Below are 115,343 nucleotides of genomic sequence, written 5' to 3'. Positions count from 1 at the left end.
TCTTACTCTTCAGATTCTTGATTGTAAGGCTTACCTTATCCTTTCCTACAGTCTTTCTCTTGGCGCCTTTAAACTTCGAGTTTGTAGAATATTGAACCTCATATCCTGAAATACCCTTTTTCTTTGCCCACACTACCTTAAACTGTCCTCGCTTGGAGCTTTTTACCGACTTAATAGATACTTTTCCTACCTTTTTTCCGTTTGATTGGTATCCACGCATTTCTGCCAGTATTTTCTCAGCAGCTTTTCTTGCCTCCTCTGCCTCTTTTGCTTTCTTTTCAGCTTCCGCCTGGGCTTTCTTTGCCTGACGCTCCGCATTATTTGCAGCTTCCTGGGACAATAACGCCTGATTCCTTGCTAATTCAGCCTGTTTTCTGGCCTCCTCTGCTTTCTTCTGTGCTTCTTCTGCCTGCTTTCTAGCTTCTTCTGCTTTCTTTAAGGCTTCCTGCAGTTCTTCATTATCAGGTATATCCACATTCTTTACAAGATGATCGATTGCATCGAGCAAATCATTTGTTACCATATCTATTTCTGGTTGATCCTCACTGGTAAGATCCGTCCTATTTAGCAAAGCATCTGCCTTATCCGCAAGCTGTCTGACCTTATCTGCTGTTGCCTTGGTATATTCATCCAGATTTTCCGGAACCTTATTTCTGGCCTCTTTTAGTTTCCCTGTCTCAGCTTTCTTTATCGTATATCTCCTGGTAACAACATTACTATACAATTGTCCGTCATGAATGGCAACAAACTTCAAAACCGTATTCTGAGTCAATTCTATCGTATCACCTTCAAAGTAATATTTGCCATGCTCTGGATCTTTTGGATCACTGCCGTCTGTAGTATAGAAGATTTTATCCCCTTTATCAGCCGGATTCAATGTTAATGAAACCTTACCTTCATAGATGCCTTCTTTTTTATCTGCATCAGGATCTTCTGTAGCAGAAGCGGTGACTTTAATATCATCTACGTAATACTTAACATTAATACCATCAAATCCAATCCCCCCGGAGGTCATGCTGCTGTCTTCAACATGGAATGCCTCTTTGTCATCAACATACATCTTAATATCTCCCGGTTTGGTTATTACTTTTACTTTATACCACTGACCTGTGTGATTCTCATTTTGTTCAATAATACCCAGCTCTGCCGCAGAAGCTTTTCCCAGAGTTGCATCTCCTCCAGATCTCCGGTATGCCTCAAACCCTCCTGTACGGTTAAATTTAAGTGCATAACGATTGCCGCTGTTCTCACCGTCCACATAGATACTCACTGCAAAATTATCCCAGGGCTTGTCTCCTTCCAGTCCGCCGGACCAACTGTCTACCCACACTTTACATTCCATTGTATAATTTGCCCACATTTTAGTTGGCGGATAATACAATGTATTATCCTGCGACTGTGCATATAATACATGGTTATTTTCATTTTGCGGATCTTTATCACGTTTCTTACTAACTGCACCTTTTCCCCTGACCTTCCAGTCTGGTAATACATCATCCTGTAGTTCTGGTAACTTTGTATTATTTATTTGTTCAGATGACAATTTCTCATTCGGTTGTTCCGATATCGCCTCTTCACTTTGTTGTTCCGATGTCAGTCCTTCATCTTGCTGTTCTGATATGGGTTCATCACTTTGTTGTTCTGATGTCAGTCCTTCATCCTGCTTTTCTGATATGGGTTCGTCACTTTGTTGTTCTGATGTCAGTCCTACATCCTGTTGTTCTGATATGGGTTCGTCACTTTGTTGTTCTGATGTCAGTCCTTCATCCTGTTGTTCTGATATCGGCTTGACACTTTGTTGTTCTGATGTCAGTCCTTCATCCTGCTTTTCTGATATGGGTTCGTCACTTTGTTTTTCTGATGTCAGTCCTTCATCCTGTTGTTCTGATATGGACTCTTCACTCTGTTCTTCTGATGTCATTACCTGATCGTTGTAATCCGCTGTTACTTCCTGGTTCCGGTATTCCGCTAACGTCTCTTTTTTATTTGCATCAGCCTTTATCTCAGTTTCTTTTTCTCCGGCATCTGAATCATCCGCAAATACTTCACCCGCATCATCCGCTTCGAAATCCTCCTGATACATCACACTGTCCGGTTCTGCAGGAGGTTTCGGCATAGGCAGATCTTCTGCTGGCGGCGCTTGTTTTCCCCCGTGAATATAGATCTGGTCAATATAGATTTTTCCCCCCTGACCATTCCAGTCGCCCATTGCAATGTAATTAAATGATTCTGCTGGCAATAACGCTACCTGGACACCATCAATAGAAAGTTTTACCTCCGTATCTGAAGAATAATCAAATTGAAACTCATGCCATCCAAATGTACGGTGTACGTTAGTTTTTACAGTATCCTTTCCATTTTTATATAGGTAATAATCCTTGGAAACATCACCGTCTGCTCCCAATGCAATCTGAGAAGCTTCCTCACCCCGATCCACACGCACAAATGTATGCGGCAGGATATTCGTCGGACTTGATCCTTCATTTCTGTCTGAAGTGGCATAATCCAATCGTTTATCAAAATATTTTAATGTAACAATCTTATTCAGGTCATTTTCAAATTTACGGCTGACTACAACACCGCCGCTCTGGTCCCCATCTATGCACAAAGCCTTTCTTCCATGATAAGGACCCTCTGCCATATAAGCCTTGGACAAGTATGCCTTTCCTTTTTCCGTTGTCCACTTTCTATAATTCAGACTGTTTCCTGTCTCAAAATCATCCGAAAAATACACATCCTCCGGTATGGATATATCCGGCTCTTCATATTTCCCGAACGGATATTCTTCAGTCAGCCCTATCTCGTCATATTCCATCCTTGAATCATCGAACCGGTCATACCAATAGTCATTTTTGTAGTTATTATTACAGTTATCAACATAAAGTCTGTCATTGTTTGCTTCTTCAAAACGAAGTGTGCAGCTCTGTTGATTTGTCCCTTTTATATTCCACAAATGTGTACCTGAACCGCCCATAGCCAGATCCATGCCGTGTACCGTGTTTTTATCGTGCATAGAAGGTGTTGCGCCTACAGAATCAATCAAAATCTGATTGAAAATATTGGCCTTCTCCATTCCATAGGGTTCTCCCGTTTCCGGATTAACAATCTTAAGGGGATCGGAAATGCCATTATAACGTTTTGCCAATTCATTTCCTCTTAACAGCATGCAGATATATACCGCACTGTCTTCCCCACTATCCTGCTCGCAATGATGGATATAGAAATTTTCAAATGTATTTCCTACCGTATACATCTCCTTCATTTCATCGTATTTTCCATCCCGGTCCAGGCTCATGTTTCTGCGTATTCCACCGGATACCATCATAGCGCGTCTCGGAGCATTATAAATTTCAATGTGGGAGAATTCACTCTGTCCGGTACTCATAACTGTAATGCCGGTTCCATGACCTACGTTTTTTCCCACATCATGGATACATAAGTTCGTAAAAAGGTGATGATTGTTGTATCTTCCGATACCTGGATATCCCCCATCTGTGGTAATTCCACCATATCCTATATTGGAAATCTCACAATTCTTTACTGTATTAAAAGTATTATCTCTCCACAACGCAATTCCGAATAACCCGATATTGGTTATCTTACAATTTTCTACAGTCAGATGATTGGAATTGATCATAGTAATGGCGCCGACTTTAAATTCTGTACGGTCAGTCTGCTCACAATAAGAGGTATTTGTACTCCCCTCTGCCTCTGGCGGGATCGTTCCGCCCAGATTACCGGCAGCGTCATAGGAATTCCAACCTGAGCTGATCCATTCTGTAAAATCAGTACATTCTAGGCTTAGTCCATTCAGCCTGACATTACTTACCTGTCTAGTGAAATCTGGTTCCTTAGCGTAGTCTTTTATCTCAGCCTTGTCGCTTCCCTGAAAACGAAAAATTTCCTTTGTTCTGGGCACAACCACATTTTGCCGGCTTAAATCTTCTTCCCCCTCTTTTGGATAATAATACAAAACTCCGGTGGATTTATTATAGTGATATTCTCCAGGTATGTCCATAAAAGCCAGATTCCCCTGCAGATAATACCTTGCATTGCTTTGAACAGAATATTTGGTACGGTTAATCTCCGGCTTCCCATCTACAGTCCATGCTCTGATATTCCTCTGTTGTGGATCAATACTGCCCAGTGATAACGTAGAAGTAAACCAATCCCAATCTCCACCGTCCCAGACATACAACTGAGCTATCTCTTTCTCTCCACGCTGTTGTGCGTGAACCATTCCGTCAATGGATTTCTGATCCACATCTCCTTCTCGGTAAACAATATCCTGTGCACCGCCTCCGGCTGAAAGCAGGTATTCTCCCTGCTGAGAAGTAAATCTCGCTTCCTCCTGATGATTCCTGGTACGAGCCATGACAGCCTTTTCATCGTTGACATAAAGAGTGTTAAAATTATAGATTTCAGGATCCAGCTGCACTTTATATACTTTTCCAATGAGCGATTCGTCCAGATCATACTCTTTATCTTCTTCCGTTGTTTCCACCCAGCCTTGTGTGATTTTGTCGCCGCCAATCACACGCGCCTGACCGATTCCATCCGAGCTCTGATAAACCACCTCATATCCATTGCTGCCGGAATCCCTTTCATCCATTAATATTGGTTCACTTATATAATATTCTCCCGCACCTACATTCACAAGGATGTCTCCAACCATATCCTTATTGATTTTTCGTACCTCATTTTGCGCCCTGCTAATTGTTCCAAAAGGCCGTTCTTTTGTTCCCGGATTACTATCCTTTCCATCCGGTGTTACATAAAATTCCTTTTGTACAGTTTGTTCCTGATCCGCTGCATATACCTCCAGCGGAGAAATTCCGGACAGTACCGCAGCAGACGCTACTACCAGTGACAGTGTTGCTGCCACTAGTTTTTTAATTTCTCTCTGCATTTTAAATCCTCCTTTTTGATATTGATATTATTGAATCTTACGGGAATAAACCTGAGATTTAAACAATAAAAAATCACACTTTCTCCAAATTATATGTTTTGATTCTTCAAAAAGTAATAAAGAAGGATTTCATAAAATTCATAACATCTAATCGTGTTATACCGAAAGACTTTGCAAATAAGAAAGAACCCGGGCCGTAATTGCCCGGGTTCTTTCTTATTTATAAACACTGCATTTCTAGAGCGTGATATCTGAATCAGGTGTGCGTCTGTGAATCGACAGCGCTGTGGGGCTGCAACTTGACTCGCAGGAGGTACTAGCTATTTTCCCTGACCGTAATAAGCACCCTCGCCGTGTTTGCGGTAATAATGTTTATCCTGCAGTTCCTGTGGAGCCGGCTCTACCTGTCCGTTGATGCGTTCACAACGGGCTGCCATTTTTGCCACTTCCTCTAAAACCACAGCATTATGTACTGCTTCATGTCCGTCTTTACCCCAGGTAAATGGTCCATGGTTTTTACATAATACTGCCGGCATAGCCTTATAATCATTTTCCTTAAAATAATCAGTAATCAGAAGTCCTGTATTTTTTTCATAAGCCTCTTCAATCTCGTCTTTGTTCAGGCATCTTAAGCATGGAACTTCTCCATAGAAATAATCAGCATGTGTTGTACCATAGCATGGGATACTTCTTCCGGACTGTGCCCAGCTGGTTGCCCAGGAAGAATGGGTGTGCACAATTCCGCCTATTTCCGGAAATGCTTTATATAATTCTACATGAGTGGGCGTATCGGATGAAGGATTGTATTTTCCTTCTACCTTATTGCCCTCAAGATCCATTACTACCATGTCTTCCGGTTTTAATTCATCATAGGGAACACCGCTTGGCTTAATTACAAATAATCCTTTTTCTCTGTCTATTCCGCTTACATTACCCCAGGTAAAAGTAACCAGCCCGTATTTTGGCAGATCCATATTTGCAAGGTAAATCTCTTTTTTTAATTCTGCTAACATTTTAATTCTCCTTACGTGCTTCTGCTTTAATGGTTTTCAGGCGCTTCATAACATCATTTGCACCGCGTCCGAAGTAATCGTGTAAAATCTTAAACTCTGCGTAAAGTTTCTTATATGCCTCAACATTTTCCGGAATCGGCTTATATGTCTTCTCTTCTACTTTACCCATAACCTTTGCTGCGTCAAAAATGGAATCATATCCGCCGTTTTTGGAACCTGCCGCTACCGCACCGAACATTGCTGCGCCAAGTGCCGGAGACTGATCCGATGCCCCGATAAAGATTTCTTTTCCGGTTACGTCTGCATAGATCTGCATCATCATCGGGTTTTTCTTGGAAATACCGCCGCATGCATACAGTTCATCTACCGGAACTCCGGATTCTTCAAAAGTTGTAATAATCATATTTTTGCCATAAGCCGTTGCTTCGATTAATGCACGGTACATTTCTTCCGGTTTCGTTGTCAGGGTCATTCCCATCATTAAACCGGTCAGATCGACATCAACAAGGCAGGAACGGTTTCCATTCCACCAGTCAAGTGCGAGGAGTCCGCTTTCACCGATTTTTAATTTGCTGGCTTTTTCAGTAAGAAGCTGATGGATTCCCATACCTTTTGCTTCAGCCTCATCATAGTAAGCCTTTGGCACACAGTTTTTCACAAACCATTCAAAATGATCGCCTACACAGGACTGACCTGCTTCATAGCCATAAAATCCTGGAAGAACACCATCTTCCACAACGCCGCACATGCCCGGTACTACTTTTTCCACTTCACTGACCATAATGTCACAGGTAGAAGTACCAATAATCATCAGCATTTTGTTTGGCTCTGTAATACCAACTGCAGGTACCGCAACATGGGCATCTACATTGCCGACTGCAACTGCAGTTCCGGCTTTTAAACCAATCCTGGATGCCATATCTTCGGTTAATTCCCCTGCTTTTGCTCCCTGCGGATAAATATCTGTACTGAGTTTTTCTTCCACCAGATTTTCAATTCTTGGATCCAGTGCTTTATAAAATTCCTTATCCGGATATCCTTTTTGTTTATGCCACAGTGCCTTATATCCAGCAGTACAGCTGTTTCTTGCTTCTTTTCCCGTTAACTGCATGGTTACCCAGTCAGCTGCCTCCATAATTCTGGCTGCCTTATCATAAATATACGGTGCTTCATCCAGAATCTGCATAACCTTCGGTACTAACCATTCAGAAGAAATCTTACCGCCATACCTTGCAAGGAAATCTTCGCCCCTCTCCTCTGCAATCCGGTTCAATTTATTAGCCTGCCCCTGAGCAGCATGGTGTTTCCATAACTTCAGCCATGCATGAGGTTCTTTTTTCAGATCTTCATGGAAACAAAGAGGTGTTCCCTTTTCGTCAACCGGCAGAATGGTGCATGCCGTAAAGTCAATGGACATACCGATCACATCAGCCGGATTTATCTGCGATTCCTTTAAAACAGCCGGTATGGTGATTTCCAGCACTTCCAGATAATCAGCCGGATGCTGTAACGCCCAGTCCGGACCCAGTTTTGTTCCGTCCGGAAGAAATTCATCCATAACACCATGGGTATATTCTTTTACTGCCTGTGCCAGAATTTCCCCATTAGTGACGTCAACCAATACCGCTCGTCCTGATTGTGTTCCATAATCCACACCAATCGAATATTTTTTCTCCATTATCCACATTTCTCCTTTATTTTTATAAATTTTGTACACATCGCATATTTCTATCTGTAGTAAACCTCTCCTAAACGTAAATCACTTCTAAATGAACGGATATTCGTATCCTTATCAATATAAACTGCTTCAATGCCCATCGCTGCTGCCCAGTCACCCATCTGCTCTGCTGTCAGGTCATAAGAAAATGCGGTATGATGTGCTCCTCCTGCATAAATCCATGCTTCAGCTCCTGTTGCAAGATTTGGTTCCGGTGTCCAGAATGCAGTTGCTACCGGTAATTTAGGCATCGGTTTTTCCACTTTCTTACAGTTCACATTGTTGATAATCAGACGGAAACGGTTCCCCAGATCAACCAGTGAAGTAGCTACTCCTGCTCCTTCTTTGGATGTAAATACAAGACGTGCCGGATCTTCTCTGTCACCCATTGACAACGGATTTACTTTAATGCCAATCGGGCCTTCTGCGATCGTCGGGCAAACTTCCAGCATATGAGCCTGTAAAATTCCTTCTTTGCCCGGTACCAGGTTATAAGTATAATCCTCTAAGAAAGAAGTACCCTTTGCATCTTTCACGCCGTCAGCCATAATCTTCATCAGACGTACCATCGCTGCTGTTTTCCAGTCACCTTCGCCGCCGAATCCATAGCCTTTTTCCATCAGCCTCTGTATAGCAAGTCCAGGAAGCTGTTGTAAAGAACCTAGATCACCAAAATGTGTTACGATTGCCTGATAATTTTTCTCTTCCAGGAAACGCTCAAAACCAATTTCAATACCTGCCTGTACCGCCATGTGTCTGCGGAAATCCAAGGGGTCCCTGCCCTCTAAAATCATCTCATATTTATCATAATACTCTTCCACTAATACGTCAATGTCACCTGCTGTTACATTCTGGACATATTCTGCGATTTCATTTACCGGATAAGCATCAATCTCCCAGCCAAACTTAATCTGTGCTTCCACCTTATCACCTTCGGTAACCGCAACATTTCTCATATTGTCAGCCACACGGCATACACGGATATGACTGCTTTCCATAATACCCACAGCCGTTCTCATCCACTGTGCAATACGTTTCTGCACTGCTTCGTCATCCCAATATCCTACTACTACTTTTCTCTCGATCCCCATGCGGGTTACGATATGTCCGTATTCACGGTCTCCATGAGCAGACTGGTTTTCATTCATAAAATCCATATCAATGGTATCATAAGGAATTTCCTGGTTAAACTGTGTATGTAAATGAAGCAGTGGTTTTCTGTATTCCTGCAGTCCTAAAATCCAGGATTTTGCGGGGGAAAACGTATGCATCCAGGTAATCACACCTGCACACTCTTCATCCGCATTTGCTTCATTGAATGTTTTACGGATTAATTCATTTGTAATCAAAGTTGGTTTCCATACCACTTCAAAAGGAAGTAAACCAGATGCATTCAATCTCTCTACAATAATTTTAGAGTGCTCCGCTACCTTTCTCAAACATTCATCACCATATAAATCCTGTGATCCTGTGGCAAACCAAAACTTGTAATTTTTTGCTGCTTTCATTTTAATAATCCTCCTTAATAATTTATATTTTTTGTTTTGTAGATTCTCTTATAATTAACTCGGGCTTAATCAGCCGTTCCACCCTGCTTTCTTCCGGGGGAACCTTACGAATCTGCTCTAACAGCAGTTCTGCAGCCATCTCTCCTAATTTTTCCTGTGGATGGGCAATAGTCGTAAGGGGAACCAACCCATTTTCGGATATAATAGAATTATCATATCCCGTTACGGATACATCCCGGGGAACTTGTACGTTCCTTTTTCGCAGTGTCTTAATAACTTCCAGGGCAATCTGATCATTGTAAGAAACCACCGCATCCAGGGGAATCTTTTGCGTGACCATGCGTTCCACCATCAGTACCGGCTTGCTTTTCCTGTCTTCCGTATGAAACCAGATCACCATATCAGGGTCATAGGGTATTCCCGCCTCGTTCAGTGCTTTCACATAGCCCTTGTGGCGTTCTTTTCCCTGACTGTCATCTGCCTTAAATACACCTGCAATATGTACGTGTCCCGTATCCAGCAGATACTTTGTCAGTAAATACCCTCCCATACAGTCATCCATCAGTATATGAGGCTTATCTTCCATCTGAGGATACAGCCCCTGGATAAATACATACGGTATTTCATACTCATCCAGCATTCCATACAAGTTCATATGCCTGCACAGAATCTGGCTTTTACTGGGCTCAATAATCAATCCGTCAATATCCTTTGTCAGAATATCCTCCAGTACTTTTGCCTCATTTCCACGACTGTTTCCTGTATTCTTCAGTATAATGCTGTAGCCGTTTGCCGTCAGCACCTTGTCTATACCCTGGATCAACCTTGGGAATATGTAATCCGAAATATAAGTAGTAATTACCGCAATATTCCTGGACTTTTTCTGATGTCCCATACGTTCCGAGCAAAAAGTACCACGTCCATGCTGCGCTGTCACATACCCTTCATTCGTTAAAATGGAGAGTGCCTTACGCACTGTATGCCTGCTGACTTGAAAGGTTTCTGACAGTTCATTTTCTGACATTAGCTTCTCTCCGGGTTTAATCCTGCCGGATAAAATATCATTTTTCAGCTGCTCCATTAACGAAAAATATTTTGTTTTTCCATTCTCACCTGTCATAGGCACCTCCTTGTTTTTATTATACAACTTGTATGCTCATACCTACAAGTTGTTGTTTTAAATTTTTATTTAGAATAGTAACCAGAAACTGAATATCCGCATTAACAAAGCATTCACTGCTTGTATAAAATTATATCGCTGTATTCTTAAAAATGAGGATCTCCTGTACACTGTATGCATAATTAAAGCAACGTCTTAATTTTAGATAAAGCAAGAGCCGATAGTATGCGGGAAATATGATATCAATATCCTCACAAATTATCGGCTCTTATCCTTTGCATATGGCTCTTTAGTTTCATCTTTAATCAACCGGCACTTCCCACGCCTCATCGGCAAACGCCCGAAAACACATTTCCACCTGCTCCCTGTTATTTTTCTCTTCCGCAAGTTTCGGCAGATCATCCAGTCCAAAGTATCCGCTTCCGATGGTTTCTATATTTTCCTGAAAAGTACCGCCTACAGCCTCGCATAACATAAAGATCTTACAGATTCCATATGCGTACACCGGTAGATTATGCAGGTTTCTGTCCTGGACTGCAATCAGTTTCACCGCCACAACATCCAGACCTGCCTCTTCTTTTACTTCTTTTATAGTATTAGATTTTACCGACTGGTTTACATCAACCCAGCCGCCGGGCAGTGACCAGGTTCCATTCTTCTCTTTCACCAGAAGTATTTTCCCATCCTTGAATATCGCCGCCCTGGTATCCAGCTTTGGTGTCTGAAATCCGGTCTCATTACAGAATAAATCTTTTACTTTTTCCATAGATAATCCGCTTTTTTGGCTGACCATTTCGGCTGCAATTTCACGGATTCTTTCAAACCGTTCCAAGTCAAAGTGATCCTTTGAATACGTCAATCCTGCCTGTGCTATAAATTGAAGTTCCACTGCAATATCCAGCCATGTGGTATCTGAGCTGATTCTGTCATCCTTCTGTCCCATATTTCCATCCTCCGGTTACGTAAATACCTGTCATTCAAACAATTCTTTCGTTTTTTCTGCTATTCTGGTTCCAAACACTTCGAAAACTGCCTTGCTTTCTTCAAAATTCTCTTTTAATGCCACTGCCCCTAAATGTATAAAAGGCTGTCCCTGGGAGGAACCGCCGGAATATAACAGCATACCGTCTACCATGAGATGCATCAATATCGTGGAAATAGCAATATCTGCACCTCCCTGTGGATAGTCAGCAGTTGCAAATGCTGCACCGATTTTCCCTTTGAGGTAGGTATTGCTTGTTTCATCCAGCCACTTTTTGATCTGCCAGCAGGGATTTGCATGATAAGTAGGCGTCCCCACAACAACAGCCCTGCTTTCCCTGACAAACTTCATATCAACATGGTCAATATCAAATACTCCTGTTTCTACCTGTGATACTCTTCTCATGCCTTTTGCAATCATCTCCGCCATTTCCTTCGTCCTGCCCGATTTACTGTAATAAACAACCGACATTTTCATCGTATATTATCCTCCTTCATCTATTCACCTGAAACTAATCCATAAATCAGCCTAACACAACCAACGCTCCATATTTTCTGCTTCACTAACTAAACCTGATCCGACAAGATCGATCAGCTTCTTATCTATGCCCTATCTTACCAATCATGTGCTGCTATAATTCATTCTATAACGTATCCTCCTACATTGCAAATAAATATTACACAATTCTTTTTATCTGTGATGAGCTTCAAGAATCCTGTGCCTGGATGGTGAAATTTGAAGTATCCTAACATTTAAACAGGTTATCATCACTTTTTGTCATTGCAAATCTTTCATTTTTAATTATAATAAACTGTGGCAGAAAACATAACTGCCTGTAGAAGGAGAAGAAAAGGTTGAAGGAAATTTATATATGGAAAGGAAGCCACTTGGTGATTCTTTCGACCTGTTTTATTGTGGCAGTATTGCAGCCAGGCCTGCAATATGCAAGGGTATAATTATGAAAAATAAAAAGAAAAGAATCGGTATGACAATCGTTGGAGTATTTCTGGTTGGCTTCAGCATTGGACTATTTAAAATGGCTGTCTGGGGGACTGATCCCTTTACCGTATTCTGCAATGGTTTGGCAAACTTATTTCATTCCAGTTACGGTGTTATCTTTCCAATTATCAGCATCGTGTTATTTACGATTATCTGGTTTCTAAACAGGCATTTATTTGGATTTGCAACCATATTTACCATGTTTGGAATGGGCATTGTTGTTGACTTTTTCTCAAATCTGCTGCAGCAAATATTTCAAAATCCTGGAATTCCTGCACGGGGTATTTTTCTGGCAGGAGGAATTCTGATCATGTGCTTTGCTTCTTCTCTCTATTTTACCGCTGATATGGGAGTATCTACATATGACTCAATTGCCCTGACTCTTTGTGAAAAGACCAGGTTTCCTTTTAAAATATGCCGTATTACAACGGATCTGATTTGCGTTCTGATCGGATTCGCTTTCGGAGCTCCTATTGGTATCGGTACTCTGATTACCGCATTTTTTATGGGACCGCTGATACAATATTTTAACAGAAAATTTTCAGAACCTTTCCTGTACGGACACACTCTGGGGATCGCAGAACGTCTGAAGCTCCGTTAACAGGAAAAGCAGAGTAGCCGGGTGCTTTTCCACTCTTTTCTACTCTGCTTATTTTATATTCGTAATTCCTTATCTTTTTGATATAAGCTTTACTGACATGCTGGTTTCTGACATACCCGCTTCCCGCAGACTACTGCTCCTCAGTTGCTTCTTCTGCTGCCTTTCCAAGCTCTTCATCTGTCATCTGACTGTTTTCATCCCAATCCACTTCATCCATAATTGCTTTTGCCTGATCAAAATACGTTTTTCCCACCATAATATCAGTTCCATAAATGGAAGACCCTGCATAGATTCTCAGATATCCGCCTACGCCTCTGTCCTGAACCAAATATGGGATATGATTATCTTCCAGCAATCCTTCGATAAGCCCCAATTCATAATTGTTACTTGCCGTACGAAGTAAAATCAGATCACTGTCCTGTTTATTATCTGTATCTTTTTTTCCGAACATATAGATACCTCCCTTTCATTGGCTAAATGCCATTCCTAACTCCTTATTAACTGTTACAATTATTATAACATTTCTGACAATATAATACAATCAAACTTTCATTCTGCCTGGGATGTATGATTTGAAATTATTTCCTCTATACCCAACTATAAACTATTGCGATTATATTACAAAACTGTTACAATTCTATTGTACTTAGCTAATACAAATAAAGGCAAAGGAGGATAATACCCATGTGTTTTACAAACTGTGAAGACTTATTAGCCTTTATCCGTAATTGTTTCGGATGTTAATATCATGGCTCTGACATTTGTCAGAGCCATTTTAAATTTATATATCTAAAGTTTTACGATTCTTTCAGATTAACCGGAACCTCTAATCCTTTTACATATTTTCTTTCCATAAGATGGCGGGCTTTACGGTTCTCCACAGTATCAAAAATAATAGAAAAATCATAATCTTCCGGATACATATCCTCTGCTTTTGTCTTTATCTGAAGGCGCTTATGATTCACCAGAACCTTTTTTTTCTGAATTTGTACCCCTACATCTCCTTTTACATCCGCTGGCTGGTATACGATACCAATTTTTTTCTGTGGATATACCATAACGCTGTCCCCAATATGAAATCCTTCAGAACGTTTTTGTGTTTGGCTTTCTTCTTTTTCCATTGGCGCTTTTTTGGTTCCTGCCGCTTTTAGAATCTGCCCGGATCCTTTATGCTCTATCTTTTCCGGCATATTTTCCAGCATATTTTCCGAAATCTCTTCCAGGCCTTTCTCAAATAGCCGCTCATCTAAAACATTTTCCCTCCGCAGTTTTACTTTTTCATTATTATCCTGCTGCTTAGAATCAACTTTATAAGTCGCCTTATATGCTCTTTTCAGCATCTTAGCAGGCATACCCAGTCGTTTTGCAATGTAGAATGCACAGCTTTCTCCGGCTTCACCAATCTCCAGTCGGTATAATGGCTTCAGACTTTCTTTATCAAATGCCATTCTGGCATTTTGTATCCCTTCCGTCTTTTCTGCATATTCCTTAACTTCCGGATAATGGGTCGTAGCGATAAAACTGCAATTACTGTTTTTCAATTCCTCCAATATGGCAATTGCAATCCCCATTCCTTCTGCAGGATCAGTTCCTGAACCCACCTCATCCATTAATACCAGGGACTCCTTATCCACCAGTTCTAATATATCGATGACATTTTTAATATGGGCTGAGAACGTAGAGAGATTTTCCAGAATGCTCTGGTTATCTCCAATATCACATAACACCTGGGTATTCATGGCTAAATCTGCCTCCTCACAGGGAACATGCAATCCGCATTGTGCCATAATCGAGAACAGGCCTACTGTTTTTAATGCTACCGTCTTTCCTCCCGTATTGGGTCCGGTAATGATAATTCCCCGATGATACTCTCCCAGTTCCAGGTTCAGCGGCACGCAATACTCCCGGCCAAGCAGGGGATGCCTGCCATTAACGATCCGTATTCTTCTGCCGGTATTGATCTCTGGTTCCACTCCCTGCATCGCTGCACTTAATTTTGCTTTAGCAAAGATATAATCCAGTTCTTCTATATATTCCAGATTCAAAAGTATCTCTGCCTTATACTCTCCTACACAGGAAGACAGGGTATATAGTATCCTGCGCTCTTCATTGCTCTGCGCGATATCCAATTCACCCAGTTCTGCTTTCAGCTTTGATACACTGGATGGCTCTATAAAGTACGTTGCTCCTGATGAAGAGACGTCAATCACACTGCCGCTGATCTTCAATTTATGCTCTTTTTTTACCGGGAGTGTATAGTGTCCGTTCCGGTTGGAAATGAAGCTTTCGGAAAAGCACTCTTTCTTACTTTTCAGCATATTGTCCAGTTTCATTCGGATATTGTTCAGAATGCGGTCTTTCTTTTTTCTGATTTCCCTCAGTTCTTTCGATGCATAATCGTCAATCTGTCCGCTTCGGATACAGCGTTCAATTTCTTCTTTTAAGATTTCCAGATCTGCCAGGCCGCGTCCGTATTCTGATATCTTAAGCCCCATTTCGTCACTCTTTTTAAGATAACGGGTTAAACGCATCCCCAGTACAGCAAAGCGGCTGACCTGTTCTAATTCTTCTATACTGAGCATTTCTCCTTTATATGCACCTTCTGCAATCATATCCATCTGATCCGTATTGGATAACGGAGGCGTTCCGTCCCGGTCTAAAAGCATTCTGGCTTCTGTTGTTTCCTGCTGCCGCTTCCACAATTCTGCTTCATCCATGATCGGTGTCATTTCATCAAATTTTTCCCTTGCCTTTTGCGTCACCGTATATTCTTTTAGTTTCTCTGTCATTTTATCAAATTCTAACATTTCTATATATTTATTCATTTTTATACCTATTATTAATAGCAGGTATGCCTGCTATACAGCCACACTAAAACCGGTTGAAAGAATCGCTGAGTGGCTTCCTTTCAATTTTATCATTTTCTTTCAACCTCACATCTATCATTTTCCTTAAATAATGTCCGCAGATACATTAACTGCTGGCACTGTTATAATGTCTTAATCCTAATTTCCAAAAAAGAAGCATAAGAGCAGTGAAAGCTACCACAATTACCACTCCGAAAACAATTCCCTGTATTGACAGTGAATTTGTCAAAACCTGCGTCGGCAGCGTTGCGATTACACCATAGGGTAGAACCACATAAAAAAATATTTTAAACCCGCTTTGGAACACCACACCCGGTATTTTCATACACAAATCCAATCCGGCCTCTTCCAGTTTCAATATCCCCGTTGTGGAAATAATAAAAAATGCAGTTGTCCGCAGCATCACTTCAAGGTCATAAAATAACAATGTCATAATCAATACAAACAAAATATATCCGACGACATGGATCATACGAATCTGAAATCCTCCGACCGATGCCCCATATGCAATAATTCCTGCACTAAACAGTATCTGTGGCAGAGTACCCGGATTGACTTTTTCAAATGTAATACGCAAAAGCGGATTCACCGGTTTTGTCAGGTACAAATCCAGCTCACCGTTTCTTACTTTATCCGGTATGGTCAGCAATCCGAAAAAGTAAATCGTCATGTTAAGGGCATCAATCATGGAAAATGTCCCTATAAAGATGATCATTTCCCCCTGTCCCCAGCTTCCTATCCTGTCAACATTGGAAAATATAGCCTGAAATACCAGTATCTGTATAAGAAACAGGCTGGTATCCACAAATAGCGGTCCAAAAAATCCTAACCGGAATGCCATCAGATGTGACATTCTGAGTTTCAGCAATTCTTTTATAAATCTATAATTATTTCTCATATTCCAACTCCATCATATTTTATACGGTACCTTCCAAAGAACACCTGGTTTAACACGGCAAAGAATAAACTCCATATCGCCAATACCACCATACCGGTTAAGACCTCATCCTGACATTTGCCAATCAGAACCATGGATGGCAGATAGGTGACATAGTAAAACGGAAATATCTTCATAACCATGGTTACGCTTTCAGGAAGTAATGCCAGCGGGATTAACGTACCAGTAACCAAAGCTACCAGGTTATCCTTTATCATAAGGAATGTGCTGATTTCCTGAAATCGAAAAGTCAGTATTCCCAGAAAATAGTTCAGCTGAACCATAAATAGCATTCCGATTATTACCAGCACCAGTGCCGCGAATATCATCTCCCAATTTCCGGTAAATACAAAACCAATGGGAAATACCATCATCCAAAGGGCAAGGGCTCCCAGAATACATCCGCCATAAAAAACGGTCGTTCCTATCTGTCTGGCAATGTAATACCGCAGGGTTCCCATCGGAAGAATCATATAACTGGAAAATGTCCCGTTCCTTATTCTGTCGCTGATATCCTGACCGATTTCTCCGGAAGTATCAATCTGGGACAGGAAGGAACTTACGATATAGTAGGACAGCATGGCATGAAATGTAAATCCGGAAACTTCCTGCTGTTTTCCGAAAATAGCCCCCCAGAGCAGATATGCAAATAATATTTTTGTAACCATTATAATTAATTGGAAAACGGTATCCGCTCTCCAGATCAGCTGCTGCTTTAAATAAATTTTTGTAACCTCCATATATTTCCTCAAACTTCCACCTCCCCGCTTTTATAAATACGTTCCACCACATTACCTACTTCTTCTTCCTCAACTGTGATATCACTTGGACCATAAGACTGCATTAAATACTCCAGCAGGCAGCCCGCCTGACTTTTTTCCACTTGTATCACTACTTTAAACGGTGTGGACTCCAGGATTGTACAGGTACATTTTTTATCAGCTTGTACAGCCTCAACAGGATGGTCAAATACAGCGGTAATCTTCTTAAAGCGCTGGTATTGTTCGAATAGCCGTTGTGTCTCTCCGTCATATATTTTCTTTCCGCCATTTACTACAACCGAACGATGGCAAAGCAATTTAATATCCTCCATGTAATGGGACGTCAGCAAAATGGTCGTGCCTTTTTCTTCATTTACCTGCTTCAAAAATTTCCGGATCTGTTTCCCGGCAACCGCATCCAGTCCAATGGTTGGTTCATCCAGAAATAATATTTTCGGATTATGTAACAGTGCCGTCATCAACTCCAGTTTCATCCGCTCGCCCAGTGACAGGGTACGGACCTGAACGTTCATTAAATCTTCTACTCCAAATAACTGTACAAAATACGCCTTACTTTCCAGGAACTCCCTTTCAGGGATCCCATATATCTCTTTATAAAGACGAAGTGTATCCTCCGCCGTCAATTCAAAAAACAACTGACTCTTCTGCCCCATTACAATTGCATATTGCCGCTTAAACTCATTTTCCAGCTTATTCGGTTCGAATCCCAGAACACGAATTTTTCCGCTGGTAGGTGCAATAATACCGGTCAGCATCTTCACCAAAGTGGTCTTTCCGGCCCCGTTAGCTCCAATCAGCCCTACAAATTCCCCTTCCTTAACATCCAGATCAAACTGATCTACTGCATTTTTAGCCGTATATTCCCGCCTGAACAGCCCCTTTATACTTCCGGAGAGCCCTTCCTTTTTCTGATAACGCTTATACTGTTTACTTAATCCGCTTACTTCAATCACATTCATATTGATTCCCTTTCTCTAAATACATCATAAAAGCCCACCGAAGGTTCTGCCTTTCATTAATACAGCATCATTCCTCTCCTCCCTGTAATCGGAGTTGAGAAAAAACGCTGTACAAGACGTACTGCTTCGGTGGGCTTAATCATGTTTCAGGGAATTGCACACGTATTCCTGTTTTCAGACACAAAAATAAAGCCAGTGACAAAATGGTCTGATGTGAGAACACATCTCCCTTTGTCATGAAAGTATAAAGCAGTCTGTAAGGCAGAGTGAAACAGGCATTTCTTTATCAAATGCCGGTCTCCGGGTTCACTTATAGCGTGAATTCACGCATAGTTTCAACCCTGGTAACTATTTTGTTACCGCACTCTCATTTACAGACACACTTAACATACAATCTTCCTCGCTTTATTATTAATGAGTTTATTATAACTTATAAATGCAAATTGTCAATAGAATTTTTTTCCTAAATATCAAAAAATACCTGCGTTTAAAAAAAGAGAACCACAAAGCAGGTTCTCTTTTCATTATTTATCTAAGTATACTCAAGCTTTATGCCATACTTGGGCCTGTTTAAAATAATTTAAAACACGCTCTAGATTCTGGCAACTCCGGTTTCTCTTGCTACTTTTGCAACAGCTTCAGCTACTGCCTGAGCAACAGACTTGTCCAGTGCGCTTGGAATAATATATTCAGCACTTAATTTGTCATCCGTAACGAAAGATGCAATTGCTTTTGCAGCTGCAATCTTCATTTCATCGTTGATTTCGCTTGCACGTACATCCAGTGCTCCACGGAAGATTCCCGGGAATGCAAGTACGTTGTTGATCTGGTTCGGGAAATCACTTCTTCCTGTACCAACTACTGCTGCTCCTGCTTCTCTTGCAAGGTCAGGCATAATCTCTGGTGTAGGATTAGCCATAGGGAAGAGAATTGGATTTGCGTTCATTTTCTTAACCATTTCCGGTGTTACACATCCAGGTGCAGAAACGCCGATAAATACGTCAGCACCTGTTAACATTTCTTCTAAGGTACCTTTGCGGCAGTCTAAGTTTGTGATCTTAGCCATTTCTTCTTTTTCCTGGTTCATGTTATCGCGTCCCTGGTAGATAGCACCCTGTCTGTCACAGAGAACTACATTCTTTAATCCCATAGCGATTAATAATTTAATGATAGCGATTCCGGCAGCACCAGCTCCGCTTGTTACTACTTTAATCTCATCAATTTTCTTACCAGTCAGTTTTAATGCATTTAAAAGTGCTGCAAGTGTAACAACAGCTGTACCATGCTGGTCATCATGGAAAATCGGGATATCACAGCAAGCTTTTAATTTTTCTTCGATTTCGAAGCAGCGTGGTGCGGAAATATCTTCCAGATTGATTCCACCAAAGCTTCCAGCAAGTAAACTTACTGTCTTAACAATATCGTCTACTTCTTTAGAACGAATGCAAAGCGGAATTGCATCTACATCACCAAAAGCTTTGAATAATGCACACTTTCCTTCCATAACCGGCATTCCTGCTTCCGGTCCGATATCTCCAAGACCTAAAACTGCAGTTCCGTCTGTAACAACAGCTACCAGATTTGAACGTCTTGTGAGGTCATAGCTTAAGTTTACGTCTTTCTGGATTTCCAGACAAGGCTGAGCTACACCCGGTGTATATGCTAAAGATAAATCGTCCTTATTTTCCAATGGTGCACGGCAGATAACTTCGATTTTACCTTTCCACTCGCGATGTTTCTTTAATGATTCTGATGCGTAATCCATTTTTTATTCCTCCTAGATTGTCTCTTAAAATTCAAGAGTTGATATTATATTTTTCAGCACGTTAGCGCTGTTTAATAACTTCTCTACTTCTTCCTCTTTTAACTGAGGTTCAAGTGTCTTAACAAGACCTGAGCTGTTGACGATGCTTGGGATACTTAAGCATACGTCTTCCATTCCATACTGTCCTGTCATAAGACTGGAAACTGCCATTACGGTATTACCGCCGCGCAGGATGTTATCGCAAAGATAACGTACAGACATAGCTATTGCATAGTTTGTGGCACCTTTATTCTGAATAACTTTGGCTCCGGACTCTCTCATTTCTTTTTCCATAGACATTAAGTTGTCTTCCTGGATAAATTCTTCTCCAAATCCTGCTGCTTTCTCATAAGCATCGATCGTCATACCTGCAATGCTAACTAAAGACCACGGAACTACAGATGAATCCCCATGTTCGCCTAAAACATAACCATGAACATTTCTGGAACTGATTCCCAGTTTTTCTGCTACGATTGAACGTAAACGACTGGAATCAAGAAGTGTACCGGATCCGATTACCTGATTTGGTGAAAGATTTGTTACTTTTAATGTTGCATATGTAAGAATGTCTACCGGATTACTTACCAATACATAAATTGCATTTGGCGCATATTCAGCAACCTGAGGCATAACACTTTTGATTATGTCTACGTTGGATTGTGCCAGTTCGATTCTGGTCTGACCTGGTTTTCTGGCTCTGCCGAGGGTTACGATAACAATATCGGAGCCTGCCACATCTTTATAATCACCTGAATAAATATTCACTGAATTTGAGAATGGAGTACCCTGGATAATATCCATAGCCTCTCCTTCTGCCAACTGCTTAGCAATATCCACTAAAACGATTTCAGAACATACGCCTCCAACGGTCAGCGTATAGGCGATGGAAGATCCCACTCTTCCTGATCCCAGAATACTAATTTTATAGCTGTTACTCATCTGTACTTACCTCCACATTTTAATGTGAAGATAATAACACATTTAGAATTTTTTTACTAGTGCCTTACGTCATTTTCATATAAACTTTACATAAATTTTACAATTCACTTATACCACATTTTTAGTTACAAATCAACTATGTATTTTTATACACTCTGAAAATCATTGATTATTAGACCACAACTCAATATTTTTTTATCAAAAAAAGCAGAAGATTTTTCCTGCTTCTGCTTTGACATTCATATTATTTATTTTTTATTCTTTTTTGCTCCCATTTCCAGCATACCACACCGGATATAACAGCAATAACACCGCTGAGAAACAGACTTTGGTTAATACCCAGCCAGTCTGGTAACCGCATTCCCTTTGCTCCACAATAAGCCCCGGCAATAAAAACCACTTCCATCAGATTGAAATATACCAGAGTTCCAATGTTAATACCAAAAGCGCCGGCTATTGACTTTTTTTCTGATTTAAACATTTCTTTCAAAAACAGCCCCATAAATCCTGCAGCAAAAGGCAGAAGCAGCAAAACAAATTTACTGCCATATCCATCCGCCTCTCCCCTGATATTCCAATGCATTACTACTTTAGATGGCAGAAAAAACAACCCGGCAACAGCAATAAAAAACGGGACAGCCATTAAAACAGTGAATATACGATATTCCAGTTTCACAGCCCATCACTCCTTTCACCCCTGATCTGCCACCATTATACCCTGATGTTGTCCCGTTTTTCAACACTAACTGCCCAAATACAGATTTCGGCGTTCAAAATACAATTCTGTAATTCGATGCTTTACCTGTATGCTTCACTTTTGCGCTTTACTTTCATCGGCGCACCACATTCATGCTGCGATTTTATTAAAAAGCACTTTCCTGGGCTGCATTTGCGCTTCCTTCAAAATTGAAATTTTCTTTACTTCTATAATACTCATTTACCCGTTCTTTGGTATTGTCTATATCACAAACTTCGAATCCGGTCAGATCACCATTCTTATCCCGCAAGGCAAATACATCAACTTCTCCATCATTCCCGCTGGACATAGAACCGCTAAAACTTTGTCCTTCCCATACTCCGTCCTCAAAGTAACGTACTTTTTTCCCGTTATAATAATATTCGTGTTCTTTTTCATCACGCTTCAAACCATATTTTTCGTATATCTCAGTTGTCTTATCTGTTATTTTCTGATAAATGTGGCTTAACTGCAGAAAGTACCTGCGCTGAAGAGATGCGGCTGCTTCAAAAACGGAATCCCATTTCTGGTAATTCACATCATAGTTTTCGGATCCGTAAACCAGTGCGTCCAGATTATAATAAGCATCATCCTGTACCGTACTTAATTTATCGCATATGTCATGCATAGACTCTTCCAGGCTGTCCAGTTCATTCTGAAAACCGGGATTGCTCCAATCTTTTTCTTTTCCAAGCAGCGTCTTCCGGTCAGCTTCCTTTTTTTCCAGGTCTGCCTTTAGTTTGAGAAACTCGGAATTCACTTCATCGAAAGATTTTTTTAATGCTTTTTCCTGGGAATCATCTCTTTTTCCATCCTCCATAGCGCTCTCACAAGCGTAGGTCTCAGCTATATCGGTCACATTTGATCCAAATACCGACATATCCTTCATCCAATAAGTATCCGCACTTCTGTCTGAACTGGCTGCACTGACTGCACTGATTTCATTGACTGCGCTGATATCCCTTACACCACTTACTTCACTGACTGCGCTGATTTTATTTATCCGGGATGCGCCTTCGCATCCAGCAGTCTCTTTTTGTCCGGCTGCAAATGCCGTCACTGTCACCCCTGCCAGGACAACAACCCCACAGATTCCCCCGATTACTTTGCCTGTACTTTTGACTTTACCATTTTTATTAGCTGTACACTTCTTTTCTATCATTTTTTTAAATCCTCCTATATTATCATCCGTTTTTAATTGTTCTATTGCAATAGAATATCTTATTTTCATTCTACTACAATAGAATGTATTTGTCAACCTTGTATTCTACTGATATCGAAATAGCAAATACGATGCACCAAAGCCTACGGCTGCAATTTAATTTTTCAAAATAGGCGCAGTTTTTGCCGGATACCATAGCCACAGTTTGTAAGCGGATAAATATCTTATAAAATAACATTAAAACAGCCTGCTTTTCTCTAAAAAGCAGACTGTTATAACGTCAGCATCACTCTTACTCAATTGGGCTGATTCCTTACCCTATCCGGCAGATGCCTTAAAATATCTATTTTCATTCTTACAAATATATTTATTCTTTTTACCTGTCTTTCTTCTTTCCGTCACCGTCATACCACGATTTTAATGATTGCAGACTGTGCCGGCATCAGCTTTACTTTTAACTGTTTTTCACAGGTGAATTTCTCTTTGGTCCACAGATCTGTGCAGCTGCAGAATTCTGCCTTGATCCCAAGTTGGTCAAAAGGCACCGTTACCGTCTTCTCGTCGGAGATACTGTAATTAAATAAGGCAACAGCAACAGATTCCCCATCATCCCTCATAAAGACATCGGCGGCATTTTCCCCGCTGTTCCCGGATACCGGGCGAAAGGCTTTGCCGCGGGATGCCAATTGATTCAGTTCCTTATTGGTCAGAAGCACTTTTGCCCTGTCCCGGGCCTCTTTAATCGCATAATCATCACTGTTAATCATTAATGTTCCGCAGATAATACCGGTGTGCAGCCGGGTCCGGCCCTCTTCAAACGTGGTAGAATGTTTGTCATAAGTCTTATAGATTACGATATGATCAGGATCGTTATAGCGGTACAGGCAATTATTCATCCACCAAAGATAGGTGATGCAGTTATTAAGATAAGCCGACTGGTCCAAAGATCCGAACGCATCGCAGGAAATTCTCCTGGCATGCCCATAACCATGAGGGAAAATGGGATCGATGGACAGGCTTATAAATATGGGATACCCCGACCTTTCTGAGGATAAACAATCGGTAAAGTACTTCATACCAAAGTGATATGCCTGTACTCCGGTTGTAATATCTTTATTATAAAATGCACCTTCCCGGCAGCCATGCGCCAGAAAATCAGCTTTGATGTACTGAAACCCCCATTTAATCATCCTGCCCGTTTCATACCGTATATGTGCCAGTGTTCCCGGATGGGTGGGGTCCATTGAATACAGTCCATCCACAGGCTCAAGTACCCTGCCCGAATGATCCCGGAGCAGCAGATCTTCAAACAGATAGTTTCCGTCAGTACCCGGTACTTCCCGGTCAAAGGGAGGTGATGTAATAAAGGGCCCTATATATGTGCCGGGTTTCTGCCCTTTTGACGAAACGTAATCTACGGAATCTCTCATTTTATTTACGAAATTACTCCAGCCTGCATCAAAATTAATATATTGAACCCCTTCTTCATCACAAAAAGTGTCTTTGATACTTTCCATAAAATCAGATGCTTCCTGGAATTTTCCATAAGTCAGGGTTCCCATTAGCGATGCCCAGCTGTTCCATCCAAAGGGTACCGGTCCCGCCCATGGAAGCATTGGCTTTATTTTGGCATTGCATTCTCCAAATTTTTGAAAACCTTCCTGATAAGAATCAAAAAATCCCAGAAATATTCGGGGCGAAGCTATTTTACATCCATGCAAATATCCATGGGGTATCCCGCAAAGGTCCCGGGTGTCCTCAGTTGCCACTCCTGCGGTTACTTTTAAGCAGTTTTCCCCGCCTTCGCCAGTGATAGCTATTCCGGTTTTCCAGTTGTCGTGATCAATTGAACCAATCACCATACCGGATGTTTCTCCTTCTTCATGCAATGCAGTAAACTCGCAGCTCATTTTGGCATGTGCCGCCGGATAGTCAATAAACTTTGCCCATTTATCATTATCAAAGGGTGCGCACAAGAACCTGAGCCTGCCGCTGCCAAATTGCATTGCTTTTGACGATCCATTAGAACATATCACATTCATACAGTTTGATTTTGTTTCCTGCTCAGCCACAATAGTAAGACGAATGGTCATAAAACCGGCGTCATAACAGCAGAACTCCTGCCGCAGCATGTAATCTCTGGTGTTAAAGTGATCGGCCAGGAGACTGCATCCTTTTCCCAGACAATCTTCTATTTCATTTACCTTTACTTCATGGTTAACCAGCCCGCCGGATAAGATTTCATTTCCCATTTCATCTGTGACACCGGCATAAAGATCTTCCATTAACACACGATTCCCGAAGCTGATCCGGAAACTTCCGTCTGCATCGTCAATCTGAAGTCCGATGCCGCCTTCCATGTATTTTGTAATACTCATTTTGCACCTCCATTATATGATTTTATCTTTGAAATTTTATATTGAAACCGAAACGCATATTTAACTCTTTACTGCCCCTAGCATGATACCTTTTACAAAATATTTCTGAACCAGCGGGTAAACCAGCATAATCGGTATTGTGGCAACCATCGTTGCTGCCATCCGGATACTGTCCGGTGTAACAGAATTACCGGAAGCAGCCTTCGACATCTGATCCGAAACAGAGGTTCCGGTTTGGTATTGATTCAGAATTTCCACCAGAATTGACTGCATTGGCTTTAAGCTCTGACTGGATGTATAGAGATATGCATCAAACCAGGAGTTCCACTGCATAACCGCTACAAAAAGTCCAATTGTCATAATGATCGGTTTGGACAGCGGCAGAACCATTTTAAAGAATATGGTTAAGTCATTTGCGCCGTCCAGTTTTGACGATTCAAAAATTTCATCCGGCATGGATTCGATATAAGATCGAACCAGTATCATATTGTAGACACTGATAATGTTCGGAAAAATAAATACCATAAAATTATCAAGGAGATGTATATTTTTCAATACCATGTAATAAGGGACTAAGCCACCGCCAAAATACATAGTAAAAATAAACATCATTGTTATTCCTTTTTTCCAGATCAGGTCTTTTCTTGAAAGAACATACGCCAGCATGGATGTGCACAAAACAGCAACCGGTGTGCCAATCAGCGTTCTGCCTACACTGACCTTTATGGAACTGATGAACTCACTTCTGCGGAAAATTTCCGCATAACTCGCCAGGCTGAACTGCCTGGGCCAGAAATACAGTTTACCGCGGATGGCATCAGTGGCATCGTTAATTGATATTACAAATATATTCCAAAAAGGATAAACCGTAACGATAACAACCAGCAAAAGTACAATTGCTTTCACCACGTCCAGTATGATTTCGTCCCTTCCTTTTTTACTTCTGCGTAATGCTCTGGTATTCTTTGTATTTTTCACGATTGCCCTCCCCGTTAAAACAGACTTTCATCATTTACTTTTTTCGTAATAGCATTTGCACCGATAACCAGAATAAAGGAAACAACTGACTTAAACAGTCCAACTGCTGTACCATATGAATACATGCCATTCTTCATACCATACCGGTAGGCATAGGTATCCAATACATCGGAATAACTCAGAATTGCGTCATTTTGAAGCAGCAGCTGCTGTTCGAAGCCGGTATTCAAGATTCCGCCAATCGCCAATATAAGCAGAATACAGATAGTGGGCCGCAGCGCTGGCATTGTGATATGCCATATCTGCTGAAGTCTGTTGGCACCGTCCACTTTAGCTGCCTCATACTGCTGCTGATCAATTCCGGATATCGCTGCCAGGTAGATAATCGCGTTGTACCCCATGACCTTCCACGTATTGGCTATGGCAATAATCCACCAGAAATACTTGCCTTTCTGGAAAAACAGAATGCTTTCATCTGTAATATTCAAAAATTTCAACATGTCATTTATGACTCCTCCCGAGGAAAGCAGCGTCAGAAAAATGTTGGCTGCAATTACCCAGGAGATAAAATAAGGCAGGTAGGAAGCATTCTGTACGAATTTTTTAATCCTGGTATTTTTCACCTCATTCAGGCACAACGCAATAAGGATCGGTGCCGGAAATGAGAAAAGGAGGGTCAGTGCACTGGTTGCCAGCGTATTCCGCATAACAATTTTAAAATCATTGGTAAAGAAATATTGAAACCAGTCCAGCCCTACAAAAGGCGCCCCCAGTAAATCGTGGAAATATCCTTTTGTCGATGGTGTATAATTTGTAAATGCCATATAAAGTCCTGTCATAGGGGCATAACAGATTAAAATCACCCATACCAGCGCCGGTATCAGCATCAACAGCAGATACCGCTGATACCACAGCCTCTCACCAAAGCTTTTTTTATGTACAAATGCCCGCTTTGTTTTTCGCATTGCTTTTCTCCCTTCTTTCTCTGATCTCACTTGCTTAACTTCCGTATCAGCGGGTTAATGGATTACCCACTGTTTCTTTTAAAATTTGTATTTCCGGGTTAATCAATTCCCCACAATTCCTTTCTTTCTTCATAATTAGCGGTGATGGCTGCTTCCACATCTTTAAGCCCTGCTGCTTCCATTTCAGTAATCATCTGATGATACAGGTTTTCTGCCTCTTCTGAAGAAGCCGCATTCACAATTTTAGGGAAACTCTGCTCATAGACATCCTTTACTTTCTGCGCCATGAGTCCTTGCGGGCTGTTTGCAGCCGGAGTCAGATCATCATAAATGGACGTATCCCAGTAAGTATCGGTAAGATTCTGCCATGCTATATTTGTTGCTTTGTCATTTTCGGTACGGATAGAAGGCAGCCGGTTAGGTGTTCCGTCATCATGTACCTTGTTATTGACAAACCAGGTCCATTTACAGATACCGCTCTTTTCCATTGTCTTTGTATAATCTTTTTTAAAATTGTCATAAAGTTCCTGGTTCGGGGTATATTTTCCATTTGTTACGGTATAGTCTTCACCTTCAATTCCCCATAACAGCAGATCCTGTCCCTCCTGGCTTGCCAGAAAATTAATCAGACGCATCGCTGCATCCACATCTTTACAGTTGTTGGTAATTCCGATTGCATCCCAGCCAAGTGAGCTTCTTCCTCCTGATGTGGTCTGGTCTTTAGCAACTCCTTCTCCCAGTACCTTGTACGCAGCAAAAAAAGAATCTTCTCCATGCGTTGATTTTAAACTGGTATTTGCATTCGTAACATCCCAATATGCACAAAGAGCGCCCATAACATTGCCTGCCGCCAGCTTCTGCGTAAACAGGTTGGTGTTATTTACAACCCATTCTTTATCAAGTGTTCCATCCAGGTACATTTGATTAATAAATTTAAGCATTTTCAGATAATTTGGATCACGCGTCTCATGATAAAGACTGCCATCTTTTTCATAATAAGTTTTAATCCCATACATCCCTTTTAATGTATTAAAATAGTTGCGTTCATTGACATTCATCGTCATACCGATGAACTCGCTTCCATCTACCTGCGGGTGTTTTTCTTTGTACTCTTTTAAGATGTCCAGCAGCTCCTGCTGTGTGAACGGCTCGTCACTGTCCGCTCTCTCCTTGCCCACGCTTTCGACCATCATATCATACCGCATGATGAATCCCGCCACCGGATCCGGGTCCGGACCGTACCAGTTGGTAAGATAATAGTTATGACCGTCTTTATATTTGATGCGGTTTAATGTGTCGCCGTACATTTCCTTAATATTTGGCCCCTGGGTTTCAATCAGATCGTCCAGCTCAATTAATGCACCTGCATCAATATATTTTTTTACAATCTCATCACCACGATCCATCAGTACAATATCCGGATAGTCCTGCCCCGCCAGCAACAGTGCCAGTTTCTCCTTTGGATCTCCGGTGGGATTCTGAATCTCGATATGAACTCCGGTTCTTTTGGTTACTTCCTTTGCAATCCGGTCATCCCATTTATAAGATTTGGAATTTTTATCAAATACGGTCAGGGTTACGGATTCGGCATCGGCTGAATTAGACGCGTTCTCTTTGGCTTTTCCTTCCCCGCTTTTCCCTGACTGCGCTGCTTTTGTATCTCCTGCTGTAGCATTTGTTGTATTCCCCTCTGTACTTGTACAAGCGCCTAAGATCGCTCCGGCTGCTATTGCTGCCGCCATGATAACGGCTATTTTTCTGCTCTTCATATCTTCCTCTCCTTTTGAAATGAATTTTTCTCTTCCTTCATCTGCAGGCTGTTGATATTACCTACCCGGTAATCTTAACCGTACGCTTCTGTCCTTTGTTTTTAAGAGTTGTTTTGTATGCCTTTAACTTCGTCTTTGGCACTTTAATCTTTGCTTTAGCTGTTGTCGGCAGTTCTGTTTCCGGCGGTTCTGTCTCTGACGGCTCCAGTAAAAATACTTTTGCGTCTTTTCCCGACAGTGTAAATGTCAGTTCGGTTCCGCCTGGCTGCAGCGTTTCCCCGGACCACAGTTCTTTCACAACATAATCTGTGCATTCAGTATAAAACTGCTGCAGATCGATGCTTCGTTCTACTGCAGCCCCGCCGTAATTGAGAACGGCGATATAAACGCGGTCCTGATCCCGCATCATAAAAGTATCCGAAGCTCTGCGCCCCGGTTCCAGTGTCCAAGGATGAAAAATCTTACCGGATTTTGCCGCCTGAATAATTCCCGGGTTCGTCAAAACTTCCTGAAAACGCTGACGTGCTTCTTCTGCGGTTCCATTTCCGGCTTTTGGTGCAATAAAATTATCTCCTGTCAGGAAACTTGTTCCCAAAAGTATTCCCGAAGTAATCCTGCTTCTCGCCTCCTCAGGAGTCGCTTTGCCATCCTTTCCCCAAACCACCAGATGGTCAGGGTCTGGATATTCGTACAGCTCTTTCTGCCAGAATCCGTAGGTCAGCCCATTCAATGTATATTCGGTATTTCCGATACTGTAATATGCATCGCAGGCAATCCGCTTTCCGTCCGCATACTGATATGGAAAAGTCGGTGCGATGGAAAGGTTAATAAACATCTGTCCGTCCAAACGGTCAACGATATACTGCATTCCCTCATTATACGCCTGTATACCGGTCTCCACATCCGGATTATACCGTTGTCCTTCCAGTGATCCATGCCCCAGAAAATCGAGCTTAATATATTCAAATCCCGCTGCTTTAAAGCGGTTGATAAAATAATCTACCCTGGCTTTTGCCGCAGGATGGGTCAAATCAATGGGATAGGCACCATCCAGCTGGTTTCCATACTGGCTTCCATCCTGTTTTTTCAGTATAATATCTTTATATAAGACATGATCGCTGTTTTCCACATAGGTTGTTTCCAACATCTTCTGGTCAAACCAGGACACAAACGGCCCCCAGTAGATACCCGCCTTCTGTCCGTTAGCCTTACAGTGATCCGCAAATTCCTTTAACTCTGCATCTGTCAGATTATCCCAATAAGAATCCAGATTTACGTATACCACGTCATCCTCATCTTCTTTCCAGGCATCCTGAAAATGCTCTGCGATATAATCTGATATTCCCTTTGCCTGGTCAACGTCAACGCTGTCCTGAATCGACCCCCAGCTGTTCCACCCAAATGGAACTTTTCCTGTAAACGGAGTCTTCCTGGGAACAATTTTAGTATTTGCCCGGGCAAAATCTTCCATACCTTCCTGCCAGTTATCATGCAGACCGATATAAATCAGCGGAGATTCCACTGATGTTCCGCTGACCAGTCCATGGGGTGTCTGGTCACGGGTAAGCGCGCTGTTAGCGCCTCCATAAACCTGCAAGGTATTGATCTGACTTCCGCTGCCTTTAAAATCAATACCAGTCTTCCATGTATCATGGGTAACCGATCCGATCACCAGTCCCTGGGCTGAATTGCCCTCATTATTGAAAAGGCAGGCTGCTTCATAACTGCTTCCTCTGCCATTGATGTTTGCTGTTTCAAATGCTACCCAGCCGTCATTATCAAATGGTACCTCAAGAAAATAATCTTTCCCACTGACCGTATTCTCTACAGCGCCGGGGCTGTCTGCGGACAATGGAGAGATCCAGTTCGTCTTTACGATACCTCCTGCCTCATCTGATACGCTGACTTTGGTCAGCAGTGCTGAACTGTCCGGATACAGGTAAAATTCCTGTGTCAAAACAGGAAGGCCAGGTTCCTCACTGCGAACACTCACGAGGGTTCCACTGCCAAAAGAATCCTGATTTTCTGAGCTGCTGATTATTCGGTGCTTATACTGGTATGTACAGCTAATTTGATCTTCTATCTTCACGGCAGCATATGCATCCCTCACGATTGTCCGTCCGCTGCTGTCAATACTGTAAACACCATTTTCAGTATCATAAATCAAAGTATTTCCGCCCTGTTCAAAGGCCTCACAGGGATAGAGGTCTATCTTATCCAGATTCGGCGCATAACCGGATCCATTGCTAAATGAAATCTCATTCACTCCTGCGTTCAGCCCGATAACGATCACCCGGTTGTTTGGCATATCCCAATCCGCCGATGCCTTCAGCGGTACCCGTATCTCTTCTCCATTTACGGTAATATCAAAGTTTCTCTCTTCTTTTGCGCAGGCAGCAATATCAAGTGCATAAGTTCCTGCTTTTTTTGCCTCAAGCCCTGAAAAGGTTACGGTTCCATTTGTATCTCCGCCGATATTGCTGACTTTTCCGTTCCCGGAGCAGGAACCTGAATTCAGATCTGCTGCGGCACCATTTGACAGCACTCCATCTTCTGCCTCCAGGGTAATGCGGCCCGTAATTTGTATTCCTGGTTCCTCTTTGGGTGCTGTCAGTATCTCAATCCGATCCAGATTCGGCGCATACCAGCCACTGCATCCAAATATCAGCTTATTATTTCCCTGTTTTAATTCTATTTCCATATCCAGTGTTCCGATTTTATCAAATCCGTCACTGCTGGGACACGACGCTTTATACATTACCCCATTAATCTCCGCATCAAAATAACGGTCACCAGACCCGGAAGCATAATGAATCCGCAGCAGATACCGTCCTGATTTTGGTACTTTTACCTCCTGGAACGCAACCAGTCCGTTTGGCTTGCTGCTGCCATCCGTTCCGATATACTTAACAAAAAGTCCTCCCGAAGCATCATCACACTTTCCTGCTTGTGCCCCGTTCTCCAAAAATGCTTCTTCCGCTTCCAGGCTGATATCAAATTCCTCGTCCTCTTCGCTTCTGTTTGTTTCAACATTCTCTGGCTCCTGTTCATAGGCAGCCCCAGCCGGAATGACCTGCCCGGTCAAAAGCGTTACGGATAACACCAGTGCTATCACACCAGTGCATTTTTTTCTAATACGCTTCAGCAGGTTCCTTTTCCGCTCACTCTCCCACATACTCTCCTGATTACTCTTTCGCTCACTCTTTTGCATATTCCTTCTCCTTTCACAACCCAATAAAAATAGAGCATGTTTGATATTTTTTTCAAACATACTCTCATCTTATAGACATATATTCCAAATTGATATAACAATTCATTACAGAATGTATAACTTTTTTCCAATATCATTTCCGTTCACAAAAAATATATATGGATTTTATGATTTATATCACAAAAACTGATTTTATCTCAAAGCCGCTTCCGGTATTCATTTGGCGACACGGAATACTTTCTGGAGAACAGGGCACAGAAGTAAGATACGTTATCGTAACCTACCATTTTACTGATTTCACGAACCTTGAGTGTCTTATCCTTTAAAATACTGCAGGCTATCTCAAGTCTGTAATCCGTTATATATTCTAAAATGGTCTGCCCGGTATTTTCTTTAAAGATACTGCGGATATAATTCTGAGACAAATGTATGTCTGAAGCCATATCTTCCACACTCATAACCGAAGCATAATTCTGCCTGACATAATCCTTTACTTTTAAAATAACATAACTGTTTTTATCGCTCTTTTGGACATCATAATAGGTCAGAATCTGCCGGATATAATCCCAGAGGCATTTTTTGACCGCCTGGGCATTCTGGCACTTATGCATCTGCCCGACCGTGCTCCTGCGGTCCACCACGATAAACTCAGCCATAATATCATTTCCGTACACAAACTTCTTTTCAACGGCAATTAGCAATGCAAAGAGCTGCTGCTCTGCTAATTCCCGGGTCAGTCGGCGGGATTCAAAAACCGTAAAGATCTGGTCAATCATATCCTCCACTTCCGCCGTATTTCCGCCGGGAAGAATCTCCAGCATTCTGTTTTCCATCTTTTGAGTCATGTCTTTTTCCGCTGTACAAACCTGCCCTATATCAAATACATCGTAAGTTTCTGCCTCCAGCACAGTTCCTCCCGGACAATAGAACATCCGTTTCATATAAGAAGCACAGATTTCATAAGCCCCCCGCAGATTCTTAACCGGCTGCTTCCGGGGTAAAAAGACCGCACTGACGCTACACAACTCCGTGTTCTTGATATACTCCAGAATCCGCACTGCCGTATCATAAAAATTAACATAATACAAAACCAAGAATGTTATCTTATCCTTTTCCCATACTCCGTACTGTATATCAATAAATTTATTGCAGATCTCATCTTTGAGATTTTTTCTTAAAATACCTGCAACTTGTACAATTCCATAAGGCACCGTACCTCCTTCGCTGCTTTTAATCCCTGTGTACTGGCGGATCAGTTCCTCATTTTGATCTTCCAGAAGGATCCGTTCAATCAGAGCTTCTCCCGCTACTGCAAGAGTATTCTGGACCATCCTTTCCTGTTCAATCACTTTTATTACCCGATGGATCGTTTCTTCAATTCGCTTAACCGAAAATGGTTTTAAAATATAATCAACTGCATCCACTTCAAATGCGGCCTTCACATAGCTGAAATCATCATAACCGGTAATAAAAACAATTTTTACCGGGAGCGCACGCAAGATTACCTGTTTTGCTAAAGCAATACCGTCAACCAGGGGCATTTGAATATCCGTGATAACAATCTCCGGCTCACTATTCTGAATAATCTCAAGCGCTTCTTTGCCGTTTGGCGCTGTGTAAACCTTATCTATCCCAAGAGATTTCCAGTCTACATAATCTTTCAGGGTCTGCAATTCCAGTTTTTCATCATCCACTAACAGTAAACGCATTATTCCACACTCCATTCCATTTGCTTTTGCCACAGCTTCATTCTGCTGCGGTAGTTCTGGTTAATTACCGACTCTACTTCCGACAGTCCCTCAGATTCCATATCCTGGATTAATTTTTCGTAGATGGAAACAACCTCGGCTTCTGTGGAGGCATAAATCATCCTGGGAAATGTCCGTTTATAAATATCCTGAATATTCTGCTGCTTTAGCGCAGCCGCACTTCCAACGGCTGGTTCCAGTCCGTCATAGACCGCCGTATCCCAGTAATCGCTTAACCCTATATTCTGATTTGCGATTCTTGCCTCGTCCGACACCAGATATTTTGTAGTGAGATCATAAGGCGTTCCATCCACACCTGCACCATTCTTAATGAACCAGGTCCATTTTCTAATACCGGTCCGGTTCATCGCCCCGTTATAGTCCTCCTGAAACTGGTCCAGAACCTCCTGTCGGGGAACATGTTTCCCTTCCACCATATCCCAGTCCTGGCCTTCCACGCCCCACAGCATCAGATACTGTCCCTCTTCACTAGCCAGAAAATCAATTAATTTCATCGCCGCCTCTACATTTTTACAATTCTTTGTGATTCCAATTGCATCCCATCCCAGGGAATTGCGGCCACTGTATGTAGTTTCGTCTGCCTGCACTCCATTGCCAATTACTTTATAGCAGTAAAATGCCGCATCTTTTCCAAACTTCTGCCTAAGATTGGCATTTACGTACGTTACATCCCAATATGAGCCCAGAGAAGAAAATACAAGCCCCGATTCCAGTTTTTCCTGGTTTCGCTTACTTTTATTTACAAACCACTCTTTATCCAGATATCCCTCCCGGTATAAGCGGTTAAAGAAAAGTACCATATCAAGATAATGAGGATCATAAACCTGATACCGAAGCCCCTCTTTTGCTTCATAGTATTTCTTCATACCAAACATCCCAAACAATGCATCAATATACCCATCTGTTTCCGGATTAACCGTCATTGGTATCGTTTCCCTGCCGTCTATCCGGGGATATTTTTCCTTAAATGCGTACATCAGTCCGATGAATTCATCCATGGTATATGGTTTCGAACTGTCAGCCCGATCTTCTCCCACTAACTCCTTTAAAATATCATATCGCATCAGGAAACCGGTCACCGCATCCGGATCCTCACCATACCAGTTGGACAGATAATAGATTTTACCATCCTGGTTCTGCAGTTTCGGCAGTGTCTCCGCATACATGGAAGAGATATGGTTTCCATATCGCTCAATGTATGGTGCCAGATCGATAAACACCTCTGAGCTTATGTATTTATTAATTATATCCCCACCCTTAAGGTTCATCAGCATAATATCCGGATAATCCTTATAGGCCAGCATCAGGTTTAATTTTTCTTCCGGATTTTCAGTGGGTTCTGCCAGTTCTATTTTGATTCCTGTTCTTTTCATGATCTCCTGTGCCACACGGTCATCAAAGGTATCACTCATAGCATTTTTGTCAAAAATAGTAAGCGTAAGCCCTTTCTCTTCTGTTTCCGGCACTGCCGTCCGGACACTGCAGCCTGCCAGTCCCAAAACAAGAATCACCGCCGCCGGCATCAGCAAATATTTTGACATGCTTAAATTCTTCTTAATGCTCTTTCTATTTTTCATAACTTCACACACTCTCTGCTTGTTTTCCCGGTACCTCTATTCGGACCTTAGTTCCGAATCCAGCCTCGCTCTCAATAAATACGCCATAATCCTCCCCATAGTTTAACCTGATCCTGACATTAACGTTTTTCAGTCCATAACCGCCCTCTGCCTGATCCAGGGAGTTTTGCAGCTTAAACAGCTGCTCTGGCTCAATACCCCTGCCATCATCCATAACTTCAAAAACAATTCTGTCCCCATGGCTAAATACCCGAATCTCTATGGTTAACTGCTCATCATTGCCGCGCCTGCCATGATGGATCGCATTTTCCACAATGGGCTGGAGAACAAGTTTAATCGTTAACTGATTAAGTATCTGTTCTTCCAGTTGGTAAACCACGCGGATCTGGCTTTCAAAACGAATATCCTGTATTTTTAGATAGCTCTTTAACAATTGTATTTCCTCACCAACTGTCAGAATCTGATTGCCTTTATTCAATGAAATACGGTAGAAATCAGACAGATACTGAATCGCCTGATTGGTCTCTTTTGTCTCTCCACGCATCGCCAGATAGGAAATTGATGAGAGCGAATTGTAGAGAAAATGTGGATTGATCTGCTCCTGCAGCAAGTTCAGTTCACTGCTCTTTCGCAGGATTTCTTTGTGATAAGATTCATTGATCAAAACCTCAAGCCGTTTTGAAAGCAGATTAAACTCGTTGGCTATGACCCCAAATTCATCCTTTCCCAGATCATCCAGACGATGTCCAAACTGCCCCTGTCCAATTGCCTGTGCACCTTTTACCACATGCTGCACCTTCTTATTAATTGCCGTACAGTAAATATAAATAGCCATAACTGCAGCGCCTGAACTAATCAAAAATACAAAAATTACCCTGGAAGCAGATTCCCTTGCCTGCTTCCGGATATTATCATTATCTGCAATCGAAATCATCTTGCCCAGATAACCGCTGTCTTTGCTGTTCATTACGCTGGCATTGCTGCTGCTTTTTCCATATTCATCCGGCGGATCAATGTTTAACTCCCTGCGCAGCTGCTCGAACTGTTTTCCAATATAACCGTTTTTACTTGAAGCAATAATTTTACCATCATAATCCGTTAATATCTGAACAACACTGTCATCACTTTTTTTCATCAGGGAATTCAGAGCCTCCGGGTCTATATCAATTTTCATGACATTGATGATCTCTCCTGACTCATATAGATTGAGTACCCTGCCTAAGCGTACTGTCTCATTTTCCGCTTCCTGCCTGCCGGTTCCACAGGCAGCCAGCAGCCCGTCAGCAGCCCGAATATGCTGATACCACTTTTCACTCTCCGCCTCCGCTGCCGGATAGAAATAATACCGGTCACTGGGCAGTGTGTTATTGGTACTGTATACCGAGACATTACGTATATCCGGATACAGGGTATACAAACTGGAAAACAATTCGTCCACATAAAAATAAAGTTCATCAAAACCGCGGTTTGTATAATCAGCAGTCAGATAATTATGCAGATTCCGATCCATATAAAGCATATTCATAATGGCATTATAACCATTCATTTTCCCATCCAGACTCTTAACGACCTGATCGAGATCTGCGTCAATATCGTTATGCATTCGCTCCATCAGAATGTTTTTGGTGCTGCTGTAAGTAAAAATTGTGATTAATATCATAGGAAAAAGCGCAAGGACGATATAGGCGGTAAGAAGCTTTGTCCTTAATCCACAGTCATCAAACCATTTTCTGATCCAATTCATCACGACTCCTTTCCTGCATTTATTCCTTATTTACAAATTTCTAACCAAACGTATCCCCTTATCAACTAAATATTATATCAATTTAAAGCAGAGGGCAATCATTTTTGTAATTATCTGGCATTGAATCAGCATATTAAGTAAACAAGGGGCTGTAAAAAAACTCCCTTAACAAAATAGGTTAGTTCTATCATCTTAAGAAAAAGCGGACATTCATTAAGTCTTCACATTCATAGATTTCTTCGGTCCGCTCATTGTGAGCTGTGCGTCACACATTGTGGGAGTTTGCCCTGAATGAAGGACGCATAGCCGGATACGTAACCTGAATGCGTTGCAAATATGCCGCGCCGTCAGGACATCTTCACCTTTTTCACACTGGAATAGCTGCTATAAATTTTCTTGCTGCCAACTCTCTTGTATCTTCTCATTCTGAACTGATAAGTTGTGCCTTTTTTAAGTCCGGACTTTTTCAGACTGGAAGCAGATTTTGATTTGGATGCAATCTTTTTATATTTCTTCCTGCCCGCTTTCATGTAAATCTCAACTCCGTCACACCTTGATGTTTTCTTCCAGGTGATCTTCACCTTTTGGGTACCCGTTTTGCTCACCTTTAACGATGGTTTTGCAGGTACGGTAGCCGTTTTCAAAGTGGAGGAAAAGCCGCCTTCTTTTATTTCCGAACCTATTTGATTGTATGCTTTTACTTTATAGCTGTAATTTGTTCCGTCTTTGAGTCCCGTATTTTTATAACTGAGAGAAGTGGTAGTCTTTACTTTTTTCCACTCATTCCGGCGGCTGTCGTAACGGTATACATGGTATCCTTTGGCATTGGCAGCCTTTTCCCATGTAATTTTAATACTCTTAGTCTTATTGTAAGACGTCTTCAAGCCTGTTACATTTGAAGGCACCGCCACAATTTGTTTCCAGTGTGCATATACAGTCATGTTTGCAGTGATCCGCGTGGATGCCGTAAACTGTGTTCCTCCGTCTGCTGCCGTAAACCATCCCAGGAACTGGTAACCATTTCTGGATGCGGCTGGCAGTACGGAAATAACGCTTCCTTCATTGACCGTTATGCTTGGTGTATTGGTATTTCCGCCGTTTGCATGAAAGTTAACTACATATGCCGGTACCGGCTTCTTCCCCCATACTGCGGTAAAGGTAATATCCTGAACCAACCTGTACTCGCTGCCAGGCTGATAAGTATTCATACCGTCGTTCCATCCCTGGAAAACAAATCCCTCTTTTGTATAACTGTTATCCGGAAGGGCAAATGAACTTCCCGCCAAAATGGTTACCGGTTCCGGAGATTCGCCTGCTGCTCCTTCTCCGCCTTCAAAATAGGCTGTCACCTCAGTCTCCGGAACATCGCTGAACCATTCTGCTGTGAATACGGTATCCATTCCAGGAACGAGATAAGTATCTCCAGGCTGATAGATGCCGTTTCCGTCATTCCAGCCGTTGAACGTAAATCCTTCTTTCACAAAAGTATTGTCCGGTAACACAACCTGTGCTCCCTCTTCCCCTGTAATGGAAACCGGAGCATCACCAATTGCCCCTTCTCCGCCTTCAAACGATAATGTATAAATCTCAGCGATTTCTTCCTGCCACTGTGCAGTAAATATCACATCATAGGAAGGAACCGTATAAGCATCCCCAGGCTGGTAAATTTCTTCTCCATCTGCCCATCCCATAAATGTGAAGCCTTCTTTTGTAAAGGTATTATCCGGAAGTGCGATCTGCTGTCCTTCCTTTCCCGTCATGGATTCCGGTGCATCTCCGGTTGTTCCTGCTCCGCCTTCAAAAGTAATCTGGTAAGTCTGTTCTTCCTCTTCCGGAATAATCTCATATACATAAAATTCCGCAGCCGAGATAAATTTATCATTGCCGGAATCCCCTCTGGTAGAAGTTGCCCTGATCTGGATTCTTCTGGCATTTATCGTATTGAATATGATTTCTTTTTTATCAGCTGTATCGCTAAAGGTTCCGGTTCCTCCCGGCACTTCCATGAAATCGTCCCCATTTTCCGTAGGGCTGTAATAAAGCTGATAGCCAAGAATTCTTCCATTGATATTATTGGGTCTCGGTACATATTCCAGTTTGCGGAGTATGCGTGATTTTCCAACATCGATTGTAAATTCATTACGGATATTATTTGGAATATCCGGTTTTACAGCTGCACTTCCTGACCAGTTGCTGTGCCAGTAGGTGGTTTCATTGCCATCCACTGCCTGATCTGCATTGCCGTCTGCACCGCTGCCTTCCTGGCTTCCCGCCGTGGCAATTAACTCACCGGAATTGATCTTCGTGAGCGTTCCTTTGATTACCAGGGCATCTACTGCCTCTGCCAGTCCCGCCAGTTTTTCATCCAGCTCTTTCTGTTTTACATCCTCTTTTTCAAGTATTTCTTCTGCTGCCGCAACAGCCTGGATTACAGCCTGATAGGAATCTTCTGTATAGAGTTTCGCATCCAGCTCTTTTGCTTTGGCTACTGCTTCCTGAAGTTGTGTCTTGTCAGCCGGAATATCTTTCAGTTTTTCCAATGCATCGGTAATCGCAGCCAATGCTGCCGCTACCTCTTCCCTGGAAGCTTGTGCATATCCAATTACGCCTTCTGCGTCATCCATGGCATTTTTCAATGCGGCATAGGTTTCTTTAGTGTAGTATTTTTCGTCAATCGCTAAGGCTTGAGTGTACTTTTCAATTAAAGATGATTTGTCCTCCGGTACCACCGGATCCGGTTCTGCTGTTACCAGATACATCTCATGAAGTTCCGGTGCTGTCTGGCTCCAGGAAATTTTTATTTCAAATACATCGCTCGCTTCCTGTCCGAAGTCTTCCAATACATTCAGGCTTTTATTTAAAGTGCCGATACTCTTCCAGTCGTCTTTGCCGTAACGTATGGAAACATCCGCATCCGATAGGGTATTCGGGCTTTGAAGAATGGTAATCCCAGTCACTTTTGTATTGCCTGATACCCGGTAGGTAAGGCTTCCTTCTCCTTCTTTTTTGGATGAGCGGTAGGTTGTGGACACGTCATTATCGGTTATATAAGAAGGCCGGTGCCCTTTTTCTTCCACATCAGTGGTCACAAACGTTGGATTGTTTTCAACCGGTATATACTCGTTGTCGTTGATTTCCAGCTCATTAAAGCGAATCCATCTTGCATTATAGTCTTTGGTCACCGATATTTTAACATATCTGGCTTCCTGGTTTACCGGTTCTGCTGTAGATAACGTGTAATAAGATATTTCGTGATCCGGAAAACATTCATCAATGGTCACCTGCCCCGGATCTTTATCCGGATTGCCAATCGTAAGGACATCTGTCCAGTTTTCAAGATCTGCGGAAATGGATACCTTTCCATTCCGGATAAAATCCACTTCACTGTCATGCTGCACCATTTTCAGTTTCTTAACAGGAATGGTCTGGCCCAGATCATAAATCATATACTGGCCTTCCTTCTGGGATACACTGAAGTTTGCCTTTGAGCTGCGGTCTCCGTCCACTGCAAGATCCGCATTGGTTATTGAGGATGCTGCAATATTAGATTCCATAAAATGGGGCGCCGCGATTTCTTTTGACCTAACGGCAAACTGGGACAGTTGAAAAGTAACCGGTGCGCTGCCACTGTTTATCAGGCGGACATACCTGATATCCATGCCGCCGGACAGATTGCCCGGATTCACAGCCTCCCATTCCGTTCCGTTGACCGAAGCCTCCATGGTCAGTTGATTCTGCTGTGTATAGTCCGAATTAATTTCGACTACGTTTCGGATTCTTGGCAGCATAATACCCAGATACTGGTTTTTTACAAGTGTAATATTACGGTCATTCACTTCTAAATTAGCGGTATCGGCAGTAGATACAACGCTCCTTCGGCTTAAAGATGCCACATTTGTATATGCCACCGTGGAAGGGAGCACTTCACCTTCGCTTACCGCAAATTCCCTCACCGCCAGCCATTTGTTCGTGGCAGCCTTTGCCCTTACTCTGACATATCTGGCTTTAATTCCAAGCTCTTCCGCATTAAAATAAATGTCCCGCTTATCGGAATAAGACTCCAGTTCTGTGTAATTTTCTCCGTCCAGGGAATATTCCAGTGCAGCACTTGATATCAGATCTGTTTGCGCCGTGGTGGTTCCCCCCTGAAGGAATTTAATGGTTCCAAGGGTTACTTCCCTTCCAAGATCCAGTCCCAGCCAGCCCCCTGCCGGAAGAGAATCATTTGGTGTGGTTTTGAACCAGGCAAAAGTATTGTCGTCCTTATCCGTTACCTTGTCTTGCGTATATTCATTATAAGTGCCGTTAAATCCATCTGATTTAAGCAGTTCTGAATCTACCGGTACAAACGGCCTTGTTTTATCCGCATTTGGATTCACTACGCTGTTTACTTTCGGTCCCAGCAATTCAGATAAATTTTTCACAAATGGAATCAGCCGTTTTGCCCCTGCCTCTACATTCGGAACCGCATCAATATTTACCACCGGGCATTGTCTGGACAATCCATAGTTACTGGATGCTTCAGAGAAGTAACTCCATACATTTTCATAGTCATTATTTTCATACGCCATTGCAGTATTGATATAATTGATTGCTGCTTTCGCCAGATATCTTAAGGAGTCGGTCCATGGAGACAGTTGTTCCTTTAGGTCTGCATTTCTGGAATCCCGTTCAAAAGCGTCTGCCGCATCGGCTATTTTCTGGAATTCATCTGCCAGACGGCCTCCTTTTTCCTGAATAGATGCCCCTGATTGATAGAGTGTCATGAATTCTTCCAGTAAAGGTGCCAGTTCTTCCGATTCTCCCAGTACCAGCCCATGCCCGTTGGGAGAAGGGTCTGATAAATGTTTCGCCATGGTATGTAAAGCCTCGGAAGCATCCGGTTCCACATATTTAAAGGAATCTGCCCAGCTCTTGTCCCGATTGAAATCCTGAATGTTCCAGGCATAATCGGCAACCGCAAAAATCGCAACCTTGGATGGCTCTGACTGCTGCATGGGATTGGTAATCACCCCTGCCAGATTCGTTACATCGGTATTGAGCATCTCACCTTTTCCCATGAGCATGCGCACTTTATTAATATCATTTACCGGCCAGTTCAGCCAGAAAAGCGGTTTTCTTCCTGCCTTTGCATCGGATGTAAGGCCATTGACAAACCCATCCACCGTTTCTTTTGTGACATGTCCGCAGACACTCTGCCCCGTCCAGAAAAAGTCTACATCGTCATTTACCAATTGGTTTGCATTTCTTAAATTTGTCCAGCTGTATCCTGCAAAAGCCCAGTTATATTCCGGTGGGCAGTATAGGATATCTTTTACATCATTTTTACTCTTGCACCAGTCTGTCAGATCATTCAGAAGTTTGGCAATAAGATTTACGGATACTCCGCCCGCATCATCTGCCAGAACACCAAAACGGCGTACTCCTGCATCATAGAGCTGCTGGAATTTCTTTTTAATCGTTGCCAGACTGTCATCATAATTGCTTTCCGTAATACGGTCACTCATAAAAGGATGGATGGTCCAGACAAAATCACACTTGGATTTCCTGCCAACTTCTGCCATCTCCCTGATTTCAGCCAGTTTTTCTTCCGGATACATTTCTCTCCATTTAGAATTGTGGTATGGGTCATCCTTTGGCGCAAATACATAAGCATTGCATTTGATTTCCCCACCGAATTTCATGAGATTCATGCGGTCTTCATTGGACCAGGGCAGTCCATAATACCCCTCAATAAATCCTCTAAGCCCGGTATCTGAAAAATCCGTAACTGTAAAATTCTGCACCTGTTTTCCGGTGATCTGGCGCAATACCATTTTCAGCGTGGATAACGCATAAAAAGCAGCATTGGTATCTTTCCCAACGGCTGCAATGGTATTGTCCTGCGCTGTTAACACATAGGCATCTGTCTGGTTAAAATGATCATCCGTAACTGCCGTATGGTCTGCGGCAAATTGGTCCGCAGCATCTTTTGCTCCTTCTGACCGGTGGATACCTACCAGTAAATTGGTCTTCCCCTCAGCAGAAGCGTCAGTAACTGCGTGTGATACGCTGGCTGTCTCCAGCACATCGTCCACTTTATCTTTTGTTGCCTGGTCTATACCTTCTCCAAAAATTACATTTACTTCATCTGACAGTGTAAAACTGCCATCCGGATACTCCACGTCATGAGGCGTGGGATAGATTTCGTATGCTGTATTTTCCGCAGCCGAAACCTGAAGCGACCCTGAAATTCCACTTAGCTGCACCGATGTCATGGTTAAAACAATAATCAGTAAAAAACTAAGTGCTCTTTTTAATCTTTTCATTCTTAATCCCCCGATCTTTTTATTATTTCATCTGCCTGATTTATTGTCAGGTAATTTTGCCCGCAGCGTGTTTGAAAGCTGGAAGTTACCTTCAAACACGCCCGGACCCTTTCATGGTTTATTTTTTGACATATCTGGCATTTTTAGAAATGTTTGCTTTATTCAGTAATCTTTTGTAGCTGCCGTACTTTTTCTTTGGAACTGTGACTTTTATCTTCTTTTCGGTGTTTTTAAAAGCGTTTTTGCCAATGGATTTTAGTACCTTTGACGAAATCGTCACATATTTTAATTTCTTGCATCCCCGGAAACTTTCTTTTCCGACTTTCTTAATATTGCTGCCCAGAATCACTTTTTTCAGCTTCTTCTGGTTCTTAAATGCCTTATCGGATATTGCGGTAACCTTAAAGGAATAACCGTTTAATTTTACGGTTGATGGAATCTTGATACTGGTACTGTTCTTTTTAGCCGGGCGCCATACAGTTACGGTTCTGGATTTGGATGAAGCAGCAGTTACCTTGTATTTTATACTTCCTACCTTGTGGGTAGTTCCCTTTTTCGGAACCGGTTTTACTTTTACAAGCTCATTTCTGGCTGTATTTAATGCCTTGTAAGCCTGATCCACCGTTGTCTGTACCGCTTTCGGATCACTTAATACTTTTGCAGCTGATGCCAGAGCACCGGAGAATTTCTTCCAGGAAGTGCTGGTGTAATCAGAAGCTTTTAAATTCTTGCAGGTTTGGTAAAGATTTTGCAGCGCTGTTTTATTTACCACTGGCTGCGGGTCCTTTTTCTTTAATGCTGCCAATGCGTTCTGTAAGTCAGAAGCCGCCTTGTTTACCTCTTCCTGGGATGCCTTTGGATTATCCAGTACATTCTTTGCTTTTGCCAGGGCATCTTTAAATACCCGGAAGCTTTCATCCGTATATTCCCCCTGGACTTTTTGTTTGTTATCGTCATACAGTTTCTGCAGGGCGGATTTATCAACAATTGGTTTTACGGCAAGATTTTTCACTGCGTTTTGAAGGCCCGTAACTGCTTCCGCTATCTCTGCTTCTGTAGAATCCGGATTGTTCATAATTCCCATAGCTTTATCATAAGCCCCTTTAAATGCGTTCCAGCTCTCCTGGGTATAATCCCCGCGCAGGATACCGGATGCATCTGTCAGCTGTGCCTGCAGTTCTCCTTTGGCATCAGGCTGGTTTAAATTGATTTCCGCTGCTGAACCAAAACCGCCCTCACCTGAGGTAACCTTAAATTGTACATATCTGGCATCCACCGGATCAAAGGATATGGTTTTGGAGGTATTGTCAGCAGCCAGTGTGCCGCTGGAAACCACCTCATAATTACTGCCGTCCTGACTTACCTTTATCTGGTAACCGGTCACAATACCGTTTATGCCTCCGCTTTGACGGGGCAGGTATACAAATTCATGGATACGGTTTACCTGATTCATATCAATGGTAATGGTAGCCGGCAGTTCTTTCATGGATGGCGAATACTGGGTATGCCAGATCGTTCCCGGCTTTCCATCGAATGCAAGTGAAACAGGTCCCTCATTGCCATCAGCTGTTAACGCCTGTTCATTGTCAGAGGATACCGTCCAGCCGCTGGTTGGGATTTGGGAAGGATCATTGATATCATAGCTCTTAGTGATTCTGACATTATCGACATAGCCCTTAAAAGCATTCGTTTTAGAACCGATCCTTGCAAGCGGCAGCACAAAAGAACTGCTTGAAATATTTGTCTTCTTTACCAGTCCTTTATTGGTGAAGGAACCTTTTGCAGAGGAATTAAATGTCCCATTTACATACAAGTCTGTCTTCTGGGGGTTTACACTCAGAATAATATTATAGGTTTTTCCGGCTTCCGGAATAAAGTCAAACTCATATTCATACAATTCCTGGGTATAACCCAGTTTGTTGTTCTCCACAATGCGGATATCATGTGTCCCGTATGGAGAATCCTCTTCAAATATAATCTGCCCGGGCTTTACTTCATCCATCTTAAGGGTAAAGGAAAGCATATTTCCGTCTGATCCCAGCTGTTCTACAGGCGTGGCAGCATAACTTTCACCACCGCCAATTTTTAACATACTGCCGTTTAAATTCTCAGCCTGTCCTACATTTACCATATCGGTCAGGGTTCTTCCATTTGCACTGCTGTCATCTCCAATGCCGCCGTCAAAATTATATTCTGCATAGATGCCGTCTGCATCTGTTTCTGTAGAATACGGATTGGAATTAGGAGCTGTGGATATCTGGGATGCCAATGCATCAATGCTGGCAACACTGCCCTTTTCCTTGCCGTTTGCCCAGCATTTTTCGGACATCAGCGCAAGGGAATCGTAGAATCGCTTAAACTCATCTGCTTCCGTCATTCCGGTTGCCCTTTTATCTATATTGTCATTCCATATGGCATAAGCGGCTCCCAGCATCTGCTTGTCCCCGGCAGGAATTGTGGTAAATCCGCCTCGAACGGCAACTCTGTTCGGTGAAAAATCATTAAAAATGGAGTTCTTATTCAGATAATCCCCATAAGCTCCCCGGCTGCCGTTTCCGCTGGGTACCATATAAAGGTATTCATCCTGGGTATTAATCAGGTCATACCCCATATCATACATTTCTTTTCCATCCGCCCAGGATCTTGCCCAGAGATTGATCTGCACATCTTCCACTGCTTCCGGTCTGATCTGCGTAACCGGGTTATCTTTTAACCAGGTAAGTCCTCCCCAGAAACGGACGGTATTCGTTTCTTTCACATGAGGTATCAACTGGTTCAGCAGATTTCTGTATGCTGTAGTACCAGCCTCAAATTCATCTGCCCCTACATGAACTACCGTCTGGGAATCAAATGTGCCGTCTTTGGTGTAGTCATCAAAAATTCCTTCTGTAAAATCAATTACTTCCTGTTTGGATATATCCAGATGATCTACAATGGAACGTTCCTTAAAACGGGGATTCCATCCATTCACCGCATATTCCGGGAACACTTCCGTGATTCCCATGGCATGTGCCGGTACATCCAGTTCCGGTACAATATTGACGCCATAATTCCTGGAATCCTGAATAAACTCCTTAAATTCCTGTTTGGAATAGTGGTAATCATCGGATGCCAGTGTCTTTCCTTCCTCATTTGCAATAGATGACTCTAAACGGAATCCGCTGTAAGCATCATATGCATCAGCAGGGTTTGGATCACTGCTGTTCTGGTAATCCTCCAGGAATATATAATTGTCACTTAGATGCACCTGGAAATCATTCATTTTGTACCATGCCATATTTTTTACGATATCCTGGAGCATGTCCATGGATACCGGTTTACGTCCTACGTCATATACAAATCCGCGTACCTTATACTTTGGATAATCCCGTGCTTCCCCATAGGGCAGTGCATTTGTATCACTGCTTAATTTCAGTGTCTGAAGAATGGTTCTGGTTGACCAATATGCCCCGGTTGTATGAATGGCATCTACCCTAACCGATTCCCCAATTACCAGATGGTATCCCTCATCTCCCATCATCGTGTCTTCACTGCCCAGCCGGAAATAGAAATCCCCTGCTTCCGGCTGTCCGCCTGTGACAATCTCCAGTTTTTTACCGGTGATATCTTCCAGATCTTTCTGGAACTCCATGGCTGTGGATGCCAGATCTTCGGTCTCAATGACAATTCTTGCATGATCAGAGAGAACAAAATTTTCTGTACTGTCGCTGTACCATTCGGATATCTCCGGAATGACCTGCGGCTTATTGTTTCCGGTACTGTTGTCATGAATTCCCGGGATACTGATGGTATATTCTTCGGTCAGTGTTTCGCTTCCGGTCAGATTATTTTTCATCTTCAGGGCAAGTTTTACATCTTTTGTGGTCAGCGGCTTATGTACAGTCAGGTCATCTGCCACAATCTGTTCCAAATCTGCTCCGTTACTGGTAATGGTAAATCCTTCTTTGTCCGGAATTTCAACAAGGTTTGTATCGGGATTATACACAGGAACAACCGGTGTTTCATCCGGAAGAGGCTCAGCATATGCTTCAAATTCCATTACGGATACATTATTCCAGGTAATAACCTGGCCATCTCTGTTAGCTCCTTCTGCATTATACTGCTCAATTAAAAGACGCAGGTATCTTGTCTGCACTTTTGTATCCAGATTAATGACATCCCGGAATTTGCCGGGCAGTTTTGTGAACTCTTTAATATTCGTCCAGTCTGTTCCGTTGTCTGATTTCTGGATGCTGTATCTGGTTGCATTTAACCGCTCCCATTCCACTACAACAGAACCAATTGTTTTAACCTCCCCCAGGTCAAAACTTAACCATTTCTGCCCATTTGTGGTGGTACTTGACCAACGTGTACTGAGGCTGCCGTCATTTGCTTTATTTGCCGGAAAATCTGCCGTTTCGTTTCCGCTGGAAGCGGCTTTTGCATTCAGTGCCAGATTCTGAAGTCCGGCTTTTTTATTGGCTGCCTGGCCGGTCGTTTCTCCTTCTGTAAGTGTTTTATCTTCTGTTTTTGTTTCACCCTCTGTTTTTGTTTCACCTTCTGTTTTTGTTTCTCCTTCTGTTGTTATTTCATCTTCTGTTTTTGTTTCTCCTTCTGTTTGGAATTCCCCTTCTGTTAATGCTTCACTCTCTGTCCGGGGTATTAATTCTGTCTCCGGCAGATTTACATTTGCTTCCGTCTCCAGAAGGTTTTCCCGGGTACTCTCCCCGTTTTCTCCTGCACCTTCCTTTGCCGGCCCGGATGTATCTGAATTCCGTGCTGTGTTGCGGGATTCTACTGCAGCATCTTCGGAAACCGGACTATCCTGATTAGCCGCTAAGGCATTCACCGGCGGGGCTGCCATTAACATTCCCGCTAAAAACATTGACATTCCTCTGTGTACTAATTTCTTTTTCCACATCTTTATACCTCCTGCATATCGCAGGTCCCACCTGCGATACTACTTTAATAAGTAGTTTGAAAGTTCCTTTCGAACTTTCTCCCTTTCTACATTGATACAGGCTCTCACCCTTATATTTAAGTGTTACAAATTGCCATAGAACAAAAAAACCAAACCTTAAGCATAAAATATATATTTTAAATACTTAAGATTTGGTTTTGCCTGCATTACCAGTAACAATCCACTGTTTATGCAATTGTAAAATCCGTATTGATAAAACGCATTAACGAATCAGTTATTTACACATTTTCTTAAATTCATCTGCCACAAACTGTACCTTAGGTCCTATAATAACCTGAACACTTGTTTTTCCTGGCCGGATGACCCCTGCAACCCCTGCAGATTTAATTTTCTTTTCATTTACTAAAGTATAATCTTTGATTTCCAGCCTTAACCTTGTAATACAGTTATCGATACCGGTAATATTGTCTTTTCCCCCAAGACCTTCCAGAACAATTGCCGCTACTTGGGTAAAATCATTATTGGAAAGTGTCACTTCTGCTTCTTCCACGTCATCATCCTCACGACCCGGAGTTTTTAAGTTAAATTTCTTAATTACGAAACGGAAGATTACGTAATAGATCACACCTACCACTAAACCAATCGGAATGATCAGCCATGGGTTTTCAGCCATCGGCGCTTTGATACTTAATAACCAGTCTACAAATCCTCCGCTGAACCAGAAACCGGAACGTACGGGAAGCATAGCTACAACCAGCATACAAATACCTGCTAAAATAGCATGAACAAGATATAACCCTGGTGCCAGGAACATAAATGCAAATTCCAGAGGTTCTGTTACACCGGTAAAGAATGCACAAAGTGCTGCTGCAAACAGCAAACCGTATGCAGTTTTCTTTTTGCTTGGTTTCGCTGTATGATACATCGCCAATGCTGCTGCCGGAAGACCAAACATCATGAATGGGAAGAAACCTGACATATACATACCTGTCTGCCCATATACAGCTCCGTCAACGGTTCCCCAAAACTTAAACAAATCATTGATTCCAGCAACGTCAAACCAGAATACAGAATTCAACGCATGGTGAAGTCCAAACGGAATTAAAAGTCTGTTAAAGAATCCATAAATACCTGCGCCTATCGGTCCCAGTCCCAGGATCGATTCGCCAAATGCTACTAATCCGGAGTATACGATCGGCCATATAAAGAACAGGACTAAACATGCAACCAGTGAGATTACTGCCGTGACAATGGATACACACCGTTTTCCACTGAAGAAAGCCAATGCATCCGGTAACTTTGTATTCTTAAATCTATTGTAGCAGGAAGCTCCAATTAAACCGCACAGAATACCAATTGCCTGGTTATTGATCTTGCCAAACGCCGGATTTACGGCTGCAACGTCTATGCTGCTTAATACTGCAACAACTCCCGGAGACAGAATCATCTGAACCATCAGCCAGGATACGATGCCGGCAAGCGCTGCCGTACCATCATTATCATCAGCCATACCAAGCGCAACACCAATGGCAAATAAGATTGCCATATTGTCAATCAGCGCACCTCCTGCTTTAACCAGAAAGAATGCAATTACATTTGGATCCCCCTGTCCTGACATAACAGCCGGACTGATCCAATAACCGATACCCATCAGGATACCAGCTGCCGGTAAACAGGCTACCGGCAGCATTAATGATTTGCCTAACCTTTGCAAATACTTCATCATAACTATGAATCTCCTTTCTCTCGCCTTTTCAGACATTTTTTATCTGATCTTGCTCTCCCGCAAGTTCAAATCCACACTATAACAATAATTTCTGAAGACCCGCAAATGCGGCTTCTTCATCCGCCCCGTCAAAACGAAACAGAATCTGACTTCCATATTTTGCTCCCAGTCCCATCAGTTCCAGGAGGCTTTTGCAGTCTGCCTTTTTATTCCCACACAATGCCTCAATCTTACATTCATATTTTCTCGCTTCCATATAAACCCGGGATGCAGGTCTCGCATGTAATCCCAGTAAATCATTTATTTCATATCCAAACTCCCTCATAGGCATTTTCCTATAACTCAATAATCGGATCCAGCTCATTGACATGCATATCTGTGTGGCATTCCATATTGGGATATTCAGATGCATTGCAGATAATTACAGGAGTAATCACTTCATAACCATCTTCAATAATAGCCTCCATGTCAAATTCCAAAAGCAGATCCCCGGCCTTTACCCGATCGCCCTGTTTTGCATATGCTTTGTAATGTACCCCTTTTAAATTTACTGTATCCAGTCCTACATGAACAATAAGCTCCACCCCTGAGTCAGTTGTGATGCTGACTGCATGAAGCGTCTGGAACAGCACGGTAAGTTCTCCGCTTGCCGGCGCCACAACCCGTCCTCTCTCCGGGATAATGGCAACCCCTTTTCCCAGAATTTCCTGGCTGAAGGTTGGGTCATTTACTTCACTTAACGGTACAACCTTCCCTTCTACAGGTGCCAGAATCTTCTCTTTGGAACCAAACATTTTTTTTATTGATCCAAACATATGTATTCTCCTCTCTTCTCACATTCTCATTCTCTTAATATGTACAGCCAGATAAGCGGTTTCTTCATCCGTTACATCGTGGCGGTATATCTCTTTGATGTAATCCTTAATCTTCAAACTGCATGCATATTCTTCCGGATACAGCTGCAGAATCAAACGGTTAAATTCACTGTTTTCGCTGTTTAACAATTCTTTTGCTATAATTCTTTGTGCCAGAAATCTCAGATGGGTAACAAATCGCTGATAATTCAGGGACATTTCATCCAGATTCATTCCAAAAAATTCTTTTACGATTTTTACAACATTTTGTATCAGATTCGTAATATCGATGGTATCACGCATACCGGTGTTGAATTCCGCATTTACAATGTGCAGGGCAATAAATCCCGCTTCATCCACCGGAAGGGTTACACCGATCCACCGCTCAATTAATGCAATGGCATATTCCCCGATAAGGTATTCCTCTTTATAAAAAGCCTTTACCTCGTGCAATAACGGATTTGTAAATGTCATATTCTCATTCAGACGCTCTATAGCGAAATTAATATGGTCGGTAAGGGTAATGTAGATATTCTGGTTCAGCCTTCTGTTCAGGACACTTTTTGCATAAGTGATAATCTCCATAGATGCCTGAATGTGTTTAAGCGGCATGTTTTCCAGGAGCTGTTTGAACTTATCCACTGTATTCTGACTGTCCATCCTGAATATTTTTTCAATTTTCTTCTCCTGAATCTCCTTGCCGGGCTTTGTATTGAATCCAATCCCCCGTCCCATCACAATAATCTCTTTCCCATCGTCTTCCAGAGCGCTGACAATATTATTGTTAATAATTTTATCTATCTTCATAATTCACTTCACCCCAGAAATAAAAAAAACCAATTTTGTAGTAAGAAAACATAAATTTTTCTTACGTTCAAAATTGGTTTTGCCTGCCTGCCAGTAACAATCCATATGTATTTAATTCGTTTTAAATATAACAAATCTACCAAAAATTGTCAACAATAATTTTAGACATTTTTTATAAGTTTAGAATTACGTAATATTTACTATATCTTTTTACCATAAATTTGTTTTATTCGACGGAATGAAACAGGCAAATTGCATGTGTGTTTGCAATTTGCCTAATTTCAAATTCAGCACTATTTTATTTCCCCTGTTTTCTGATGACCAATACATCCCTTCCCCCGATATTACAGGTTCCGGATAATACTTCATCATTCAGCAGATTTTTATATTTCTGTGTTCCCAGATTAATCCATCCGGTATCCACACCATGGTTGATTACAAACGTAACATCTCCGTCTTTTCCTGCTCTTGTTGATAGTTCTACTTCCCCGCCGGTCTCAAACAGCGGCGCCAATCCCTGGTCTTCACAAAGCCTGCCTATAAAGTCTGACAGAAATGCATCCTCCGGTTCACAGCCCAGATAATATGCTTTTCCATTTCCCAGTTCATTTACCGTAATGCAAGGAACTCCTTTATAGAAATCTTTTCCGTATACCGCCAGGGTTTTTGCGGTAGTGGGACGGATGACATCACATAAAAATCCGGATTTGTATTTCTCCTTTAGCGGAAGACTTTTTACGTTTACCAGAATGGAATTCTGCTCATCCGGGAACATGGCATCAGTTTCTTCCACCCAAAGCCCCAATGTCCCGGACAGCTCTCCCGGTGCGGCACCAAAGATACACCGGTCATTTTCATCTGCCACACCAGTCATATAAGTAGCCAGGAAAGTACCTCCGTCTGCAGTAAACTTCTCAATTTTTTCAGCCACACCAGGCTTCATCATATACAGCAAAGGTGCCACTACAATCTTGTATTTACTAAGATCCGCAGTTACCTTAATGATATCCACCGGAATATTTTTCTCATAAAATGCTTTGTAATATTTATGCACCTGAGCCAGATAATCCATGTCCTGTGTAGGACCGCTAGTCAGTTCCAGTGCCCACCAGCTGTCCCAGTCAAACAGGAATGCTGCTTTCGCCTCTATTTTTCCTTCCAGAAATGAATCGCCCAGCTTCTGTAATTCCTGTCCCAGTCCGGCTATTTCCCGGTAAATTCTGGTGTCATCGGTCCCTGCATGGGAAATAACGGCTCCATGGAACTTTTCCTGTCCGCCCACAGACTGGCGCATCTGGAAGAATAGGCAGGCATCCGCCCCTCTGGCAAGCCCCTGATATGCGATAGTACGCACTTCTCCCGGTCTTTTCAGTTTGTTATATGGCTGCCAGTTCTGCTGATTGGGAGACTGCTCCGCTATAATATAGGACTCTCCGTCCTTTAAAGCTCGCATAATATCGTGTTTTAGCGCCGGCAGGCTTCTTTCGTCCCTGGGTCCCGGATAATTATCCCATCCAGCCGCATCCATATTCTCTACCATCTTAAACTGATTTAACTTTTTAATGAAGCCTGAAATATTACTGAATACAGGGAGATCCGGGGTATATTTTTTCAATATGTCTGCTTCGTTCAGATAGCATTCTACCGTAGAATCCGTAACAAATCTCATATAGTCCAGCTGGATCGCCGGGTTAAAGCGATAATCGTCGTTTAACTCCGTAGGCAGCATAATTTCATCAAAATCATAGACAATACGCCCCCAGAAAGCCGTATTCCATTTATCGTTTAAATTTTCAATGGTTCCGTATCGTTTTTCTAACCAGATCCGAAACTTCCGCTGACAATTTTCGCAATAACAATATGTACCATATTCATTTGCCACATGCCATGCCACAAGTCCCGGATAAGCAGAATAGCGCTTTGCCATCTCGTCTGCAATTGCCGCTGCCCTCTCACGGTACTTTTCGCTGTTCACGCAAAAGAATACACGCATTCCATGAGTTCTTTTCCGCCCTGCGATATCCACAGGCAGCACTTCCGGATAATTTTTAGACAGCCACGCCGGCTGTGCCGTAGTTGGCGTCGCCATAATGACATATATTTTGTTTTCCCACAGCTTCTGTAAAATCTTATCTAACCATTCGAAATGGTATTCACCTTCCCTGGGCTCAATTTTTGCCCATGCAAACACCGGTAATGTCACAAGATTAATTCCAGCTTTTTTAAACAATTGCATATCTTGTTCTATGGTGGCATCATCCCACTGCTCCGGATTATAATCACCGCCATACAATACAAATGGTGTTTTTTTACTATGCATAATTAATACTTCTCCTTTATTCTCTTTGAACATTTCCATCAACTGCCTGCTAGAGTGTGTTCTAAAAATGCTCTAACCGCCGAACAAATAGTAGTTCTTGCTGTAACTGGAATTCAAAATAGAAAAGGATTACTCGCTGATACGTTTTACGCTGCTGCGGGCCACCAGTCTGGTACCCACTTCCATTTTCACAACGCCTTCCGTATTTTCACTGATCTTCTCCACAATCAGATTTACTGCCGATACCCCGATTTTATGTTTGCGTATCTGAATCGTCGTAAGCGGAGGATCTAACATTTCCGAAAGTGTCATATTATCAAACCCTACAATCGAAATGTCTTCTGGAATCTTATAGCCTAATTCACGGAATACACGCATGGCGCATATGGCAACGATATCATTGTCTGCAAAAAATGCCCCGGGCAGATCTTTCTGTTCCTCCAGCTTATGCTTTAACTCACCGTAAACGGCTTCTCCGCCGTCTGTGGCAATCCAGATGATATCCCGGTCATTTAGCGGCAGGCCGCATTTTTCCACAGCTCTTTTGAATCCATAATAGCGTTCCGTGAAATTATTGGCATTTTGGCTTACATGCAAGTAACCTATCCTTTTATGACCCATTTTTGCAAGATGCTCTACTACCTGATAAACACCCTGCTCATTATTTATAGTTACACAATCAAATTTGCGGTGCTCCATATAGTTATCAACCATAACTACCGGTACCTTCAAATCTGTAAAAATCTTAATCTGTTCTTCTGCCATCTCCGTTGCCAGAACAAGCACACCTTCTACATCCTGTTTCTTGATTTTCTCAGCTTCTTCCAGTATGGTTTCTTTATCCGTATAGGATATCATCAGATTGTAGCCTTTGATTTTAATCTGGCTTTCCACTCCTTCGATGATTTCCGAAAAGAGCTGGGAAAAATAAGGGGTGCTGGCCGGAGCTACACCATGTTTGCGGTAAACCAGGAAAAGAATATTCTTTTTCTCCTGAGATTCCGACACAAGCAGCTCCTCATATCCCATATCTTTTACTGCCTTACGTACTTTATTTCTTGTCGCCTCGCTGATTCCAGGTCTGTTGTTTAACACCAGTGATACCGTAGAGGGCGACAAATTCAACAAACTTGCCAAGTCCTTCACTTTAATCCCCATCATATACCATCCTTTTTTTGGATTATAAATTTTTCTAAATATTTATTAAATCTTTATTTAGTTTTATATTATCACTGGTGTTTACTACTTGTCAATGTAAATAACATAAGGTTATTTTACAGAGCCGACCATACCTTCCACAAATGCATTCTGCAGCAGGAAAAATACTAAAATCGTAGGAACCGTTGAAATAATAATTCCCACCATGACCATACCGTAATCCGGTGTAAATCCTGCCGCCAGGTTAGAAACCGTAAGGGGCAGGGTGAACTTGGAGTTGCTCTGCAGCGCAATCAGCGGCCACATGTAATTATTCCAGCTTGCCATGAATGAAAAGATTCCTGCTGCCGCATAGGTTGACTTCATCATGGGCATAAAAATTCTTATAAATATTTGTAATTCATTTAATCCGTCTACTCTGGCTGCCTGTATTGTTTCCTGGGGAAAAGCATGGGTATTCTGCTTAAAAAAGAAAATTAAAAACGGTGCTCCTATGGCAGGCAGAATAATCGCCCAGTAACTGTTTAACAGCTTCATTTCCGAAAACATACGAAACATAGGAATGATTTTTGCTGCAAAAGGAACCATCATGGAAGCTATCAGTACCATAAATAAAATATCTTTTCCTTTGCTTGGATAGATTACAAATGCATATCCGGCTAGAGAACAGATCACCAGGGATATGACTACAATAATTACCGCCAGTATCGTCGAATTTAAAAATGCCCCCCACAGATCTGCTGTCTCAAATGCATTTTTTACATTTTTCATCAGGGAAGATCCAAAGGTAAGCTTTCCCATCGTAATATCCTTGGAATCATTTGTGGCACTGACAAGCATCCAGTAAAAAGGAAATATGGAAACCAGTGACACAATGATTAAAAACAGATGTTTGAAAATCCCGCTTACTTTATTCATCCTTACTACCCGTTATTCCTTTCTGCACAATCGTCAATATGATCACTAACACTAAAACTACATAAGAGATTGCCGCTGAATATCCATAACTCGGAACATAATTAAACGAAAGGTCGTAAATATACTGTGAAATCGTTCTGGTTGCATTACCCGGACCGCCTCCGGTCAGGTTTACTACCTCATCAAAGAGCTGCAGGGTAGTATTTAATGCCATAATACTGGTCAGAAATACGATAGGCTTCAGCAAAGGCACTGTAATTTTGAAAAAGGACTGAAAAAAGCTGCATCCATCCATTTTCGCCGCTTCATATACGGATTTATCAATATTTTGAAGGGCTGATAAGTAAAAAATCATATAGTATCCTGTATATCTCCAGATAAGCGCTATGACAATTACTGCTTTCGCCCATCCGGCATCCAGGACAAAGGGGATTGCTTTGTCCACAATATTCAGTTTAAGCAGGACCTGATTTACAATCCCGTCTACTGCAAATAAATTCTTAAATAAAATTGAATAAGATACCAGAGATGTTACACATGGAAGAAAAATACAGGTCCTGTAAACGCCTCTCATTTTCATCTTCGGGTCATTCAGCAACACGGCGATCACCAGCGCTGCCAGCAGCATTACAGGAAGCTGTACTACTGCATAGAGCAGCGTATTTCCCATAGTCGTCCAAAAAGTAGCATCCTTAAACATTCTGATATAATTTGCAAATCCTGCAAAATGCAGTGCAGCCCCCTTTCCCGTTTTCAGGGAAAGGATAAACGCCTGGATCATCGGTACATAACTGAAAATCAAAACCAGAGCGGCTGCTATCGCTACCATGGACCACCCTGTCAGGCGGTATTTTTTCTTTCCTTTAGTTTCCATTTTTATATCCTCCCGCATATCGCAGGCCCTGTCTGCGATATGCATTAATATGTAGTTTGAAAGGAACTTTCAAACTTTCTCCTCTTAGCAACTCTCCAGAGCGTGTTTTCAATTGCTTTATCCAGTGCTCCATCCAGTTATTTTACTGTTAATTGCACAATGATTTACCAGATGCAGCACTTACTGTATCGACTGATTAAACTGCTCTGCCGCATTTTTTAAACAGTCATCCAGAGTTCCTCCCGCAAGGTATTCCGGTGTTACGGCTAAGAGTGCCGCCTGTGCTTCTGCTGAAAATGCTCCTGTATCAACAGCCGGAATATCTTTTAACCATGCTGCCAGATCTGCATTTAATTTCTGTCCGCCATAAAACTCAGATGGTTCCGAGTAAGCTTCTACGCTTTCTGCCGGAAGATAAGTTCCCATAATGTTGTTGGATTTTAACAGTGTATTATATAAGTCTGTGCTTCCCGCAAATGTCTTAGCCAGGAAATCTGCTGCTTTTTGGGCATTCTTTGCATTATTCAGTACATACCAGCTGGAACCGCCCTGATTGGATTTATTTGTTGCACCTTCTACACTTAATTTGGGAACCGGTGCTACTGCCCATTTTCCGCTCTGATCTTCTGCTGCCATAATCGTGGATGAAATCCAGGATCCACGAAGTACACAAGCTACATCTCCACCATTAATTGCTCCGGCAAATTCTGTCCAGTCGCTGACTACCTTACAGTAATCAGATTCATTTAAAGTCTTAAAAATCTCAAAGCTTTCTTTTAATGCCGCGTTATCTGTAAAATCAGCATTTCCATCTGCATCTGTAAACCATTTCCCTGCAGACTGCATCATGATTTGGAATTCAGCAATATCATTTGGATTGTAGGTCTGCAGCATATGGCCTTTCTCTTTTAACTTTTCGCCCATAGCCAGATATTCATCCCAGGTCAGGTCCTGCATGTCTTCCTGGGTATATCCTGCTTCTTCTATATAATCGGTACGATAAAAGAGTCCTGCCACGCCTGTGTCAAATGGAACTCCGTATCCTACACCGTCATAAGATACTGCTGCTTTTTTATAACTGGCAAAATCATCATAATTGATGACATCATCCATCGGCATAAATGCATCCGGGTAAGACATCAGATATCCCTGTGCTGCAAGGTCACTGATGATCACAATATCAGGAAGATCATCTGTCACACCGGAAGCTAACACGGTATGAATCTTCTGGAGGCAATCAGCCTTTGACATTTCTACGAAATTAATTTTCGCCCCGTCATAAAGCTTATCCGCTTCTTCCAGTGCCTTGCCGTTAAATGCCTTGTCCCATGCCCAGACCGTAAGTTCCGCTTCCGAATCGGAGCCTGCATCCTCTGCTTTTCCACCTGTTTCTTTTGCATCCGCTGCTGTCTGGGCTGACTCTGCCCCCTTATCTGCGGAAGTTTCTGCCGGCTTATCTGAACTGCCACAACCAGCGATCATCGATGCCGTTAAAGTAACTGCTAATAATGTTGCTGCTAAACGCTTTTTCATTTTAAAATCCTCCTTTAATAAATGTCTCTAATGTTCTATTAAAGATTTTATATTTATTTATAAATTCTTTAATAGAATAGTAGTACTATTTTTATAAAAAGTCAATATTAATTTTCATTTTTTTATGTTCATTTATCCACTTTGGTTTATTTGCACTATTATACAGCTCCAATTTTGGATACTTTTCACATCATACATCCATTATTTCTTTCTGTGAAGCTTATAAATTTTATATAAATATTTACATTAACTTTACAAATACTCATAAATAAATTTAGTTTTTTTATATTCTCATGATTTTTTATTTTTTCTATTAAGTTCGATGGATTCACAGAGTAAGAAGATACTCACAATACACAAAAAATACAGATATGCCTATATATCTAATAGGCTTATCTGTATTCTTCCCTGATTTGGATTTTTTGAAACAAATTTTATATCTCTGAAAGATCATAGACATCATTCCTTCTATTTTCCAGAGTGAATACCTGATTGCGCACAGACCGAAGATACTCCAGATCAATCTCTGCTGTAATCACGGTGGTTTTGTCTGATGCCATTGCGATTACATTTCCCCAGGGATCAATAATCATCGTTTTCCCATATGCCTGATACTTCGGCTTCACTCCAATCTGTCCAGGGGCAATTACATAACAGCCATTTTCAATTGCCCTGGCTCTTAAAAGTACTTCCCAATGATCCTTTCCGGTATTTACCGTAAAGTTTGCAGGAGTGATAAAAATCTGCGCTCCCTTAAGTGCCATTATCCGAAACAGTTCACAGAATCTCATATCATAGCAGACAGACAGCCCCAGATGACCAACTTCCCGGGTGTCTACCGTCAGTATATTATTCCCGGGACAATTCACGTCGGATTCCCGAACGTCTGGTCCATCCTCTATCGATACATCAAATGGATGGAGCTTACGGTATTTGGCCGCTAACTCTCCCTTAGGATTTAATATCATCGTTGTATTATAGGGGCGTCTGTCATTTGTATCTTCATTTTTTTCATAGATACTTCCGCAGTGCAGCCACACCCGGTACTTTTTCGCCTGTTCTGCAAATACTTTGAATGTATGCCCTTCCGGTATGGACTCTGCAAATTTCTCACATTCCGATCCGATATAATTAACCGTCTCCGGCATAGCAATTAACCGGGCACCCCGCTCTGCTGCTTCTCTTATCAATTCAACTGCGTTGTTAAGATTTTCCTCAACGTTGCTCTTGGAATCTAATTGGATTGCTGCTGCTGTGAATTTGTTCATATTATCGCTGTACCTCCTTTTTATTATCTAATTTATTGCCAGTTCAAAAATCTGCTTACAAAATCCCCATTTCCTTCCCCCTGTTCACAGCTGCCAGCCTGCTGTTCACCTGCATCTTGGAATAAATATTAATTACATGGGTCTTCACGGTTGCCAGGGAAATGCAAAGCGCATCTGCAATCTGTTTATTGCTTTTTCCGGTACTGAGTTCTCTCAGAACTTCCAATTCCCTTTCAGAAAGAATATGCTCTTTATTGCTGCTGCTCTCCTCCGAAATCATTTCATGAAGGAATTCCCGTTCCTTTTCTTCCAGCTTTTCCTCTAATTCCAGGCGATACCTGGCTGTCATCTCCTGCATCAGCCCCCGTTCGAAGAAAAAGGGCTGCCGCAGTCCGCTGTCTGCGGCGTAAGTAATTACTTCGATCAGCAAATTTTTTAATTCGCGCCGGCTTTCTTTGCTCTGCTCTTCTTCCTTCTCTTTACTCAATATTCTCATCTTCAGCAAATCTGCCTCAATAATTCTATTCTTATTACGATTCTTCCTTGCAGATTTCAATATCTCATTTATTGTCTTTATCCCAGTATCCACATGGCCTCTGTCCGCAGACAGCTTTGCATAAACCAGCAAAGTATCCATTTCATTCCCCCGTTCTGCACCACGGTGAAAATCATGTAAAAAACGTTCCTCACATTCCGGATCACTATGGTTCCAGACTACGTATTTAATCAGTGCAGACCCAATCAGGCAATTATCCGGAAGACAGCTTCTTAGAAATGCTTTCACTTTTGCGCTGCTTTTCGTGTAATCTTCCGTCAGGCATTCATATTCGACCACATTGTATTGAAAGCTCAGATCCATCATCAGTGCCTCCCGGGATGTCACCTGTTTTGCCTGTTCGATTGCTTCTTTTGCCTCTTTTAGCTGCATTTTCTTCAAATAAACGCCGATCAGCCCTACATAGTAGGGCAGCTTTAACATTTTGTAATCATTCAGTAACGGGCTGCAGCTCTCATAAAGTTCCATGCACAGATCCAGTTCCCCAAGTTCTTCATAGATCTGGGTGCGTACAAAGGTTACAAAAAACCCCAGATAATGGTTCCCTGTCTTTTTCCATATACTGTCTGCCTTTTCCAGATAATCAAAGGCAGTCTGAATATTCCATTTGTAATATTGTAAAAATGTTTCCTTTACCAGCAGGAACGCCTTTGTTGTATCATTAATTGGAAAACTATCTATTTCTTCCATGGTAAGGAGGCGGATATCGGAATAGGAAAAAGATTCATTAACAAATAAATCAGCACATTGGATTGCTTTTCCCAGATTTCCCAGATCTCCCAGATCTCCGGAACTGCTTTCCCGGCTTAATTTTTCATAAACTTTTTTACAGATTTCAAATTCAAAATTAGCATAGTGATAAAAGAAATACTGTATGGCAAAATCTGAATTACTATATATTTCTTCAATCGGAACTTTACAAAAGTAGGAAAAGAAGATGGAATTTTGTGGTATTTGCACCAGGATATCCATTGCTTCTTCATAAGCTTCTATAAGAAACAGCTGATTCAGGCTCTCTTCATAATCCCCTGATTCGTATAGAATTTCAGATGCATGCTTATGTACTTTCCTCTGAAGATCAATATCTTCTTTTGCAAAGTGCTTCCTTAAATATTCCAGCAGGATCCCATGATAACGATACATGCCTTCCATTTCATCCACACATATCACGAATAAGTTCCGGTCAATGATACTGTCAAATGCCTCTTTTGCATCTTCTCCTGTCAGCTCCACACACATTTCTTTATTAAAATATTGAAAGACAGAAGAAAACAGCAAAAAATGCTGTTCCTGTTCCGGCAATACCTGAAAAATCTCTCTGGAAATGTATTCGTCAGAAAACCTGTTTTGAAAATTCAGTGTAAGTATCTCTTCTTCCGTCTTTCCTTTCAGGGAAAGAGAAAGAAGCTGAAGCCCTCCAATCCACCCCTCTGCGATCCGGCACATATATTCCAGCACTTGATCCGAATAAGAAAGCCCCAGTGTATTTGTAAGAAAATCCATACTGTCCCGGTATCCGCATTTCAACTGCCCCTCATCAATTACCAGAAGTTCTCCTTCCATGCCAAGCGCTCCCAGATAGACCTTTGGCTGCTCTCTGGTTACCAGCAGGATATGCAGCTGCTCGGGCATATTTTTAAATATCAGGTCGATTGTGTTTATCAGTTCCGAATCCTGGATCACCTGAAAATCATCCAGGATCAGCCAGCAGTCACCGGCAAAAGTTATTTCACCAAATAAAACCGGTAAAAACCGCTCCATATTATCCATCTGCATATTTTCGTCAAACAGATGAATCAGTTCCTCACCCTTTTCTCCCAGCTGGTCTCTGACCGCTTCCAGAAAATAACGCCAGAAGACAAATATATGGTTACTGTTTTCATCCAAGGAAATCCAGCGAACAAGTTCTAATTTTCTGTCGGAAATATAAGAACTCAGCAGCGTTGTCTTCCCGCTTCCCGCCTCTCCCTGAATCAGTATTACTTTATAATCCGGCACTTGATCCAGGATCTGATATAACTCACGCCGCACCACATAATTTTTCCGTGGTTTCGGTATTTTAAATTTTGATTGTAATATGGATGTATTAAACATAATTGAACCTTTCCGGATTGAAGCCTCTCCAGCGTGTGATTAAAAATTCATTTCCGCCATCTGCACGCCCCAGGCAATTCTTTATTTTACAGCAGGCCGGTACTTTCTGCAGTTTCGTACAATTGAGATTCCCGTCAATACCAATATGATTACCAGACAGTAGCCCAGCTGCTGATAATGATGTATATTCAGACTTCCCTTTTCTACCCCATTCACAAATGAGATAAAATTCTTCTGAGGCAGCACATTTATCAGCCCATTCATGATTTGGCTGCTGTGCGCATAAGAATAAAAGGTTCCCCCTAAGACAGATGTCAGTACAATCAGTGGGGATGCAGTCATATTGGCACTGTCCATGCTCTTACAAAAAGTATGCATAAAGATCCCAAATGAAACAGAAAGCATACACAAAATTCCAAGCAGCGCTGCATATTCCCACAGGGATAAACCAATGTTCAGCCCGATTATCCGGGCAGCAGCCACCACACCCATACTGGGTAGAAAAAGCATCAGGAAAGCATATAAAAAGTGTGCTGCCAGATATTTGACAAAACTGATTGGCGAAACAGCGATCCGTTCCACTAAATGTTTCTCCTTATCTTCACCATAATATTCCATGTGCAGAACCCCCTGCATCAGCAGAATCATCACCAGGTATCCGATAATATTTGTTCCAACTCCCCGAATCCGGTCTGTTTCGGGAACAAATCCTGCCGGGTCTTTTAACGCCTGCATCACCATATTTTTAAAAGTATCGCCTTTGAGCGTCTGTATCCCATATCCCTCTGCTGTTGGTTTTATCACGGCATCATACCGCCCGCTTACTAACTCACTCTCTTTTGGTTCCTGCAAAACATAACTGATATTAAAATAATGCTCCAGCCCAATCTCTTCCCGGACATTTCCAACTACTGCAAGATTTCCAATCACCTGTATCTTATTCGTAAAGTAAATAGCAAACCCTACCATACAAATGGTAAGCACTAACGTCATTATAGCATTTTTTTTATTGCACAGCACCCTATCCAGATCATTTTTTAATATTTGTATCATACATAATCCTCCTTGTGGAAAAACACTCCGCACAGCACCACTATGATCACCGTCCCTGCTGCCAGCATAAATATAGTGGGTAATACCTGACCCAGATCCCTGTCATATATAATTGCAAATAGCGTATTCATAATCCATTTCACCGGAGACAGCAGGCATATCTTCCGAACAGTCTCTCCGAATCCATCCAGTGAAAAAAACACTCCGCCCAGCAGACATAATATGGTAAGCAGCGTACTTAGAATCTGATTCGTAATATTCTCACTTTTTAAAATACAGCAGCACATAACTCCCAGTGCTGACGAAAAAAGAATTGCCATAGTAAGTACCGCCAGCACATATCCCGTATACATTCCCCCAATATTGACACCAAACAAATAATGCAGTATACCAAAATCAATAAAATACGCAATCTCCGTAAATAGAAATGCTGCGATAATCTTAGAAAAATACAGATAGGAATCCGGCTGTGGTGAGAAAATAATTCTCATATTTCCTGCCTTAATACGCTCCTCCATAAAGGAATTTGCACCGATAGTAGCTGCATTTAATGCACCGTAGATCATCAGGCTGATGCCATAATAATCATAAGAAGTGATCTCTGTGCCATAACTACCCTCCATAAAAAATCCCATCACTCCCACCAGCAAAATTGGAAATGCAAAAACATAAAAAAGCCACATTGGATTTTTAGCCAGATTCATAAAATCCTGTTTACATATATTATAAAATCCCCGCATATAAAGCTCCTTTCTTAATCCGTTTATTCATCCCGAAGGCTTTTTCCCGTGAGGCTTAAAAAAACTGTTTCCAAGTTGGCAGTCCGGCACATTATATTGTTGATTTTGATATTCTGGGATAGCGCCAGTGATATAATTTTATCCAGGTTTTCCACATTTTTTAAAGTTGTGATTTCAATAATTCCTTCTTCTGACCTGATTTCCATAACACCTTCAATGCGGTAAAATTCATCAATACTCAATTCTTCTTCGGATTCTACTGTCAGAATAAATTTTCTTTTATCGGAAATACTTTCCTTTAGTTCTTCCTTCGTTCCCTCGGCTATAAGCAATCCATCATCCATTATGATAATACGTGTAGAAATCTCTTCCACTTCTTCCATATAATGTGTGGTGTATAATACGGTCATACCATGGCTGCGCAGTTCCCGTATGGATTCTAAAATGTGATTGCGTGACTGGGGATCAATTCCCACTGTTGGTTCATCCATAATAACCAATTCCGGCTCATGGGCAATGGCACACGCTATATTTAACCTGCGCTTCATACCACCGGAAAATGTTTTCACTTTCTGATTTTTACGATCCTTTAATCCGACAAAGGAAAGTGCTCGTTCTGCCTTTTCACTTAAATCTCTCCCTCTCAGCCCATAAAGAGATGCAAAGAAACGCACATTCTGGATAGCGGTTAGATCTTCATACAAAGCCAGATCCTGCGGTACAACTCCAAGATGATACCGGTACTCCTTTTTTGTATCCCGGATACACTTTCCCTTATATTGAATTTCTCCCCCGTCTGCCCCCAGCACTCCTGCAAGGATATTGATTGTCGTACTTTTCCCCGCACCGTTTGGTCCAAGGAAGCAGAGAATTTCACCCCGCTTAATCTCAAACGATATTTTCTTTACCACTTCTTTATCTCCATAACATTTTTCCAGGTTCATTACCTTTATTAATTGATCCATAGGGATACCTCTCATTCTCTCTGTGATTTGTTCCTGCCATTACTTTAACATCCGGGACAAAAAAAGAAATCAACCGAAAGGTTGATTTCTAAGGTTGAACTCTCTATTTTTACGTTATTCAAACATATGCTATCTAAGCAGCCCCATACTCCCCGTAAGTTTATTTACCAGCTTCTTATTGCCGCATATCGCAATACCAAAGTACTGCAGTTTTTCTTCATCTACCTTGCTTAACTTTTTTGTAAAATCTTCATAATCATTACAGCTCTGCGCCACATCTGAAAAATCTGCAACCGTAAGCTGCTTGAATTCTTCTGTATAAAGTCTGCTACGCAAATCCTTTATGATTTGAACATTTCCCTTCAGGATGGGAACCGGAAATGCTGTAATTCCCAGATGTTCATTCTTAGCTCCATCCGATACATCCGCCCCTACTATCTCCGGATGTTGTCTTCCCAGTGTGATTCCCAGGACTGCTGCCGTATTAGCAATAATTCCCAGCGGAAGATTCTCATCAATTACCATGACACATTTATCATTTTGACTGTCCATTTTTGTTCTCCTTTGCATCTGATCTATCTTTGCAAAGTATAACACACACTAAAATAGTTCTCTTGTATGATATTGACAATCTCTTCTGCTTTTCAAATATTATGGTTCCAAACTTTACTCAGAACTATTGCTCATCCTTCACCATTTGAAGAAAATATTCATGGACTCGGGTATCCGCTGTAACTTCAGGATGAAAGGCAGCTCCAAGCTGATTTTTATATCTTACTGCTACTATTTTGTCATCAACCCTTGCCAGTATCTTCACCGCCGGATCAGCGATTTCAATGTATGGTGCTCTGATAAATGTCATTGGAATCATGCCGACTCCATCCATATGTCCCTCTGTATGAAAGCTGCCTAGCTGTCTGCCATATCCATTTCTTTTTACAGTAACCGGCAGTGTTCCGAAGTGGACCTGTTTATCGTTGGATAACTTTTCCGCCAGTAGGATCAGTCCTGCACAGGTTCCAAGCACCGGCATCCCGTTTTTGATCTTTGTTTTTAAGATATGGAATAAATCCAGCTCTTTTAAAAGCTTCCCCATTACTGTGCTTTCCCCGCCCGGCAGGATAAGACCGTCAAACGCTTCCTCTGCATCCTTTTTCTGCCGTATTTCGATGCAGTCTGCGCCCAGTTTTTCAAGCATCTTCTCATGTTCTATAAAAGCCCCCTGAACTGCCAACACTGCAATTTTCACTTTATTTTCCCCTTTCTGCCATTAAAAGTCCGATTTCCTGCTCATTGATTCCCACCATTGCTTCCCCCAGGTCTTCCGACAATTCAGCCAGCATTTTAGCATCCTGATAATTGGTTACGGCTTTCACAATTGCCTGTGCCCTCTTTGCCGGGTCGCCTGATTTGAAAATTCCCGATCCTACAAAGACTCCTTCCGCTCCAAGCTGCATCATTAATGCTGCATCTGCCGGAGTTGCAACTCCGCCTGCTGCGAAATTAACAACCGGAAGTTTACCGTTCTGATGCACATATTCTACCAGTTCATAGGGTACCTGAAGCTCTTTCGCTGCCTGAAATAGTTCATCCTCCCGCATGGAAACCAATCTTGCTATTTCCTGATTCATCATTCTCATGTGACGGACTGCCTGCACAATGTCACCGGTTCCCGGCTCCCCTTTCGTACGTATCATGGAAGCTCCTTCCGTAATTCTCCGAAGCGCTTCTCCCAGATCTTTCGCACCGCATACGAAGGGAACCTTAAATTTAGTTTTATCAATATGGTACACATCATCCGCCGGAGACAGCACTTCACTTTCATCGATATAATCTATCTCAACTGCTTCCAGAATCTGCGCTTCCGCAAAATGTCCAATCCTGCATTTTGCCATAACCGGAATCGTCACTGCCTCCTGAATTCCACGAATCATCTTTGGATCGCTCATTCTGGATACCCCGCCGGCCGCTCTGATATCTGCCGGAATCCGCTCAAGTGCCATAACCGCACACGCTCCGGCATCCTGTGCTATCTTTGCCTGCTCCGGTGTAGTTACGTCCATGATAACCCCGCCCTTTAACATCTGTGCCAGTTCCTTATTTAACTCATATCTGTACTGTTTCATTTAAACACTCTCCTTGTTATCTATTGTTGTAATGGTTGTCAACGGCAAGTAAATATTTGTATGGCTCATACATTTTCCAAATTAAGATCATAAGAATTCTTATCATTCATTGCAAATGAGCAATTTTTATGGTCTTACTATATCCGAAATGTGTCCTTGTTTCAAATGCCAGTTTTGATTTTTTAAACCATACCAGTTCACCAATAACGAACAAACTAAATAACCGGAACCCAAAATTGAATTTCACTTTTTCCATCCTCATCTATTACTTCACCATAACTATTTTGCATTCCCCATCATTAAAATAACGGCAATGGATTCCTGCTTCATAGGCTTCGAATCCTCCGCCTCAACAAAATAAACTGCCTTTTATCTTTAAACACGGGTCTTTACGCGTAGTTTAAAAAAGTGATAAAAACATATAAGGCTTACCCTGTATATGTTTTTACCACTTTTATATGTTTTTACCACTTTTGACTCTTATACTATTTATATTAATCATAAAGATTTGCAAACAGCTTAGCCGCTAATCTCTGTCTAACACAATCAGCCTGGATATAATTTCCTCACAAATCTCTACAACATTCTTACCATCTGTCTCCACGACAACGTCAGCAGTGGCAAGATATTTTTCACGCCGTTTTTCCATTAGCTCTTCTATGAATGCTACATTCATATTATTGTTCAGGATCGGACGTTCCCGGCTGTCCTTCACGCGCTCGAAAATTGTCTTTGGTGAAGCGGTCAGCAATACCACTCTTCCATGCTTCTTCATATGTTCCGCATTGTCCGGACGCATTACAACGCCGCCTCCGCAGGATACAATTGCCTGGCTTTTTTTCTGAAGTTCAATCAGCATATTACTTTCCAGATTACGGAAATATACTTCTCCATACTCCTCGAAGATTTCCGGTATTGACATTCCCTGCTTCTTAGCAATCATTGCATCCATCTCAATACGCTCCATCTCAAGCATTTTCTCAAGACCGTCTGCAACCGTACTCTTTCCAGCCCCCATGAATCCGATTAAAAAGATATTATAGTCGAACAAACTCTTTGCCTGTATCTTCCGGCTGTTTTTTACAATATATTTAAAAATATGTAAAATCTCTTCTTCGAATTCATTATTCCCAACTTTCTTCTTCAGGGCATCTTCCTGTCTCTTCTCCTGTTCGGGCTGGATAATCGGCGTACCTGTTTCTTTTTTGTATTCGATAATATCCTTTATATAATTCATGCGTATTACAAGTTCCTCAATGATGCGGTCGTCACATTGGCTTATCTTCTCTCTGATTTCTTCTAATCTATCCATCTGGGCTGTTCCTTTCTTATATTTCTATGCTGTATTATAACAGTAGGATGAAAATTTTTCAACATTTTAATACTTTAAAGCGAAAAAACTCCTTATTTCTTTTACTATATGTAGTATTCGCCTATTTCATATGATATAATTTAATATAATTGCAATTAATAGAAAGGTGAGGATGCTCCATGAACTTAAACCAGCTATACTATTTTCAGACGGTCGCAAGGCTGCAGCATTTTTCCAAGGCTGCTGATGAACTTCATATCTCCCAGCCCAGTTTAAGCTACGCCATGTCCAGCCTGGAAAAAGAACTTGAAACCTGCCTGTTTGAGAAACAGGGACGGAATGTTGTACTTACGAAATATGGAAAATTTTTTCTGGAGCATGTTGACCGCTCCCTGGAAGAACTGGAAGCAGGTATCCGACAATTAAAAAAATACACCAGCAATACAAAAGGGCAGATTGATATCGGATATGTATATCCTCTCGCCCCCAGGTATATACCAAAAATGGCACGCAGCTTTCTGGATCTCCCGGAAAATAAAGATGTAAACTTTACTTTTTATCAGGGTATTACATCTGCTTTAGTTTCCGGTCTGAAAAGCGAAAAGTATGATCTTATCTTTGCATCCCAGGTTCCCGCCGAAACAGATCTTGAATTTGTTTCCCTGATCGAACACGCACTTTCTGTCATCGTACCACTTAATCATCCGCTGGCGAATTTTGACCGGATTCATTTTCATGAAATATCCAACTATCCACTTGTTGTCTACAATAAAGAAACCGGACTTGGGCAGCTAACACTAAAGCTTTTTAATATATCCAACATAGAACCGCAAATCATATGTGAGGCAGAAAATGAACAGGCTTTATATGGACTTGTGTCCGAAGGGTTCGGTATCTCTCTTGCAGCCGTAATCCCTGAAATAAACCTGTATCAGGTAAAGGCAATTCCTGTCATTGAAGGCTACTGTAAACGTCATATCCATATGGCATATCTGAGAAATCATTATCAGACTCCAGCCATGAAACGCTTTATTGAATATGTCAAGTCACATGAATTTGAAATATAATTCAGAAAGGATCAAAATCATGCAAAAAAGGAAATTGGGTAATACCGGTTATCAGATCAGCCCTGTTGTCTATGGGGGAATTGTATCTATGGATGATGGTCAGGATGCTTCTGACCGCTATGTGGAATATGCTATTCAAAAAGGAATCAACTATTTTGATGTGGCCCCCTCCTATGGCGATGCCCAGGAAAAGCTGGGTAATTCCCTGAAACCTTATCGTAATCATATTTATCTTGCATGTAAAACCAACTGCAGGCTGGCTGAAGATGCAAAAAAGGAATTGGATGAATCCTTTGATCTGCTGCATACGGACTATTTTGATGTTTATCAGATGCACGGACTTGCAACTATGGAAGAACTGAACACCGCTTTTTCCAAAGGCGGGGTTATGGAAACCATGTGCAAAGCGCAAGAAGAAGGAATCTTAAAAAAGCTGGGCATCACCTGCCACAGTGAAGAGGTGGCTTTAGAGGCGCTTAAACGCTATAACTTTGACACTGTGCTCTTTCCTTTAAACTGGGGAGTAAATCTTGGAAAAGACTTCGGTACCCGCATTGCAAAAGCAGCCAAAGAAAAAGACATCGGTTTGCTTGGCATGAAAACCCTGATTCACCGCGCATGGATAAATGAAGAAGAACGTACGGAATCTTCTTTTCCAAAATCCTGGTGTAAGCCCATTTCCGGCAATGAAGCCCTGGGGATTGCTGCCATTAAATATACACTTTCCATGGGTGCAGATGCTGTTGTACCGCCTGGAAATTTCGAAAGTTTTTCTTTCGTTGTGGATCATATCGACGAATGCCTGAACCATCCTTTGTCTGATAAAGAAAAAGCCCTTCTGGATGATGAACTAAGAAAGATAGATGGGCAGTATTTCTTCTAATTAAAGGTCTTTCCACCCAAAATGGATGCCGGTATCATAGCTGCCGGCATCCATTTAATACGTTATTCTTCTATATATAAATCTACTAATTGATCACCTGCCTGCTCTCTGATATCATCATAGACATTCTGTGCCAGCTTTTGCATTTCATCGTGTACTTCATTCGAAAGTTCGATTCTTTCCACGCCTGCTGCTTCCATTATTTCAATCCTGTCTTCCACCCGGATATTAGCCTGTTCTCTGGCATACTCTGTTGCCGATTTTGCTGCTTCCTGAATGATCTTCTGTTGCTCCCGGCTTAATTTATCCATAAAATCTTCACTGGCAATCAAGGTAATCAAATGAGGCACATGATTCGTCTCTACCATATATTTTTGCTGTTCATACAGTTTTCCGGATACAATGACTTCATATGGATTTTCTTCTGCATCAATCGTGTGCTGCTGCAAACCAATATATACTTCACTGAATGCCATCGGGGACGGGTTTGCTCCCAGATCCTGCCAGAATTTTAAATGATTTGCATTTTCCATGGTCCTTATTTTCTGTCCCTTAAATCCGCTTATATCCTGGATATTCTTATTTGTTGTCATAACCCGGAAGCCCTGATCCGCAATCCCCAGCAATTGATAACTGCTTTTTTCATATACTTCCTGAATTGCCGCATAAAATTCTGGATTATCGATCTTCTCCCGTACTTCCTCAATGGTAGTACTTGCACATGGAAGATCAAAAACAGCCGTTTCCGGCATAAAGCTTACCTGTGGCGCCGTATTTTGCACTACAAAGGGGATATCCCCATCTGCACAGCTTTCTAAAAGTTCTCTGTCACCGCCAATTACCCCATTTGGATACACGGCTATTTCCATAGATCCGTTACTGCGCTCCATTACTTCCTGGGCAAACTTTTCACTATACACCTGCGTCACAGTATCTTCCGGACTGCTGGTACCCAGTGCCCATGCATAATGGTTTTCTGTTTTGCTGCAGCCACATAATACACTAATCATACTGATCACTAAAACGGTAATTCCTGCTTTCGATAACTTTTTCATTATGATGCCCTCCTTATAACGACAGGCTGATAGCCGGAATGAATGTAATCAGCAGCAATGCAATCAGGAAGATTAGAATCATCGGCAATGCCTTTTTAGCAATCTGCATTACCGGCACTTCTGTCATGGAACTTGCCACAAATAAATTCACGCCGATTGGCGGAGTAACAAAACCAATCGCCAGGTTAATTACCATAATAATACCGAACTGAATCGGGTCTACACCAATTCCCGTAATGATGGGAAGCATGATCGGCGTTACAATCAAAATCGCAGGGCTGGTATCCATAATCATTCCCACAATCAGTAAGAACACATTGATAACCAGTAAAACTGCCACCTTTCCCGAGAAGGAATCTAAAATCCATCCGCTCACAAGCTGTGGAATCTGCATAAGAGTCAGTACTCTTGAAAAAGCGCTGGACGCTACTAATATAAATAATAAGGGTCCATAGGTTCTGCAGGACTCCACACAAATAGCATAGATATCTCTCACATGAATTGATTTATAAATTACAATACTGACAAACAAGGCATAGAAAACAGAGATTACCGCCGCTTCTGTCGGAGATGCAATTCCACCATATATACATCCTAATATAATGACCGGAGTCAGAAGTGCCCAGACTCCATCTTTTAAAAGGTGTAATAATCCTTTCTGACGTAATTCTCCAACAACAAATTCAATCTTTTCCCGATCCTCTCCATATCTTCTGCAATAGTAATACGCATACCCCATAAGCAAAAGGGCAATTAAGATACCGGGAATAATTCCAGCCTTGAACATAGCTCCTACCGATTCCCCTGAAGCCATTCCAAATAAAATATAAGGTATACTCGGAGGAATAATAACTCCCAATCCCCCTGCTACTGCTACGATTGCAGTTGCAAAGACTTTATCATATCCAAGATTTATCAAAATAGGAATTGTCATGCTTCCCACAGCTGCAACAGTCGCAGGGGCAGAACCTGATATCGCCCCGTAAAAGAGGCAGGTTATAATTACTGCACAGGGAATTCCAGCCTTTCTTTTTCCAATAAAGAAAGCAAATACATCAAATAATTTGCGGGATACACCACCTCTTGCCATAATAATACCGGATAATACAAACATGGGGATAGCCAGGAGCGGGAAACTGTCAATTCCTCCCAGCATGGAACGAATCACATAAGTCGCACTGGCGGTGAAGCTGGAATCTGCCATTCCCGGCAAAACCGAAACAATTCCTAAAGATGTTGCAATTGGTATGGATAAAAATAAACATGCAATAAATATAATAAATACAACTACACTGCTCATGCTTCCTTCCCCCTTATCATTTGAATTTCTCCCCATATCTGCTGTACGGCCCGTAAACATACAAGTACGAAACATACAAACGGTGCCGCCTGAACAATATACATTGGCATCTCACAAGCTGTACTGAGCTGTCCGCTCTCTACCGCTTTCATCATATACGACCAGGAAAAAGGAATCAGGTAAGCAAAAAAGATCAATTCTGACATATGTACAATAATATTAGCAGCCGCATGCATTTTAGGTTTTAATTTACTGGTAACCTGTTCCAGGCGGATTGCAATTCCTTTTGTCATACAAAAACTAATGCTTAAAAATCCTGACCACACAAACAAATATCTGGTAATTTCTTCTGTCCATGCCATAGAATTATTGAATAAATATCTGGCGCAGATCTGAATCCCCATAATCAAAGTCATTATCATCAAAAATGACACCATGATAAACTCTTCAAAATTCTTATTTAACCATTTTAAAGCTTTCATACCTTCTCCTTTCGGTTCCATGATCTTTTAAATTCGAAAAAGCAAAGCCCCCACTATAACCTTTTCGGTTCCAAACACGATTAAACTATGCAGCACTGGAAATCATTTTTTTATACCTTACATTTACAAAAAGTGCCAGGGCAACCCCTATAACCGTTACAACAATATTTAAAACCATTACCGCTTCCGGTCCGCTGTTTGTGCTCAACTGCCCTGCAAATGAAAGAATTGTATAATTAGACAAGCTGGATGCAATCATAATGATACTTGTAATCGTTCCCTTGATGGAAGGAAAAAGATCATTTACTGTTGCAGTTGCCAGCTGCAATACCCCTCCTGCTGCAGAATACCCGATAACAAATGCACCAACCAGACATATCAACGGTGTTTTTATAACAAGTACGATGATCAGCATCAACGTTGCAATTGCAGGATAAATTACCAGAAAACGAACCTGTTTAAACTTGTTCACCAGAACCGCTGTTACAAACAGCGCTGCAATAGTTCCAGCCGAATACCAGGTCTGCATCATGCCCGCATCTTCCATACCTGCTATCTGAGTTCCGAACTTTTGCGAACAATTCATCCACAACTGAAAGGTTGCCGTACAGGTAAATCCAATTGCAATTAACGCAGCACTTTCCGCTGTAAATTTTGCCTTTTTCAGATTTGCAAAAAAGGAATCCGGCTTACCATCGGCTTTCTTTTGATTTTCAATCATTGGTACCTTTATAACTAAGATACCGATTACAACAATTACTGCTGCAGCCGCAATCATAATAACATTATACGACATATTGCTTGCAGCTACAAATCCCAGCATAAATGGCAGTAACAACTGTGAAGCAGAAATAAATAATTTTGTCAGCATTGCTGCCAGTCCGGAACGCGGTTCCAATATTTCTACACATGCCGGTATAACTCCTGTATCTAAAAATGAATTTGCTGCTCCACCAAGGATTGCTGCAATATACGCAACTGCCAGATTCGGTGAAAATGCCATGCCAAGGAAGAATATTGCATATGAAGCCACACCGATCAGCGTTGATATTCTTCTCCCAAGCTTATCCGAAATTGGGCCGGAAAAAGGCAGCGTAATCAATCTCCCAAGTCCCAATGCCGCAGCTACCATCGTTACCTTGTCATCTCCTGTTCCCCACTGGGCCGCAAGTGCCTCTTTCATAACCTGCTGTCCTAATATAGAGGCCCCGATTCCGTGGATAAAATAATTCAGATACAAAATAAATGCACTAGGATAATACTTTGATTTTCTCACCGCTTCACTCATTACTTCCTCTCCTTTTACCTGAATTCCATCACTTTTTGGATGTTTCTCCCTGATGTTTGTAACATTTATTGAGATTATTATATCAATTAGATTTAATAAATACCAATCGTTTATTTACTGTTATTCATAGATATTGTCTATAGTTATACGCTCTGATTTCTCTTTTCCCATTCGCTTGAATACATTAATGCGCTAAAGAAATAATTGACTTTTTCTGTCAAATAGTTTACTATTAAAAAATCATATATCACAGAATTTTACTGATAAACAATGAGCTAATGAAAGGGGATTATAAAAATGGCAAGAAAAATAACCGGACATACACGTCTTGCATGTCTTTTAGGAAGTCCAGTAGAACATAGTATTTCACCCGCAATGCATAACGAAGCATTTGAGCAGCTGGGTCTTGACTGTGCTTATCTGGCATTTGATGCCGGTGTGGATAAAATGCCTCAGGTAGCAGAGGGGCTTCGTGCAATGAATGTTTTAGGTTTTAATATTACAATGCCTGATAAAAACATCATGTGTGAACTTTGCGATGAACTTTCACCCGCTGCAAGGATTGGCGGCGCTGTGAATACCGTTTTAAATGATAATGGAAAATTTGTTGGTTATACAACAGATGGCACCGGATTTATGATGGCATGTAAAGATTCCGGATTTGACATTATAGGCAAAAAGATGACCCTGTTAGGAGCCGGCGGCGCTGCCAGCGCTATTCTAATTCAGGCAGCTCTGGACGGTGTAAAAGAAATTTCTGTATTCAGCATTCACGACGCATTCTGGGATCGTGCTGAAAAAATCGTCGAAACGTTAAATGCAGAAACAAAATGCAAGGTAACTCTATTTGATTTTGATGATCCTTCCGTCCTGAAATCTGAAATTGCCGGAAGTGATATTCTGACCAATGGAACAAGCGTTGGTATGGCTCCAAATACAGATGGCTGTCTGATTACCGATACCAGTGTTTTCCATGAAAATCTGATGGTTTTTGATGTAATTTATAATCCAAAAGAAACAAAGCTACTAAAGCTTGCAAAAGAATGCGGATGCCGTACCGCCAACGGTATGTATATGCTTCTATACCAGGGTGCAGCATCTTTTAAGATCTGGACCGGGCAGGATATGCCGGTTGATATTATTAAAGATAAATATTTCAAATAATAAATTTCCATGTGTAGAAGGACAGGGGGCATATCATTTCAGATTGAGCTCTCCTGTCCTTTTCTTGTATATTACTTTTCTTGTATATTACTTTAATCGTTTTTCTTTTTTTCTGTATTTTATTCCTGTGTTTCTTTATTCCCTAATTCCACAGCCTTTTTTTCCTGATCTGTTTTTAACTTTTGAACTATCTCAACAGACAGACCTGTCTTTCTGGCAATGGTTTCTACATCCAGGATATCGATCAGATTCTTTGCAATATCTATCGCTTTCTTTTGTTCACCCTGCTCTATTCCTTCCTCCCTAATCATGATTTTTTCTTCCCATTGCTGCAAATACCTTACCCCCACTTCTTCATTGCGCTTTATGCTTGAGACACGCTTATGTATCTTGTGAATACGCGAACTTTCGCATTTGCGGCAGACTTCATCCGTAGAGCTTTCCACGTAATGCAGAAAATCAATTAATTCCTGGCTTACCCCTTGCCGGTCTATCCCCTTTGTATTTAAAAAGATCCTAACTGCACCATCTTCTAAAACAGTGCCAGGCAATTCCTCACACTCCATCCTGCAAGTATAACGATACTTTCCAAATCCAAAAAGATCAAAACAAGCGATCATAATCATATAGGAATCATTTAGCTCATTAAAATCTATGACACCCGGTTCCAACAGGGATACATCCAGATGCGCCTGATAAAACCTGCCTCTCCTTGCCAAATTTCCTGCATTTTTCTGCTGCATTTCCATATTGTAGATTTTATCATCTGCATCAGCTGCAAAAACGTCCAATTTTATAGATCTTTGTGAGGTTGTAGTTCGAAATTCCTTTTCAGTTTCATTTTTCTTCAAAATTGTAATTTCTTTATCCAGTATGATTTCCAACATCGCTTGACAGCATTCCGGATCTTCTGCTACTTCATCAAATAAAAATCTGTCTTTCAGATCCAGTTTCTCTAACGGTTTCATCTTCTTTAATATTTTTTCCATGTTTGTCTCCTTTATTATAACATCAAAAATAAATTACAGCAACATCGGACTTTGCACTGTATCTACTATTTATCTTACATCTGTAAGCAAATGTATAAAATTATAAATTGCAATATTATAACACGCTTTAAGTCCCGATATTAGTTTATAGTTACCTGTTACTTTTCCATATTAAAATTAATCATTCGTCCATTTACGTTAATTGGAGTTCCCAGCGAGCTGCCAGTAAAAAGAAATATTATAGATATGTTATATACAATAAGACTACTATATTTTATGTAATTAGTTAATAATATATTTATTAAAATGTATATTTATTTGCAATAAATTTTATATATATTTAGTGATATAAGCATAAAATTGCTAATTAATTCACCACTATTGCATTTCCTGAGATCACGGCATAATTTATAGTCTTTCTCTATTGATTATGGACAAATTAACAATTTGTTTTACCAATTATCCTGTATTATAATAGAATCAACAAAGTTGTTAAAGTATTAACACTTACACAAAACGGAGGAATCAAAATGAATAATTATCCTAATATTTTTAATCCCCTCAATGTCAAAACAATGACACTTAAAAACCGTATTGTTATGACCCCTATGGGTACTAATTTCGGGGAACAAAATGGTGAAATGAGCTTTCTGCATATTCAATACTACGAACAACGCGCTAAAGGCGGCACAGGACTAATTATCCTGGAAAACGCCAGCGTAGATTCTCCGCAGGGCTCCAATGGCACAACGCAGCTTCGTATTGACCAGGACAACTATATTCCTCGCCTGTTCAAGCTCTGTGAGTCAGTACATAAACATGGTTCCTGCATCGCAATTCAGATTAACCATGCCGGAGCTTCTGCTGTTTCTTCACGAACTGGTATGCAGCCTGTATCTGCGTCCGACATACCATCCAAGGAGGGCGGAGAAATTCCCCGGCCTCTTGAGATAAGTGAAATCGAAGCAATTGCAAGAAAATATGGAGAAGCCGCCAAACGTGCACAGATAGCCGGTTTTGATGCTGTAGAAGTACATTGCGGACACTCTTATCTGATTAGCCAGTTTCTGTCTCCTACTACAAATAAGAGAACCGATGAATTCGGAGGATCTCCTGTAAACCGCGCCAGATTTGCTTCTATGGTTATGTCCGAAGTACGAAAAGCAGTTGGACCCATGTTTCCTATTCTCATGAGGATCAGTGCAGACGAAATGATCGAAGGCGGCAATACGCTGGATGATATGCTGAACCTAATGGAATATTTCCAGAAAGAAGCCGATATCATAGATGTCTCAGCCGGACTGAACGGATCTATTCAGTTTCAGATTGATTCCAACTTCCTTCCGGATGGCTGGCGCTCCTACATGGCAAAAGCCGTAAAAGAAAAATTTAATAAACCAGCTATAACCGTTGGTAATATTCGAGATCCTAAAATTGCCGAAGATATTTTAAATCGTGGAGATGCCGATCTGATCGGTATGGGCAGAGGATTAATTGCGGATCCCGATTGGGTCAATAAAGTAGAGTTCGGGAATGAATGCGATATCCGCAAATGTATCTCCTGTAACGTAGGCTGTGCCGGCAACCGCATAGGCGTCAACCGTCCGATCCGCTGTACCGTCAATCCTGCTGTAAATGATGGCCAGGATTACCTGAAAAAACAGGTGAACAAACCTTGTAATGTTGTGGTTATCGGAGGCGGAACTGCCGGGCTGGAAGCCGCCTGTACTGCTTCTGAAGTAGGATGTACTACATTTCTTCTTGAAAAAAGTGATCATCTGGGCGGTCTGGCACATGAAATTTCTAAGATCCCGGACAAAAAAAGACTTGCTGACTTTCCTCACTATCTGATACACAGGGCAAAAAAACAAAAAAACCTATTTATCTTCCAGAATACATGCGCTAATGTCAGCAAAGTAAAAGAACTAAATCCTGATATTATCGTAAACGCCACCGGTTCTAATCCACTGCTGCCTCCAATTAAAGGGCTGCATGAGACAATGAGCAAAGAAGATACCAAGGTCTTCTCCATTTTGGATATGATACAAAATATCCCTCAGTATCCAGCCGATATGTCCGGCAAAAAAATTGTGGTTATCGGAGGCGGGGCAGTTGGATTAGATGTCGTTGAATTTTTTGCTCCCAGAAATGCAAGCGTCAGCATCGTTGAAATGATGCCTCAAATAGGCAAAGACCTGGATCCGGTATCAAAGGTTTCAACAAAAGCGCTTATGAAAAAATACAAAGTAAACCAGATGCCAAATACTGCACTGCAGGAAGTACACGATGACTACTTTCTAGTTAAAAGAGACGGGATAGAAGAAAAACTGGACTTTGATTATGGATTTGTCTGTCTTGGAATGCGAGCAAATTCCCCTCTGATGAACGATCTGAGAGACCATTTCTCTTCTAAAGAAGTTGAGATCTATAATATCGGAGACAGCGTAAGAGCACGGCGCATTATTGACGGTACACAGGAGGGACGCAATATCATAAATATATTAGAGCGAAGAAATTTCATATCATAATCCTTGCATAAGGCATGGAAAGAGGGGTGTTTATATTCTTTAACATCTCTCTTTTTTTATGCTTGTCATAACTGCTCTCAGGATAAACTATAGGACGTTACAATAATAAACTTTAAATTCTGATTATACTAAGAATCGGATTAGCTGTTTTATGAACAGAAATTATGCTGAGAATCGGATTAGCTGCTTTATGAACAGAAATTATGCTGAGAATCGGATTAGCTGCTTTATGAACAGAAATTATGCTGAGAATCGGATTAGCTGCTTTATGAACAGAAATTATGCTGAGAATCGGATTAGCTGCTTTATGAACAGAAAATTACCGGAGCAGGAGGATGTATATCCTTCCTGTTCCGGTATATAATAACTTAAATATTAGAACCATGTAAAATCTTCAAAACGGTTCTCAGCTCATCCACTGCAAGCTGCCCCGGCGCCGACACCCGCCTGGCCGAACCAAACGTCAATGCTGAACCAAAGAACTCTCCTGCGATTCTGCTGACTGATCCCATCCACTTCATAGACATTGTAATAACCGGACAGTCTGCATATTTCTGTATATAATCATCTGTTGCAGCGAGCAGAGTAATAACATCCGCAGATGTATTTGGCATAACGGCTATTTTAGGGACATCCGCACCAATTGCTCTCATTTTTTTTAGGCGTTCCAGGATCGTATCCTGATCCGGAGTACTTTGGAACTCATGACTGGAAACAATTACTTTTGTATTACTTTGATGAGCAGATTCAATCACATTTTTACAGATCTCCTCACCCCTGAATAGTTCCACATCCACAAAATCTATCTCGTTGGCGGCTGCTGCCTCTTTGTTCATTTTCTCATAATTCTCCGGTGAAATTGCTTTTTCCCCGCCCTCTTCTGCCGTGCGGAATGTAAACAGCAGTGGAATGTCTCCAAGGGAAAGACGTATTTCCCGCAATGCCTCTTTTACTTTCTCCAGATCTTCGGAAGCATCAAAATAATCTACTCTCCACTCGACCATATCCGCACTTGCGGCCTTTGCCAAATGAATTTCTTCCAGCAGCGTCTTCACATCTCTACCTGTTAACGGGACACATATTTTAGGAATTCCTGCCCCCAGCTTCATACCTCTAACGTCCAATACTCTACTCATACTTATACCTCCTGCATATCGCAGGCCTGCCTGCGATACTGCCTTAATAAGTAGTTTGAAAGTGCTTTCCTTTCAAACTTCCTCCTGCTATTCTTTTTATCTGCCGTAAGTGTAAATCCCAAAGCTTTCTAACAATTCTAATCCTTTTTTCAAATCCTTTTCATAATTGTCAAATGTGTTAGCCTCATAGGAAATCAAACCCTTGTAGCATATCTTTTTTAATGTCTCGAATAAGAGACTATAATCAAATCCATCTTCCAGCATTGGAACTCTTCTCTCCGGAAATGCATGAATGGGATTATCCACATGCACGTGCTTTATGAAGTCCGCATATTCTTCTATGATGGAATATGGATGTCCGCCGGCTGCAAACCAGCGAAAATCCAGTAATGTTTTTAAATTCGGGCACCCCAGCTCCTTTGCATATGCAAATGCTTCCGGAATGCTTACCACTGAATTACAAATAGAACTATGCAATGGCTCTAACATAATCGTAATGTTCTCTTTTGCTGCAGTATCACACAGATTTCTCAGTAATTCCCGGTTTTTTTTCACTGCTTCTTTTCTTTTTTCACCTTCCGGAAGGCTTCTGGTACGGCCGTTTCCATACACAAAGTAACGAGCCCCCATTTGAGACGTCCTAAATACAGCTTTCTTTAGATACTCATTATAATATTGAAAGTCAAAGGTATCCTCTGCAATTACCACATCCAGTGGAAGCGGATTATCAAAAACTTCACTAGCCAGTCCACTGTCCTTTATTCTTTTCTTTGCCGTTTCAAATTCAGCATCATCAAAGGACATAATTTCTTTGATATGTAATTCGATTGCATCATAACCGGCTTTCGCTATTTTATCTGCTTCTTCTGTAAATCCAAAATGGCTGATTCTCATTTTCATGGTTTCACCTCAAGGCTCTCAATCATTTTTCAAAATAACTTTTACATCTTTTGATTTCCCGCTTGTAAGTTCCATCATTTTATTTTGCACTTCACTCATGGGAACTTCTGATGTAATTAACGCTTTCAGATTAATCTTATTTTCCATCAGCAAATCTACGATTTCATAGAGTTCGTCTACATAGCAATAGCTGCCATATAATTTCATTTCATGGGCAACTGCGTACTTATACTCAAATCCATCCATTCTTTCAACACCCATTCCAACCATGGATACTTCTCCGCCATTTCTTACCATCTTCATACTGGTATTTAGACTGACAGCTATACCCACCGCATCCATGCCTGCATACGCTCCATTGCCCCCGGTTAGCTCCATCACTTTTGCTACCGGATCTTCTTCCATGGAATTAATGGTATGGGAAGCGCCGCATTCTCTGGCTACTTCCAGTCTTTCGCTGTTAATATCTATGGAAATAATCTCACTGGCTCCCAGATATTTAAGGCATTCTACACACAACAGTCCGATGGGACCGGCTCCAAAAACAGTTACCGTCTTCCCTTTAACATCTTTCAGCATTTTCGCACCACGGAGTGCAACAGAAGTTGGTTCAAACATGGAACCCTCCTCGAAACTAATCTTATCCGGAAGTTCGATTAATTTATCTGCCGGAACCACTACATACTCTGCCATGGCTCCGTCATAGCTGCCAGCAGGCATTGTTGTTCCTGGAATAAAACGATTTTCACACAGATTTGGCAGCCCAGCCTTACAATCCGGACATTCTCCACATGGAATATTTGGATAAACCACTACCCTGCCGCCTAACGCTATGGCAGGATGCTCCACGCCTTCCCCATAAGCATCCACAACTCCTGAGAATTCATGCCCCATTACTAACGGCGCCTGCCTCATCGCAGACGTCCCTTTAAAACCCCCTGTATCTGATCCGCAGATAGACACTGCTTTGACTTTTATTCGAACCTGGTTTTTATCCGGCACCGGAATCGGTCTTTCCTGTTCTTCTATGGTAAATGGTGCAGTATATACATATGCTTTCATAATGAACCCTCTCCTTTTTGCTATTCCCCATATGCAGTGTCTGTCAGTATTTTTAAACAGACACCGCATACCTACTATTTTAAGAAATTGAAATCTGAACCTTAATCTCCGTATTGTGCGGATCATTTAAAACATCAAATGCTTTTTTCCCATCTGCCAGATCATAGCAGGATGTAATCAGATCTTCTACCTCCAGCTTCTTATCTGCCAGCATCTGAGCTGCTTCTGCCATTTCTGTTGTAAACATATAGCTGCCAAGGAATTTTAATCCTCTGCCTACAATTTCCATGGGATCAATTTCTACATGCTCATGCATCAGCGCCACTAGCACAATTGTTCCCCCATTTCGTACCAGTTGGAATGACTGATTAATAGATGCACCGACGCCTGCTGCAATAATAACTCTGTCCGCACCATATCCATCGGTATATTTCTTCACCATTTCTTCCACATTTTGATTTCCAGCATTAATAATCTGGTTTGCACCACATTCTTTTGCTTTCTCCAAACGTGTATCTAAAATGTCAGAGACAATTACATTTGGAACACCCAATGCTTTTAGAAATTTTACTATAAGTAAACCAATGGGGCCTGCCCCTATTACTACTGTATTTTTTTCATCCTCTGTAAATCCTTTTTTCGCACAGGCAAGTGTTACGCCACATGGTTCCAGCATTGCTGCTGCTTCATAGGATACATTATCTGCAATAGGAACAACCATCCACTCCGGTACTGCTACATACTCTTCCATTGCTCCATGTGTCTGGATCCCGCCAATTGCAGTCCCCATACTCTTTCGATTACCACAGAGATTTCCTTCTCCTCTTTCACAAAAGAAGCAGTCATTGCACAACACCATTGGATTTACCGTTACTCTCTGCGCTTTGGTTAGATTTGTTACACCTTCTCCAAGTTCTTCTATATCTCCGGAAAATTCATGGCCCAATACAAGAGGTGCCCGAAACCGGTCTGAAGCAACACGGTATGCCCCCAGATCAGAACCGCATATAGAAACCTTTTTGATTTTTATTAAAACTTCTCCTTTGCCGGGAACAGGAACAGGACGTTCTTCCAGTTCCAATATCCCCGGTCCTTTATATACTAATGCTTTCATCGTTTTTACGTGGCTTCCTTTCTATTCATTATTTTCTTTGTCCCGTAAACCGGCTTACCAGACGTGTTTGATGATTCTTCAAACAGGTTCTGGCACATCCCTGAGAAATGCTTATGTTAAGAAGTGCGGTCCAGTTTGCAGGGTGGATATGCCGGCATCCTCTTACGTTGGCCAGGCCAGTGTATAGATATGCTTTCCTCCATGTGTAGGCCCCTTTAATAATTTCTCGATTTCTTCCGGATCTCTCTGGCTCATATAAGAAGCAGGCGGCAAAACACCCGGAGGGCACGCTGTTAAAATATCATCATGTAATTTTACCAGATAATCACAGACTTTATTAATAGATGCTTTTGCCTTTTCGGGATCTGCTTCCGTTGCATGGCCTAATACCCCCTGGGGAGCTGTTACACACTCAATACCTGCATTACCAACCACACAGTGTCCGGGGATTGGATTTCCATAAATATCTCCGCCCCGGTCTACGTGTCCTGCCGGTAAAATACCATGTACATCGGTATCTTCTGCATCCTCCATATTACAAAGTTCCGGGAAGAGTGCAAGTGAAATACTCTGCTCTGCTTCACATGCATGCTGGAACGGACGGTTATAGGGTCCTCCGTGTTCCTTATCCATCAATGTCTGCCCCATAACACGCGGCAGATCCACAAAATACAGCATTGCCGGAACCTGATATTTTTTGCCCCATTCCTGTAATGCTACCGGAAGAGAATATTCCTGCCCGTGCATACTGATGAAAATCTGTTTCCGAAATCCGGTATTCCAAAATCCGGTGATAATCGCCCTTAACTGTGCAATAAAAATATCATCCGGAAGTGGAATGGTACATGGCTGTCCAATATGGTGAAATGGATGGGAACCATACCATACCGGTTCAGCAACTGTACATCCAGTCTTTTTTGCTACCATTTCTGCAATACGGCTTACGATAAATGTATCTTCGCCGATGGGTCCGGAATTACCATGATTCTCTGTAGAGCCAACCGGGATAATTACAATATCATCCTTCTCCAATCTTTCCTCTACATCCCTTTTGTTCATTGTCTGATAATACATCTTGTCTGCCGACTCCATATAACCTTTGTTTGGAAAACTCCAATCTGACATAATATTTCCTCCTTTAATTGTGTGATCTTATATATAATGGCTTATCCACTATTTTCATATTTAAGATACGGACTCTGCCAATGCCCGCAAACGCTGCTGGTAGCTGTCTGTTCCTCTGTTTTCCACCAGGTCGGTTACATATTTCCCTGCATCCATAATTTTATGGAAGTCAATCCCGGTTTCCACCCCCATGCCGTTTAGCATAAACAGGGCATCTTCCGTTGAAATATTTCCGGTAGCACCTTTTATGTACGGACATCCGCCCAAACCAGCCAGCGAAGTGTCAATTTTGTCAATCCCTGCCGCCATAGCTGCCACCATATTCGCAAGTCCCATCCCTCTGGTATTATGCATGTGAAGCATCCAGTCCATTTTCGGAAATACCTCTCTCAGCTCCATCACTCTGCGGTAAACCAGTTCCGGATTCCCTAGTCCTGCTGAATCGGAGAGTGATACCTGAGCAACTCCGGCATCTTCGAATGCCTTTACAATCTCTATAATAAAATCAAGTGGTATTTCTCCTTCCCACTGGGATGCAAATGGCAGCGAAATAGACCCGGCGAATCCCATCCGATGATCTCTTGCAATATCTCCTGATTTTGCAAAGCTCCTCATGGATTCAAGAGGTGAACGTCCTGCTCCATCCTGGTTATGCTTTGTACTTGCAGAGACATTCAGTTTAATCTTTCTGCATCCGCAGTCTGCCGCCCTTTTTACATCATCCGGCAGATAAACCAACGCTCTGTATTCTACGCCTTGTTTTTTATGAAGCTGTTGAAATACCTTATCTGTATCTTTCATTTTGTACATCGTCTCATACGTTGAAAATGCACCTACTTCCACGCATTTCACACCTGCATCCACTACAGCTTCAATAATTTTCACCTTTTCCTCCACCGAATATATCTTAGGAGCTGTTTGAAATCCGTCTCTGGTGACAACTTCGCATAGTGTTACTTTTTCTGGAAATCCCATCCGTCTCTTCCTCTCTTACTGTCATTTGGAAATTTACCTATTTATTTCCTGCTGACTCTCAATTCCACTTCTTTATTCCCTATCTGATGATGTCATTATACTGCCAACCAATCCATAAGTCCAATTGAAAAATATCTACGAATTCATAGTTTTTATCTATGTATTATTTGCAAGTTACCCTAATTCCTTTTCCCCCTTTACATTTCATTATTTTCTATGATACGATAATAAAAACCAGAAACAACAACCCTGCTCCATATGGAAACAGGGTGCAATCTTGAAAGGAGCCTTTATGCGCTTATTAATAAAAAATGGACGAGTGATTGATCCCCCCAGTAAAAAAGATGAGATAGCTGATATTTTAGTTGAAGATGATAAAATCCTTAAGGTAGCTGAGAATATTTGCGAGGACTCAGATGAAATCTTAGATGCAAGCGGGTGTTTTGTCATGCCTGGACTGATTGACCTGCATGTCCATTTACGGGATCCCGGACTGGAATATAAAGAGAATATTGAAACGGGTTCTATGGCTGCTGCCAAAGGAGGTTTTACAACAATTGTTGCAATGGCAAATACACTTCCCGTCATTGACAGCGGCGAAAAGATCTCTTCCATATATGAAAAAGCCGCAAGACTTTCTCCTATTCATGTCCTCCAGGCTGGTGCCGTTACAAAGGGAATGCAGGGTGAAGAATTAGCGGACATTGCTTCAATGGCTGCATGCGGTGCGGCAGCACTGAGTGAAGATGGAAAAACCGTCATGGATGCAGCACTGTATCAGGAGGGCTTACGAACTGCTGCCAGGTTCAATCTTCCTGTTCTGGATCATTGTGAAGATGCTGACCTGAAAGGTAAAGGGGTTATGAATGAATGTGAGACATCCAGAAAATACGGCCTTCCGGGAATCCCCAATGAAGTGGAAGACCGCATTATAGAACGCGATATTCAGCTTGCTGCTGAAACCGGAGCCAGACTTCATATCTGCCACTGTTCTACAAAAGGTTCCGTTGACCTTGTTCGCCAGGGAAAAGAAAGAGGCATCAACGTAACAGCTGAAGTTTGCCCCCATCATTTTACATTGACCAGCGGGGACATTCCCCCTGATGATACCAACTATAAAATGGCTCCTCCCCTTCGTTCCAAAGAAGATGTGGACGCATTAATTAAAGGACTGGCTGATGGAACGATTGATACCATTTCCACAGACCATGCTCCCCACGCTGCACATGAAAAGGACAAGGACTGGCGTAAAGCCGCTTTTGGTATCGTGGGTCTGGAAACAGCCGTTGCCCTGACAATCACCCAACTGGTTGAACCGGGTTATCTTACTCCCATGATGATGGCCGAACGCATGAGTACCGCCCCTGCACGTATCCTTGGAATCGATAAAGGCAGCCTGCAGAAAGGGAAGACTGCGGATATCGTCATCATTGATCCTTCCCACGCTTATAAGATTGATAAAAATACTTTTGTCTCAAAAGGACGAAATACACCATTCCATGGATGGGATGTAAAAGGAAAGGTAAGACACACCATTTGTGACGGAAGGATTGTCTATAGCGATTTGTAGTATCATAGTTTTTATCTATGGATTTACCTATATTTTTCAATTAGACTTATATATTAAATTCGGATATAATAAGTTCATCGGTAGAGGATACCGATAAATACTCAAGCGAAAGCTTTGGGTATTTAATACATAAACCTCTGTTCTTTTAATAACTGCTATTCTCTCTATTTACCTCCGCAAGTAAACAGAGAAGAAAACAGTCAGAGGGTTGTCCTGCCCTCAAAAAAGAGGCATAAGCCAGTCTAAAGCATGTTTGAAACTTGCTTTTATCTAGCTTATGCCTCTTTTTTATTGTATCAGAACCGCCATCTGACCGGTCAGATCATATATCGCTTCGAAGTCCTCGGCATTACGTTCTATGATACCTTCTAACGGATCATTTACGGTAACGGTTCCCTTCTCTTTATCATAACCGCACAGAACCACACAATGCTCTTTCCTGTACCATCGGTAGGTCTTTCCATTTTCCGTATACGTGGCACCAGTGAATTCAGGCTGCTGCATATACATGGTATTCCATACCAGTACCGGCTGGCCTGACTCAATATACGGATAGAGTTCTTCCAATGGGGTTCCCGATATATCTTCCGCCCGCAGCTCAGATTCCTTTTCCTCCAGGTACTTATTCGCCGCCTTTGTAATTGCCGGCGCATAGCATCCCGCACCGTTTCCTGATCTTGGATTACCGACAAAAGAAGAAACAAAATTGTCAGAACTATAATCCAGGTACTGGTCCGCAATCGTTGTTTTCTTCACCGGAAAATCGTAAAATTTTAAAACCATTGCCAATGCCACGGATTCACATCCCGTAGGAAGCTCCGGTTTTTGAAGAATATTCTTCATCGTTATCGAAGCACTTGACGGCAATTTTTTAGTAACCGTCCCTTCCGGACCCACATATTTTTCACCAACCCACTGATTCATTGCCATTACCCCCGTTTCAGGATCAAAATAATATGTCTTATCATCTATAACATACCAGCCGCTAAGCCTCTGCTGTGTAGTTTTATTCACATAGTATTTTTTTCCGTCCACCGTAAACCAGCCGGTCTTCAAAATGCCCTCATCCGTGTAATAATACCACTTTTTATCTATCTCGTACCAGCCTTCGGACAACTCTTTTATCGCGTTTCCGTCTGCTCCCAGAAAGACTTCTTCATCTCCCTGCAGTACCCACATATTTTTTGCACGTCTCCCTTTGATATCTACATAATAATCTTCTGTCACTTCATTTTTTATTAAATGTCTGTTCAGATCCAATGGAGGTATATCACTGGCTTTTATCTTTTGTACTTCGTTTTCTTCACTAGGTTTCTCGTCTGTCTGTTTTTTTGTCTGTATCTGATTTTCTGTCTGTATCTGTGTCTTTGTCTGTGTCTCTGTCTGTGCCTCTGTCTTTGTCTCTGTCTGTGTCTCTGTCTTTGTCTGTGTCTCTGTCAGAGATTCTGTCTGCAGTTCATTATCTTCTGAGTTTTGTTTCATCCACTGGTTTAGGTCCAGCCAGTCCAGATTGTCTTTTGCCTTGTCTTTAAGGCCATTTAGAATCTGGTCCGTACTATCCTGCTTATTCTCTCCCAGAGATTTGGCACTGATGGGAAAACTTACAGCCATCACTACCAGGATCACTGCGCAGGCAGCCCATTTCTTCTTCATCGGCAGATTCTCCTATTCTCATTTACATCTCTCTATTTTATAATGCCTTCCGTGTTTTTGCAAGCCACTATTCCCGAAATATTCTTTTTCTATCATACCTTTTCCTTTATTTATGCCCCTGCATGCAGAATTTAGTCGTATTTAACCGAATTTGCAAAACAAGTGTCTGGGTGACGGGTAAGTGGGGATGATTGCCCGCACACTGCTTCCCTTTCTCACCGAAACCCAACACACACGGTAAACTTAGAAATAATAATCCAAAAAGTAAAATACACTTGACATTTAATGTAAAGCGCACTATACTTTAATTGTAAAGTTAACTATACATTTAAGCATAGAATTGGATCTGCTATCTACAAATACAAATCTAAATACAGCGGAGTATAATTATAAATTGCTCGGAAAGGAAGTGGATGGTTGCAAAATCGGATTCAGATACTTAGAAAAGAAAGACGAATCACACAAAGCGAACTGGCTGATGCGGTGGATGTCACACGTCAGACCATAATTTCCCTGGAAAATGGGAAATACAAATCATCTTTGGTTCTGGCTCACAAGATTGCCCAGTACTTTCAATTAACTATTGAAGATATTTTTATTTTTGATCTGGAGGAGGAAAATATATGTTAATGAAAACCTTAGCACCTACTGCTGCAAATGATCAGGAATTTACCAACATCCTGAAAAAACGTACTGCCTACTTTTTTATTATGATCGCCCTTGGCATAATAACGATTCTATGCTCACTCTATTTCTCATCGGGAAATCATGCTTATCTTTCTGACTATTCTAAAGGACTGTACTGCGGTATGGGCACCGGGTTGATTTTGGGCGGAATCCTGTTAATCGTCAAAATCCGGTTTACCTTAAAGGATAAGAAAAAAGTTCATACTGCAAGACTGAAGGAGCAGGATGAACGCAACCAGGCAATTGCCCAGAAAGCAGTCCACTCAGCGTTGCTTATACTTCTTATACTGATATATCTGGCGATGTTAATTTCCAGTTTCTTTAACCTGGTTATCTTTAAAACACTGCTCTGTACAGCCATGGCATTCATGCTTCTGCTTGCAATAACGAAGTTTTATTACCAGCATAAATATTAACAGTCCTTTTTAACTGTAAAAGTATAGGCAGGTGATTGAAATGATGAATGAAAACCCAAAAATAAAATTACTCATTATCGGATCTATGTTTATTCTCACCTCTAATCTGATACGTATGGTAAATTTCACATTTTTTCCGGAAGAACTTACTCACTTTATATCAGGTTTAGGTACGGGACTTATTCTCACAGCAGCCTTTTTTCTGATTATTTCCCCACGTACCGTCTGCAGGATTAAGTCTTGGAAAAAATCATTGTCAAAGGTACTGCTGCGCAGGTCTCTTTGAATTGGGTAAAAGCAGCTGTATATGCGGAAGAATTCTATCCAAAAAGGTATACGAAGGATTATTGCCGTTCGTATACCTTTTGATTATACTCCATTAACTATATTATCTTTTTCGTCTGCTTAAAAATTTTCATTTCAATTGTGTCAATATCTATCAATATATGGAGCCCTTCTGGAATTCCATTTTATTCAGCTTCCATAAATTGAATTTTCCATTGTCTGCTTTTATCATCATTTCATGCACGCTTTCATTGGGATAAAATCTCGTAGTCATTACTTTTTCACCTTCATTTATAAAGATCTCCAGTATTGAGTTATCCACAAGTAAGTGTATCTTTTCCATTTTATCCACAAGCACTGCTCTTAAGGTTCTCCCGGCAGCCAGTCTGCCATGTAAACTTAGAACTACCTTCCTGCTGACCGGATCATAGCTGATGGACAGATCTTCTGCAATCCGTATTTCAAAACCCCCAGTTACAAAAAGCTCCAATTCATACATTGATAGATCTTTTTTCACATAACTGCCTGCTATTTCTCCCGTTATTTTTTCCTGACGGAGCATTTGCAGTTCCTCTGCAGGCCGTTGGTAAATCTGTCCGTTTTTCCATTCCAGTACCCGTGGTACACTCAGACAGTGCTGCCAGTTTTCTTTCTGTGCCGTAGGATTTTCATAATCTGCATCCGGCATACCTGCCCAGCCGATCATAACCCGCCGCCCTTTTTCATCCTGAAATGTCTGGGGCGCGTAAAAATCAAAGCCAAAGTCCAGCTCCGTAAAACCTCCCAGCCTGCACCGTGACGTGATCTTTTTATCTGCCGCAAAATAACCGCATTGATAAAGATTCTGGTACCTGATTCCCTCCGACTCTACACCCTGAGGGCAGACAGCAAGAATATTCATCCCATCCAATGGAAAATAATCGGGGCATTCCCACATATATCCAAATGGTAACTCACTGGTTATCCGATCCCGTATCTGCCAGTTTACTTTATCTACTGATTCAAAGACCAGTACTTCCCCAAAATCGTTTCCCGGCGCAGATCCCTGCCTTCTGGCTCCCTGTACCATATAATAACGATCATGCTCACGCCAGACTTTCGGATCCCTTACATGGCAGGTACAATCGGGTGGATAGTTCTTATTTGTCATAATACAGTTCTTATTTTCAAAGTGCAATCCATCTTTACTGACTGCCAGCACAGTATTGGATTCTCTTCCATTATTTACATAGTCATAATCGCCTAAATGTTTCACGTTGCCGGTATAGTACAAATACATCGTATCATCTTCTATATATGCCGATCCTGAATAGACTCCATGACAGTCATAAGGCTGATCTGCATAGAGGGCGGCTCCCAGATACTTCCACTCCGTCAGATTCTTACTTTTATAATGTCCCCAGAACTTTACTCCGCCATTTTCATCAAAGGGAGAATATTGAAAAAAAACGTGATAGTCTCCTTTATAAAAACAAAGGCCATTGGGATCATTCAGCCATCCGGTTACCGGCATCAGATGAAATCCAGGGCGCCAATGATCCTCATCCCATTTCTTCCAGGCATTCTGCTCCTTCTCCGCCACAAGCTTCATCAAATCTCTGTTCATCGCATTCATAATACCGCTCCTCTGATATCTTAAATTAGCAAATCTCAATAATTACATCCTGTTCTTCTGCCGGCTGCCCGGTTTTACAATTTACACTTTCATAGTCATCGGTATTTGTGACAATCACCATTGTAGTTGTATCGTATCCGACTTCCTCGATACATTTTTTGTCGAACTCCAGAAGCAGGTCACCCCTCTTCACCGCTGCATCTTCTTTCGTATATGCTTTAAAGTGTTCCCCTTTCAGATTCACCGTATCTATTCCAACATGGATTAAAATTTCCAGACCGTCCTGATTGGTAAGCCCTATGGCATGTTTCGTTTCAAAAAATGTGGTGACTGTTCCATCAAAAGGTGCAACCACCCGATCTGCATAAGGCAAAATTCCAACTCCTTTGCCCAACATTTCCGAAGCAAATGTTTCATCCTTTACTTCGGATATGGGAATGACGTTACCTTTCAACGGACTGAAAACAGTTTTATTGTCAGTTGCTTCCGGTAGGATTTTCTCACCCTCTTCTATTTTTTCACTGTTAACTTCTTTTTGATTTTCTCTGTTAACTTTTATTTGATTTACACTTTCCACTTCTTTAACCTGATTCTTATAACCAAATAGCCACGTAAGTACAAATGCCGTACCCGCTGAGATCAGCATCATGATCAGGTAATGTGCCGGCTGGTTCAGACAAAGCAGAATACCAAAGATCCCGGTTACTCCTGTCCCTGTTGCTCCAAGTCCAACCACAGATGCATAGAGGGCACCGCATGCACCCCCTATGGATGCCATGATAAAGGGCTTAACAAAGCGAAGGTTTACACCAAAGATCGCCGGCTCTGTAATGCCCATAAATGCACTTAATGCAGACGGAACGGCCATTGCTTTTATTTTCAGGTCCTTTGTCTTAATTGCCACAGCCAGTGTTGCTCCACCCTGTGCCATATTTGCTGCCGAGGCAAGAGGCAGCCAGAAGGTCATTCCAAATTTTGCAATCTGTCCCAGATCTATGATGGTATACATGTGATGTACCCCGGCAACTACGGTTGTAGCATAGGCGCCGCCCATGATAAAACTGCCAATACCAAGTGGCAGGGCAATCAGCCACTGGACACCATCTAAAAGTCCATTTTCAACAGTTACAAAAACCGGACCTATGATAGAAAGCGTTAAATATCCGGTGACAAATACGCTGACTAACGGTGTAACAAACAGATCAAACATTGCAGGCACAATTTTATGAAGCCTTTTTTCAATCTGTGCAAGAACCCTTACGGATATAATTACAGGAATGACATGTCCCTGGTATCCTACCATATCTACACTGTATAGTCCAAACCAGACACTCTGTGTAGCCTGCACTCCTTCGGTTGCCACTGACCAGGCATTCTGCAGATCCGGATGGATCATGATCATACCGATTACTGCGGACAAAAACGGATTGGCACCAAATACTTTACCTGCACTGTATGCAATGAGAATCGGTAAAAATGTATAGGCCGTATTACTGAAGATTTTTGCAAAGACATAGATGGAACCGGAAGTATTAATATCCAGGAATCCATTGGCAACCATAAAGTTTAAAGCTTCCATGATTCCCATTAAAAAACCGCTGGCTACAATAGCCGGGATAATTGGAACAAAGATATCACCCAGAGTTTTAATCAGTCTCTGCAATGGATTCGCCTTTGATGCTGCAGCCTGCTTTAATTCTTCTTTACTGCTTTCTGAGATATCTGCAATTTGAATAAATTCATCATAGACTTTATTCACCACACCCGTACCCAGGATAATCTGCATCTGCCCCTGGGCGAAAAAGACCCCTTTCACCCCGTCTATATTTTCTACCTTTTCCTTATCCGCTTTTCCATTATCGGATATAACAAGACGAAGTCTTGTTGCACAATGGGCTGCTGAGATTAAATTCTCTTTGCCGCCGATCTGCTCATAAATCTCCCGTGCCACTTTTCTGTAATCCATTTTTCTCCTCCTCCATATGTTATCGATCTCACATAATGTTGAATTATTACCATATAATATTCCTTATAATTATGAGAAATATTATATGGTATCGATCCCATTTCTTTAATTGTATTTTACACGCTTTTCTCCGAATTGTAAATTATGAAACTACGCTAAATTTCAGGGATTGTTTTTGTATAAATTTACTAATAGCCTGCAGACCAGACATCCAAAAAAGATACCGCAACTGGCAGATCCCAATATGCGGCATTTTTTATCTTTATTAAGGTTTATTTCTTGCTATATTTATTATTTCCTTTATTACTGATCTTCTTTTTTTCTTACAGAATTCCTTTGAATAATTTCATAGCCCAGTTTAAGCTTTTTTACATGGGTTTCTTTTGCATCAATAAGATTTACCAGCATTTCGGCTGCTTCCTGTCCGCTCTGCTCATAAAAATATCTGGCTGTGGTCAGTTTTGGCGTAATAACTTTTGAAAACTGGCTGTCACCCATGCCCACGACGGATATATCTTCCGGTATGCGCAGCCCTTTTTCCCTAATACATTCAATAGCGCCAAGTGCAATACTATCGGTAACGCACACCACTCCATCCAGATCCGGCTTCTCTTCCAGGAGCTGTCTCATCTGCCGGTAGCCGGATTCTGCATTAAACTCACATACACGCATGGCTTTCCTATCCACGTCTCCGCCTGACGCCTTAAGCGCATTCAAAAAGCCTTCTTTACGATCCACACCTACCGCACGATCCTTTTCGGTAACTCCCAGATAACCGATATTACGGCAGCCTGCCTGTATCATACTCTCTGTCAAATCCCTTGCTGCATGATAATCATCATGAAAGACACTGCAATACCCTTCCAGTTCCTGTCCCAATATCACAACCGGTGCATCCAGAGATTTTAATTCTTCAATATGCTTCTTCGTAAATACTGTAGCAATGAACACAATACCATCCACATGGTTGTTACGAAAGACATTGATATATTCCAGTTCCTTCTGTAAATTGTTTTCTGTATTGCCAAGCAATATATGATAACCGTTTTTTGTAAGTATCTGGCTGATTCCATTTACCATATTGCTGATTGACTCAGAACTGATCTTTGGCACGATAACACCGATCAGCCTGGACTTCTTGGTACGAAGAGCCTGAGCGGACATCGATGGTACATAACCAGTCCTCTCTATTACATCACGGATCTTTTCCCTTTTCTCGTCACTTATGTAGCCATTATTAAAATACCTGGAAACCGTAGCTCTGGAAACCCCTGCTAATTCCGCTATTTCGCTGATATTCATAATGTTTTCTACCTTCCTTATAACAATTATTTATTTTGAGGTATCGATTTCATAACAACTGTAAAAAAGCTCCCGCTAAAAATCTAGCGGGAGTCTATTGCTCTTATACAAGCTCTAACAGAACTTCCATAGCTGCATCACCTTTACGAAGGCCAATCTTTACGATTCTTGTATAACCACCGTTACGGTCTGCATATTTAGGAGCGATTTCGGTAAATAATTTATCTACTAAATCAACCTGTTTTGCATTTGCTTTCTTACCAGCTGCTTCCTTCGGTACTTCCTTTACAGGATAAAGTACTTTTAACATCTGTCTTCTGGCATGAAGTCTGGAAGCATTGTCTTTTTTAATTTCTTTTTGAACTTCATCATAAACAGTAACTTTCTTACCATCTACAACTTCTTTCACTCTTTTGCCATCTTTGTCTTTACGAGCTACTTTAGCAGTAACTGTAACAGTTTCAAAGTTGTCTCTTTCTCTAACAGCCATAGCAATTAAGCCTTCTGCAACTTTGCGGATTTCTTTTGCTTTGGTTTCTGTTGTAACGATCTTACCATTGTGGAGTAAAGCGGTAACCTGATTTCTGATCAATGCTTTTCTCTGACTGGAAGTTCTTCCAAGTTTTCTATAACCTGCCATTTTATATTTCCTCCATATGTGGAACATTTAAGAATGCTCTTCGGGCTTACTTCATAAATGCTTTCTTGTCCATAATGTTTTATTATTATCACCGGTACCTTCCCGAAGCTAGTTCGGGAAGTATTCACCAGCAACTATTCGTCGCTTGGGTTCAACTGTAATCCAAGTTCTTTCAATTTTCCTAATACTTCTTCTAAAGACTTACGTCCTAAGTTACGAACCTTCATCATATCTTCCGAAGTCCTGTTACACAATTCTTCTACGGTATTGATACCGGCTCTCTTTAAGCAGTTGTAAGAACGAACAGACAGCTCTAATTCGTCAATGTTCATTTCTAACACTTTCTCTTTTTCATTGTCTTCTTTTTCAATCATTACTTCTGCGGATTTCGCATTTTCTGATAAGTCAATGAATAAGCTTAAATGCTCACTTAAGACTTTCGCTGCAAGGCTGACTGCTTCATCAGGAGCTAATGTTCCGTTCGTATATACGTCTAATGTCAGTTTATCGTAATCGGTAATCTGGCCTACACGTGTATTCTGAACAGTCAGGTTAACACGTTCTACCGGAGTGTAAATAGAATCCACTGCAATTACACCAATCGGCATATCATCGTTTTTACCCTTATCAGCACTTACATATCCTCTGCCTTTTGTAATGGTAAGTTCCATGTATAATTTGCTGTCTGCACCACCATTTAAAGTTGCGATGACTAAGTCAGGATTGAGAATCTCAATGTCCTGGTCTGCCTGAATATCAGCAGCTGTTACTACGCCTTCGCCTTCAAATTCGATGTATGCAACCTTAGCTTCATTCGTCTCACTGTTGTTCTGAATCGCCAGTGATTTGATGTTCATAATGATCTCAGTGACATCTTCTTTTACACCTGGAATCGAGCTGAATTCATGTAACACGCCTTCAATCTTCACCTGGCTTACTGCAGCTCCCGGTAATGAGGAAAGCATGATTCTTCTAAGAGAATTACCAAGCGTCGTTCCGTAACCTCTCTCTAAAGGTTCCACAACAAATCTTCCGTAGGTCTTATCGTCTGATATCTCAGCTATCTCAATTTTGGGTTTATTAAAATCGAACACTATAAAAGCCCCTCCTTTTGGGTTATCATTTTTTTGAGGGTGACGAAATCACTTTAAGGATTATTTAGAATACAACTCGACGATAAGCATCTCATCAACTGGAACATCAATTGCTTCTCTGGCTGGTGCTTCTTTAACAGAAATTTTTAAAGCTTCTGCTTCAGTATCTAACCATTCAGGAACAAGTCTTCCACTTGTTGCATCTAAAATATCTTTGTATCTCTGAGAACCTTTGCATTTCTCTTTGATTTCGATAGTATCGCCTGCTTTTACTAAATAAGAAGGGATATTAACCTGTTTGCCGTTTACTAATACGTGCTTGTGGTCAACGATCTGTCTAGCTTCTTTTCTAGTTCTTGCAAGTCCTGCACGGAACAATACGTTGTCTAATCTGCACTCTAATAAGATCATCAGGTTAGGACCAGTCATACCCGTCATTTTCTCAGCTCTTTTATAGTAGTTTCTGAAAGGTTTTTCTAAAACACCATAAATGAATTTTGCTTTCTGTTTTTCTCTTAACTGCAAACCATACTCACTCATTTTACGGTTTGCTCTTCTTAATTCTCTAGTGGATTTTTTATCTATTCCTAAGTAAATTGGATCTAATCCAAGTGATCTACATCTTTTAAGAACAGGAACTCTATTAACTGCCATCTTACTCTACCCCTCCTATTAGACTCTTCTGCGTTTTGGTGGACGGCATCCATTATGTGGAACCGGAGTCACGTCTCTGATACTAGTTACTTCAAGACCACATGCCTGAAGAGCACGAATCGCTGCTTCACGTCCTGAACCTGGTCCTTTTACCATAACATCTACAGTCTTAAGACCATGTACTAATGCTGCTTTTGTAGCTGTTTCAGCTGCCATCTGTGCAGCATATGGAGTAGATTTCCTTGAACCTCTAAATCCCAGACCACCAGCACTTGCCCATGATAAAGCATTTCCTTCAGCATCAGTTAATGTTACGATTGTGTTATTGAAAGATGACTGAATGTGTGCCTGTCCGCGTTCAACGTTTTTCTTTACACGCTTTTTTGTCACTTTTTTGGTAACTTTTTTAGCCATTTTAAACTAACCTACTTTCTCATATTCTTTAATAAAGTTTGTAATTTTCGTAAATACAATATTATTTCTTCTTGTTAGCAACTGTTCTCTTAGGACCTTTTCTGGTTCTGGCATTGGTCTTTGTCTTCTGTCCACGAACCGGAAGTCCTTTTCTATGACGGATTCCACGATAGCATCCGATTTCCTGTAATCTCTTGATATTAAGAGCGATTTCTCTTCTTAAATCACCTTCTACAGTCTGTGTTTCATCAATTACGTCACGAATTCTTCCTACTTCTTCATCAGTTAAATCCCTGACGCGAGTGTCCGGATTAACCTTTGCAGATTCCAGAATTTTTGTTGCACTTACTCTACCAATTCCGTAGATGTAAGTTAATCCAATTTCTACACGTTTTTCTCTTGGTAAGTCTACACCAGCAATACGAGCCATGTAATATTTCCTCCATTTTCTTGTAAGATTACGATGCCGCGCAGCCCATGCCTTTTGCATGTCTGAAATGTGTGCGCCTTTCGAAACCTTAATTATATTGTCCTTAATTGAGGCACGGATAGATGGTCCTGCCCAGCCGCATTGAAATACGACCTTTCCGAATGCCCCCCATTACTGAACGAGGTGGTATGCATGCATCCGGTATTATAAGCAATATATGGTGGAGCGAGTCTCCACTTTATATTGTCATCAGCAGTAACAACACACCCTGGTGAGTCCTGCTGCAGCCGCACTAAAATAAAACTTTACAAACAGATCTTATCCCTGTCTCTGTTTGTGCTTCGGATTTTCACAGATTACTCTGATACTTCCTTTTCTTTTGATGATTTTGCATTTTTCGCAAATAGGTTTCACTGATGATCTAACCTTCATGGTAAATCCTCCTTTCACACCATTTAACGCCCGGTATTTGGGCAAACTGCGACACCGAAACATGGTGTCTTCACAAAAAGTTCGACTCAAATTATATCACGAATATATTGGAAATGCAAGCAAAATATTGACTTTTTTTACTTATCTCTCCAAATAATACGGCCTTTATCTAAATCGTACGGTGATAATTCGATTGTAACCTTGTCACCCGGAAGTATACGGATGAAATTCATACGTAACTTTCCGCTGATGTGTGCTAAAACTACATGCTTATTCTCTAATTCTACTTTAAACATCGCATTTGGTAATTTTTCTAACACAGTTCCTTCTACTTCAATAACATCTACTTTTGACATTTAAAAACCTCCTGAAACTTTCTTCACCTGATTGACATTATCTATTTTCTGTGATTTACGATAATGCTTAATTACTCGTTTGATATCTTCATTTTTAAGTGAATCCATAGGTGCACCACACAAATCTCCCGGAATCATGCGGATCACCTGGATATGTTTTTTCTTCTTTTTCTTGGGACGCTCAAGGGGTTTCACCTTTCCATCCGTCAGATATACATATTCACCATCTATGGCACTTATTACATACAGACAGTCTTTATCATGGCCGGCTCTTGATACAGCCAGCATTCCTATCTCAAATCTTTCCATTTTTTGCCCTCATTATTCATCAATATGTCCCAAAGTTAAAATTTCGGGCTCATCTTCAGTAATCAATACCGTATTTTCATAATGGGCAGACCAGGAACCATCCTCTGTGACTACCGTCCAATCATCATCCAGCCATTCGACATCGTATCGTCCGGCATTAATCATTGGCTCTATTGCCAGGGTCATTCCAGGCTGAAGGCGGATACCTCTGCGCTTTTGGGAAAAATTAGGGATTTGTGGATCCTCATGCAGGCTGGTGCCGATTCCATGGCCAACCAGGTCACGAACCACTCCGTAGCCAAAGCTCTCAGCATATGCTCCAATAGCGGCTGAAATCTCATGCAGATGATGCCCTGCCCTTGCAAATTTGATACCTTCAAAGAAAGACTGTTTTGTTACTTCAATCAGTTGTTTCGCTTCCTTACTGATTTCGCCCACCGCATGGGTTCTGGCTGCATCCGAATGAAAGCCTTTATAGATAAGTCCTGCATCTAAGCTGACAATATCCCCTTCCTGCAGGATACGCTTTTTAGAGGGAATTCCATGTACGACCTCGTCGTTAACAGAAACGCAGATAGATGCCGGATATCCGTTGTAATTCAGAAAATTAGGAGTACAGCCAAAGCTTCTGATAATCTGCTCGCCAAGCTGATCAATTTCCCAGGTAGATATCCCCGGTTTGATTGCCTTTGCCAATTCATTATGAGTAATCTCCAGTAATCTTCCAGCTTCTCTCATAAGTTCAATTTCTTTTGCAGACTTTATTGTTACTGACATAGTGTTACACTCCTAATATCTGTACGATAGCTGTAAATACGTCTTCCATATCTACCGTGCCATCTACTTCTTTTAATATTTGTTTGCTGCTGTAATACTCAATTAACGGCTGTGTCTGATCATGGTATACATCCAGACGCTTCTTAACAGTCTCTGGCTTGTCATCTTCTCTTAAGATCAGCTTTTCGCCGTCAATGTCACAGAATCCTTCCTCTTTGGGAGGGTTATATGCAACATGGTATGTAGCACCACAGCCTACACAGGCTCTTCTTCCGCCCATACGGTTAATGATATTTTCGTCCGGAACTTCCACATTAATTGCATAATCAACTTTATCGCCTAATTTAGCAAGTGCTGCATCTAATGCTTCTGCCTGAGGAATTGTTCTCGGGAAACCGTCCAGAACATAGCCATTCGCACAATCACTCTGCTGTACTCTGTCTACTACCAGATCCACTACCAGTTCATCCGGTACTAATAATCCCTTGTCCATGTAAGTTTTTGCTTTTTTACCCAGTTCCGTTCCGTTCTTGATATTAGCACGGAAAATATCACCTGTTGAAATATGCGGTATCTGATACTTATCCGCTATTTTCTTAGCCTGTGTTCCTTTACCGGCTCCTGGTGCACCTAACATGATAATCTTCATACTTTACCCCTGCCTTTCCTTGGACATTTATGATAATCCATCCTATCTGCTCAGAACCATGAACAGATATAATCCATCCTATATAGCATTTAAGTGCACTACCCACCTATCGTTACCTGCCTGCGCAGATAACGATAAGTGATGCAGTACACTGTTTACTCACTTAAGAAGCCTCTATAATTACGTACTAACATCTGTGATTCAATTTGCTTTAATGTCTCCAGAACAACACCTACGATGATGATGATGGATGTACCACCAAAGGAAACATATGCACCAAATACTCCATTAAAGAAGATTGGAATTATAACAACAATTGTAAGTCCTACAGCTCCTAAAAATACGAGATAATTTAAAATTTTGTTTAAGTAGTCTGTGGTTGGCTTACCAGGACGTATACCTGGAATAAATCCACCCTGCTTCTTCATATTATCCGCTACTTCAATTGGATTAAAAGTAATGGATGTATAGAAATAAGCAAAGAAAATGATCAGGACAATGTACAGCACCAAACCAACCGAATAAATCGGCTGTTTCGGGCTAAACCAGTTGTTCTGGCTCATCATTCCAAGGATTGTAGCGCCAACACCAGTTCCTCCGGTCTTTCCTAAGAACGATGCGATTACAGTCGGCATAGACATCAGGGAAGACGCAAAGATAACCGGGATAACTCCGGCTGTATTTACTTTTAACGGAATATGTGTGGACTGGCCTCCGACCATCTTCCGGCCCTGCATTTTCTTTGCATACTGAACAGGGATCCTTCTCTGTGCATCATTCAATAGTATAACTAAAACAACGGTAACTACTATAACTGCCAGGATTACTAACGCTGCCAGTGAACCACGGGCAACTGATTTTCCTTTTATGAATGTAGTATACAGTGAAGATAAATCTGAAGGGACTCTTGAAAGAATATTAATCATCAATACGATAGAGATACCGTTTCCAACACCCTTTTCAGTAATACGTTCACCAACCCACATTAAGAAAGCAGAACCAGCTGTTAAGGAAACTACAACCATAAATGCTTTCAGGAAGTTCATATCCGGAATTAATCCTTTGTTACCAAAACCAATTGCCATGGCAATTGATTCAATTAATGCTAAAGCAACCGTTACATAACGGGTAATAGCAGTAAGTTTCTTCCTGCCATCTTCCCCTTCTTTTTGCATTTCCTCTAACTTTGGAATTGCAATGGTAAGAAGCTGGATAATGATCGAAGATGTAATATAAGGTGTAATATTCAAAGCGAATATTGACATCTTCTCGAAAGAGCCACCGGTAAATGCACTAAAGAAATTAAATGCATCTCCGGTCTGGTTTGCAAACCAATTGGCTAAGAATGTTCGATCCACTCCTGGAACAGGAAGCTGAGAGCCCAATCTTATTACTACCAGCATCAAAAACGTGAAGAAAATCTTTTTTCGTACTTCCTTAATTTTAAATGCATTTCGTAGCGTCTCTAACATTAGATCACCTCTGCTTTTCCACCAAGTGCTTCTATTTTAGTTTTTGCACCTTCACTGAAGGCATTTACTTTAACAGTAAGCTTCTTTGTAAGTTCACCGTTGCCAAGTATCTTAACACCATCTTTTGGACTTTTAATAACACCTGCTTCCATTAATGTTTCAATGGTAACTTCGGTATCATTTTCAAATCTTTCAAGCTCGCTAACGTTGATTGCTTCAATGTCAAGAGTATTTCTGTTCGTGAAACCTCTCTTCGGAATACGTCTGTATAAAGGCATCTGTCCACCTTCGAAGCCAATTCTTGTTGCTCCTGAACGAGCCTTCTGTCCTTTATGACCTTTACCAGCAGTTTTACCGTTTCCTGAACCGTGTCCACGTCCTCTTCTGAAGTTATCACTTTGTCTTGAACCTTCAGCAGGCTGTAAATTTGATAAATCCATCACGACACCTCCTTATCAATAATTTAGATTTCTTCTACTTTCACTAAGTGCTGTACTTGTTTAACCATTCCCATGGTAGCTGCGTTGTTTGGTAATTCAACTGATTTATTAACTTTTTTCAGTCCCAAAGCTGCTACAGTGGCACAATGTTTTGGAATAGCACCAATTGTAGATTTAACTAATGTAACTTTTACTTTATCTGCCATTTTTCAAATCCTCCTTACGCCAGAATCTCTTCAACAGATTTTCCGCGAAGTCTAGCAACTTCTTCAGGAGACTTGATCTGTCTTAAGCCTTCGATTGTTGCAAGTACTACGTTTTGTTTATTGTTTGATCCTAAAGATTTTGTACGGATGTTCTTGATGCCTGCAAGCTCAAGTACGCTACGTGCAGGACCACCAGCGATAACACCGGTACCTTCAGGAGCTCTCTTTAACAATACGGAAGCACCACCGAATTTACCCTGAAAATCATGTGGAATACTAGCATTGTCATCTAAAGATACATTGATGAGCTTTTTAGCAGCATCTTCTTTTCCTTTACGGATAGCTTCTGGAATCTCAGTAGCTTTACCAAGTCCAGCGCCAACGTGTCCATTGCCATCACCAACAACTACCAAAGCTGTAAAACGGAAGTTACGACCACCTTTAACAACTTTTGTAACACGTTTAATTGATACTACTTTTTCATTCAATTCTAAGCTGCTAGCATCAATAATTGTATGTTTCATGTGTTCTACCTCCTAAAATTCTAGACCAGCTTCTCTAGCTGCATCTGCTAATGCTTTGATTTTACCCTGATATATGAAGCCGCCTCTATCAAAGACAACAGTTGTAATACCTTTTTCCAAAGCCTTTTTTGCAATAACAGTACCTAAATATGCTGCTGCATCAACGTTATTGGTCTTTTCCAGTTCCGCTTTAACATCCTTCTGAAGGGTGGAAGCTGAAACAAGCGTATTTCCAACTGTATCGTCAATAATTTGAGCATACATATGATTATTACTTCTAAACACTGCTAAACGTGGTCTTTCAGTAGTTCCGCTGAAACGATTACGAATTTTCAGGTGTTTTTTTTCGCGAACTTTTGTTCTGGATTCTTTATTAACCATTTTTACACTCTCCTTAATTATTTCTTACCAGTCTTACCAACTTTACGTCTAATAACTTCATCAGCATATTTAATACCTTTTCCTTTATAAGGTTCCGGTTTTCTCTTCTCTCTGATTTCAGCTGCGTATTGGCCAACTTTTTCTTTATCGATACCTTTTACAACGATCTTATTTCCTTCTACAGTAGACTCTAATCCTTCTGGATCGATCATTTCTACCGGATGGGAATATCCAAGTGATAATGTTAATTTCTTACCAGCTTTTGCTGCTTTGTAACCAACACCGTTTACTTCAAGAACTTTCTGATATCCTTCACTAACACCAACAACCATGTTAGAGATGAGAGTTCTTGTTAAACCATGTAATGATTTCATTTTCTTTAAATCGTTTGGTCTGGAAACAACAACCTGACCATCTTCTAATTTGATATCCATTTCAACAGGTAATACTCTTTCAAGTGTACCTTTGCTACCTTTAACAGTAACTTTATTGCCATCTGCAATTTCAACAGTAACGCCTGCCGGAACTGCTACTGGCATTCTTCCGATACGTGACATTTGATATGTCCTCCTTACTTAAATTTTCGGAAAGGTCATAGACCTTTCTGTTTTCAGTAACTTCTAATAGTTCACAGCCTACCAAACAAATGCAAGTACTTCTCCACCAACCTGAAGCTTTCTAGCTTCTTTATCAGTGATAACACCCTGGTTTGTAGAAATAATTGCTACTCCTAAACCTCCAAGTACTTTAGGAAGTTCTTCCTTGTTTGCGTAAACACGTAAGCCCGGTTTAGAAATTCTCTTAAGACCTGTTATGATCTTCTCATTTTTATCTGCACCGTATTTTAAGGTGATACGGATTGTATTAAAGTTTCCATCTTCTACGATATCATATTTTGCAATATAACCTTGATCTAAAAGAATGTTTGCAATAGCAATTTTCATTTTAGAAGCAGGTACATCTACTGTATCATGTTTAGCAGTATTTGCATTACGAATTCTTGTAAGCATATCTGCGATTGGATCGCTCATTGTCATTTAAGTTGCCTCCTCTCTACTTCTTTATCCTACCAGCTTGCTTTTCTCACACCTGGGATCTGTCCTTTGTATGCTAATTCACGGAAGCAGATTCTGCAGATTCCGTATTTTCTTAAATAAGCATGTGGACGTCCACAGATTCTACAACGGCTGTATTCTCTTGTAGAGAATTTTGCCGGACGTTGCTGTTTGATTTTCATTGCTGTTTTAGCCATGAAATTTCCCTCCTATAACTATTTAGTAAACGGCATATTGAACTGTGCCAATAATTCACGAGCTTCTTCGTCAGTCTTAGCAGTCGTAACGAAAATTACGTCCATACCTCTAACCTTGTCTACTTTATCGTATTCGATTTCAGGGAAAATTAACTGTTCTTTAATACCCAGTGCGTAGTTACCTCTTCCATCAAATGCGTTAGGGTTTACACCTCTAAAGTCACGTACACGAGGTAATGCTAAATTGATCAGACGATCAACAAATTCATACATTCTCTCGCCACGAAGTGTTACCTTACATCCGATTGCCATACCTTCACGGATTTTGAAATTAGCAACAGAATTCTTTGCTCTGGTAAGAACTGCCTTCTGTCCTGCAATGGTTTCCATGTCTTTTACAGCAGTTTCTAATAATTTGGCATTATCTTTTGCTTCGCCAACGCCCATATTGATAACAACCTTATCAATTTTCGGTACTTCCATTACATTTTTATATCCAAATTTTTTGATCATAGCATCTACGATCTCATTATTGTAAGTTTCTTTCAGTCTACTCAACTTGTGCGGCCTCCTCTCTTAATTAATCGATCACTTCGCCAGTTGCTTTCGCAAAACGAACTTTTTTGTCTCCATCCATTTTAAAACCAACTCTTGTTGCTTTACCTTTGTGAAGCAGCATTACGTTTGAAACGTCAATAAAGGCTTCTTTATTAACAATTCCACCCTGCTGATTCGCTGCTGATGGTTTTGAATGCTTTGTAATCATGCTTACGCCTTCCACAAGTACTCTACCTGCTTTTACGTCTACAGCAAGAACTTTGCCTTCTTTATCTTTATCTTTTCCAGCGATTACTTTTATAGAATCGCCCTTTTTAATTTTCATAGCTGACATTATTTTGGCACCTCCTTATAATACTTCAGGAGCTAAGGAAACAATTTTCATGAATTGTTTTTCACGAAGCTCTCTGGCTACTGGTCCAAAAATACGAGTTCCTTTTGGATTCTTGTCATCTTTGATGATAACAGCAGCATTTTCGTCGAATTTAATATAAGAACCGTCTTTACGACGAGCGCCTTTTACTGTACGAACAACTACAGCTTTTACAACATCACCTTTTTTTACAACACCGCCTGGTGTTGCATCTTTAACGGTAGCTACGATAATGTCGCCGATATTTGCATATCTTCTGGTAGATCCACCCATAACTCTGATACAAAGTAATTCTTTGGCACCAGTGTTATCAGCAACTCTAAGTCTACTCTCTTGTTGTATCATGCTGATATACCTCCTATACTATTTAACTCTCTCGATGATTTCCACAAGTCTCCATCTTTTATCTTTGGATAATGGTCTTGTTTCCATAACTTTTACGGTATCACCAATGTTACATTCATTTTTTTCATCATGTGCTTTTAATTTATATGTTCTCTTTACGATCTTTTTGTAAAGAGGATGTTTAACATGGTCTTCTACTGCAACGACAATTGTCTTATCCATTTTGTCGCTAACAACTTTACCAGTACGGGTTTTTCTAAGATTTCTTTCCACGTTATTTACTCCTTTCATGGTATAAGCACGCCACGAGACTATCCCGAATATCGTGCGAATCTACACCCACCCCACTCCTGAAAGTGTTTCCTGGTCCAGTGGATTTGGTGTATCCTTTATTATTGAGCCTTCTCAGTGATCACTGTCTGAATTCTAGCGATGTTCTTGCGAACTTCTTTAATTCTGCTTGTGTTATCTAACTGATTGGTTGCGTTCTGGAATCTTAAGTTAAAAAGTTCCTTTTTAGCAGCTACTAATTCTTCATTTAATTCTGCAGCTGATTTGCTTTTTAAATCTTCTACAAATTTATTAATTTTCACTGTTATCACCGCCTTCTAAGTCTGCGCGAGAAACGATCTTACATTTACAAGGTAATTTATGCATAGCAAGACGTAATGCTTCACGTGCGATATCATCTGGAACACCTGCAAGTTCGAACATTACACGTCCTGGTTTTACAACTGCTACCCAGTATTCTAATGTTCCTTTACCGGAACCCATACGAGTTTCTGCTGGTTTAGCTGTTACTGGTTTATCTGGGAAAATCTTAATCCAAACCTTACCACCACGTTTGATGTAACGGGTCATAGCAACACGGGCTGCTTCGATCTGGTTTGATTTGATCCAACATGGTTCTAAAGCGACAAGTCCATATTCTCCGTTTGAAATCGTATTTCCTCTAAGTGCTTTACCAGCCATAGAACCACGGAACTGTTTACGACGCTTTACTCTTTTTGGCATTAACATTATTTATCGCTCCCTTCCTTTGTTCCTTTAGTTGGAAGTACTTCGCCTTTGTAGATCCAAACTTTTACGCCTAATTTGCCGTAAGTTGTATCTGCTTCTGCGAATCCATAGTCAATATCTGCTCTAAGTGTCTGAAGTGGAATAGTACCTTCGCTGTAGAATTCTGTACGAGCCATATCTGCTCCGCCAAGACGTCCTGCAACTGCTGTTTTGATACCTTTCGCTCCGGATCTCATTGTTCTGGTCATAGTAGATTTCATTGCACGTCTGAAAGAAACACGGTTTTCTAACTGTAAGGCAATGTTTTCTGCTACTAACTGAGCATCTTTATCCGGTCTTTTTACTTCTTTGATATCAACGATAACTTTTTTATCTGTAAGCTTCTGAACTTCAGCTTTTACTTTTTCAATTTCAGAACCACCCTTACCGATAACCACACCTGGTTTTGCAGTATGAATGATTAATTTCACTCTGTCAGATGCTCTTTCGATTTCAATCTTAGATACACCTGCGCTATATAACTTCTTCTTCAGGTATGTTCTGATTTTGTGATCTTCTACTAAATAGTCAGCGAAGTCAGCCTCAGCATACCATTTGGAGTCCCAGTCTTTAATAACTCCGACTCTTAAGCCGTGAGGATTAACTTTTTGTCCCATGATTGCCCTCCTTATCTTTCATTCAGCACAACAGTGATATGACTTGTTCTCTTTTCGATTCTGTAAGCTCTACCCTGTGCTCTTGGTTTGATTCTCTTCATTGTAGGTCCTTTATTAGCGTAACATTCCTCTACATAAAGGTTTTCTACACTCATTCCGTTGTTGTTCTCAGCATTAGCGATTGCTGATTTCAATAATTTCTCTATTAAGCTAGAAGCATATCTTGGATTATAAGTCACAATACCAAGTGCTGTCTGTACATCCTTACCTCTGATGGCATCTAATACGAAACATGCTTTCTGAACAGAAACTCTAGCGTAAGATAACTTAGCGCTTGGTCTTGTGTCTTTCTGTGCATTTCTCTCTCTTTTGATTTGGGATCTATGTCCTTTTGCCATGGATGAAACCTCCTTTCAAATCTACGATATTCTAGCGAACGCCAGATCTTTTTTCATCTTTTCCATGTCCTCTATAAGTTCTGGTAGCAACAAACTCTCCAAGTTTGTGACCAACCATATCTTCTGTAACATATACAGGCACATGTCTTCTTCCATCATGAACTGCTATTGTATGTCCAACCATCTGTGGGAAGATTGTGGAACGACGGGACCAGGTTTTAATAACCTGTTTCTGTCCTGCTGCGTTCATCGCATCTACCTTTTTCAGTAAACTATCATCTGCAAATGGTCCTTTTTTAAGTGAGCGAGCCATAGGTTCTAACCTCCTTGTAAACTTTAATTGAATTGATTAATTAGTTAATCGCTTTACCGTCGCGTCTTCTTACGATCATCTTATTAGAATGTTTGTTTTTCTTTCTTGTCTTTAAGCCAAGAGCAGGTTTACCCCAAGGTGTACATGGACCTGGACGGCCAATACCTGTCTTACCTTCACCACCACCATGTGGATGATCGTTAGGATTCATTACGGAACCACGAACGGTAGGTCTGAAGCCCATATGACGTTTTCTACCAGCTTTACCAATATTGATCAGGTTATGATCACCATTACCAACAACACCAATCGTTGCTCTGCAAATGATCGGAACCATTCTCATTTCACCTGAAGGAAGACGAAGTGTTGCAGTTTTTCCTTCTTTTGCCATTAACTGAGCGCTGTTACCTGCTGAACGAACTAACTGTCCGCCTTTTCCAGGATACATTTCAATATTGTGAACCATAGTACCAACCGGAATATCGGATAACGGCATACAGTTACCAATTTTCACTTCTGCTTCTGGTCCATTCATAATTTTCATTCCATCTTTTAATCCCTGAGGAGCTAAGATGTAAGCTTTTTCGCCGTCTGCATAGCAGATTAATGCAATATTAGCAGTTCTGTTCGGATCGTATTCGATTCCGATTACAGTTGCCGGAATACCATCTTTTTTATTTCTCTTAAAATCGATGATTCTATATTTTTTTCTGGATCCGCCTCCGCGGTGTCTTACAGTGATTTTACCTTGATTGTTACGACCTGAGTTTTTCTGAAGAGAAACTAATAAGCTTTTTTCAGGTTCGCTCTTTGTGATTTCTACGAAATCAGAACCGGTCATATGTCTTCTGGAAGGTGTATATGGGTTATAAGTCTTAATTCCCATTATTGTCACTCCTTTCAATATTTATTGTCACGCTTTTCTTGCGTATATTTTAGTTGCGGTTGATTCTATAATCCTTCAAAGATTTCGATATCTTTGCTTTCTTCTGTCAAAGCAACAATTGCTTTTTTCGTTTTAGCAGTTTTTCCAACAGTAGTTCCACGTCTTTTTTTCTTACCATCCATATTCATGGTATTAACGCTTTTTACCTTTGTTCCTTCGAACATTTTTTCAACTGCTTCTTTGATCTGATTCTTAGTAGCTTCTGTATGAACTAAGAAAGTATATTTCTTCTCGCCCATAGCATTCATGCTTTTTTCTGTAATAACTGGTTTAAGGATTACATCATAATATTGTATTGCAGCCATTATGCGTACACCTCCTCAATTGCCTCTACAGCAGCCTTTGTTAAAACAACTGTATTATATTTTAAAATATCGTAAACATTGATTGTGCTTGTAAGAGCAGTCTGTACACCCGGAATGTTTCTTGCAGATAACACTACATTGTTGTCATTCTCTTTTGTAACAACTAAAGCTTTGTTTAATTTTAAGTTGTTCAATACATTCTGCATTGCTTTTGTTTTTACTTCATCTAACTTCAGGTCATCAAGAACGATTAATTTGTTCTCCTGTAATCTTGAGGTTAATGCAGATTTTAAAGCAAGTCTTCTTTCTTTCTTGTTCATTTTGAAAGAATAATCTCTTGGTGTTGGAGCAAATACAACTCCGCCGCCCGTCCACTGAGGAGATCTTGTTGAACCCTGTCTTGCATGACCGGTTCCTTTTTGTCTCCAAGGTTTTCTTCCACCGCCGGAAACTTCTGAACGAGTTTTCGCTTTCTGTGTTCCCTGACGTTTATTAGCAAGCTGGCTTACAACTGCCATGTGTACTAAGTGATCATTAACTTCAACACCAAATACAGCATCGTTCAGCTCCATTGTACCAACTTCATTGCCTTCCATATTGTAAACAGATACGTTTGCCATCTGTGTGTTCCTCCTTTCCTATAAAAGCCTATTTACCAGCTTTTACTGTTTCTTTGATTGTTACCATAGATTTCTTAGGTCCTGGTACAGCACCTTTTACTAAAAGCAGATTGTTTTCTACATCAACTTTTACAATTTCCAGATTCTGGATTGTAATCTGTTTAGCTCCCATGTGTCCCGGCATTTTCTTGCCTTTAAATACTTTACTTGGATCAGATGCAGAACCATTTGAACCAGCATGACGATGGAATTTAGAACCGTGGGCCATAGGTCCTCTGCTCTGATTATGTCTCTTAATCGCGCCCTGGAATCCTTTTCCCTTTGAAATAGCAGTTGCATCAATCTTATCGCCAGCTTCAAAAATGTCAGCTTTGATTTCCTGTGCTACTGAATATTCCTCTGCATTGTCAAACTTGAATTCTCTGACATATCTTTTATAAGAAACACCAGCTTTGTCAAATTGGCCTTTCATAGGTTTGTTCACTAATTTTTCTCTCTTATCAACAAAACCTACCTGAATTGCTTTGTAACCATCATTTTCTTCTGTCTTAACCTGAGTTACTACACAAGGTCCAGCCTGAAGTACGGTTACTGGAGTTAAAACTCCGTCTTCATTGAAGATTTGAGTCATTCCGACTTTTGTCGCTAAAATCGCTTTCTTCATTCTTTTTACCTCCTGTTTTTCTACAGCGGATTACACCGTGTTGTGCAATCATCCTAGTCAAACAGTTAATATAAGTGGAACTTTTCGTTACTTCTATATCAACCTTTTAGGATAATCTCTGTTCGAATACCTGTTTCTTATTTGCTTTTCATTTTGATATCAATGTAAACACCTGCTGGCATTTCCAGTCTGGATAATGCATCAACCGTCTTCTGGGTTGGTGTCATGATATCGATCAGTCTCTTATGAGTTCTCTGCTCGAACTGCTCTCTGGAATCTTTGTACTTGTGTACAGCTCGTAAGATTGTAACAACCTCTTTCTTAGTAGGAAGTGGTACCGGTCCACTCACCTGAGATCCGTTCTTCTTCACAGTTTCGATGATTTTCTTTGCGGATGCATCAATTAATTGATGATCATACGCTTTTAATGTAATTCTCATTACTTGACTTGCCATAAAAAAAGTCGCCTCCTTTTCGCACTTAATTGCAGTACGACAAGCGGTGACTGTACACTCTCCCGTGTGTATCATCTTAATACTACACGTTGTTTCCATTCTTTGATGGACAGTTATATATTGTACAGTGACTTGTCGCCAGTTTTCTAACTTGACATTCGCTCCATGGAAAACCTGCAGATTAAACTGCAGCAACCTCACACTTCTACGCTATCAAGGTCACAACACGAATGATTATATAGCATAACCCTCGCAAATGCAAGGGTTTTTTAGGAAAATTTGTATTTTTTTTTGTACACAGCTATTTATTGGTAATTTTTCGTATTTTAATCTCTTTTAGAACCTGTTCATCGTTAAAATCAGGGTTTTCCATTATTATCCTGCCGATACCGGATACCAGGGGTATCTCCATCTCCAGCAGCTCAGCAATGTCCGCCGTCTCCCAGCCTTTATTTATCTGCTTTCGGATTAAAGTAATACAAAGTAGCTCTTTTCCAGCTTCTCTGCCTTCTGCGATTCCTTCTTTCTTCCCCAGTTCCCGTTCCTCAATCCCATGAATTCTAAGTACTTCTTCCATATTACACTGTGCATACAGCATTTGATCTGCCCGGCTTCCATACTTGTCCAGGAAATCCGACACGATTCCTCTGCGCCTGCAATCCTCTATTCCGCGACTGACTGACGCTTTCTTACCGTATCCCATCTTCAGATTCATTCTGATACTTTCTATAAATATAGAATACTCTTTCAATGCACGGCACTTCTCTAAAAGGGGATGATTGGCATCCAGGTTTATGTTGATGACTTTTACCGTCAGTTCAAGTGCCGGCTCGCCGCCATGTGCCTCAAAAACATCAGATAAACGAAGTGTCTCTTCTGTCATGCTGTCTCCTTCGCCATTATAAAAAACATAAAACTTCGGCCATGGTATCAGCATCCTTTTCTTTTGATATATTTCTTTGGAATCTAATAGGGATTCCACTATTCTTCCGTAATAAATCACATCCTGTACCGGAATATTCCGGGTTTGGCCCGTCAGGTGTTCACTGATAACCAGCATTTTGCCGTTAACGGCAAATGCAAGATCATTTTTCCCAGTCATAAACAGTTCATCTTCCTGAGCCAGATAATCAATCTGGGATGGGTCTGTACATTTTTCAGATTCTATAGCATTAAATAGTTCCATTGCATTTTGGGGCTCTCCAAAGTATGCTGCAAATGCGCTTGCTTTAAACCCTGTGTTTGAATAATCTCTGCTGTTGTTTTCTTTCAATCTTTTTCCTCCTATATTTTAGCATATGATTCTGGGTATTACAATGACAAGCAGTAAACATAAACCTATGTTATACAACCTGTTATTTACATGTGTTTTTATAACTGAACATCTTTTAAACTGGAATATTTTGAACAGAACTGTCCGGAAAAACGAAATGTTTCTTCTATTATATAGTGTATTAGTTTAAATAGCAATCACTAATCTAGTAATTTCAAAAAAGGAGAATCCAGAAAGCACTGCCGGATTCTCCTTTTTCATTAAAATAATATTTTCTTAATTTTAGCCTTCTACTCTTTTATTCGCCACATCATCAAATTCCTTCAGCATCTCTTCATCCGGAGCTGCTGTCATGAGACTCACTGCAATAATCAGTATAATACTGATGGCAAAACCAATAACCAGTGAGTATAATCCGGTGGAGGCTCCAAGCGTCTGTCCTCCAAACGGAATATAATCCCAGACAATAACTGTCAGTCCCCCGGAAACAATACCTGCTATAGCACCTGCTATATTAGTTCTTCTCCAAAATAAGGAAAGTAATACAGTCGGCCCGAATGCTGCACCTAAACCTGCCCAGGCATTGGAGACCAGCCCCATAATGCTGCTGTTTGGATTCAGGGCAATGATGTATGCCAGCACTGCAACAGCAATGACAGTGATACGGCTGAGTTTTAATACATGTTTTTCTTCTGCCTTTGGATTAATAAATCCCTGATATAAATCTTTTGATACGGAAGATGCCGTTACCAGCAATTGAGAGTCTGCCGTTGACATAATCGCTGCCAGAATACCACAGAGGAATATTCCTCCGATAAACGGCAGTGCCAGATCTTTTGTAAACAACTGTGTAATCATGGCAATGAAAACATTTTCTGCTGAATCTGCTCCTGCGCCGCCTAAAAGTGTCGGATACAGGTATGCTCTTCCGATGACCCCGATGATTACTGCCATACCAAGGGATATCAATACCCACACAATCGCGATAACTCTGGATTTTTTTAATTCCTTCTCACTTCTGACCGCCATAAAACGTGTCAGGATATGAGGCATTCCACAGTATCCAAGTCCCCATCCTATCTGGGATATAATATCCACTGCCCGGTAGGACTCTCCACCATTATGCATCAGATTTAAATAGGAATCTGCATTTACGCCGCTGGCTGCCAGATTTGCAGTCACCGTGTCCGGACCCATTACAAAATAAGCGACTATCGGTACTACCAGAAGTCCTACCAGCATCAGCATCCCCTGAATAAAATCAGTAAGGCATACTGCAAGGAATCCTCCCATGAATGTATAAGCCAGAATAACGGCTGCCCCTATCGTTAATGCAACGCGGTATTCAATTCCAAATACACCGGCAAATAATTTACCTCCTGCAGCTAATGCAGAAGCCGTATATACGAGGAAGAAAATAACAATAACAATCGAAGAAATCAACAGCAATATTTTATTCTTATCGTGAAAACGGTTTTCCAGATATTCCGGAAATGTGATTGCATTATTTGCCCTGATTGTATAACGGCGAAGACGGGATGAAATGCACACCCAGTTAAATACGGTTCCAATAAATAAACCGACTGCTATCCATGCCTGCCCTGTTCCCAGTGCATAAACTGCTCCCGGCAGACCCATGAGCAGCCACCCGCTCATATCAGAAGCCTGTGCAGACAAAGCCGCCACCCAGCCGCTTAACCCACGGCCTCCTAAAAAGAAATCATCTGTGCTTTTATTCTTTTTCATGGTCACCACACCGATTCCCATCATCATTGCAAGATAAGCAACAAATGCAATCAATATCCAAATTATAGAACTTTTCTCCATGTACCTTTTCCTCTTTCTCCTTCTTTTTCTTTACATATATTTTAAGAATGCCTGGTATCC

General features: G+C 41.3%; 102 protein-coding genes (2 of these 102 only partly in view). 8 read left to right on the top strand and 94 right to left on the bottom strand.

What is annotated here, in order from left to right; all coding sequences use genetic code 11:
* The 7 genes from CD03_RS0126855 to CD03_RS0126825 form a co-directional block, all read right to left on the bottom strand.
* On the bottom strand, window positions 1–4,909 hold the 5' portion of the coding sequence (locus CD03_RS0126855) for an FN3 associated domain-containing protein (RefSeq protein WP_027296268.1). Its footprint begins 95 nt before the window's first position; the window shows 4,909 of its 5,004 coding nt (coding positions 1–4,909); the start codon lies at window positions 4,907–4,909; the stop codon falls past the left edge of the window.
* Window positions 4,910–5,229: 320 nt separating this feature from the next.
* Window positions 5,230–5,922: an L-ribulose-5-phosphate 4-epimerase gene (locus tag CD03_RS0126850; protein WP_027296267.1), complete on the bottom strand. Its 693-nt coding sequence runs from the start codon at window positions 5,920–5,922 to the stop codon at window positions 5,230–5,232.
* A 1-nt stretch (window position 5,923) separates the two neighbouring features.
* Complete coding sequence (araB, locus tag CD03_RS0126845; protein WP_027296266.1) at window positions 5,924–7,600, bottom strand: ribulokinase; 1,677 nt, start codon at window positions 7,598–7,600, stop codon at window positions 5,924–5,926.
* Window positions 7,601–7,650: 50 nt separating this feature from the next.
* A complete protein-coding gene (gene araA / locus CD03_RS0126840) occupies window positions 7,651–9,147 on the bottom strand; it encodes an L-arabinose isomerase (protein ID WP_027296265.1) in 1,497 nt (498 codons plus the stop codon).
* Between the two features lie 22 nt (window positions 9,148–9,169).
* Window positions 9,170–10,267 (bottom strand): GntR family transcriptional regulator, encoded by a 1,098-nt coding sequence (locus CD03_RS0126835; RefSeq protein WP_027296264.1) that lies wholly within the window; start codon window positions 10,265–10,267, stop codon window positions 9,170–9,172.
* Window positions 10,268–10,568: 301 nt separating this feature from the next.
* The gene (locus CD03_RS0126830) at window positions 10,569–11,210 is read right to left on the bottom strand and encodes an NUDIX hydrolase N-terminal domain-containing protein (RefSeq protein WP_044289697.1); all 642 of its coding nucleotides are present in this window, start codon (window positions 11,208–11,210) and stop codon (window positions 10,569–10,571) included.
* A gap of 30 nt (window positions 11,211–11,240) precedes the next feature.
* Entirely contained in the window at window positions 11,241–11,726 is a 486-nt protein-coding gene (locus CD03_RS0126825) for a flavodoxin family protein (protein WP_027296262.1), read from the bottom strand.
* A gap of 481 nt (window positions 11,727–12,207) precedes the next feature.
* Here CD03_RS0126825 and CD03_RS0126820 point away from each other — a divergent pair, with 481 nt between their 5' ends.
* A complete protein-coding gene (locus CD03_RS0126820; protein ID WP_156043041.1) occupies window positions 12,208–12,849 on the top strand; it encodes a YczE/YyaS/YitT family protein in 642 nt (213 codons plus the stop codon).
* Between the two features lie 130 nt (window positions 12,850–12,979).
* On the opposite strand, the gene CD03_RS34980 is transcribed toward CD03_RS0126820, so the two are convergent.
* The 37 genes from CD03_RS34980 to CD03_RS0126630 form a co-directional block, all read right to left on the bottom strand.
* Window positions 12,980–13,300: a putative signal transducing protein gene (locus tag CD03_RS34980; RefSeq protein WP_063837261.1), complete on the bottom strand. Its 321-nt coding sequence runs from the start codon at window positions 13,298–13,300 to the stop codon at window positions 12,980–12,982.
* Between the two features lie 346 nt (window positions 13,301–13,646).
* Window positions 13,647–15,674 (bottom strand): endonuclease MutS2, encoded by a 2,028-nt coding sequence (locus CD03_RS0126810; RefSeq protein ID WP_027296260.1) that lies wholly within the window; start codon window positions 15,672–15,674, stop codon window positions 13,647–13,649.
* Window positions 15,675–15,822: 148 nt separating this feature from the next.
* The gene (locus tag CD03_RS0126805; RefSeq protein ID WP_027296259.1) at window positions 15,823–16,614 is read right to left on the bottom strand and encodes an ABC transporter permease; all 792 of its coding nucleotides are present in this window, start codon (window positions 16,612–16,614) and stop codon (window positions 15,823–15,825) included.
* Window positions 16,611–17,405, bottom strand: coding sequence for an ABC transporter permease (locus CD03_RS0126800; protein ID WP_027296258.1), 795 nt, complete (start codon window positions 17,403–17,405; stop codon window positions 16,611–16,613). Before CD03_RS0126800 ends, CD03_RS0126805 begins: the two co-directional genes overlap by 4 nt.
* Window positions 17,402–18,394: an ABC transporter ATP-binding protein gene (locus CD03_RS0126795; protein ID WP_027296257.1), complete on the bottom strand. Its 993-nt coding sequence runs from the start codon at window positions 18,392–18,394 to the stop codon at window positions 17,402–17,404. The genes CD03_RS0126800 and CD03_RS0126795 overlap by 4 nt, the downstream gene beginning before the upstream one ends.
* 592 nt (window positions 18,395–18,986) lie before the next feature.
* On the bottom strand, window positions 18,987–20,159 hold the full coding sequence (locus CD03_RS0126790) for an NAD(P)-dependent malic enzyme (RefSeq protein ID WP_027296256.1): 1,173 nt from the start codon (window positions 20,157–20,159) through the stop codon (window positions 18,987–18,989).
* A 24-nt stretch (window positions 20,160–20,183) separates the two neighbouring features.
* Entirely contained in the window at window positions 20,184–21,137 is a 954-nt protein-coding gene (locus tag CD03_RS0126785; protein ID WP_027296255.1) for an L-lactate dehydrogenase, read from the bottom strand.
* A gap of 244 nt (window positions 21,138–21,381) precedes the next feature.
* A complete protein-coding gene (locus CD03_RS0126780; RefSeq protein ID WP_027296254.1) occupies window positions 21,382–21,813 on the bottom strand; it encodes a DUF1648 domain-containing protein in 432 nt (143 codons plus the stop codon).
* 187 nt (window positions 21,814–22,000) lie between these two features.
* Window positions 22,001–23,035, bottom strand: a complete 1,035-nt coding sequence (locus tag CD03_RS0126775) for a hypothetical protein (RefSeq protein ID WP_027296253.1) — start codon at window positions 23,033–23,035, stop codon at window positions 22,001–22,003.
* A gap of 404 nt (window positions 23,036–23,439) precedes the next feature.
* A complete protein-coding gene (locus CD03_RS34975) occupies window positions 23,440–25,413 on the bottom strand; it encodes an alpha-galactosidase (protein WP_052377994.1) in 1,974 nt (657 codons plus the stop codon).
* A gap of 60 nt (window positions 25,414–25,473) precedes the next feature.
* Window positions 25,474–26,391, bottom strand: a complete 918-nt coding sequence (locus CD03_RS0126765; RefSeq protein ID WP_052377993.1) for a carbohydrate ABC transporter permease — start codon at window positions 26,389–26,391, stop codon at window positions 25,474–25,476.
* Window positions 26,392–26,405: 14 nt separating this feature from the next.
* Window positions 26,406–27,356, bottom strand: coding sequence for an ABC transporter permease (locus CD03_RS0126760; protein ID WP_027296251.1), 951 nt, complete (start codon window positions 27,354–27,356; stop codon window positions 26,406–26,408).
* 98 nt (window positions 27,357–27,454) lie between these two features.
* Window positions 27,455–29,125 (bottom strand): extracellular solute-binding protein, encoded by a 1,671-nt coding sequence (locus CD03_RS0126755; protein WP_027296250.1) that lies wholly within the window; start codon window positions 29,123–29,125, stop codon window positions 27,455–27,457.
* A 61-nt stretch (window positions 29,126–29,186) separates the two neighbouring features.
* Window positions 29,187–32,336: a hypothetical protein gene (locus tag CD03_RS36560; RefSeq protein ID WP_052377992.1), complete on the bottom strand. Its 3,150-nt coding sequence runs from the start codon at window positions 32,334–32,336 to the stop codon at window positions 29,187–29,189.
* Between the two features lie 197 nt (window positions 32,337–32,533).
* A complete protein-coding gene (locus tag CD03_RS0126745) occupies window positions 32,534–34,078 on the bottom strand; it encodes a response regulator transcription factor (RefSeq protein ID WP_027296249.1) in 1,545 nt (514 codons plus the stop codon).
* Entirely contained in the window at window positions 34,045–35,682 is a 1,638-nt protein-coding gene (locus tag CD03_RS0126740) for an extracellular solute-binding protein (RefSeq protein ID WP_081820384.1), read from the bottom strand. Before CD03_RS0126740 ends, CD03_RS0126745 begins: the two co-directional genes overlap by 34 nt.
* 4 nt (window positions 35,683–35,686) lie before the next feature.
* On the bottom strand, window positions 35,687–37,426 hold the full coding sequence (locus CD03_RS36555) for a cache domain-containing sensor histidine kinase (RefSeq protein WP_052377991.1): 1,740 nt from the start codon (window positions 37,424–37,426) through the stop codon (window positions 35,687–35,689).
* A gap of 347 nt (window positions 37,427–37,773) precedes the next feature.
* Window positions 37,774–43,734 carry a beta-N-acetylglucosaminidase domain-containing protein gene (locus CD03_RS36550; RefSeq protein ID WP_027296247.1) on the bottom strand — a complete coding sequence of 1,987 codons (5,961 nt, stop codon included), beginning with the start codon at window positions 43,732–43,734 and terminating at the stop codon, window positions 37,774–37,776.
* A gap of 118 nt (window positions 43,735–43,852) precedes the next feature.
* On the bottom strand, window positions 43,853–48,634 hold the full coding sequence (locus CD03_RS36545) for a discoidin domain-containing protein (protein WP_052377990.1): 4,782 nt from the start codon (window positions 48,632–48,634) through the stop codon (window positions 43,853–43,855).
* A 274-nt stretch (window positions 48,635–48,908) separates the two neighbouring features.
* Entirely contained in the window at window positions 48,909–50,360 is a 1,452-nt protein-coding gene (gene nagE, locus CD03_RS0126720; protein WP_176731027.1) for an N-acetylglucosamine-specific PTS transporter subunit IIBC, read from the bottom strand.
* A gap of 76 nt (window positions 50,361–50,436) precedes the next feature.
* Window positions 50,437–50,685, bottom strand: a complete 249-nt coding sequence (locus CD03_RS0126715) for an HPr family phosphocarrier protein (RefSeq protein ID WP_044289696.1) — start codon at window positions 50,683–50,685, stop codon at window positions 50,437–50,439.
* Between the two features lie 10 nt (window positions 50,686–50,695).
* Window positions 50,696–51,175, bottom strand: a complete 480-nt coding sequence (locus tag CD03_RS0126710; RefSeq protein WP_027296244.1) for a PTS sugar transporter subunit IIA — start codon at window positions 51,173–51,175, stop codon at window positions 50,696–50,698.
* An 18-nt stretch (window positions 51,176–51,193) separates the two neighbouring features.
* Window positions 51,194–52,021 (bottom strand): BglG family transcription antiterminator LicT, encoded by an 828-nt coding sequence (licT, locus tag CD03_RS0126705; protein WP_027296243.1) that lies wholly within the window; start codon window positions 52,019–52,021, stop codon window positions 51,194–51,196.
* 298 nt (window positions 52,022–52,319) lie between these two features.
* Window positions 52,320–54,341 (bottom strand): beta-galactosidase, encoded by a 2,022-nt coding sequence (locus tag CD03_RS0126700; RefSeq protein WP_027296242.1) that lies wholly within the window; start codon window positions 54,339–54,341, stop codon window positions 52,320–52,322.
* A gap of 129 nt (window positions 54,342–54,470) precedes the next feature.
* Window positions 54,471–55,502, bottom strand: coding sequence for a LacI family DNA-binding transcriptional regulator (locus CD03_RS0126695; protein WP_081820383.1), 1,032 nt, complete (start codon window positions 55,500–55,502; stop codon window positions 54,471–54,473).
* Window positions 55,503–55,610: 108 nt separating this feature from the next.
* Complete coding sequence (locus tag CD03_RS0126690; RefSeq protein ID WP_027296240.1) at window positions 55,611–56,417, bottom strand: carbohydrate ABC transporter permease; 807 nt, start codon at window positions 56,415–56,417, stop codon at window positions 55,611–55,613.
* Window positions 56,410–57,291 (bottom strand): carbohydrate ABC transporter permease, encoded by an 882-nt coding sequence (locus CD03_RS0126685; RefSeq protein ID WP_081820504.1) that lies wholly within the window; start codon window positions 57,289–57,291, stop codon window positions 56,410–56,412. The genes CD03_RS0126690 and CD03_RS0126685 overlap by 8 nt, the downstream gene beginning before the upstream one ends.
* Before the next feature lie 180 nt (window positions 57,292–57,471).
* Window positions 57,472–58,824: an ABC transporter substrate-binding protein gene (locus CD03_RS0126680; RefSeq protein WP_027296238.1), complete on the bottom strand. Its 1,353-nt coding sequence runs from the start codon at window positions 58,822–58,824 to the stop codon at window positions 57,472–57,474.
* A gap of 434 nt (window positions 58,825–59,258) precedes the next feature.
* Window positions 59,259–60,092: a carbon-nitrogen hydrolase family protein gene (locus CD03_RS0126675; protein ID WP_027296237.1), complete on the bottom strand. Its 834-nt coding sequence runs from the start codon at window positions 60,090–60,092 to the stop codon at window positions 59,259–59,261.
* 55 nt (window positions 60,093–60,147) lie between these two features.
* Window positions 60,148–62,742 carry a helix-turn-helix transcriptional regulator gene (locus CD03_RS0126670; RefSeq protein ID WP_027296236.1) on the bottom strand — a complete coding sequence of 865 codons (2,595 nt, stop codon included), beginning with the start codon at window positions 62,740–62,742 and terminating at the stop codon, window positions 60,148–60,150.
* Window positions 62,743–62,823: 81 nt separating this feature from the next.
* A complete protein-coding gene (locus CD03_RS0126665) occupies window positions 62,824–63,795 on the bottom strand; it encodes an ABC transporter permease (protein WP_027296235.1) in 972 nt (323 codons plus the stop codon).
* Entirely contained in the window at window positions 63,792–64,535 is a 744-nt protein-coding gene (locus CD03_RS0126660; RefSeq protein ID WP_027296234.1) for an ABC transporter permease, read from the bottom strand. Before CD03_RS0126660 ends, CD03_RS0126665 begins: the two co-directional genes overlap by 4 nt.
* Window positions 64,536–64,558: 23 nt before the next feature.
* Window positions 64,559–65,500, bottom strand: a complete 942-nt coding sequence (locus CD03_RS0126655) for an ABC transporter ATP-binding protein (RefSeq protein WP_027296233.1) — start codon at window positions 65,498–65,500, stop codon at window positions 64,559–64,561.
* Window positions 65,501–65,629: 129 nt separating this feature from the next.
* On the bottom strand, window positions 65,630–66,052 hold the full coding sequence (locus tag CD03_RS0126650; RefSeq protein WP_027296232.1) for a DUF2000 domain-containing protein: 423 nt from the start codon (window positions 66,050–66,052) through the stop codon (window positions 65,630–65,632).
* A gap of 124 nt (window positions 66,053–66,176) precedes the next feature.
* Window positions 66,177–66,749 (bottom strand): pyridoxal 5'-phosphate synthase glutaminase subunit PdxT, encoded by a 573-nt coding sequence (gene pdxT / locus CD03_RS0126645; RefSeq protein WP_027296231.1) that lies wholly within the window; start codon window positions 66,747–66,749, stop codon window positions 66,177–66,179.
* 1 nt (window position 66,750) lies between these two features.
* Complete coding sequence (gene pdxS, locus CD03_RS0126640) at window positions 66,751–67,626, bottom strand: pyridoxal 5'-phosphate synthase lyase subunit PdxS (RefSeq protein WP_027296230.1); 876 nt, start codon at window positions 67,624–67,626, stop codon at window positions 66,751–66,753.
* A gap of 526 nt (window positions 67,627–68,152) precedes the next feature.
* Complete coding sequence (locus CD03_RS0126630; RefSeq protein ID WP_027296229.1) at window positions 68,153–68,938, bottom strand: shikimate kinase; 786 nt, start codon at window positions 68,936–68,938, stop codon at window positions 68,153–68,155.
* Window positions 68,939–69,117: 179 nt separating this feature from the next.
* Here CD03_RS0126630 and CD03_RS0126625 point away from each other — a divergent pair, with 179 nt between their 5' ends.
* Window positions 69,118–70,005, top strand: a complete 888-nt coding sequence (locus CD03_RS0126625; RefSeq protein ID WP_027296228.1) for a LysR family transcriptional regulator — start codon at window positions 69,118–69,120, stop codon at window positions 70,003–70,005.
* A 19-nt stretch (window positions 70,006–70,024) separates the two neighbouring features.
* Window positions 70,025–70,888 carry an aldo/keto reductase gene (locus tag CD03_RS0126620; protein ID WP_027296227.1) on the top strand — a complete coding sequence of 288 codons (864 nt, stop codon included), beginning with the start codon at window positions 70,025–70,027 and terminating at the stop codon, window positions 70,886–70,888.
* Between the two features lie 62 nt (window positions 70,889–70,950).
* Here the strand turns inward: CD03_RS0126620 and CD03_RS0126615 are convergent, their stop codons facing one another.
* The 4 genes from CD03_RS0126615 to CD03_RS0126600 all read right to left on the bottom strand — a co-directional run bounded on the left by CD03_RS0126615 (window position 70,951) and on the right by CD03_RS0126600 (window position 75,013).
* Window positions 70,951–71,943, bottom strand: a complete 993-nt coding sequence (locus tag CD03_RS0126615; protein WP_027296226.1) for a TRAP transporter substrate-binding protein — start codon at window positions 71,941–71,943, stop codon at window positions 70,951–70,953.
* A 13-nt stretch (window positions 71,944–71,956) separates the two neighbouring features.
* Complete coding sequence (locus CD03_RS0126610) at window positions 71,957–73,243, bottom strand: TRAP transporter large permease (protein ID WP_027296225.1); 1,287 nt, start codon at window positions 73,241–73,243, stop codon at window positions 71,957–71,959.
* On the bottom strand, window positions 73,240–73,725 hold the full coding sequence (locus CD03_RS0126605; RefSeq protein WP_027296224.1) for a TRAP transporter small permease: 486 nt from the start codon (window positions 73,723–73,725) through the stop codon (window positions 73,240–73,242). The genes CD03_RS0126610 and CD03_RS0126605 overlap by 4 nt, the downstream gene beginning before the upstream one ends.
* A gap of 85 nt (window positions 73,726–73,810) precedes the next feature.
* The gene (locus CD03_RS0126600) at window positions 73,811–75,013 is read right to left on the bottom strand and encodes an MFS transporter (protein WP_027296223.1); all 1,203 of its coding nucleotides are present in this window, start codon (window positions 75,011–75,013) and stop codon (window positions 73,811–73,813) included.
* 297 nt (window positions 75,014–75,310) lie between these two features.
* Here CD03_RS0126600 and aroE point away from each other — a divergent pair, with 297 nt between their 5' ends.
* Entirely contained in the window at window positions 75,311–76,177 is an 867-nt protein-coding gene (gene aroE / locus CD03_RS0126595; protein ID WP_027296222.1) for a shikimate dehydrogenase, read from the top strand.
* A 119-nt stretch (window positions 76,178–76,296) separates the two neighbouring features.
* On the opposite strand, the gene CD03_RS34950 is transcribed toward aroE, so the two are convergent.
* Complete coding sequence (locus tag CD03_RS34950; RefSeq protein WP_044289695.1) at window positions 76,297–77,166, bottom strand: Rpn family recombination-promoting nuclease/putative transposase; 870 nt, start codon at window positions 77,164–77,166, stop codon at window positions 76,297–76,299.
* Window positions 77,167–77,696: 530 nt separating this feature from the next.
* Here CD03_RS34950 and CD03_RS0126585 point away from each other — a divergent pair.
* Window positions 77,697–79,694: an oxidoreductase gene (locus CD03_RS0126585; RefSeq protein ID WP_044289693.1), complete on the top strand. Its 1,998-nt coding sequence runs from the start codon at window positions 77,697–77,699 to the stop codon at window positions 79,692–79,694.
* Between the two features lie 368 nt (window positions 79,695–80,062).
* On the opposite strand, the gene aroD is transcribed toward CD03_RS0126585, so the two are convergent.
* From aroD to CD03_RS0126550, 6 genes are all read right to left on the bottom strand, one after another.
* Window positions 80,063–80,830 (bottom strand): type I 3-dehydroquinate dehydratase, encoded by a 768-nt coding sequence (gene aroD / locus CD03_RS0126575; protein WP_027296219.1) that lies wholly within the window; start codon window positions 80,828–80,830, stop codon window positions 80,063–80,065.
* Window positions 80,831–80,926: 96 nt separating this feature from the next.
* Window positions 80,927–81,730 carry a sugar phosphate isomerase/epimerase family protein gene (locus CD03_RS0126570; protein ID WP_027296218.1) on the bottom strand — a complete coding sequence of 268 codons (804 nt, stop codon included), beginning with the start codon at window positions 81,728–81,730 and terminating at the stop codon, window positions 80,927–80,929.
* Between the two features lie 18 nt (window positions 81,731–81,748).
* The gene (locus CD03_RS0126565; RefSeq protein ID WP_027296217.1) at window positions 81,749–82,792 is read right to left on the bottom strand and encodes a zinc-dependent alcohol dehydrogenase; all 1,044 of its coding nucleotides are present in this window, start codon (window positions 82,790–82,792) and stop codon (window positions 81,749–81,751) included.
* Window positions 82,793–82,871: 79 nt separating this feature from the next.
* A complete protein-coding gene (locus CD03_RS0126560) occupies window positions 82,872–83,906 on the bottom strand; it encodes a zinc-dependent alcohol dehydrogenase (protein ID WP_027296216.1) in 1,035 nt (344 codons plus the stop codon).
* A 162-nt stretch (window positions 83,907–84,068) separates the two neighbouring features.
* A complete protein-coding gene (iolN, locus tag CD03_RS0126555; protein WP_027296215.1) occupies window positions 84,069–85,031 on the bottom strand; it encodes a 3-dehydro-scyllo-inosose hydrolase in 963 nt (320 codons plus the stop codon).
* A gap of 60 nt (window positions 85,032–85,091) precedes the next feature.
* Window positions 85,092–86,006 (bottom strand): hypothetical protein, encoded by a 915-nt coding sequence (locus CD03_RS0126550; protein ID WP_027296214.1) that lies wholly within the window; start codon window positions 86,004–86,006, stop codon window positions 85,092–85,094.
* A 292-nt stretch (window positions 86,007–86,298) separates the two neighbouring features.
* Between CD03_RS0126550 and CD03_RS0126545 the strand changes: the two genes are divergently transcribed.
* Window positions 86,299–87,576: a dihydroorotase gene (locus tag CD03_RS0126545; RefSeq protein WP_027296213.1), complete on the top strand. Its 1,278-nt coding sequence runs from the start codon at window positions 86,299–86,301 to the stop codon at window positions 87,574–87,576.
* Between the two features lie 288 nt (window positions 87,577–87,864).
* Here CD03_RS0126545 and CD03_RS36540 read toward each other — a convergent pair whose 3' ends face one another.
* Window positions 87,865–89,229: a C39 family peptidase gene (locus CD03_RS36540; RefSeq protein ID WP_052377988.1), complete on the bottom strand. Its 1,365-nt coding sequence runs from the start codon at window positions 89,227–89,229 to the stop codon at window positions 87,865–87,867.
* A 417-nt stretch (window positions 89,230–89,646) separates the two neighbouring features.
* Between CD03_RS36540 and CD03_RS0126535 the strand changes: the two genes are divergently transcribed.
* Window positions 89,647–89,859, top strand: a complete 213-nt coding sequence (locus CD03_RS0126535) for a helix-turn-helix transcriptional regulator (RefSeq protein ID WP_027296212.1) — start codon at window positions 89,647–89,649, stop codon at window positions 89,857–89,859.
* Complete coding sequence (locus CD03_RS0126530) at window positions 89,853–90,332, top strand: hypothetical protein (RefSeq protein ID WP_027296211.1); 480 nt, start codon at window positions 89,853–89,855, stop codon at window positions 90,330–90,332. Before CD03_RS0126535 ends, CD03_RS0126530 begins: the two co-directional genes overlap by 7 nt.
* A 439-nt stretch (window positions 90,333–90,771) precedes the next feature.
* On the opposite strand, the gene CD03_RS0126520 is transcribed toward CD03_RS0126530, so the two are convergent.
* The 38 genes from CD03_RS0126520 to CD03_RS0126335 all read right to left on the bottom strand — a co-directional run.
* Entirely contained in the window at window positions 90,772–92,232 is a 1,461-nt protein-coding gene (locus CD03_RS0126520; RefSeq protein WP_027296209.1) for a glycoside hydrolase family 32 protein, read from the bottom strand.
* 25 nt (window positions 92,233–92,257) lie between these two features.
* Complete coding sequence (locus tag CD03_RS0126515; RefSeq protein WP_027296208.1) at window positions 92,258–94,198, bottom strand: PTS beta-glucoside transporter subunit IIBCA; 1,941 nt, start codon at window positions 94,196–94,198, stop codon at window positions 92,258–92,260.
* Between the two features lie 303 nt (window positions 94,199–94,501).
* Window positions 94,502–95,521, bottom strand: a complete 1,020-nt coding sequence (locus CD03_RS0126510) for a LacI family DNA-binding transcriptional regulator (protein WP_330377492.1) — start codon at window positions 95,519–95,521, stop codon at window positions 94,502–94,504.
* A gap of 82 nt (window positions 95,522–95,603) precedes the next feature.
* Complete coding sequence (locus tag CD03_RS0126505) at window positions 95,604–96,140, bottom strand: bL17 family ribosomal protein (protein ID WP_027296206.1); 537 nt, start codon at window positions 96,138–96,140, stop codon at window positions 95,604–95,606.
* A gap of 134 nt (window positions 96,141–96,274) precedes the next feature.
* Entirely contained in the window at window positions 96,275–97,234 is a 960-nt protein-coding gene (locus CD03_RS0126500; protein ID WP_027296205.1) for a DNA-directed RNA polymerase subunit alpha, read from the bottom strand.
* A gap of 60 nt (window positions 97,235–97,294) precedes the next feature.
* Window positions 97,295–97,888 (bottom strand): 30S ribosomal protein S4, encoded by a 594-nt coding sequence (gene rpsD, locus CD03_RS0126495; protein WP_027296204.1) that lies wholly within the window; start codon window positions 97,886–97,888, stop codon window positions 97,295–97,297.
* A gap of 18 nt (window positions 97,889–97,906) precedes the next feature.
* A complete protein-coding gene (gene rpsK, locus CD03_RS0126490) occupies window positions 97,907–98,302 on the bottom strand; it encodes a 30S ribosomal protein S11 (protein ID WP_027296203.1) in 396 nt (131 codons plus the stop codon).
* A 61-nt stretch (window positions 98,303–98,363) separates the two neighbouring features.
* Window positions 98,364–98,732, bottom strand: a complete 369-nt coding sequence (rpsM, locus tag CD03_RS0126485) for a 30S ribosomal protein S13 (RefSeq protein WP_027296202.1) — start codon at window positions 98,730–98,732, stop codon at window positions 98,364–98,366.
* A 318-nt stretch (window positions 98,733–99,050) separates the two neighbouring features.
* The gene (gene rpmJ, locus CD03_RS0126480) at window positions 99,051–99,164 is read right to left on the bottom strand and encodes a 50S ribosomal protein L36 (RefSeq protein WP_003497809.1); all 114 of its coding nucleotides are present in this window, start codon (window positions 99,162–99,164) and stop codon (window positions 99,051–99,053) included.
* Window positions 99,165–99,301: 137 nt separating this feature from the next.
* Entirely contained in the window at window positions 99,302–99,520 is a 219-nt protein-coding gene (gene infA / locus CD03_RS0126475; protein WP_027296201.1) for a translation initiation factor IF-1, read from the bottom strand.
* Complete coding sequence (locus tag CD03_RS0126470; protein ID WP_027296200.1) at window positions 99,521–99,829, bottom strand: KOW domain-containing RNA-binding protein; 309 nt, start codon at window positions 99,827–99,829, stop codon at window positions 99,521–99,523.
* Window positions 99,830–99,841: 12 nt separating this feature from the next.
* A complete protein-coding gene (gene map / locus CD03_RS0126465) occupies window positions 99,842–100,606 on the bottom strand; it encodes a type I methionyl aminopeptidase (RefSeq protein WP_027296199.1) in 765 nt (254 codons plus the stop codon).
* A gap of 4 nt (window positions 100,607–100,610) precedes the next feature.
* Window positions 100,611–101,255 carry an adenylate kinase gene (locus tag CD03_RS0126460; RefSeq protein WP_027296198.1) on the bottom strand — a complete coding sequence of 215 codons (645 nt, stop codon included), beginning with the start codon at window positions 101,253–101,255 and terminating at the stop codon, window positions 100,611–100,613.
* A 155-nt stretch (window positions 101,256–101,410) separates the two neighbouring features.
* Window positions 101,411–102,727 (bottom strand): preprotein translocase subunit SecY, encoded by a 1,317-nt coding sequence (secY, locus tag CD03_RS0126455; RefSeq protein WP_027296197.1) that lies wholly within the window; start codon window positions 102,725–102,727, stop codon window positions 101,411–101,413.
* Window positions 102,727–103,167: a 50S ribosomal protein L15 gene (gene rplO / locus CD03_RS0126450; RefSeq protein ID WP_027296196.1), complete on the bottom strand. Its 441-nt coding sequence runs from the start codon at window positions 103,165–103,167 to the stop codon at window positions 102,727–102,729. Before rplO ends, secY begins: the two co-directional genes overlap by 1 nt.
* A 23-nt stretch (window positions 103,168–103,190) precedes the next feature.
* Window positions 103,191–103,373 (bottom strand): 50S ribosomal protein L30, encoded by a 183-nt coding sequence (gene rpmD / locus CD03_RS0126445; protein ID WP_027296195.1) that lies wholly within the window; start codon window positions 103,371–103,373, stop codon window positions 103,191–103,193.
* A gap of 14 nt (window positions 103,374–103,387) precedes the next feature.
* Window positions 103,388–103,897: a 30S ribosomal protein S5 gene (rpsE, locus tag CD03_RS0126440; protein WP_044289690.1), complete on the bottom strand. Its 510-nt coding sequence runs from the start codon at window positions 103,895–103,897 to the stop codon at window positions 103,388–103,390.
* 12 nt (window positions 103,898–103,909) lie between these two features.
* Complete coding sequence (rplR, locus tag CD03_RS0126435) at window positions 103,910–104,278, bottom strand: 50S ribosomal protein L18 (RefSeq protein WP_027296193.1); 369 nt, start codon at window positions 104,276–104,278, stop codon at window positions 103,910–103,912.
* Window positions 104,279–104,295: 17 nt separating this feature from the next.
* The gene (rplF, locus tag CD03_RS0126430; protein WP_027296192.1) at window positions 104,296–104,835 is read right to left on the bottom strand and encodes a 50S ribosomal protein L6; all 540 of its coding nucleotides are present in this window, start codon (window positions 104,833–104,835) and stop codon (window positions 104,296–104,298) included.
* A 78-nt stretch (window positions 104,836–104,913) separates the two neighbouring features.
* On the bottom strand, window positions 104,914–105,315 hold the full coding sequence (gene rpsH, locus CD03_RS0126425) for a 30S ribosomal protein S8 (RefSeq protein WP_027296191.1): 402 nt from the start codon (window positions 105,313–105,315) through the stop codon (window positions 104,914–104,916).
* 29 nt (window positions 105,316–105,344) lie between these two features.
* Window positions 105,345–105,530 carry a type Z 30S ribosomal protein S14 gene (locus tag CD03_RS0126420; protein WP_027296190.1) on the bottom strand — a complete coding sequence of 62 codons (186 nt, stop codon included), beginning with the start codon at window positions 105,528–105,530 and terminating at the stop codon, window positions 105,345–105,347.
* Between the two features lie 18 nt (window positions 105,531–105,548).
* Window positions 105,549–106,088 carry a 50S ribosomal protein L5 gene (rplE, locus tag CD03_RS0126415; RefSeq protein WP_027296189.1) on the bottom strand — a complete coding sequence of 180 codons (540 nt, stop codon included), beginning with the start codon at window positions 106,086–106,088 and terminating at the stop codon, window positions 105,549–105,551.
* Window positions 106,089–106,110: 22 nt separating this feature from the next.
* Entirely contained in the window at window positions 106,111–106,422 is a 312-nt protein-coding gene (gene rplX, locus CD03_RS0126410) for a 50S ribosomal protein L24 (RefSeq protein ID WP_027296188.1), read from the bottom strand.
* Window positions 106,423–106,437: 15 nt separating this feature from the next.
* Complete coding sequence (gene rplN / locus CD03_RS0126405; RefSeq protein WP_027296187.1) at window positions 106,438–106,806, bottom strand: 50S ribosomal protein L14; 369 nt, start codon at window positions 106,804–106,806, stop codon at window positions 106,438–106,440.
* A gap of 18 nt (window positions 106,807–106,824) precedes the next feature.
* Window positions 106,825–107,097 (bottom strand): 30S ribosomal protein S17, encoded by a 273-nt coding sequence (gene rpsQ / locus CD03_RS0126400; protein ID WP_044289688.1) that lies wholly within the window; start codon window positions 107,095–107,097, stop codon window positions 106,825–106,827.
* A gap of 101 nt (window positions 107,098–107,198) precedes the next feature.
* Window positions 107,199–107,399, bottom strand: a complete 201-nt coding sequence (rpmC, locus tag CD03_RS0126395) for a 50S ribosomal protein L29 (RefSeq protein WP_027296185.1) — start codon at window positions 107,397–107,399, stop codon at window positions 107,199–107,201.
* Window positions 107,389–107,826 (bottom strand): 50S ribosomal protein L16, encoded by a 438-nt coding sequence (gene rplP, locus CD03_RS0126390; RefSeq protein ID WP_027296184.1) that lies wholly within the window; start codon window positions 107,824–107,826, stop codon window positions 107,389–107,391. Before rplP ends, rpmC begins: the two co-directional genes overlap by 11 nt.
* Complete coding sequence (gene rpsC / locus CD03_RS0126385; RefSeq protein ID WP_027296183.1) at window positions 107,826–108,482, bottom strand: 30S ribosomal protein S3; 657 nt, start codon at window positions 108,480–108,482, stop codon at window positions 107,826–107,828. Before rpsC ends, rplP begins: the two co-directional genes overlap by 1 nt.
* An 11-nt stretch (window positions 108,483–108,493) precedes the next feature.
* Window positions 108,494–108,880 carry a 50S ribosomal protein L22 gene (rplV, locus tag CD03_RS0126380; protein ID WP_027296182.1) on the bottom strand — a complete coding sequence of 129 codons (387 nt, stop codon included), beginning with the start codon at window positions 108,878–108,880 and terminating at the stop codon, window positions 108,494–108,496.
* A gap of 31 nt (window positions 108,881–108,911) precedes the next feature.
* Entirely contained in the window at window positions 108,912–109,193 is a 282-nt protein-coding gene (rpsS, locus tag CD03_RS0126375; RefSeq protein ID WP_027296181.1) for a 30S ribosomal protein S19, read from the bottom strand.
* A gap of 40 nt (window positions 109,194–109,233) precedes the next feature.
* Window positions 109,234–110,079, bottom strand: a complete 846-nt coding sequence (gene rplB, locus CD03_RS0126370) for a 50S ribosomal protein L2 (RefSeq protein ID WP_027296180.1) — start codon at window positions 110,077–110,079, stop codon at window positions 109,234–109,236.
* Between the two features lie 65 nt (window positions 110,080–110,144).
* On the bottom strand, window positions 110,145–110,444 hold the full coding sequence (rplW, locus tag CD03_RS0126365; protein WP_027296179.1) for a 50S ribosomal protein L23: 300 nt from the start codon (window positions 110,442–110,444) through the stop codon (window positions 110,145–110,147).
* Entirely contained in the window at window positions 110,444–111,064 is a 621-nt protein-coding gene (gene rplD / locus CD03_RS0126360; protein ID WP_027296178.1) for a 50S ribosomal protein L4, read from the bottom strand. Before rplD ends, rplW begins: the two co-directional genes overlap by 1 nt.
* Before the next feature lie 28 nt (window positions 111,065–111,092).
* The gene (rplC, locus tag CD03_RS0126355; RefSeq protein WP_027296177.1) at window positions 111,093–111,728 is read right to left on the bottom strand and encodes a 50S ribosomal protein L3; all 636 of its coding nucleotides are present in this window, start codon (window positions 111,726–111,728) and stop codon (window positions 111,093–111,095) included.
* Between the two features lie 137 nt (window positions 111,729–111,865).
* Window positions 111,866–112,183, bottom strand: coding sequence for a 30S ribosomal protein S10 (gene rpsJ, locus CD03_RS0126350; protein ID WP_027296176.1), 318 nt, complete (start codon window positions 112,181–112,183; stop codon window positions 111,866–111,868).
* Window positions 112,184–112,484: 301 nt separating this feature from the next.
* Entirely contained in the window at window positions 112,485–113,456 is a 972-nt protein-coding gene (locus CD03_RS0126345) for a hypothetical protein (RefSeq protein ID WP_027296175.1), read from the bottom strand.
* Window positions 113,457–113,738: 282 nt separating this feature from the next.
* On the bottom strand, window positions 113,739–115,283 hold the full coding sequence (gene putP / locus CD03_RS0126340) for a sodium/proline symporter PutP (protein ID WP_027296174.1): 1,545 nt from the start codon (window positions 115,281–115,283) through the stop codon (window positions 113,739–113,741).
* 30 nt (window positions 115,284–115,313) lie between these two features.
* Window positions 115,314–115,343: the final stretch of an aminopeptidase gene (locus CD03_RS0126335; protein WP_027296173.1), read on the bottom strand. It continues 1,350 nt past the right edge of the window; 30 of the gene's 1,380 nt are visible here — the last part of the coding sequence; its start codon lies off the right edge, out of view — the gene reads right to left on this strand; it ends in the stop codon at window positions 115,314–115,316.

Origin of the sequence: Robinsoniella sp. KNHs210 (genome assembly GCF_000686105.1) — a bacterium.
GTDB lineage: Bacteria > Bacillota > Clostridia > Lachnospirales > Lachnospiraceae > Robinsoniella > Robinsoniella peoriensis.
This window is presented reverse-complemented; position numbering and strand designations above follow the sequence as displayed.

What these genes read in the sequence shown, in the direction of transcription:
- rplX (WP_027296188.1), bottom strand. Translation starts at nt 106,422, where the DNA reads ATGTCAGCTATGAAAATTAAAAAGGGCGATTCTATAAAAGTAATCGCT.
- rplB (WP_027296180.1), bottom strand. Translation starts at nt 110,079, where the DNA reads ATGGGAATTAAGACTTATAACCCATATACACCTTCCAGAAGACATATG.
- CD03_RS0126470 (WP_027296200.1), bottom strand. Translation starts at nt 99,829, where the DNA reads ATGGAAAGATTTGAGATAGGAATGCTGGCTGTATCAAGAGCCGGCCAT.
- rpsM (WP_027296202.1), bottom strand. Translation starts at nt 98,732, where the DNA reads ATGGCTCGTATTGCTGGTGTAGACTTACCAAGAGAAAAACGTGTAGAA.
- CD03_RS0126520 (WP_027296209.1), bottom strand. Translation starts at nt 92,232, where the DNA reads ATGAATGCGATGAACAGAGATTTGATGAAGCTTGTGGCGGAGAAGGAG.
- CD03_RS0126625 (WP_027296228.1), top strand. Translation starts at nt 69,118, where the DNA reads ATGAACTTAAACCAGCTATACTATTTTCAGACGGTCGCAAGGCTGCAG.
- CD03_RS0126795 (WP_027296257.1), bottom strand. Translation starts at nt 18,394, where the DNA reads ATGAATGTGATTGAAGTAAGCGGATTAAGTAAACAGTATAAGCGTTAT.
- CD03_RS0126585 (WP_044289693.1), top strand. Translation starts at nt 77,697, where the DNA reads ATGAATAATTATCCTAATATTTTTAATCCCCTCAATGTCAAAACAATG.
- araA (WP_027296265.1), bottom strand. Translation starts at nt 9,147, where the DNA reads ATGAAAGCAGCAAAAAATTACAAGTTTTGGTTTGCCACAGGATCACAG.
- rpmJ (WP_003497809.1), bottom strand. Translation starts at nt 99,164, where the DNA reads ATGAAGGTTAGATCATCAGTGAAACCTATTTGCGAAAAATGCAAAATC.
- CD03_RS0126790 (WP_027296256.1), bottom strand. Translation starts at nt 20,159, where the DNA reads ATGGATTACGCATCAGAATCATTAAAGAAACATCGCGAGTGGAAAGGT.
- CD03_RS0126825 (WP_027296262.1), bottom strand. Translation starts at nt 11,726, where the DNA reads ATGAAAATGTCGGTTGTTTATTACAGTAAATCGGGCAGGACGAAGGAA.
- CD03_RS0126740 (WP_081820384.1), bottom strand. Translation starts at nt 35,682, where the DNA reads ATGAAAAATAGAAAGAGCATTAAGAAGAATTTAAGCATGTCAAAATAT.
- CD03_RS36540 (WP_052377988.1), bottom strand. Translation starts at nt 89,229, where the DNA reads ATGAAGAAGAAATGGGCTGCCTGCGCAGTGATCCTGGTAGTGATGGCT.
- rpsK (WP_027296203.1), bottom strand. Translation starts at nt 98,302, where the DNA reads ATGGCTAAAAAAGTTACCAAAAAAGTGACAAAAAAGCGTGTAAAGAAA.
- rpsC (WP_027296183.1), bottom strand. Translation starts at nt 108,482, where the DNA reads ATGGGACAAAAAGTTAATCCTCACGGCTTAAGAGTCGGAGTTATTAAA.
- CD03_RS0126670 (WP_027296236.1), bottom strand. Translation starts at nt 62,742, where the DNA reads ATGTTTAATACATCCATATTACAATCAAAATTTAAAATACCGAAACCA.
- CD03_RS0126830 (WP_044289697.1), bottom strand. Translation starts at nt 11,210, where the DNA reads ATGGGACAGAAGGATGACAGAATCAGCTCAGATACCACATGGCTGGAT.
- rplP (WP_027296184.1), bottom strand. Translation starts at nt 107,826, where the DNA reads ATGTTAATGCCAAAAAGAGTAAAGCGTCGTAAACAGTTCCGTGGTTCT.
- rpsD (WP_027296204.1), bottom strand. Translation starts at nt 97,888, where the DNA reads ATGGCAGTTAATAGAGTTCCTGTTCTTAAAAGATGTAGATCACTTGGA.
- rpmD (WP_027296195.1), bottom strand. Translation starts at nt 103,373, where the DNA reads ATGGCAGATAAAGTAAAAGTTACATTAGTTAAATCTACAATTGGTGCT.
- CD03_RS0126820 (WP_156043041.1), top strand. Translation starts at nt 12,208, where the DNA reads ATGAAAAATAAAAAGAAAAGAATCGGTATGACAATCGTTGGAGTATTT.
- CD03_RS0126505 (WP_027296206.1), bottom strand. Translation starts at nt 96,140, where the DNA reads ATGGCAGGTTATAGAAAACTTGGAAGAACTTCCAGTCAGAGAAAAGCA.
- putP (WP_027296174.1), bottom strand. Translation starts at nt 115,283, where the DNA reads ATGGAGAAAAGTTCTATAATTTGGATATTGATTGCATTTGTTGCTTAT.
- CD03_RS36550 (WP_027296247.1), bottom strand. Translation starts at nt 43,734, where the DNA reads ATGAAAAGATTAAAAAGAGCACTTAGTTTTTTACTGATTATTGTTTTA.
- rpsQ (WP_044289688.1), bottom strand. Translation starts at nt 107,097, where the DNA reads ATGAAAGGAGTAAATAACGTGGAAAGAAATCTTAGAAAAACCCGTACT.
- rplW (WP_027296179.1), bottom strand. Translation starts at nt 110,444, where the DNA reads ATGGCTGCAATACAATATTATGATGTAATCCTTAAACCAGTTATTACA.
- CD03_RS0126560 (WP_027296216.1), bottom strand. Translation starts at nt 83,906, where the DNA reads ATGAAAGCATTAGTATATAAAGGACCGGGGATATTGGAACTGGAAGAA.
- CD03_RS0126565 (WP_027296217.1), bottom strand. Translation starts at nt 82,792, where the DNA reads ATGAAAGCATATGTATATACTGCACCATTTACCATAGAAGAACAGGAA.
- CD03_RS36545 (WP_052377990.1), bottom strand. Translation starts at nt 48,634, where the DNA reads ATGTGGAAAAAGAAATTAGTACACAGAGGAATGTCAATGTTTTTAGCG.
- rpsH (WP_027296191.1), bottom strand. Translation starts at nt 105,315, where the DNA reads ATGACAATGAGCGATCCAATCGCAGATATGCTTACAAGAATTCGTAAT.
- CD03_RS0126610 (WP_027296225.1), bottom strand. Translation starts at nt 73,243, where the DNA reads ATGAGCAGTGTAGTTGTATTTATTATATTTATTGCATGTTTATTTTTA.
- CD03_RS0126665 (WP_027296235.1), bottom strand. Translation starts at nt 63,795, where the DNA reads ATGATACAAATATTAAAAAATGATCTGGATAGGGTGCTGTGCAATAAA.
- nagE (WP_176731027.1), bottom strand. Translation starts at nt 50,360, where the DNA reads ATGATGAAGTATTTGCAAAGGTTAGGCAAATCATTAATGCTGCCGGTA.
- rpsS (WP_027296181.1), bottom strand. Translation starts at nt 109,193, where the DNA reads ATGGCTCGCTCACTTAAAAAAGGACCATTTGCAGATGATAGTTTACTG.
- CD03_RS0126715 (WP_044289696.1), bottom strand. Translation starts at nt 50,685, where the DNA reads ATGAGGGAGTTTGGATATGAAATAAATGATTTACTGGGATTACATGCG.
- CD03_RS0126515 (WP_027296208.1), bottom strand. Translation starts at nt 94,198, where the DNA reads ATGGATTACAGAAAAGTGGCACGGGAGATTTATGAGCAGATCGGCGGC.
- CD03_RS34950 (WP_044289695.1), bottom strand. Translation starts at nt 77,166, where the DNA reads ATGGAAAAAATATTAAAGAAGATGAAACCGTTAGAGAAACTGGATCTG.
- CD03_RS0126615 (WP_027296226.1), bottom strand. Translation starts at nt 71,943, where the DNA reads ATGAAAAAGTTATCGAAAGCAGGAATTACCGTTTTAGTGATCAGTATG.
- rpsJ (WP_027296176.1), bottom strand. Translation starts at nt 112,183, where the DNA reads ATGGCAAGTCAAGTAATGAGAATTACATTAAAAGCGTATGATCATCAA.
- CD03_RS0126550 (WP_027296214.1), bottom strand. Translation starts at nt 86,006, where the DNA reads ATGGGATTTCCAGAAAAAGTAACACTATGCGAAGTTGTCACCAGAGAC.
- CD03_RS0126710 (WP_027296244.1), bottom strand. Translation starts at nt 51,175, where the DNA reads ATGTTTGGATCAATAAAAAAAATGTTTGGTTCCAAAGAGAAGATTCTG.
- CD03_RS0126690 (WP_027296240.1), bottom strand. Translation starts at nt 56,417, where the DNA reads ATGAATAAAGTAAGCGGGATTTTCAAACATCTGTTTTTAATCATTGTG.
- CD03_RS0126620 (WP_027296227.1), top strand. Translation starts at nt 70,025, where the DNA reads ATGCAAAAAAGGAAATTGGGTAATACCGGTTATCAGATCAGCCCTGTT.
- CD03_RS0126570 (WP_027296218.1), bottom strand. Translation starts at nt 81,730, where the DNA reads ATGAAAATGAGAATCAGCCATTTTGGATTTACAGAAGAAGCAGATAAA.
- rplR (WP_027296193.1), bottom strand. Translation starts at nt 104,278, where the DNA reads ATGGTTAATAAAGAATCCAGAACAAAAGTTCGCGAAAAAAAACACCTG.
- CD03_RS0126545 (WP_027296213.1), top strand. Translation starts at nt 86,299, where the DNA reads ATGCGCTTATTAATAAAAAATGGACGAGTGATTGATCCCCCCAGTAAA.
- licT (WP_027296243.1), bottom strand. Translation starts at nt 52,021, where the DNA reads ATGAAGATAGATAAAATTATTAACAATAATATTGTCAGCGCTCTGGAA.
- infA (WP_027296201.1), bottom strand. Translation starts at nt 99,520, where the DNA reads ATGTCAAAAGTAGATGTTATTGAAGTAGAAGGAACTGTGTTAGAAAAA.
- CD03_RS36560 (WP_052377992.1), bottom strand. Translation starts at nt 32,336, where the DNA reads ATGCAAAAGAGTGAGCGAAAGAGTAATCAGGAGAGTATGTGGGAGAGT.
- CD03_RS0126605 (WP_027296224.1), bottom strand. Translation starts at nt 73,725, where the DNA reads ATGAAAGCTTTAAAATGGTTAAATAAGAATTTTGAAGAGTTTATCATG.
- CD03_RS0126700 (WP_027296242.1), bottom strand. Translation starts at nt 54,341, where the DNA reads ATGCATAGTAAAAAAACACCATTTGTATTGTATGGCGGTGATTATAAT.
- CD03_RS0126650 (WP_027296232.1), bottom strand. Translation starts at nt 66,052, where the DNA reads ATGGACAGTCAAAATGATAAATGTGTCATGGTAATTGATGAGAATCTT.
- CD03_RS0126755 (WP_027296250.1), bottom strand. Translation starts at nt 29,125, where the DNA reads ATGAAGAGCAGAAAAATAGCCGTTATCATGGCGGCAGCAATAGCAGCC.
- CD03_RS0126420 (WP_027296190.1), bottom strand. Translation starts at nt 105,530, where the DNA reads ATGGCTAAAACAGCAATGAAAATCAAACAGCAACGTCCGGCAAAATTC.
- CD03_RS0126760 (WP_027296251.1), bottom strand. Translation starts at nt 27,356, where the DNA reads ATGCGAAAAACAAAGCGGGCATTTGTACATAAAAAAAGCTTTGGTGAG.
- CD03_RS0126630 (WP_027296229.1), bottom strand. Translation starts at nt 68,938, where the DNA reads ATGGATAGATTAGAAGAAATCAGAGAGAAGATAAGCCAATGTGACGAC.
- CD03_RS0126675 (WP_027296237.1), bottom strand. Translation starts at nt 60,092, where the DNA reads ATGAACAAATTCACAGCAGCAGCAATCCAATTAGATTCCAAGAGCAAC.
- pdxS (WP_027296230.1), bottom strand. Translation starts at nt 67,626, where the DNA reads ATGAAACAGTACAGATATGAGTTAAATAAGGAACTGGCACAGATGTTA.
- CD03_RS0126530 (WP_027296211.1), top strand. Translation starts at nt 89,853, where the DNA reads ATGTTAATGAAAACCTTAGCACCTACTGCTGCAAATGATCAGGAATTT.
- map (WP_027296199.1), bottom strand. Translation starts at nt 100,606, where the DNA reads ATGTCAGTAACAATAAAGTCTGCAAAAGAAATTGAACTTATGAGAGAA.
- CD03_RS34975 (WP_052377994.1), bottom strand. Translation starts at nt 25,413, where the DNA reads ATGAGTATTACAAAATACATGGAAGGCGGCATCGGACTTCAGATTGAC.
- CD03_RS0126775 (WP_027296253.1), bottom strand. Translation starts at nt 23,035, where the DNA reads ATGATAGAAAAGAAGTGTACAGCTAATAAAAATGGTAAAGTCAAAAGT.
- CD03_RS36555 (WP_052377991.1), bottom strand. Translation starts at nt 37,426, where the DNA reads ATGAATTGGATCAGAAAATGGTTTGATGACTGTGGATTAAGGACAAAG.
- CD03_RS0126600 (WP_027296223.1), bottom strand. Translation starts at nt 75,013, where the DNA reads ATGAGTGAAGCGGTGAGAAAATCAAAGTATTATCCTAGTGCATTTATT.
- aroE (WP_027296222.1), top strand. Translation starts at nt 75,311, where the DNA reads ATGGCAAGAAAAATAACCGGACATACACGTCTTGCATGTCTTTTAGGA.
- iolN (WP_027296215.1), bottom strand. Translation starts at nt 85,031, where the DNA reads ATGTCAGATTGGAGTTTTCCAAACAAAGGTTATATGGAGTCGGCAGAC.
- rplO (WP_027296196.1), bottom strand. Translation starts at nt 103,167, where the DNA reads ATGGATTTATCAAATTTACAGCCTGCTGAAGGTTCAAGACAAAGTGAT.
- CD03_RS0126850 (WP_027296267.1), bottom strand. Translation starts at nt 5,922, where the DNA reads ATGTTAGCAGAATTAAAAAAAGAGATTTACCTTGCAAATATGGATCTG.
- rplC (WP_027296177.1), bottom strand. Translation starts at nt 111,728, where the DNA reads ATGAAGAAAGCGATTTTAGCGACAAAAGTCGGAATGACTCAAATCTTC.
- araB (WP_027296266.1), bottom strand. Translation starts at nt 7,600, where the DNA reads ATGGAGAAAAAATATTCGATTGGTGTGGATTATGGAACACAATCAGGA.
- CD03_RS0126810 (WP_027296260.1), bottom strand. Translation starts at nt 15,674, where the DNA reads ATGAATAAATATATAGAAATGTTAGAATTTGATAAAATGACAGAGAAA.
- rplN (WP_027296187.1), bottom strand. Translation starts at nt 106,806, where the DNA reads ATGATACAACAAGAGAGTAGACTTAGAGTTGCTGATAACACTGGTGCC.
- rplF (WP_027296192.1), bottom strand. Translation starts at nt 104,835, where the DNA reads ATGTCACGTATCGGAAGAATGCCAGTAGCAGTTCCGGCAGGCGTTACT.
- aroD (WP_027296219.1), bottom strand. Translation starts at nt 80,830, where the DNA reads ATGAGTAGAGTATTGGACGTTAGAGGTATGAAGCTGGGGGCAGGAATT.
- CD03_RS0126695 (WP_081820383.1), bottom strand. Translation starts at nt 55,502, where the DNA reads ATGATGGGGATTAAAGTGAAGGACTTGGCAAGTTTGTTGAATTTGTCG.
- rplD (WP_027296178.1), bottom strand. Translation starts at nt 111,064, where the DNA reads ATGGCAAACGTATCTGTTTACAATATGGAAGGCAATGAAGTTGGTACA.
- CD03_RS0126785 (WP_027296255.1), bottom strand. Translation starts at nt 21,137, where the DNA reads ATGAGTAACAGCTATAAAATTAGTATTCTGGGATCAGGAAGAGTGGGA.
- CD03_RS0126660 (WP_027296234.1), bottom strand. Translation starts at nt 64,535, where the DNA reads ATGCGGGGATTTTATAATATATGTAAACAGGATTTTATGAATCTGGCT.
- CD03_RS0126835 (WP_027296264.1), bottom strand. Translation starts at nt 10,267, where the DNA reads ATGACAGGTGAGAATGGAAAAACAAAATATTTTTCGTTAATGGAGCAG.
- CD03_RS0126805 (WP_027296259.1), bottom strand. Translation starts at nt 16,614, where the DNA reads ATGAGAAATAATTATAGATTTATAAAAGAATTGCTGAAACTCAGAATG.
- CD03_RS0126460 (WP_027296198.1), bottom strand. Translation starts at nt 101,255, where the DNA reads ATGAAGATTATCATGTTAGGTGCACCAGGAGCCGGTAAAGGAACACAG.
- CD03_RS0126655 (WP_027296233.1), bottom strand. Translation starts at nt 65,500, where the DNA reads ATGGATCAATTAATAAAGGTAATGAACCTGGAAAAATGTTATGGAGAT.
- rplV (WP_027296182.1), bottom strand. Translation starts at nt 108,880, where the DNA reads ATGGCAAAAGGACATAGATCCCAAATCAAAAGAGAGAGAAATGCACAG.
- CD03_RS0126680 (WP_027296238.1), bottom strand. Translation starts at nt 58,824, where the DNA reads ATGAAAAAGCGTTTAGCAGCAACATTATTAGCAGTTACTTTAACGGCA.
- secY (WP_027296197.1), bottom strand. Translation starts at nt 102,727, where the DNA reads ATGTTAGAGACGCTACGAAATGCATTTAAAATTAAGGAAGTACGAAAA.
- CD03_RS34980 (WP_063837261.1), bottom strand. Translation starts at nt 13,300, where the DNA reads ATGTTCGGAAAAAAAGATACAGATAATAAACAGGACAGTGATCTGATT.
- CD03_RS0126685 (WP_081820504.1), bottom strand. Translation starts at nt 57,291, where the DNA reads ATGGAAACTAAAGGAAAGAAAAAATACCGCCTGACAGGGTGGTCCATG.
- rpsE (WP_044289690.1), bottom strand. Translation starts at nt 103,897, where the DNA reads ATGAAACATACAATTATTGATGCTAGCAGCTTAGAATTGAATGAAAAA.